The following is an 84,983-nucleotide window of genomic DNA, read 5'->3' on the forward strand; positions in this document are numbered from 1 at the left end:
GGCTCTTGAACTTCCACGCGGCGCTCTGTTCGGCCTGCTGCCCGGCCGCCGCGGGGTCGAGGCCCGCGGCGGTCAACTCGTCGGTGAGCACGGTGACGTAACGGTCGCGCAGCAGCCGGGCGGGCACCACCTCGTGGGTGGAGACGCCGGCGACGCCGAGGTCCAGCAGGCCGTCGAGCAACTGGGTGCGGTCCGGCCGGCCGAGGCGGTCGGCGAGGTCCCGGGTGGCGGCCTTGCGGTAGGTGTGGATGACCTCGGGCGGCAGCTTGTCCGGGCCCTGCGCGGTCAGGTGGTCGAGGACGGCGCGCTTCATCGCCTCGGGCGTCGAGGGCGCCGGGCGGAGTGCGCTGGAGCGCGTCGCGCCGCGCTCGGTGAGCACCTGGTGCACGGCGTCCGGGCGGCTGGTGGCCACGGAGTTGAGCAGGCAGAGGCCGTCGCCGGCCACCCGGACGCGCTCGCCGGGCGAGGGGAAGGCCGGCTCGGTGACGGGCTCGGTGGCGTGCGAAGTGGTGTGCGAAGTGGTGTGGGGGGCGGGGTGCGAGGGGCCGTCCGCGCCGGTGAAGGTCTCCGCCGGGGTCGGCCGGGCCGACTTCTCCTCCGGGTGCAGGGCGGCCGCGTTGAAGCCGCCCTCGCCGTGGATCGGCCGGTTCTCCGGGTCGAGCGTGATCGCCCAGACCCGGGTGACGTCGTGCGGGAGCGGGCGGTCGCCCGGGGAGTGCAGGCCCTGCTGGGCGTCGACCCAGACCAGGCCCTCGCCGGGGACGTTCACCAGGTTCCAGGCGTGGCCCCTGCCGTCCTCGGTCCAGGCGAAGACCATCGCGGCCGAGCCGGGGCCGCCCTCGGTGACCCGGCGGGCGACCTCGTCCAGGCCGGTGGTGCCCAGGCCGAGGTACTCGGCCGGGTAGCCGGTCCAGTGCTGGGCGTCGGTGACCGCGCCGAGGTGGCGCTCCGACAGGGTGAGGGCGACCTGCGGGTCCCCGTGGAAGCCGGCGTGGAAGGCCATGGTGGCCGCCACGCAGTTGACGTCGGCGAGCAGGCTGCCGTCGCCGTCCTTGGGGTTGACCAGCTCGACGAACTCCTGCGGGTGGGCGAACTTCTTCGGGCCGTCGGGGCCGGCCAGCGCCTGCTCCAGGGCGTGCCGGGCCGCCGGGCCGGGTGTGCCGTAGTCGCCGTCGGAGAACTCGTGCAGGAAGGAGTCCAGCGGGCGCAGCGGGCGCGGGGCGTTCCCGTCCGGGTCGAACGGCGGGCGGCCGTCCCAGGTCGGTCCCTGGTCGGGCCGGGGGCGCTTGACGGCCGGTTCCGGGGTGGTCGGGCCGGACGGGGTGTCCTGGCCGGTGTCGCCGTGGTCGTTCTCGTACTCGTCCCGGCCGCGGCGGCGGGAGGGCTGCTGCGGCTGGTCGGTGGAGCCGTGGTCGGGTTCCGGCCGCTGGGTGGGGGCGTCCGGGATGGGGGCGTCCGGGGTGGGGCCGTCCTGCCGGTGGGCAGGCGGGGTGCCGTGGTCCGGGCGGGGGGTGTCGGCGCCGCCGAGGTAGCGGATCTGCCAGACCCGGCCGTCCTCGACACCGATCACCAGCCGGACGCCGTCGACCTCGCCCTCGTGCAGGGTCAGGGCGCCGCTGGGGCGTTCGGGGTCGGGGTAGCTGCGGTCGGGGCGCTGGAGGATCCGGTGGGCGGCGGCGGTGAAGTCGGTGTCCGTCCAGTGGGGCAGCGCGCCCTCGGGGAAGTCGGCCTTGATCCACCAGGGCGCCAGCCACTCGTCCGGGTGGGCGGGGTCGAACCCGCTGGGGCGGGTCGGCTCGGGGTGGGCGGGGCCGGTGTGGCCGGGCTCGGGGCGGGGCCCGGTGGGCTGGTCCGGGGTTGCGCCGGAGGTGCGGGTCGGGGTCGGCGGCTTGGGGTCCGGGCCGGCCGGACCGGTGGCGACGGCGTGCTTCGGCTCCTCGGTGCCGCCGCTCGCGCCCCCGCCGACGGTCCGGCCCGGGCGGGCGGGGCTCACCGGGTCGTCGACGAGGGTGGTGCCGCTCCAGCTGGTGTCCGTCCGGGCGGGCGGGCGCCCCGGCCCGGACTTGGCCCCGCCGTCGCCCTCGGTCCGGACCGGGGTCGGGCGGTCGGCCTTTCCGGTGCCGGAACCGGCGGACGGGTCCTGCTTCCCGGAGCCCGTGCCTGGGCCGGCCGGGTCGGGCTTGCCGGAGGACGCGGCGGGACCGCTGCCGGTGGAGGTGGTCACCACGGGCTTCGGTGCGGAGCCGGCGAACAGCGTCTCCAGGTCCGCCTGGCCGAAGGCCTTGGCGAACAGCGCCGCGTACTCGACGTCCGGTGCCTCGTTCAGCCCGCGCGAGTAGCCGAGGACGTGACCGGCCGTCACCTCCTCGTGGCCCGGGCCGAGCCGGGGCACCGGGAAGGGCGCCGGGTGGCCGGCGAGGTTGCTCGCCAGGGCCAGGATGGAGATCGGGTGGTAGGGCGGGAAGTAGGCGCCCTGGCCCTCCCCGATCGCCTTGAACTGGGTGCTCTGGATCAGGTTGGTCCACGCGTGGCCGATGCCCGTCACGGCGAAGCCGTGGTGCAGGGCCTTCCCGAGCAGGCCCATCGCCAGGCCCGAGCCGAAGGTGGCCGCGCTGGTCGTGAACTGGTGCTTGTCGTCGAAGATGAGGTTGTAGAAGCCCTCGGAGAGGTTGCCCTGCGCGCCCTCCACCAGCTGGGAGCCGAGCGCGAAGCCGAGCTGGAAGAACTTGCTGCCCTCGCCCATGTGGGCGGCCAGGTTGGGCAGGTGCTCGGCCAGCGCGGAGATGCCGTGCTCACCGATCTCCGACCCGCCGTGCTCCAGGATGGAGCGCAGCACGACGCCCAGCGACTCGTTGCCCGCCCCGTGCTTGGTCCACCCGGCGACGAAGGCCTCGGCGTACTCCTGCCCGAGCTTCTTGGCGGCGTCCTTGCCCAGCGCCGATCCGAGGTGCTTCTCGAAGGTGCCGGCCAGGTTCTCGCTGAAGCGCTCGGCGACCGAGCCGGCGCCGGCCTTGCCGAAGCCCTCCTTCAGCCACGGTTCGACGCTCTGCATCTGCTGGCCGAGCGACTTGGCGAAGGCCTTGGACTCCTCGTCGGAGAGCAGCTTGCCGCCCGTCCTGGCGCCGCTCTTGCCGACCCCCTCCAGGGCCTCGCCACCGGCCTTGCCGATCGTCTTGGCGCCGCTCTTGCCCGCCCCCTCCAGAGCCTCACCACCGGCCTTTCCGATCGACGTGGCGCCGGCCTTCTCCAGGTCCTTGAGCGCCGAGCCCTCCGCCTTCTTCGTGACGGTGTTCAGGAGGTGCTTGAGGGCCTCCTTGTCGCCGTTCTTCATGAGCGACGACAGTTCCTCGGACAGGACCGATCCGGCGCTCTTGCCGATCAGGGAGCCGATCAGCTTGCCGAGGCCCATGCCGAGCAGGTTGATCGGGCCGGCCAGCACGCCGCCGACGAACCCGTTCAGGACGCCCTGCTTGAAGGAGTCCATGTCGTACGAGTGCCGGTCGCCGTGCGAGAACTGGATGCCCTGGATGATCGAGTCCATCAGCATCGCGGTCACGATGCCCGAGAAGGAGTGCATCAGGATCGACTTGAGCAGGAACTTCAGCAGCATCGACAGCGCCTGGCGCGTGAAGAAGTACTTCAGCGACAGGCCGGCGAAGCTCTCCCCGAAGGTGAACGGCGCCCACAGGGTCGCCATGGCGATCTCGAACATCAGCTGGACGAGCTGGGCGATCGCCATCCACTTGGTGTACTCGACCGAGTTGGCGACGTCGCCCGCGCAGTCCGCGAGCTGTTTGGCGACGTCGGCCGCCGACCCGACGTAGTCCGAGCCGCCGCCCACGCCGATGAACTCGTTCATCGCGATGCTGAAGGACTTGGCGGCCTCGCCCTCGAACTCCTGCCGGGCCTTGACCGCCACCGTGGCGATGAGCTCCTTGAGCCTGGGGAGCTCCTCCGCCAGCCTCTCGTACGCGTCCCGGACCTCCCGTAGGTCCCCCTCCTTGATCTCGGGCCAGGGCATGCCCGAGACCACGGTGAAGAACTGGGCACCTTCCTTGCCGGGGTCGATGGACGGATACGACACGGTCGGTTCTCCTACAGGCTGTTCATGATGTCGTGGGCGGAGTCCTCCGCGTAGTCGAGCTCGGCGACCAGGTTGATGCCGTTCTCGCCCGCCTTGTCCACGGTTTCCTTGATCTTCTTGATCAGGTCGTCCAGGTCCTTGGTGGCCTGGTCCACCTGGCTGTGGTACTGCTTGCCGATCTCGTCGTCGCCGCCGACCTTCGTGTTGGCGTCGTTGATGCCCTTGACGTCCTGGTTGATCTTCTCGATCAGGGCCGCCAGTTCGGGGAACTCCGCGAACCGGCGCTTGAGGTCCTGGGTCTTCGCGAAGACGTCGATCTTTTCACTCATGGAACTCCTCCTGCCGGCCGGCCCGGCGGCGCTCAGCCTCGGCGTCGTCGTCGTAGCCGGGCTTCATCGCGCGCAGCGGCTCCAGCAGTTGGTCCAGGGTGCTGCCGCCGCTGAGCGAGAGCCGGAGCATGTCGCCGACGCCCTCGAAGCTCTTCATCGCCTGGATCACCTGCTCGCCCATCGCGGCCCGGGCCTCGTTGAGCAGGTCGGTGAGCAGCTTGCCGAGCTGGGCGGGCGCCATCTCCTGGTAGCCGGTGGTGTGGAAGGTCAACGCCAGGACCTGGCCCTGCGGGCCGACCTTGGCGGTGACCATCCGGTCCTTGGAGGTCACCGTCGCGGAGGACTTGGCGAGTTCGGCCTGGACGGCCTCGGCCTTCGCCTGGTGCTCGCGCATGGCCTCCATCGCCTGCCCGATCTCCTCGCTCATCGAGGCGAACAGGTCGTCGGGGCCGAAGCGGTCGGTGGCAGCTGACATGGTCGTTCCTTGTCTCCGGCCGGGGCCGGCTCTCACGGGGGGCGAGGCGGGGGTCAGCGTCCGATGACGCCGCTGACCGCGGTGCTCTCGGTGCCCCACACCTCTTCCTCCTCCGCCAGCCAGGTGGTGCGCTGGCGGTCCTTGTCCTTCTGGTTGGGCGCGCCGGCGCCCGCGCCGGGCGGCATCATCGGCGGCATGCCGCCGGTGGTGGGGACGTTCTTGCCGGTCAGCGCGTTCTTCTCGGCCTCGGCCGCCGCCTTGGCCGCGGCGGCCTTCTCGGCGGCGTCGGCGGCCTCCGCCGCGGCCCGGGCCTGGGCGGTGTTCGGGTCGCCGCCGGCGGCCATCGCCTTGGAGCTCATGCCGCTGCGGCCGCCGGGCAGCAGCCCGGTGCCGGGGAACCCGCCCACGCCGAGGCCGTCCGAGTCGCCGGAGGAGCCGCCGAACGGCGAGCCGCTCGGGTGGTAGGTGCCGGAGCGGAACCCGTCGCCGCCGAGCAGGCCGTCACCGCCGCCGCCGTCGATTCCGGCGTTGACGGCGTGCCGCTGGTCGGCCAGCAGCTGGGAGAGCTCGGAGATCGGCTTGCCGTCCGGGTCCAGCAGGGTGCCGTCGGAGTCGATCCGGGAGCCGGGATCGACGACGACCGGGTTGCCGTTGCCGTCCAGCACCGGCTTGCCGTCCGGGCCGATCACCCGTCCGCTCTCGTCGATGTGCGAGCCCGGCGGGACCTTCATGTAGTCGCCCGGGCCGGTGCCGACGGTCGCCCCGTCGGGGACGGTGATCGGCTTGCCGTCCGGGCCGAGCACCGGTCGCCCGTCCGGGCCGATCACCTGGTGGGTGGTCGGGTCGATGTGGCTGCCCGGCGGCACGTTGACCGGGTTGCCGTTGGCGTCGAAGATCTGCTTGCCGTTCTGGTCGAGCACCGGGACGCCCGAGCCGCCACCGCCGCCGAGCCCGGGGAAGCCCGAGCCGCCACCGCCGACCCCGCCGCCGAGCCCGGGAAAGCCCGAGCCGCCACCACCCACCCCGGAGGAACCGCCACCGAGGCTGCCCGGGCCGCCGCCGAGGGTGTCCTTCAGGTTCTTGTCGAGGCCGCCGGCCATGGTGTTGAAGTTGTCGTTCATCCCCTTGTTGAGGCTGTTGAGCGAGTCGTTCATGTTCTTGTTCATGTCGGACAGCTGCTTGTTGACGTCCGACGTGGGGTCGCTGACGCCCGGCGGGGTGTCGGCCGGCGGCGTGTACGGCCGCCTCATCTGCACCGTCTTGACCGGGTCGTTCAGCGCCTTGATGGCCGGGACGTACCCCTTGTCGAGACTGTCGAACGCCGTCTTGACGCCCGGGTCCAGGATGTCGGCGACGTTCTTCAGCCAGATCTCCTTGGCCCGCTGCTCGGCCTTCTTCCAGAAGTCGTCGCCGTGCGGGTCGCCCCAGGCCGTCGTGACCACGAAGTCCGGGACGCCGTAGGTGGTGGCGCCGCCGTCGAGGTTGGGCACCAGGGTGGGGGTGGCGGTGACCTTCGCCGTGGACATGCCCTCCAGCAGTGCGTCGTGGAGCGGGTTGACCGGCCAGGCGTTCCTGCTGTTGCGGTAGTTCTCCTGGGCGTTCCACATGGCCAGGACCGCCGTCCCGACCGACTCCCGGGCCGCCTTGAGCTTGCCGGCGGCGTCCCTGTCGTGGACGTCCTTGGCGAGGTCCTCCAGCTCGGCACCGAACATGGACAGCATGGTCTTGAACTGGCCCGCCGCGGTGCCCGTCCAGTCGGCACCCGGCGCCGCGATGTCGCCCGCCCACTGGTTGACCATGGGTGCCCAGGTGTGCAGCAGCTGCTCGGCGCCGTGCAGCATGTCGACGGCGGCGTCGAAGCTCCACACGCTCATGACGTCGTTCTCGTACGGCGAGTGGGCGAGCGGCATGAGCACGTCGTAGCCCTGCCGGATCCACTTCCCCAGATCGGTCGTCTCGGCCTCGAACTGCGGCCAGTTGAGGGTGCAGCCGATCACGTGGCTGTACTGCTGCCCGTCCGGGTTGATGTAGTTGAACGACCACCAGCAGTCGTAGCCCTCGCCCTTGCCGTCCGGGCTGGGCATCTTGAAGTACGCCAGGGTCTCGTACCTGTGGCTGGCGATCCACTTGACCTTGTCGTCGCCGCTGACGGAGCTGCGCTGCGTGAAGGTCGTCCGGTCGGAGCTCGAGAACACCGGCAGCGAGGATTCCCAGTTGGTGGTGGCCATCGGTGTCACAGCTCCTGGGTCGTCGGGGGCGCAGGGCGGGCCGGGGAGGGGTCCGGCCCGCCCCGCGGGTGGAGGTGACGGCGCGGGGGCCGTCGGTCGGGGCGGGTGCGGGGTACTCGGTGGGGCCTACTTGAGGCTGCTGCCGGTACCGAGGACGTCGCTGATCAGGTACATCATCTGAGCGGCCGACAGGGCGTCGTCCGCTCCGTTCTTCAGGTCCCGCTGCGCGCGTTCCAGGTCGTCGATCATCTTCTTGACCTGGTCCTCCAGCGTCTTGAACTGCTGCTCCAGGGACTTGCAGTAGTTCGTGAACGTGTCCTTGATCTTCTGGACGCTGGGCTGCACCGTGCCGGCGCCGGGGAAGAGGTGGGAGTAGTCGCCGGGTGCCGTTCCGCCGCCGATCCCCAGGACGAACTGCTGGAGCGCCACCCGGGTCGGGTGGGTCTGCAGGTCCTGCAGCATCGTGGTCAGCTTGGTGTGGGCGAAGTCGATCAGCCAGGAATCGGTGACCTTGAAGGTGTTGGCGTCATCCTTCTCCTTCTGGTCCTGCTTGTCCCGGTAGTCCTTCTCCTGCTGCTTCTTCTTCTCCTCCTCCTTCTTCTTCCACGCCTCGTCGGCCTTCTCGTCGTCGGTCATCGCGACTCACCCGGGCCTAGCTCTGGAAGTTGGAACCGGCCCGGTTGTCCGAGTCGCGGATGAGGCCGTGCACCTCGTCGAGGGCCGCGGCGGCCTTGGTGATGTCCTCGCCCATGACGGTGTCGGCGCTGGACAGCACATCGGCGTACGCCTGGCCGCCGTCGGCGTAGGTGCCGTGCAGCTCGTGACCCAGCCCCTGGGTCAGGAAGGTGCGCGTCTGCTCCATCATCTGGTGCATGAGTTCACCCTGCTGGCGCAGCAGCGCGGCGGCTTCCTCGATCTGGTGGTGGTGGAGTTCGATCCTGCCGTCGGACATCGTTGCTCTCCTTCGAAGGGCGGTGGTGGTCCCGGCCCTGACCCGGCCGGTGGGTGCGCCGGCGGTCCTGCCCGCCGGCCTGCGTCAGCTCAGGCCCTTGACGATGTCGTCGCCGACCCCGAGGCCCGAGACGACCTGGACCGAGTCCTGGCCGGCGCCCTGGATCAGGCCCGCACCGCTGGTGAGGAGTTCGTGGAACTTGCCATACTGCGCGCGGACCTCGTCGTACTTGCGCTGCCACTCCTCCATCTTCTGGCAGAAGACGGTGCTGGCGGCGGCCTGGAAGTGCGCGTTGACCTCCTCCACGATGGCGTTGATCTGGCGCTGGGTGTCCTGCATGTGCTGGTCCTGCGACTCCACGGTCGTCAGCACGTGCTGGACGACCAACGGGTCATTGAGCATGTTGTTGCCGGCCATGCGACATCCCTTCTCTGCTGCGGGCGCCGGCCGGTCGCCGGCGCCTCCGGGTGGGTCAGGGGTCCGCGGCCCGGCATAGTGAACGGACGCGCGGGCCCTCGGGTTCAGCCCCCGCAGGGGTTCGTGTCGGAGGGCGTCTCGACCACTCCGCCGCTGGTGAGAGCGGCCGGGTCGAGGCTCGGCCCGGTGGGCAGCAGGCCGAGCAGCCGGGTGGGGACGGCCGCCGGGGCGGCCTTGGTGTAGCCGAGTTGCCTGGCGGTCGCGGGTGAGGGCAGCGGGTACTTCACCCCCGCGTCCGTGACCAGGTAGAGGGTCGAGCCGGCGCCGGATCCGGTGACGGCCCGCGCCAGGGCGCCGCCGCCCGGCCGGACCACGATCCGGTCGGCCCCGTTGCAGGCCGGGGTGACGCCGGGCTGGGCGGCCGGAGGCTGTCCGGCCACCGCGGCGGCGTCCAGCAGGCCGACCGTGACCGCCGCCGGGCCGGCGGTGGGGCGCAGGTCGGCGCAGGGCACCTGCCCGTGCCCCACCGTCGCCAACTGGGGTGGACGGTTCGGCAGTTCGGCTCCCACCCAGGCGGCCACGGCGGCGGCGGGGGCGCTGTGCGCCGCGAGGTCGGCCGGGCCGACCGGCCCGAGGGTGACGGGCGCACCGCCGTAGGCCTCCTGCTGGATGCGCGGATCGCCCTGGACGAGCCGGAACAGCGTCTCTCCGAGCGGGACGAGCCCGTCCTCGGTGAGCAGGTAGTTCTCGCCGCCCGGGCCGGTGAACAACTGGCCGATCCTGGTGGGCCGGCCGGCCAGCGCGGGGCCGGCCGCGCCCCGCCCGGGCAGTTCGGGCGCCCTGACGTCCGGGCCGACCGGAAGGGTGTCGAGGAAGCCTGCGGTCACCGGATACGGCGTGGCACTGCCGTAGCCGAGGGCGCGCAGCCCGCCGTTGGTGGCATCCACCCGCAACCTCCGTCCCCGCCAGACGAGTTGGGGCGAACCGTCGGGTCCGGCCACCAGCACGGCCTGCTCGTCGGTGAGCGGCCGGGCGCCGCGGCGCAGGCCGATCGCCAGGGACAGCTGCGGCGCGGGCCGTGCGCCCTGCGCGGTCTGGCCGCTCTGAGCGGCCTGGCCACCCTGAGCGATCTGGGCAGCCTGGACCGCGCAGGCGGACCAGTCGGCCTGGCCGAGGTCCCGGTCGGCCGGAAGGCCGTCGGGGGCGCCGACGATGCCGACCACCGCCCCGCGCGGAACGCCGTCGAGCGAGGCCGCGCTGACGGTCGCCGACCGGAACTGGTCCCCGGCCAGCAGGCGGGCGCTGGCCTGGTTGACCACCGGGCGCAGCTGACCGCCGGCGTACAGGTAGCGGGCACCGCTCTCCTCCACCACCACCAAGGTGCCGGGCTTCTGCCAGCCGGTCGCGCCGCCGGGTTTGACGAGCCCGTAGACCCCGGCGCCGACACCGATCAGCAGGCCGACGGCGAGCCCGACCACGGCGCCGCGGGTGGTCCGGGCGACGGGGGTGTCGGGCGCGTCCGGCTCGGCGCGCAGCATCCCGGAGGAGACCCGGCTCATCACGAACAGGTGGGCCTGCACCTGGTCGCGTCTGGACTGCATGGGACCTCTTCCGGGATCGGTGGTTCGGACGGTCGGGGCGGCGGGCGGGGCGTCAGCCGGCCATGCCCCGCATCAGGTGGTAGAAGCCGAGGGTCTGCAGGGCGAGCGGCAGCAGGGCGACGGCGGCCAGGGAGTGCAGCAGATCGGCGGCACGCCCCCAATAGGGCAGCAGCCGGCGGCCGGGCACCGTCCAGGCGACGACCAGCATGACCGCGGCGGCGCCCAGCAGCGCGGCGAGCAGGGCAAGCCGGTCCTGCCACTCGCCCCCCAGTCCGAACCGGCCGGCCAGCAGCACCAGCCCGTACAGGCCGGGCAGCAGCACGGCGAGGCGCTGCCAGAGACTGCCGATCTCACGGGCGTGCAGCAGGAGCAGCACGGCGAGGTCGGCGGCCGTCGCGGCCGGGCCCCAGCCGTCGGCGTCGGTCAGCAGGGTCAGGCAGGCGACGCAGACCAGCCCGATGCTGGCGAGGAAGCCGGTCAGGTAGCCGTCCGCGACGTCGCCGCGGGCGAGGACGGACTCGGCCGGGAACGGCTCGATGTCCTCCTGGAGCTCCTCGGCGTTGCGCGGCAGCGCGGGCACCCTGAGCCCCGCGATCTTGAAGGAGAGGCCCGGGGCGAAGGCCCCGGAGAGCACCGCGGCGCAGGCCAGGATCGCCGCGGAGTGCCCCGGCGGCACGTCCTGCAGGGCCAGCACGCCGGCCCCCAGGGCGACCAGGCCGGTGAACAGGACGGCGAGGAAGAACGGCGCCGAGGCGCCGGCCACGGCGAGGGCGAGCACGGCGGCCCCGGCACCGGCGGACCCGCCGGACAGCAGCCGGTCCGTGCCGTCGAGGCCGGGCACCAGGGTGGCGCCGGTGACGGCGTAGCCGATCGCGGCGGCGCCCAGGGCCGTGCCCGCGGCGGCGTCGCCCACCGTGCGGGTGGCGCCGCCGGCGCCGACCAGCAGCAGTACGGCGATCACCGCGGCGCTCGCGCAGCGCAGTTGGGCGGGGCCGGGCAGGAACAGCAGCGCCAGGCCACCGGCCAGCGCGACCAGCGCGGCGGCCACCGCGAGGTGGTGGGTGAGCGCCGGGCGCCAGGAGTCGCGGCGCTCCAGCATGCCGCTGCGCACCCCGTCGACCAGGTCGTCGAAGTGGACCGGAGGCAGTTCGGCGGTGCGCGGGCGCAGGAAGAGCTCCTGGCCGTCGCGCAGCCCGAGCGCTTCCAGCGTCAGCTCCTCGTCGAGCGGCTCCTCGCCGATCCGCTGCAGGACCCAGCCGGAGTGCTCGGCACCGGCCTCCTCGGTCTCGGCGCCCGCGTGCCCGAGCACGGCCGGAAGGAGGTCCGCCAGGGCCACGTCGGACGGCACGGCCAGCTCGAACGCCGACTCGGGCGCCCGGAACCTCAGTCTGCACAGGCCGGCCACGGCTCCACCACTCATGCGTTCCCTCCTCCGGTCTGCGGGCCTTCGCCCGGCTGCACGGAAACACCGGCGGCGGCGGTTCACCGGAATCCGCACCGATTCGCTGAACCTTCCGGGACCGCGCTCCGTGCCCTGGGGCGGAGAAGTCCACGCGTGTGTGAGGAGAGGCCCGTTGAGTCAGGTCGTGGTTGAGCGTCCACCCCGGCGCTCCGGGCCGGAGATGCCGGACGGCGACATCCAGCTGCAGGAGCCACCCGGTCTGCCCGAGCCGCAGAGCGGGCTGTCCACCATGCTCACCATGGCGCCGATGGCGCTGAGCTCGCTGTCGATGGTGTTCATCTTCCTCAACCCGAACTCCTCGGGCGGCCCGCTGACGTACGTCGCGATCGGCATGATGGGCCTGTCCGCCGTCGGCATGCTGCTCACCCAGATGATCCGGGGCGAGAGCGACCGCAAGCGGCAGCTGCGCGGGGAACGCCGGGACTACCTGCGCTACCTGTCGCAGATCCGCCGCCAGGTCCGGCGTCACACCGTCAAGCAGCAGCGGGCGCTGGCCTGGCGGCACCCGGAGCCCGCCGCGCTGGCCTCGATGGTGCGCACCTCACGGCTGTGGGAGCGCCGGGCGGCCCACCCTGACTTCGGCGACGTGCGGATCGCGGTGGGCTCGCAGCGGCTGGCCGTCCGGCTCGCCCCGCTGGCCACCAAGCCGGTCGAGGACCTGGAGCCGCTGAGCGCGCACGCGCTGCGGCGGTTCATCCACGCCTACGGCACGCTGCCCGAGCAGCCGATCGCGGTCCACGTCCGCGGGTACGCGCACGTGCTGCTGCGGGTCGGCGCGGGCGAGGAGGCCGCGGGCGCTCCCGGCGGCGGTGCGGCCGGGGCCGGTGCCCCCGGCGTCGAGGCGGCCGACGCCACCGAGCCCGCCCGCGCACTGGCCCGGGCGATGGTGGCGCAGCTGGCCTTCTTCCACGCCCCCGACGAGCTGCGGATCGGCGTGGTGGCGGCACCCGAGCGGCGTGCCGACTGGGACTGGCTGAAGTGGCTGCCGCACGCCCTGCACCCGAACGAGACCGACGGCGCCGGCCCCGTCCGGCTGGTGGCCGGTTCGATGGTGGAGCTGGAGCAGCTGCTCGGCGCCGAGTTCGCCGCCCGCGGCCCCTGGGAGCCGGACGCGCAGCCCGGCCGCGAGGAGCCGTACACGCTGATCGTGGTCGACGGAGTGCGCCTGCCCACCTCCGGCCGGGCCTCGCTCGCCGGCTACCGCAACGCGACCGTGCTGGACGTTCACGACGCGCTGGAGTGGAAGCACGCCAAGCACCGGCTGCGGCTGCGGATCACCGCGGACGGCGCGCTGGAGCTGGTCGGCTCGGACCGCGACCGCAAGGACAGCATCACCGCGCTCGGCCACCCCGACGCGTTCACCGCGGCGGCGGCCCGACGCTACGCCGCCGTGCTGGCGCCCTACCGGCTCGACGACTCCACCGACGGCGCCGAGCCGCTGGCCACCGACTTCGACCTGACCTCGCTGCTGGGGATCAAGGACCTGCACCGGCACGACGTCCGCCAGGCCTGGTCCGGCCGGTCCAAGGAGCAGCGCCTGCGGGTGCCGCTGGGCCTGGGCTCGGACGGCACCCCGGTGGACCTGGACATCAAGGAGTCCGCGCAGGGCGGCATGGGCCCGCACGGACTCCTGATCGGCGCGACCGGCTCCGGCAAGTCCGAACTGCTGCGCACCCTCGTCCTGGCCCTCGCACTCACCCACTCCTCGGAGACGCTCAACTTCGTCCTGGTCGACTTCAAGGGCGGCGCGACCTTCCTGGGCCTGGATCAACTGCCGCACACCTCGGCGGTGATCACCAACCTGGCCGACGAGGCCGCCCTGGTCGACCGGATGCGCGACGCCCTGCACGGCGAGATGATGCGCCGCCAGGAGCTGCTGCGCTCGGCCGGCAACTACACCTCGCTGCTGGACTACGAGGCGGCCCGGGCCTCCGGCGTGAAGCTGGACCCGCTGCCCACGCTGTTCGTGGTGGTCGACGAGTTCTCCGAACTGCTCGCCGCCCACCGCGACTTCATGGAGCTGTTCATCATGATTGGCCGGCTCGGCCGCTCCCTCGGCGTCCACCTGCTGCTCGCCTCGCAACGCCTGGACGAGGGCCGGATGCACGCCCTGGAATCGCACCTGTCCTACCGGATCGGCCTGCGCACCTTCTCCGCGATGGAGAGCCGCGGCGTCCTCGGCGTCCCCGACGCCTACCACCTGCCCACGCAGCCCGGCAACGGCATCCTGCGCAGCGACATCTCCACCCTGACCCGGTTCAAGGCGGCCTACGTGTCCGGGCCGTACCGCCAGCAGAGGCCCACCGCGGCCCGGCAGGCGGCGGTGGCCGGACAGATCGTGCCGTACGGCACCGCGTACGTGGCGCCCCGGCAGCAGCCGGTGGTGGAGGTCGAGGAGCCCGAGGTGCTGGAGGAGGAGGCCACCCACACCCTGCTGGAGCTGGCCGCCGAACGCATGACCGACGCGGGCCCGCCGGCCTACCGGGTCTGGCTGCCGCCGCTGGACGTGCCGCCGACCCTCGACGAGTTGCTGCCGCCGCTCTCCCCCCACCCCGAGCACGGCCTGACCACGGACGGGTGGCCACAGCGCGGCGGGCTGTCGGTACCGATCGGCGTCGTCGACCGGCCGTTCCAGCAGCTGCGCGACCTGCTGACCGCCGACCTGTCCGGGGCCGGCGGACACGTCGGCATCGCCGGCGGCCCGCAGAGCGGCAAGAGCACCCTGCTGCGCACCCTGATCACCGGCCTGGCGCTCACCCACACCCCGCGCGAGGCGCAGTTCTACTGCCTGGACTTCGGCGGCGGCGGTCTGTCGGCGCTGCGCGACCTGCCGCACGTCGGCGGGGTGACCGGCCGGCACGATCCGGAGCGGGTCAGCCGCACCATCGCCGAGATCAACGGCATCATCGCCCGCCGGGAGCAGAGCTTCGCCCGGCTGGGTATCGACTCGGCCGCCTCCTTCCGGCGTCGCCGGGCGGCGGGCGACCCGGAGCTGGCCGGCGATCCGCACGGCGACGTGTTCCTGGTCGTGGACGGCTGGAACACGCTGCGCCAGGAGTTCGGCGAGCTGGTGCAGGTCTTCGGCCTGATCGCCGGCCGCGGCCTCAACTACGGCGTCCACCTCATCGTCACCGCGACCCGCTGGGCCGAGGTGACCAGCGCGCTGCGCGACCAGCTGGGCACCAAGTTCGAGCTGCGACTGGGCGACAGCGTGGACTCCATGATCAACATGCGGGCCGCCGCCACCGTCCCCAAGGTGCCCGGCCGCGGACTCACCGACGAGCAGCTGCACTTCCTCACCGCGCTGCCGCGCATGGACGGCGTCGGCGACACGAGCGACCTCGCCGACGGCGTCGCCGGGCTGGTGGAGGCTGTGAACGACCACTGGACCGGCCCGCGCGCCCCGCAGGTCCGGATGCTCCCGCTGATGCTGGAGGCGGCCGCGCTACCCGCCGCCGAAGGACGGCTGAGGGTACCCCTCGGCCTGGAGGACCGCCAGATCGCGCCGCTGTGGCACGACTTCGAGGAGACCCCGCACCTCACGGTGATCGGCGACAGCGAGTCCGGGAAGACCAACCTGCTGCGCCTGCTGATCAACGGCATCACCACCGGCTACTCCCCGGCCGAGGCCCGGATCATGCTGATCGACTTCCGGCGCGGCCTGTTCGACTCCGTCCCCGAGGAGTACCGGCTCGGCTACGCCGTCGCGGTGGACGTCCTCAAGCAGGTCGTCCAGGGCGCGGCCCGGGCCATGGAGGGACGGGTGCCCGGCGGGGACATCACCCCGGCCCGGCTGAAGCTGCGGGACTGGTGGACCGGCCCGGAGCTGTTCATCGTGGTCGACGACTACGACCTGATCACCGCTCCGATCACCGGCCACCCCTTCGCCCCGTTGCTCGACCACCTCGCCCAGGGCACCGAGCTCGGCCTGCACCTGATCGTGGCGCGCGGCGCCAACGGCGCCGGCCGCTCCCTGAGCGACCCGCTGATGCGCCGCCTCCAGGAGGTCAACACCCCCGCGGTGCTGCTGTCCTGCCCGCCGAGCGAGGGCGTGCTGTTCGGCAACGTCAAGCCCCGCGAGCTGCCGCCCGGCCGGGCGCTGCACGTCACCCGGCGGCGCACCGTCCAACTGCAGACCGCACGGGTTCCCGAGCCGGAGGGGACGGAGAGCGCCTGAGATCCCCGCCGCGGGGCGGCGGGATCGGCCGGGCATCCGATGAACCGGGTGCCCGGCGATCCCGTGTAGCTGGGCGAGGTCCGCCCGAGCGGGCCCTGACGACCGACCAGGGAGGCAGACGCCAATGGCCGAGGTGGAGCCTCGCCGGACAGCCGCCGGACAGCCGCCGGAGCCGTTCGCAGCCGTCCGGAGCCCGCGATGAGCGCGGCCGGCTCCGAGGCGACCGACAACGCGCCAGCCCCACGGCGCTGGTTCGGCCGCCGCGGCACCCCGCCCGCCACCGCACCCGCCCGACGCGGCAGCCGCTCGATCCTGCGCGGGCTCGGGCCGCACTTCGTCATCGCCCCGCCCGAGGTGACCGACGACGAGCTGTCGGCGGCCCTGGGCAACCTGCGGCCGGTCCCGAACGCCCTGGTCGTGGTGGCGGCGGCGACGGACGCCGCACCGGTGCTGCGCGAGCAGATGGCCGAGCTCGGGACGATCGCCCGGGCCCGCGGCGCCTCCAGCCTGATCCTGGCCGCCTCCGGTCTGGCCGCCGTCGGCCCGGGTGGCCGCCGCCCCGCCGAAGTCGTGGCCGACAAGGCGGGTATCACGGTCGTCGCCCCGGACGGCATGGTCGCCGTCCAGCCCGACGGCACCCTCAAGGTCACCGCCCCGAACGGCTCCACCGAGCCCGCGACCTGGTGGAGCTGCCCGCCCGGAGGCCGAGCCCGCCGACTGCGCGAGACCGCCGCCGCCACGGACCCGGTCGAGGCCGGGGCCGGGGCCGCCCGCGCGGTTCCCGGCCCATGGCCCGCACCGACCGCCGGACCGACCATCGGAGCGACCCCCGAACGGGCCGTCACCCCCGCCCCGCCGGGCTCGCTGCCCGCCTCGGTGTCGGTCCACCGGCTGGCCACCGGCTTCTGGCTCAACCACGTCACGGCCCGTCCCGAGGGGCCGATGCCCTTCCTCCAACAGCTCGCAACACCCCCCGGAACGACCCCGCTGCTGGTCGGCACACCCGCCCGACCCGCGCTGGACCCGGAGGAGTTCACCGAGGCCGCGCTGTCCCTGCCGGTCGGCTCCGACCAGCTCCTGGTCAGCGCGCCGTGGGCCGACCCGGGCGCACTGGCCCTGCTGTCCGGCAGCCTGGCCGAGCGGCTGGGACGCCCCGTCCACAGCGCGGTCGGGCTGCCGGTCGCGGGCAGCGGCGGCTACACCACCGCCGTGCTCGACCACCGGGGCGTCGCCTCCTGGGAGCCGTACCTGCTCCGCCTCAGCTCGTCCAGTCGCCACGACACCGTCAGCTCCGCCTGGCGCCGGGCCGCCGCCGACTGGGAGACGGTCGGGCCGGGGCTCTTCCGCGCCTTTCCGTTCTGGGGCCTGGAAGCCGTCCCAGCCGGGCTCTGGCTCCGACCGGAGCCGCCGTACGCCTGGGCTCCGCGGTTCCTGCGCCCGGACCCGGCCCGCCCGCTGATCGTCGTCGGCGAGCAGGCCCGACTGATCCCGCACCAGGTCTGGGAGGAACTCGGGGCCCTGCTCGACCAGCTGCCGGCCCCCGGCGCCCGCGGGTTCGGGCTGCTGCTGCACGGACTGGTCGACTCCGCGTCGGAGAGCAGCGCCCGGTTCTTCGCCCGGATGCACGGCCTGCTGTGGCTCAACCCGCCGGCCCGGCCCGCCACCGGGGATCCGGCCGGACCGGTCGGGTCCGGCGGCGCGGCCCACGCCTCCTACGCGCTCGGTGGTGGCTGGGCGGGGACCGTCCCGGCCCCGGCCGCCGAGCGGTTCGCCCTTCCCGCGCCGGGGGCGCGGGTGCAGCCGGCCGGGTTCGCCACGGAGACGACCGCGCCGGCTGGTGCGGCGGTCGGCGTCCCGACCGCGCCCGTGGGTCTGGCCACCAGCGGTGACGCGCCCGGATCGGGCGGCACGGCCGTGCGGTTCGCCGCCGAGCCGCCCCCGGAGCCGGGAGGAGCCCGTCGGCCCGCCACGAGCGGCGGAACACCTGAACCCGCCTCCGGCGGGGCCGGGTTCGTCACCGGGGCGCCGGTAGCGCAGGCGTCGGCCGGACTCACCGGCGAACCGCCCACCGGTCTCGGCGTCAACGGCGTCAACGGCGTCAACGGCGTCAACGGCGTCAACGGCAAAGTGTCACAACCGGCAGCCCCCGCAGGCGAGTTCGCCGCCGAGGAACCGGTGCCGACCACGACGGTCACGGCGGCGGACACCCCGGATGAGCCCGGGACGCGGGCGGCGGAGCCCGTCGCCACACCGGCGCCCTCGCCTCCGGCAGCCCGCCAACCCGAACCCGAGCCGGTACCCCCCGCCCTCGCCGCTCGGTACTTCACCCCCGAGGACGTCCTGCCACTGGCCCCGGTCAGCGCCGCGGAGGACAGGGACGCCTTCCGGCTGCTGCTCGGCGAGCACTACCACCGCTGCGCGGGGCGGGTGGAGCCGGCCGTCACCCGGTTGCCGGGCCTGCGGTCGACCGGCCGGGACGACTTCAAGGCCGACCTGGTGGCCGTTCTGCTGCACCACGAGGACTCCGGCGTCCCCGCCGACCGCGCCGCCCTCCTCGCCGAGGCGCGCGGCGGCGCCGTGGGGCCGCTGCACCCCTACCTCACCTGCCTGGGCTCGGGCCTGCGCCGGCTGCCGAGCCACCACGGCCCGGTGCTGCTGGGTGCCGACGTGGCGCCGGAGGCACTCGACGCCTTCCCGGTCGGCCTGGCGCTCGTCGAACCCGGGCCGATCGCGGGCCTGGCTTCGCCCGCGGCCGAACTCGGTGCCCCGGTGGAGTTCGCCGTCTGGTCGACCACCGGACGGCGGACCGCCGTCTTCGGGGACGACCGGGAGGTGCCGCAGGTCGCCTTCCCACCGGGTACCGGCTTCGTGGTGGTCGACGTCGTCCCGGGGGACGGCGGGGCCCGGCCCGCCCGGGTGCTGCTGCGCGAGACCACCGGCCCGTCCACGACCGGCCCGGACGCCGAGCGGAACCGCAGCACGCGGGACCGGCTGCGGGCCTGGCTGGAACGCCGGGACACGGTGGCGCCGGCCGACCGCCGGACGGTCGCCCGCCCGGAACGCTTCCGTCTCACCCCGGGCGCCGTCCTCCCGAAACCGCCCGCCTCCCCCGCACCCGCCCCGTCCCCCGCACCCGACCTTGATCCGCCCGCCGAGGCCTGACCGGGCCGCCCCAGGCCCGAACGGACCGGCGGCGGTTCACGGGTGTCCGGAGTGCTCCGGACACCGGCCGCCCCTACCGCCCACCGAATCCGGAGAACGCATGCCGTCCGCACACGCCCGGCCGTCGCGGCCCAAGGCCCTGTACGTCGCCATGGCCGCGGTGCTGATCACCGCCATCACCGGCGCGATCGCCAACGCCCGTCCGCACCGCACCACCCAGCCCCCCAAGCCGGGGGCCACCGCCACCACGACCGCCACCACCGGGGACGGCCTCAACGATCCCCACCTGAAGGACATCGCCCAGCAGCTGGTCTCCAGCGCGGAGAACTCCTCACTCGACTGGAAGGCCCAGTTCGCCTACATCGAGGACATCAAGGACGGCCGCGGCTACACGGCCGGCATCGTCGGCTTCTGCTCCGGCACCGGCGACATGCTCGACCTGCTGGAGCACTACGAGAAGCTCAAGCCGGGCAACTCGCTCAGCACGTACCTGCCGGCGCTGCGCAAGCTCGACGGCTCCGCGTCGCACGCCGGCCTCGACCCGAGCTTCACGGCGGACTGGAAGAAGGCCGCCCAGGACCCGGTGTTCCAGCAGGCCCAGGTGGACGAGCGGGACCGGGTCTACTTCAGCCCCTCCGTGATGCAGGCCCAGACCGACGGGCTGCACGCCCTCGGCCAGTTCATCTACTACGACGCCATCGTCATGCACGGCCCCGGCAACGAGCCGGTCAGCTTCGGCGGCATCCGCGCCGCCGCCATGAAGAAGGCCAAGACCCCCGCCCAGGGCGGCGATGAGAAGACCTACCTGGCCGCCTTCCTCGACGCCCGCCGGGCCGCGATGAAGACCGAGGCCGCCCACGAGGAGACCGACCGGGTGGACACCGAGCAGTTGGTCTTCCTGCGCGCGGGCAACCTCGACCTCAAGCCCCCGCTGGCGTGGAAGGTCTACGGCGAGTCTTTCAAGATCGACAGCTGACGGGGCGCGCCGGTACGACGGAGGGGCGGCTGCCCGGGCAGCCGCCCCTCCGTCGTCACGTCCCCGCGCACCTCACCAGCCGGTGGTGGCCCGCCGAGCGGTCCGGCCCGTCGGCTCGCCCAGAGCGGTCCGCTCCACCGGCGACTCGCGCCACTCCGCCGCCCCACGCACGCCGACCCCGGGATCGGACCCGGTCCGGACGAGCGGCGTCGAGGCCGGGTCGATCGCCCCGGCCGTCCGCCGCCGTACGGACGGCACTTCGGCGTCAAGAGCGTCCAGAGCGCCGAGAGCGTCGAGGCACAGCACGAGGTTGCGCGGCCGGTCGTTGCCGGGAACACCCGGCCAGTGGCAGTCCCGGGCACGGACCTCCCGGCTCCGCCGGCCGCCCGCGGTGACCACCGGACCAGGCACCACCTCGACGTCCGGCCGCCAGCCGCGGCCCGGCCAGAGGTGTTCGAGCCGCAGCTCCCAGGAGTCCGCGTTGACCACGAGCGACTCCCCCACCCTGCCGGGCAGCACCAGCGTGCCGTACGGGGTGACCACCACCGCCCGCTGGTCGAAGTCGGCGTCCTTGCCGGACACCGTGATCCGCCAGGATCCGTCGACGAACATCTCGCTCCCTTCCGATGGCACCGGCCGCGATCCCCACCGTCGAAGCCCGCGGGCACTCGATGTGACAGCCGGTCAGGCGCGGCGCTTGGCGGCGACCTTTCGGGCCGCGAGAACCAGGCCCGCACCGGCGGCCAGCACCGCGCCACCGGCCAGGGCGAGCGGGGTGTCGTCCCCGCCACCGGTCTGCGCCAGGGCCGGCGCCGCACTCGTCCCGGAGCCGGGCGTGGCACCCGGCTTGGCGGCGGGCGAGGTCGGGGTGGTCGCCGAGGGCGTGGCGCTCGGCGGGGCCGGGACCGACGTGGTCGGCGTCGGCCGCGGGGTCACCGGGACGGCCGGGGTGGTGGTCGGCGGGCCGGTCGGCGTCGGCGTGCCGGTCGGAGTCCCGGTCGGCGTCGGCGTGGCGGAGGGGCAGAGCGGGACGTCCGCCACCTTCTTGTCCACGTGGGTGTCAGCCAGGGTGTAGCGCCAGGTGTCGCCCTTGCCCGAGTAGCCGACGGTCACCTTGGCCGTGCCGTTCGCCTCGATCCTGCCGTGGTACTGCTCGGTCCCGCCGACCAGGCTGAGCGTGTAATCGCCCGCGGCCTTGTACGTGTTCCCGAGGACGAGCTCGACATGACCGGCATCCGCCCGGCACCCGACCTCCAGGGAGGCGTCGCTCGGATTCCAGGCGAAGGCGGTCCCGGTGCCGGCCAGCGCGAGGGCGGCGACCGCGCCCCCGGCGACCGCAGCCGCCCGTCGTACGTGCCTCATCAGTGTTCTTCTCCTCGGAAATGCGTAGACCGGTGAACCTCGTGCGCTCCCCTCGGGGATGGCAGGGGAGCACACGAGGCAGCGAGCCCTGACCGCCGTCGCAGGCCGTGGCGGCAGCGAGCGAAGGCAGCACAACCCGGGCCCTCGCCCCCTGCACGGATGGCATGCCACATCCGGTTCACCCCACCCCGGCTCCCGCCCAGCACGCCACCTCCACGCAGTCCCGGCCGACCGTGACCCCCTCGAACAAGCCCCTCGCGGCGGGCGGGGGCGCGGGCCCGGTGCGGCGTCGTCCGGACGGCGGCGGCCCTCGGCTGGTCGTCGACGACCGGCGGGCGGCGGGACCCGGGCGGGGGGCGTGGTCAGTGGTGGCGTGGGTCCAGCAGGCCGGGGCACGGGGCGGGGTGCGGGGTGCCGGGGGGCGTTGCGTCCCCGGCGTCGAGGGCGGCGAGGGCGGCGAGGGCGGCGGCGCGTTCGGGTTCCGTCGGCCGGGTGCCGTCCGGGGTGAGGAGGTAGTCGGCGACGGGGGTGAGGAGCAGGGTGGCGGCTCCGGCCGGGAGCAGGAGGGCCTCGTCCCACTGGTGCCGGACGACGGTGCGGCGCAGCAGGGTGCCGTGGCGGGGCCGGAGCGGGCGGGTGAGGGTCCGGCGGCGGTGGAGCTCGGGGGCGACCTCGGCCTCCAGGACGGTGCGCACGCCCCGCAGGGAGCCCAGGGGCACGTGCTCGGCGGCGAGGTCGAGGAGGGCGACGGTCTCCGGGGCGAGCCGGTAGGCGGCGACCACCGCGGCGGTCTCGACGGGTTCGAAGGGCTGCCCGGCCAGGCGGGCCACGTCGATCACGTCGTCCGCGCCGAAGGTGCGTCCGAGACCCTCCTCGGCGAGGGCGATCAGGCATTCGACGTGGTCGTCGGCGGCCAGGTAGGGGCGGACCGGGACGGCGGCGAGGTCGCCGGTGAGCGCGGCGGTGGCGAGCCGTACCTGGTACCACGGGTCGAGCAGCGGGTCCTCGGCCGGCCAGCGCAGGGTGACGGCGGTGTGCCGGGGCCGCTCGCCGAGCAGGGTGACCTCCACCGACTCCACCGGGTGGTCGGTGACCAGCCGGTTGACGGCCTGCCAGAGCGTGGCCTCGGTGGGGCTGACGAGGGAGAGCTCTCCCAGCGGCCGGGGCAGGTCGGGCGGGTAGTAGCCAGCCAGCGGGAGGTCGCGGATCGGGCGGACCCCGGTGGCGTCGACGAGGTCGCGGGCGATCCGGGCGTAACAGTCGACCCGGTCGCGGGCGCGCTGCAGCTCGGCCCGGGCGTGCTCGCCCATCCGGACGCCGTCCCGGGCCAGCGCGGCGAGCACCAGGTACGGGAGGTGGCGGGCGCCGCGGGCACGGTGGAGCAGTTCGACCGGTCCGGCGGCCGGGTCGACGTCGAGCAGCCGGTAGAGCAGGTCGGTGTTCATCGGCGTCCGCCTCCGAGGGCTGTGGGGGTCGCCCGGACGGCGGCAGGACGACCGGGGTGTGGCGGGTCCGGCGGTTCGCGCCGGGCCGACTGCGGGCGCCACACCAGTGATTGTGGTGACGAACGATCAACACGGGATCACCACCGGCTCTACAGTCTCTCGACATCCCGCCGGGCCCGTGGGTTGATAGGAGCTCATCGATCGGGGGCGGGCACGTGCGCGGGCGGGGGCGAGCACATGAAGCGGGCAGGTGCAGGAATGGGTGAATTCCGGTTCTCGGTGCTGGGACTGATGCGGGCTCAGCGCGGCACGACGATGCTGAAGGTCGGCAGTCCCCAGCAGCAGGCGATGCTGGCGGTGCTGCTGCTTCGGCCGGGGCACGGCGCGAGTGCCACGGACCTGATCGACGCCCTGTGGGGTGAGGAGCCGCCGGGCACCGCGATGACGACGGTGCGGACGTACGCCTGGCGGTGGCGCAAGATCCTCCGCAGTGAGGAGCCGGACGCGACGAACGTGCTGACCTCGGTCGGGGACGGCTACCGGCTGGTGCTGCCCAAGCACGCCGTGGACGCGGCGCAGGCGGAGGAACTGGCGGCGCAGGCCGAGCGCACGGCGGCCGCCGGAGAGCCGCAGCAGGCGCGTGACCTGCTGAACCAGGCGCTGGAGTTGTGGCAGGGCGAGCCGCTGACCGGTATCCCCGGTCCGTTCGCGCAGCGGCAGCGGCAGCGGTTGCAGGAGCTCTGGCTGACGCTCTTGGAGGAGCGGATCGCCCTGGACCTGACGCTGGGGCGCTTCTCCCGGTGCATTCCGGAGCTGACCTCTCTGACCACCGAGCACCCGCTGCACGAACGGGCGTACGGGCTGCTGATGCGTGCGCTGTACCAGGCCGGGCGGCAGGCGGACGCGCTGGCGGTCTACCGGAGCGCGCGGCAGCTGTTCCTGGCCGAGCTGGGGGTGGCGCCCGGGCCGGAGTTGGACCTGCTGCACCAGCGGATCCTGGAGGGCGACCCGTCGCTCGCCGCCCCGACGCCGTCCGCCGTGCTCCGCTCCGGGCCGGTGGAGCCGGCCGCGCCGCGGGTCGAGTCGCAGGACCCGCCCACCGGCCCTGCGGTGACGGTGGCGGATGCGCCCGCCGGGGCCGCCGCACCCGCCGGGGCCTCCGCACCGTCCCCCAGACCGGCCCAGTTGCCGCCCGACGCGGCGGACTTCACCGGTCGTACCGTCCTGGTCGAGCGGCTGGGCCGGGCCCTGGACGCCCCGGGCCAGCAGGCGCTGGTGATCGCGACCGTGGTCGGCATGGGCGGGGTCGGCAAGACGGCGCTGGCCCTGCACGTCGCCCACCGGGTCCGCGACGCCTACCCGGACGGGCAGCTCTACGCCGACCTGCGGGGCGCCGACGCCACCCCCGCCGACCCGGAGGCGGTGCTCAGCGGCTTCCTGGTGGCGCTCGGCGTGCCGGCCGACGCGGTGCCGGAGGGGCTGGACGCCCGCTCGGCGCTGTTCCGCTCGGCGGTCGACGGCCGGCGGCTGCTGCTGGTGCTCGACAACGTCCATGACAGCGCGCAGATCAGACCCCTGCTGCCGGGCGCGGTCGGCTGCGCCGTGCTCACCACCAGCCGCACCCGCCTGTCCGGCGTGCCCGCGACCGTCCAGGCCGACCTCGGCGTGTTCGAACCCGAGGAGGCACTCGAACTGCTGGGCCGCACCATCGGCGCCGAGCGGCTGGCCGCCGAGTCGGAGGCCGCCCGGGAGCTGCTGCTGGTCTGCGGCCACCTCCCGCTCGCGGTACGGATCGTGGCGGCCCGGCTGGCCGCCCGGCCGAGCTGGACGGTGCAGACGCTGGGCCGCCGGCTGGCGGTCGAGCGCCGGCGGATCGACGAGCTGCGCATCGGCGACCTGGAGGTGGCGGCCGCCTTCGAACTGAGCTACCGCCAGTTGTCGCCCGCCCAGGCCCGGGCGTTCCGGCTGGTCGCCTCGGTGGACGGGCCGGACATCGGGCTGCACGCCGCGGCCGCCCTGCTGGACCTGGACGAGTACGACGCCGAGGACCTGCTGGAGGCCCTGGTGGACGTGGCGATGATGGAGTCGCCCTTCCCCGGCCGCTACCGCTTCCACGACCTGCTGCGCGCGTTCGCCCGGCGCCGTCCGGACGCTCCCGGCGCGGTCGTGGCGGCCCGCGACCGGATGCTGGACCACCTGCTGGCCACCGCGTGCACGGCTTTCCAGCACGCCGTCCCCGGGGATCCGGCGGCCGGCACGCTCGGGCCCGCCCGCGGCGCGGGCGTCGGCCTGGACGGCCCGGACGGTGCGCGGGCGTGGGCCGAGGCGGAGGGCTCCGGGGCGATCGCGCTGGCCGCGCAGGTGGCGGGCTGGACCGTCGCGGACGACACCGCGTCCGCGCCGCCGGCCCCGGCCGACGGTGCGGCACCGGACCCGCTGCGCGCCGCGATCGACCTGCTGATCGCGCTCACGCCGTTCGTCCTCGCCCCGCCCAGCCGCCAGCTGGCCACCACCGCGGAGGCGCTGGCCGCCGCCGCGGTCCATCGCGCCGACCACCGGGCAGCTGGTCGGGCGCACTTCCTCTGCGGCAACGTCGCTCTGGCCGCCACCCGGCTGGAGGAGGCGGAGGCGTCCTCCCGGCTGGCGGTGGCCGCCTCCCGCTCGGCCGGCGACACGGTGATCCTGCGCCAGGCGCTGAACGACCTCGGCCTGGTCTGCCAGTTCCTCAGCCGCTACGACGAGGCCGTCGAGCACTACGACGAGGCGCTGCTGCTGGCCCGCGAACTCGGCCACCGCTCCGGTGCGCTGGTGACGACGGTGAACGCCGCGCTGGCCCGGGTGCGCAGCGGGCGGGCCGCCGAGGCCGTGCCGATCTGTCACGAGGTGCTGGCCGAGTTGCGGACCCGGCACGACGATCCGGGCCGGGCGTACACGCTGTACGTGCTGGGGCTGGCGCTGCACGGGCTGGGGCGGCACGAGGAGGCGGTCACCTGGTTCGGCGAGTGCCTGGCGGTGGCCTCGGCGGCCGGTCTGGCGGCCCGGGCCGCGCACGCCCGCTACCGGATGGCGGACAGTCTGCGCTCGCTGGGCCGGACGGACGAGGCGCTGGAGCACGCCGGGCAGGCGCTGGTGCTGTGCGAGGAGCTGGGTGCCGAGCGGGACCAGGGCCAGGCGCTGGTGGTGCTGGGCCGGACGCTGGCGGACCTCGGGCGGGAGGCCGAGGCGTGGGACCGGCTGCGGGAGGCGCACCGGATCTTCGTCCGGCTGGGGCTGCCGGAGGCGGGGGAGGTGGCGGGGCTGCTGCCCCGGGAGGAGGGTTCGGCCGCTTCGGTCACTTCGGCCGGGTCCGTCCGGTCCGTGCCGGATGGGCGTCGGGGCGGTGGTCGGGGGGCGGCGGGCGCTTCGGTGACGAGCTGCGGGCCGGGCCGCTGACGGGCTGCCGACGGGCTGCTGGAGAATCGATCCTGCGCCAGTTCTGAGGTGCGCTGGAGCCCGGTGTACTCAGGAGCCGGTGCTGTTCCAGTCGCCGGTGCTGCCGTGCACGGTGCCGGTGGGGGTGGGCGTCGGCGTAGCGTCGCCGCTCACCACCGTCACCGTCCCGGTGCCGGCGGTCTCCGCCACCGCAGCCGTGGCGGAGAGGCCGGCGCCCAGGGCGACGGCCACCCCGAGGCCGACCGTGAACAGGCGGAGGCGGGTGGGGGCGGTGGCCGGACGCTGCGTCATCTCTGGTGCTCCCTTGGCTCTCTTCCCTGGTGGGAAGGGGTTCCGTCGTGGTGTGGCACCAGTCTGGCCGGGAGCGTTCAACGGCGGATCTACGGTCGAGCACCGGTGATCACCCCGGCCCGCTCAGGCCGCCGCGCGGATCTCCAGGGTGCAGCACTTCACGCTGCCGCCGCCCTTGAGCAGCTCGCTGAGGTCCATCCCGATCGGCCGGAAGCCGCGCTCGCGCAGCCGCGCGGCCAGGCCGACGGCCGCCTCCGGCAGCACCACGTGCAGGCCGTCGCTCACCGCGTTGAGGCCGAACACCGCCGCGTCGGCGCCGTCCACCAGCAGTGCGTCCGGGAACAGCCGGCGCAGGACGGCACGGCTGCCGGCCGAGAAGGCCTCCGGGTGGTACATGATCTCGTCGCCGTCCAGCACGGCGAGCGCGGTGTCCAGGTGGTAGAAGCGCGGGTCGACCAGCTCCAGGCCGACCACCGGCCGGCCGAGGAACTCCTGGGCCTCCGCGTGCCCCTCGGCCACGCTGCGGAAGCCCCGCCCGGCCAGCACGAAGCCCGCGGTGAGCAGCAGGTCCCCCTCGCCCTCGTTGACGTGCTCCGGATCGCGCGTCTCGAAGCCCCGGGCGCGGAACCACTCCAGGTAGGCCGGGCCCTCGGCGGCCCGCTCGGCGTTGCGGAAGCGCGCGCCGAGCACCTTGCCGTCCACCACGGTGGCGCCGTTGGCCGCGTAGACCATGTCGGGCAGGCCGGGCAGCGGGTCGATCAGCTCCACCCGGTGACCGAGTTCGCCGTAGAGGGCGTACAGCCGCTCCCACTGGGCGACGGCGAGGCCGGTGTCCACCGGCTTGGCGGGGTCCATCCACGGGTTGATCGCGTAGGTGACCTCGAAGTGGGTCGGACGGCACATCAGGTAGTGGCGCGGGCGGGCGGTGCGGGTCATCGGATGCTCCAGGGGGCGCGAACGGGCAGGGCAAGGCGGGGCGGGGCAGGGTCGGGCGGGGCGGGGTCAGCCGGCGGGCTCGGGCCGCGCATCGTGGGCACGGTGCGCGTCGTGCTCGGGGCGCGCCGGGAAGTCGCGCATTCCGCGCAGCGGGCTCGCCAGGAGCACGGCGCCCGCGGACAGCAGCACACCCGCCATGATCCAGATCGTGGTGCGCGGGCCCAGCACCTCGCCGAGCCAGCCGCCGAGCAGCGCGCCGAGGGGGATCGCGCTGTAGTTGACCGTCGAGGCGCTGGCCCTGATCCGCCCGATCATCGCGGGCGGGCAGTAGGACTGGTAGAAGCTGCCGGCCAACACGTTCCCGGCCACGACGCCGCAGACGGCCACCGACCACGCGCAGGCGCTGACCGCGAGCGGCAGCTGGTCGCCGGCCATCGGCAGCAGGAAGATGAAGGGCGCGACCACCAGCTCGCACAGCAGCAGCCCGCGGGCGCTGCCCAGCCGCCGGGCCACCCGCCCGGCCACCGCCGCGCCGGCCAGCCCGCCGACGCTCACCACCGCGAACACCAGGCCCACCTCGCCGGAATCGATGCCGACGCTGCGGACCAGGAACACCGTCTGGACGGCCTGGATGCCGTTCAGCCCGAGGTTCCCGACCGCCCCGAAGCAGGCCAGCGTCCGCAGGTACGGGTCACGGGCCAGAAAGCCCACGCCCTCGCCGATCTCCTTCAGGATGCCCCGCCGCTGCGACGGCGGCGGAGGCTGCTCGACCACGGTGATCCGGGCCACGCAGACCGCCGAGACCAGGTAGCTCACCGCGTCGGCGAACAGGCCGCTGGTCGCGCCGAAGACCTGTGCCAGCAGGCCGGCCGCACCGGGACCGGCGATCTCCACCGCCGACTCCCCGGAGCGCAGCTTGACGTTCGCCTCCAGCACGTCGTCCTTGGCCACCAGCGACGGGAGCACCGCCCCGTACGCGGTGGAGAAGAACACCTTCACCGCGCCGGTCAGAAGGGCCACCAGCACCAGTTGGGCCATGGTCAGCACACCGAGCCAGCCGGCCACCGGCACGCTGACGAACAGGACGAGCAGCAGCAGGTCGCAGACCAGCATCACCCGCAGCCTGGGCCAGCGGTCCACCCAGGCACCGGCCGGCAGGCCGAGGAAGAGCCAGGGCAGCCAGGCCGAGGCGGTCAGCAGGCCGACCGCGAGCGGGCTGGCGCCCAGGGTGACGACGGCCACCAGGGCCAGCGCCACGTTGCCGACCGCCGTACCGAGGCCGCTGGTGGTCTCACCGATCCAGAGCCGACGGAAGTCGGCCTGTGCCCACAGCCCCCAGCGGCTGCGGGACGGCTCCGGCGGAGCCGTGACGGGGGTGGTGACGGACATCGCGGTCACTCTCCAAGCTTCTCGGCGAGCACGGAGGCGATCCGTGCGATGGGTTCCGGACGGGTCAGCTCGCCGTGCGCGCAGGCGAGGCGGTGGGGCTCGATCCGGCCGTCCAGGTACGGCCGCCAGGACTGCTCGTAGGGCCAGTCGGCGGGCTTGTCGAGGGTCGCGCCGAAGAAGACGGCGTCGCCCCGGTAACGGCCGGGCACGTGCTCGGCCATGAGCTTGCGGTGCCGCTCGAACACGCCGGGCAGCTCGGCGGCGGTCTCCCCCAGGACGGCGGCCAGCTCGGCCTGGCCGCGCCCGGCCTCCGGGTCGTAGCCCAGGGACAGCAGCAACTCGGCCAGGGTGTCGACGGGTTCGTCCTGCCCCGGCCCGTCGGCGGCCGCCGGACCGTGGCCGGTGACCGGTGCGCCGTCGAGCAGGGCGAGCACACCGACCGGTGCGCCCTCGGCCTGGAGCCGGACGGCCATCTCCTGGGCGACGACCGCCCCGAAGGACCAGCCGAGCAGGTGGTACGGGCCGGCGGGCCACACCGCGCGGATCTGCCGCACGTAGTCCTCGGCGATCTCCGCGACGCTCGCCGGTGCTGCCCCGCGCAGGCCGCGGGCCTGCAGACCGTAGACCGGGCGTTCGGCCCCGAGGTGCGGCAGCAGGCCGGAGTAGACCCAGCTGATGCCGGCGGCCGGGTGGACGCAGAACAGCGGGGCCAGGCCGCCACCGGTGCGCAGCGGCAGCAGGACGTCCAGGGCGTCGGCGGCCGGCCCGGCACCGAGCCGGTCGGCCAGTCCCGCGACGGTCGGCGCCTCGAACAGTGCGCGCATCCCGAGGTCGGCGCCGAGGGCGGTGCGGATCCGGGCGAGCAGCTTCATCGCGAGCAGGGAGTGGCCGCCGAGTGCGAAGAAGTCGTCGTCGATGCCGACCCCGGCGATCCCCAGGACCTCGGCGAACAGCCCGCAGAGGACCCGCTCCTGTTCGGTGCGCGGTGCGCGGCCCCGGGCGAGTTCGGCGAAGTCCGGCGCGGGCAGGGCCCGGTGGTCAAGCTTGCCGCTGCCGGTGAGCGGCAGGGCGTCGAGCGGGACGACGGCGGCCGGCACCATGTAGCCGGGCAGGAGCCCGCCCGCGAAGGCCCGCAGGCCGGCCGGGTCCAGCCGGCCATCGGTCACCGCGTAGGCGACCAGACGGGTGCCCGCCGCGCGGTCCTCGACCGGGCGGACGACGGCCGCCGACACCTGGGGGTGCCGCCGCAGGACCTGTTCGATCTCGCCGAGTTCGATCCGGAAGCCGCGGATCTTGACCTGCTGGTCGGTACGGCCGAGGTACTCCAGTTCGCCGTCCCGCGAGCGGCGCACCAGGTCGCCGGTGCGGTACATCTGCGCGCCGGGCGCGAACGGGCAGGCCACGAACCGCTCCGCGGTCAGCCCCGGCCGGTTCAAGTACCCCCGGGCCAGAGCGGCCCCCGCCAGGTACAGCTCACCCGCCACCCCGACCGGCACCGGGTTCAACCGCTCGTCCAGCACATAGGCACGCGTCCCGGCGACCGTACGGCCCAGCACCGGCCGCTCCGAGGCCGCCAGCGGCTGGACGAGCGTGTCCACCGTCGCCTCCGTCGGCCCGTACAGGTTGTACGCCTCCGTCGCCGGCGCCTCCCGCAACCGCGACCACAGCGCCTGCCCGACCGCCTCACCACCGAGCAGTAACAGCTCCGGCGCCGCCGCCGGCTCGGCCAACAGCCCCTCCTCCAGCAGCTGTTCGGCGTAGGACGGCGTCACCTCCAGCACCCCGATACCGCGCTCGCGGACCTGACGCACCAGCGCTGTCGCGTCCCGGCGCACCTCGTCACCGACCAGGTGCAGCTCATGCCCGGCCACCAGCCACAACAGGCCGTCCCAGGAGGCGTCGAAGCAGAGCGAGGCCGTCAACGCGACCCGCGACCGCTCCCGGCCCGCCATCACACCGGCACGGTGGGCCGCCAACAGCGCGGCCAGGCTCCCGTGCGACACCACCACACCCTTGGGGCGACCCGTCGAACCCGAGGTGTGGATCACATACGCCGCGTCCTGCCCGGTGGCGCGGGGGGCCGGGTCACTCACGGGGCCGTGTCCGTCGTCGGCGACGTCCAGCGTCCGCAGGCCCGCCAGGACCTCTGGCAGCGGCCACCGCGGGTCGGTCAGCACCAGCGACGGACGGGAGTCCGCCAGGACGCCGGCGGTGCGGTCGGCCGGATACTCGGCGTCCAGCGGCAGGTACACCCCGCCGGCCTTCAGCACCGCCAGCAGCCCCACCACCGACTCCACCGAACGCGGCAGCGCCAGCGCCACCACCGACTCCGGCCCCACCCCCGCGGCGATCAGCCGGTGCGCCAGCCGATTCGCCCGCACGTTCAACTCCGCGAAGGTCAACGCCCGGGCGCCGCACACCAGGGCCACCGCGTCCGGCATCCGCGCCGCCTGCTCCTCGAACACCGCCGGCACCAGCGGCACCCGCGACGGCAGCGACGTGAACCCACCACCGAGCAGCGCGGCCCGCTCGTCCGCCGCCAACAGCTCCACCCGGCCCAGCGGCAACTCCGGGCTCTCCACCACGGCCCGCAGCAGCCGCCCGAACCGCACCGCCAGCGACTCCACCGTCTCCCGGTCGAACAGATCCGTCGCGAAGTCGATCGCGCACTCCAGGCCGGCGGGCTCGCCGTCCGCGTCGAAGGTCTCGCCCATGCCGATGCTCAGATCGAACTTGGCCACCGATCCGGCCGTCGACTGCACGGTGGCGGGCAGGGCACCGAGGGTGAGCGGCGCGGAGGCCGTCCGGTCGCCTTCCAGCAGCAGCATCACCTGGAACAGGGGGTGGCGGGCCAGCGAGCGCGCCGGGTTCAACTCCTCCACCAGCCGCTCGAACGGCACGTCCTGATGACCGAACGCCCCCAGATCCGTCTCCCGCACCCGGCCCAGCAGTTCGGCGAAACTCGGATCACCCGACGTGTCCGTCCGCAGCACCAACGTGTTGACGAAGAACCCCACCAACTCGTCCAACGCCTCGTCCGAACGCCCCGCCACCACCGTACCGATCGGCAGGTCCGTCCCCGCACCCAACCGCGTCAACAAAGCCGCCAACGCCGCCTGCACCGTCATGAACAACGTCACCCGATGCTCACGCGACAACCCCACCAGCCCACGGTGCAACCCCACACCCAACGGCAGCACCACCCGGTCACCCCGATGCGACGCCACCACACCACGCGGACGATCCACCGGCAACACCAACTCCTCCGGAAGACCCCCCAACACCCCACGCCAATAATCCAGTTGGCGCGAGATCACGCTCTCCGCGTCCGACTCCTCCCCCAACAACCCCCGCTGCCACACCGCATAATCCGCGTACTGCACCGGCAACGGCTCCCCCACCGACACCCCACCACCACACCGCACCCCGTACGCCACCGACAGATCCCGCAACAACGGACCCATCGACCAACCGTCACCGGCGATGTGGTGCAGCACCAGCACCAGGAGGTCTCCGTCGGCCCCGCCCGGGATCACCTGGGCGCGCATCGGCAGGTCGGCGGCCAGGTCGAACGGCCGGTCGACGCAGCTCTCGGGGTCGGTGCCCACCGGCAGGACCTCGACGGCGATCCGGGCCTCGTCCGGCGGCAGGATCCGCTGGTACGGCTCACCGTCCGCCTCGGCCACGAGCGTGCGCAGGCTCTCGTGCCGCGCCACCACGTCCCCCAGCGCCGCCTCCAACGCCGCCACGTCCAGCTCACCGTCCAGCCGCAGCACCACGGGGAGGTTGTAGAGCGCGCTCGGGCCCTCCATCCGGTCGATCAGCCACAACCGCTGCTGCGCGAACGACAACGGCACCCGCTCCGGACGCCCGACACCCCCCGCCAACACCGGCCGGCCGACCCCGGCACCCGAACGCGCCGCCAGCCCGGCCACCGTCGGCGCCTCGAACACGTCCCGCACCCCCAGCTCCACCCCCAACACCGACCGCACCCGGCTCAACAACCGCGTCGCCAGCAGGGAATGACCACCGAGCACGAAGAAGTCGTCGTCGACACCCACCCCATCGACACCGAGAACCTCCGCGAACAACCCGCAGAGGATCTCCTCCTGCGCCGTCCGCGCCGCCCGACCGCCCACCGTGAACTCCGCGAAGTCCGGCGCCGGCAGGGCCCGGTGGTCCACCTTCCCGCTGCCGGTGAGCGGCAGGGCGTCGAGCGGGACGACGGCGGCCGGCACCATGTAGCCGGGCAGTGTCCGGGCGACGAACTCCCGCAGGTCGAGGGCGATCCCGGGGATCTGCTCGGTGACCGCGCAGTAGGCCACCAGCCGGCGGTCGCCACCGTCGCTCTCCCGCGTGGTGACGACCGCCTGGCGCACGGCGTCGTGGCGGACCAGCACCTGTTCGATCTCGCCGAGTTCGATCCGGAAGCCGCGGATCTTGACCTGCTGGTCGGTACGGCCCAGGTACTCCAGTTCACCGTCCCGCGAGCGGCGCACCAGGTCACCCGTGCGGTACATCTGCGCGCCGGACGCGAACGGGCAGGCCACGAACCGCTCCGCGGTCAGCCCCGGCCGGTTCAGGTACCCCCGGGCCAGAGCGGCCCCCGCCAGGTACAGCTCACCCGCCACCCCGACCGGCACCGGGTTCAACCGCTCGTCCAGCACATAGGCACGCGTCCCGGCGACCGTACGGCCCAGCACCGGCCGCTCCGAGGCCGCCAGCGGCTGGACGAGCGTGTCCACCGTCGCCTCCGTCGGCCCGTACAGGTTGTACGCCTCCGTCGCCGGCGCCTCCCGCAACCGCGACCACAGCGCCTGCCCGACCGCCTCACCACCGAGCAGCAACAGCTCCGGCGCCGCCGCCGGCTCGGCCAACAGCCCCTCCTCCAGCAGCTGTTCGGCGTAGGACGGCGTCACCTCCAGCACCCCGATACCGCGCTCGCGGACCTGACGCACCAGCGCTGTCGCGTCCCGGCGCACCTCGTCACCGACCAGGTGCACCTCATGCCCGGCCACCAGCCACAACAGGCCGTCCCAGGAGGCGTCGAAGCAGAGCGAGGCCGTCAACGCGACCCGCGACCGCTCCCGGCCCGCCATCACACCGCCACGGTGCGCCGCCAACAGCGCGGCCAGGCTCCCGTGCGACACCACCACACCCTTGGGACGACCCGCCGAACCCGAGGTGTGGATCACATACGCCGCGTCCCCAGCAGAGGCCCGCGCGGCGGGGTTCGACTCCGGACCGGCCGCGTCACCGGCCGTGTCCCCGGCCTCGACCACGGTCAGGCCGGTCAGCAGCTCCGGGTGCGGCCAGCGGTCGTCGGTGAGGACGAGTACGGGCTGCGCGTCGGCGAGCGTGTGCGCGGTACGGTCGGCCGGATACTCGGCGTCCAGCGGCAGGTACACCCCGCCGGCCTTCAGCACCGCCAGCAGCCCCACCACCGACTCCACCGAACGCGGCAGCGCCAGCGCCACCACCGACTCCGGCCCCACCCCCGCGGCGATCAGCCGGTGCGCCAGCCGATTCGCCCGCACATTCACCTCACCGAACGTCAGGCGCTCCGCGCCGCACACCAGGGCCACCGCATCCGGCATCCGCGCCGCCTGCTCCTCGAACACCGCCGACACCAGCGGCACCCGCGACGGCAGCGACGTGAACCCGCCGCCCACCAGCGCGGCCCGCTCCTCCGCCGCCAACAGCTCCACCCGGCCCAGCGGCAACTCCGGGCTCTCCACCACGGCCCGCAGCAGCCGCCCGAACCGCACCGCCAGCGACTCCACCGTCTCCCGGTCGAACAGATCCGTCGCGAAGTCGATCGCGCAGTCGATCCCGGCGGGTTCGCCGTCCGGGCCGAAGACTTCCTCCATGATCACGTTGAGGTCGAACTTGGCGACCCCGGTCCCGGCCGGCAGTGCCTCGACGCGCAGTCCGGGCAGGTCCAGTTCGGCGCCCTCGTTGCTCTGCAGGACGAGCATCACCTGGAACAGGGGGTGGCGGGCCAGCGAGCGCGCCGGGTTCAACTCCTCCACCAGCCGCTCGAACGGCACGTCCTGATGACCGAACGCCCCCAGATCCGACTCCCGCACCCGGCCCAGCAGTTCGGCGAAACTCGGATCACCCGACGTGTCCGTCCGCAGCACCAACGTGTTGACGAAGAACCCCACCAACTCGTCCAACGCCTCGTCCGAACGCCCCGCCACCACCGTACCGATCGGCAGGTCCGTCCCCGCACCCAACCGCGTCAACAAAGCCGCCAACGCCGCCTGCACCGTCATGAACAACGTCACCCGATGCTCACGCGACAACCCCACCAGCCCACGGTGCAACCCCACACCCAACGGCAGCACCACCCGGTCACCCCGATGCGACGCCACCACACCACGCGGACGATCCACCGGCAACACCAACTCCTCCGGAAGACCCCCCAACACCCCACGCCAATACTCCAGTTGGCGCGAGATCACGCTCTCCGCGTCCGACTCCTCCCCCAACAACCCCCGCTGCCACACCGCATAATCCGCGTACTGCACCGGCAACGGCTCCCCCACCGACACCCCACCACCACACCGCACCCCGTACGCCACCGACAGATCCCGCAACAACGGACCCATCGACCAACCGTCACTGACGATGTGGTGCAGCACCAGGAGCAGCACGTGGCTCTCCTCGGCCGTCCTCAGCAGGGTCGCGCGGAAGGGCGGTTCAGCCGCCAGGTCGAAGGGACGGCGGGACTCCTCGTCCACCGCGCCGGCCAGCGCGTCAGCCGGGCAGTCCCGGCATTCGACGGAGATCCGGGCCTCGTCCGGCGGCAGGATCCGCTGGTACGGCTCACCGTCCGCCTCGGCCACGAGCGTGCGCAGGCTCTCGTGCCGCGCCACCACGTCCCCCAGCGCCGCCTCCAACGCCGCCACGTCCAGCTCACCGTCCAGCCGCAGCGCGACCGGCACGTTGTAGAGCGCGCTCGGGCCCTCCATCCGGTCGATCAGCCACAACCGCTGCTGCGCGAACGACAACGGCACCCGCTCCGGACGCCCGACACCCCCCGCCAACACCGGCCGACCGACCCCGGCACCCGAACGCGCCACCAGCCCAGCCACCGTCGGCGCCTCGAACACATCCCGCACCCCCAGCTCCACCCCCAACACCGACCGCACCCGGCTCAACAACCGCGTCGCCAGCAGGGAATGACCACCGAGCACGAAGAAGTCGTCGTCGACACCCACCCCATCGACACCGAGAACCTCCGCGAACAACCCGCAGAGGATCTCCTCCTGCGCCGTCCGCGCCGCCCGACCGCCCACCACGGACTCCGCGAAGTCCGGCGCCGGCAGCGCGGAGCGGTCCAGCTTGCCGTTGGCGTTGAGCGGCAGCGCCTCCAGCCCCACGAAGGCGGCCGGCACCATGTGGGCGGGCAGTTCGGCCGCGAGGGCGGCGCGCAGCCCGGCCGGGTCCGACGCGGCCGGGCCGACCAGGTAGGCGACCAGCCGCGCCCCGCCCGGGCCCTGCTCGTACGGCAGCACCGCGGCCTGGAGCACGCCCGGCTGCGCGGTCAGCGCGGTCTCGATCTCGCCGAGTTCGATCCGGAAGCCGCGGACCTTGACCTGCTGGTCGGTACGGCCGAGGTACTCCAGGTCCCCGTCCGGGCGGCGGCGCACCAGGTCACCCGTGCGGTACATCCGCCCTCCTCGCCCGCCACCGGGCAGGAGGGGCCCGTCGGGCTCGAACGGGCAGGCCACGAACCGCTCCGCGGTCAGCCCCGGCCGGTTCAGGTACCCCCGGGCCAGACCCGCCCCCGCCAGGTACAGCTCACCGGGCACCCCGACCGGCACCGGGTTCAGCTGCCCGTCCAGCACGTAGCCGCGGTGGTTGCCGAGCGGGTGGCCGACCAGCGGGCGCTCGCTGTCGGCGAGGCGGTGGTACAGGGCGTCGACGGTGCACTCGGTCGGGCCGTAGACGTTGTACGCGATCAGGTCCGGAGCGTCCCGCAGGGTGGTCCACAGGGCCTGGCCGGTGGCCTCGCCGCCGAGCATCAGCAGGGCGGGCGGGCAGCGGGTGAGCAGTCCCTCCTCGATCAGCTGGTCCGCGTAGGTGGGCGTGAGGTCGAGGACGTCGATCCCGGTGCGCTCGGCGTGGCGCACCAGCGCGGCCGCGTCGCGGCGCACGTCGTCGCCGACCAGGTGCAGCTCGTGCCCGGCCGCGAGCCAGAGGAAGCCCTCCAGGGAGGTGTCGAAGGACAGCGAGGCGGTGAGCGCGACCGTCAGCCGGCGGCCCGGCCGGGCACGCTCGGCGGCGGCCACGGTCTCGGCACGGTGGAAGGCCAGCAGATTGGCGACGTTGCCGCAGGAGACCACGACGCCCTTGGGCCTGCCGGTGGAGCCGGAGGTGTAGATGACGTAGGCGGCGTGCCCCGGATGGGCGGTGCCGGGCAGGTCGTGGGCGTCGTGGAAGGCCCACAGCTCCTCGTCGACGGGCAGCACGGTGCGTCCGTCCAGCGCCTCGGCGAGCGGCCAGCGGGCGTCGGTGAGCACGACCGCCGGGGCGGAGTCAGCCAGCATGTAGGCGATCCGCTCCGCCGGGTACTCCGGGTCCAGCGGCAGGAAGGCCGCGCCGGCCTTCAGCGTCGCCAGCGCGGCGACCACCGACTCCACCGAGCGCGGCAGGGCGAGGGCGACCACGGTGTCCGGTCCGGCGCCCTCGTCGAGGAGGGCGCGGGCCAGCCGGTTGGCCCGGGCGTTCAGCTCCGCGAAGGTCAGCGAATCCGGCCCGCAGACCAGGGCGACGGCCCCGGGGGTGCGCGCGGCCTGCTCCTCGAACACCGTCAGGTAGGGCGTGTCGGCGTCCGGCAGCGCCGTGTCGTTCCATCCGGCGAGGGTGTCCCGCTCGGCCTCGCCCCGCACCTCCAGGGCGGTGACCGGGCGCTCGGGGTCCTCGACCGCCTGGCGCAGGATCAGCTCCAGGGCGGCGGCGAGCCGCCGGACCGTCTCCGGGTCGAACAGGTCGGTCGCGTACTCCAGGCCGCCGCTCAGCCCGGCCGGGGAGCCGCCGGCGGCGAACCGCTCGACCAGGCTGAGGGTGAGGTCGAAGGTCGCGGTGCCGAAGTCGACCGGCGCCTCGGTCACGGTGATGCCGGGCAGGTCCGGCCCGTCCTCGGGGGTGCCGGCGAAGGCCAGCATCACCTGGAACAGGGGGTGGCGGGCCAGCGACCGGGCCGGGTTCAGCTCCTCGACCAGCGACTCGAACGGCAGGTCCTGGTGCTCGTAGGCCGCGAGGTCGGTGTCCCGGACGCGGCGCAGCAGTTCGGCGAAGCTCGGCCGGCCGGAGAGGTCGGTGCGCAGCACGAGGGTGTTGGCGAAGTAGCCGACCAGGTCGGTGACGGCCTCGTCGAGGCGGCCGGCCATCGGGGTGCCGATCGGCAGGTCGGTGCCGGCGCCGAAGCGGTGCAGCAGGGTGGCGTAGGCGGCCTGGAGGACCATGAACAGGGTCGTGCCGTGCTCGGTGGCGAGCGCGCCGAGGCGGGCGTGCAGCTCGGCGTCGAGCTCCACCGGGACGACGGCGCCGCGGTGGGTGGCGACCGGCGGCCGGGGCCGGTCCAGCGGCAGTGGCAGCTCGTCGGGCAGGTCGGCCAGCGCGTCGCGCCAGTAGGCGAGTTGGCGGGCGGCCAGGCTCTCGGGGTCGTCCTCGTCGCCGAGCAGGGCGTGCTGCCAGAGCGCGTGGTCGGCGTACTGGACGGGCAGCGGCTCCCAGGCGGGGGCGCGGCCGGCGAGGCGGGCCCGGTAGGCGTCGGCGAGGTCGCGGTAGAGCGGGCCCAGCGAGGCGCCGTCCCCGGCGATGTGGTGCAGGACGAGGACCAGGACGTGCTCGTCCGGGCCCTCGGGCCGCAGGTAGGCGTGCACCGGCAGGTCGACGGCCAGGTCGAAGGTGTGGCGGGCGAGTTCGTCCAGCGGGCGGTCGGTGGTGGTGAGCAGCGGGGCCGTCGGCCCGTCGAGGACGCGCTGGTGGGGGGTGCCGTCGTGGTCGGCGAAGACGGTGCGCAGGGCCTCGTGCCGCCGGACGGTGTCGCCGAGGGCGTCCGCCAGGGCGGCGGGGTCGAGCGGGCCGCGCAGCCGCAGGGCGAGGGTCACGTTGTAGGTGGCGGCGGGGCCCTCCGCCTGGGCGAGGAACCAGAGGCGGCGCTGGGCGAAGGAGAGCGGCACCCGCTCGGGCCGGGTCGCGGGCCGCAGGGCCGGACGGGCCGGGGCGGGGGTGTCGGCGGCGCGGTCGGCGAGCCGGTCGACGAGCCCGGCGACGGTGGGGGCCTGGAAGAGGTCGCCGATGGTGAGCTCGATGCCGAGGTCGGTGCGGGCCCGGCCGGTGAGGCGGGTGGCGAGCAGCGAGTGGCCGCCGAGGGCGAAGAAGTCGTCGTCGATGGTGATGTCGTCGATGCCGAGCAGTTCACCGAAGAGCTCGCACAGCGCCCGTTCGCGCTCGTCGCGCGGCGCGCGGCCGGTGTCGGCCGCGGCGAGGTCGGGGGCGGGCAGGGCCCGGCGGTCGACCTTGCCGTTGGCGTTGAGCGGCAGGGCGTCGAGGACGACGACGGCCGCGGGGACCATGTAGCCGGGCAGCGTGGTACCGGCGAAGGTGCGCAACTCGGCCGGGGTGAGCGAGGGTTCGGCGGTGCAGTAGGCGACCAGCCGGGTGTCGCCGGGGCGGTCCTCGCGGGCGATCACGATGACCTGGCGGACGGCGGGGTGGCGGGAGAGCGCCGCCTCGATCTCGCCGAGTTCGATCCGGAAGCCGCGCAGCTTGACCTGCCCGTCGATCCGGCCGAGGAACTCCACCGCGCCGTCGGCGCGCAGCCGGACGAGGTCGCCGGTGCGGTACATCCGCTCCCCGGGCGCGTACGGGCAGGCGACGAACCGTTCGGCCGTCAGGCCGGGCCGGTTGAGGTAGCCGCGGGCCAGGCCGGCGCCGGCGATGTACAGCTCGCCCGGGACGCCGGGCGGGACGGGGCGCAGCCGGGCGTCGAGGACGTGGCTGCGCATGTTGTCGAGCGGGCCGCCGATCGGCACCCGGGGGCCCGTGAGGTCGGCGTGGGTGAGCGGGTGGTGGGTGGCGAAGGTGGTGGTCTCGGTGGGCCCGTAGACGTGGGCGAGCAGCAGGTCGGGGCAGGCGTCCAGGACGCGCCGCAGCAGGGTGGCGGAGGCGGCCTCGCCGCCGGTGCAGACGACGCGCAGGGCGGCGAAGGTCTCCGGGGCCTGCTCGGCGACGAGGTCGAACAGGGCCTTGGTGAGGAAGACGGCGGTGACGTCGTGGCGGGTGGTGACGGCGTGCAGGGCGGTGGCGTCGAGGGCGCCGGGCGGGGCGACCACGACGGTGCCGCCGGCCAGCAGGGGCGTCCAGATCTCGTAGGTGGCGGCGTCGAAGGCGTGCGGGGAGTGCAGCAGGACCCTGCGGTGCCGGCCGTCCTGCCAGCGCCGGTCGGCGGCGAGGTCGAGGACGTCGCGGTGGCGCACGGCGACGCCCTTGGGGCGGCCGGTGGAGCCGGAGGTGTACATCGCGTAGGCGAGCTGGTCCGGGTGGACGGGCACGCCGGGGCGGTGGGTGGGAGCGCCGGCCTCGTCGCCGGGGCGGACGACCACGGCGCGGTGCGGGAAGCCCGCGTCGGTGCGGTCGGTGAGCAGCACGGGGGCGCCGGTGTCGGCGAGCACGCCGGTCATCCGCTCGGGCGGCAGGCCGGGGTGCATGGGGACGTAGCAGCCACCGGCCTTGAGGACCGCCAACGTGGCGACGACGACCTCGACGGAGCGCTCCATCAGCATCGCGACGGGGGTCTCGGGGCCTACGCCGAGGGCGATCAGGTGGTGGGCGAGGCGGTTGGCGCGGAGGTCGAGTTCGGCGTAGCAGAGGGTGCCGCCGTCGTGGGCGAGGGCGGTGGCGTGCGGGGTGAGGTCGGCCTGGCGCTCGAAGGCCCCGGCCAGGGTGCCGGTCCGGCGCGGGGCGTCGGTGGCGTTCCACTCGGTGAGGATGCGGGTGCGCTCCTCGGGGGCGAGGACGTCGAGGGTGCCGATGGGGGCGTGCGGGTCGGCGGCGGCGCCGGCCAGGAGCCGGCCGAGCCGCTCGGCGAGGGCGGCGACGGTGGTGCGGTCGTAGAGGTCGGCGGCGTACTCGATCGAGCCGGTGAGCCCGGCGGGGGCACCGTCGGGGCCGTGCTGTTCGGCGATGCCGATGTTGAGGTCGAACTTGGCGACCCGCAGGCCGATCGGTTCGGGGGCGGACTCCAGCCCGGGCAGGTCGAGTTCGGCGTCCTGCCCGTGGTTCTGCAGCACCAGCAGGGTCTGGAACAGCGGGTGGCGGCCGAGCGTGCGGGGCGGGTTGAGTTCCTCGACGAGCCGCTCGAAGGGGATGTCCTGGTGGGCGAAGGCGTCGAGCTGGGCCTCCCGGACCCGGCCGAGCAGTTCGGTGAAGCTCGGGTCGCCGGAGGTGTCGGCGCGCAGCACCAGCGAGTTGACGAAGAAGCCGACCAGCTCGTCCAGGGCCTCGTCGGCGCGCCCGGCGACTCCGGTGCCGAGCGGGATGTCGGTGCCGGCGCCGAGCCGGGTGAACAGGGCGGCCAGGCCGGCCTGCAGGACGGTGAACAGGGTGGTGCGGTGCGTGCGGGCGAGGTCGAGCAGGGCGGTGTGCAGGTCGGCGCCCCAGGCGAGGTCCACGGAGTCGGCGGCGCCGGTGGGGGCGGGCGGGCGGGGGCGGTCCGTCGGCAGCTCCAGTTCCTCCGGGAGTCCGGCCAGGGCGGCGCGCCAGTGGGCGAGTTGACGGGCGAGCAGGCTCTCGGGATCGTGCTCGTCGCCGAGCAGTTCGCGCTGCCAGAGCGCGTAGTCGGCGTACTGGACGGGCAGCGGCTCCCAGGCGGGGGCGCGGCCGGTGAGCCGGGCCCGGTAGGCGGTGGCGAGGTCGCGCAGCAGCGGGCCGAGCGACCAGCCGTCGCCGGCGATGTGGTGCAGGACGACGAGCAGCACGTGCTCGGTCGGCGAGAGGGTGAACACCGTGACCCGGATGGGCAGTTCGCGGCTCAGGTCGAAGGTCTCGGCGGCGGCCGCGTCCTGGTGGCCGGGGTGGTCGGCCGGTGCGCAGTCCACGACCAGGAAGCGCGGCCGCGCCTCCTCGGCCGGCAGGATCCGCTGCACCGGGACTCCCCCGGCCACCGGGAACACCGTGCGCAGGGCCTCGTGACGGGCGACCACGTCCGCCGTCGCGGCGCGCAGCGCGGCGGTGTCGAGCTCGCCGCGCAGGCGGAGGGCGAACGGCAGGTTGTACAGCGCGGTCGGCCCCTCGATCTGGTCGATCAGCCAGAGACGCTGTTGTGCGAACGAAACCGGGATCACGGTGCTTCCTCTACTCACGTCACGGCACGGTGGTGTTCGGGGCTGCGCGGTCAGGCGTCGGCCAGGGCGGGCCGGACACTGGGCCGGCAGTCCAGGACGTCGAGGGGCTGCCCCATCGAGACGGCGATCCTGCGGTCGCCGCGGTACGGGTCCCGGCCGTGTGCGCAGAGCACGTTGTCGACCAGCATCACGTCGCCGGCCTGCCAGCGCTCGCGCACGGTCGCCGCGTGGTAGGCCTCGTTGAGGGCGTCGACGTCGGCGCGCTCCAGCGGTTCGCCGTCACCGAATCCGGTGTTGAACGGGAAGCCGTCCGGGCCGAACTCGTCGGTCATCGCCTCGCGGATGTCCGGGTCGAGCGACCACTCGTTCCAGAAGGCGAGGTGGTTGAACCAGACCTCCTCGTCGGTCACCGGGTGGCGGATGGTGCCGGGGCGCAACTGGCCGGTGCGCAGGTTGCCGTCCGGCAGCCACTCCCAGGTGATGCCGTTCTCCCGGCAGTAGGCCTCGACCTCGGCCCGGTCCTCGGTGGCGAAGGCGGTGCGCCAGCCGAGGGAGACGTAGTCCGAGTAGCTGCGGGTGAGCGTCCAGCCGGAGGTCCGCATCCGCTCGACCAGGTGCGCGGGCAGGTGGCTGAGCACCTGGCGGCAGTCGGCGGTCGGGGTCGCCCCGCCCTCCTCGGGGGCGATCAGGCAGGCGAAGAGCAGCCGGCCCGGGAAGGTGAGGGTGTAGCTGTTCTCGTTGTGCATCCGGATCGGCTGGGCCGGCGGCAGGTCGGTGGAGGAGAAGACGCCGTTGCCGTAGTCGCTGCGCGGGGTGGCCTTCTCCCGGTAGGGGGTGCGCTCGGGGAGGAGGACGTCGCGCACGGCCGCGACGTCCTCGGTGCTCGCGACCGGCAGTCCGCGCAGGAAGATCGTGCCGTGCCGGTGCAGGGCTTCGGTGAGCCCGGTCTCGTTCTCGCGCAGCCACTCGCAGGCCTCGCCGAGGTCGGCGGTGCGCGGCGCGTGGGCGAGGGGCGGGCGGCCGGGGTTCAGTTCCCAGGTCGGCATGGTGGCGCTCACTGCCGGGCGAGGGAGGCGGTCAGGCTGGCGGGCCTGATGTCAGTCCAGTTGGCCTCGATGTAGTCGAGGCAGCCCTGGCGGGTGTCCTCGCCGTGGACGGTGGTCCAGCCGGCCGGCACGTCGATCCAGACCGGCCACAGCGAGTGCTGGTTCTCGTCGTTGACCAGCACCAGGTAGCCGGCGTTGTCGTCCTCGAACGGGTTGCTCATGGTGTCCTCCTTGGGTTGCTTCGAAGGTAGGGGCGGGCCGGGGGGCCGAAGGGCAGGAGTCGAGGCAGGAACGCGGCACTTCGGCTCGTGCGCCTCCTGCCGCCGGGCCCGGTCAGCGCGGGGTGAGGCGGACCGGGAAGTGGTCCAGGCCGAAGTTGATGATCGAGCGGTTGTGGGTGACCGGGCCGGTCGGTTCGATCACGGCGACGCGCTCCAGCACCGCCGTGAACAGGGCCCCGAGTTCGGCCTTGGCCAGCGGCGCGCCGATGCAGTAGTGGGCGCCGAGGCCGAGGGCGAGGTGCTTGTTGGGCGCGCGGTCGAGCCGGATCTCCTCGGGCCGGTCGAAGGCCTCCGGATCCCGGTTGGCGGACCACACCCAGACCGCGACCCGGTCGCCGCGCCGGATGCTGCGGCCGTCGAGTTCGGTGTCCCGGCTCGCGGTGCGCAGGGTGTGCAGTCCGACCGAGGTCCAGCGCAGGAGTTCGTCCAGTGCCGCGTCCATGCCGACCTCGCCCTGCTGCAACTGCCGCCACAGTTCGGGGTGTTGGACGAGGGTGTACAGGCCCATGGCGGCGGTGTGGCGGACGGTCTGGACGCCGCCGACCACGATGTTGTCCAGGTTGAGGACGACGTCCTCGACCGGCAGCAGCTTGCCGCCGACCCGGTAGGTGGCCATCCTGCTGATGAGGTCGTCGCGCGGGTCGGTGCGGCGCAGCATCACCTGGTGCAGCAGGTAGGGGATGAGCTGCTGGTGGCCGGCCCGGCGCTCCTCGGGGGTGCGGCCGAGGAAGGCGACGTCGCAGACCCGCTCGACCATCTCGCGGTCCTTCTCGGGGACGTCCAGGAGGTCGCACATGACGGACAGCGGGAGGGCGGAGACGGCGTCGACGAGGTCCACCTCGCCCCGCTCGACGGCCTGGTCGACGATCGAGGAGGCGAGCTCGGCGATGCCGCGGGAGGCTCCGCGGACCGGGCCGGGGCCGAAGAACGGGTTGGCGGGGGCGCGGAGTTCGCGGTGCCGGGGCGGGTCGGTGAGGGCCATCATCCGGCCGGAGCCGACCGGGACCTTGCCCTCGCCGGCTCCGAGCAGCGAGCCCTGCTCGGAGCTGTAGAGGGCGGGGTCGCGCAGCACCTCCGCGCAGTGCCGGTAGGAGAGCACCGACCAGACCGGCCCGTCGTCGACGGTGTCGGTGCGGTGGACGGCGGCCTCCCGGCGCAGCTGCGCGATCAGGCCGGGGGTGTCGGGGCGGGCCCACAGGTCCGGGTCGGTGAGGTCGACCGCGGTGGTGGTCAGCATGAGTACTCCGTCGTGGGCTGGTGGGCGGCGCCGGGCCGCGCGATGAGGGAGGTCAGCAGGTCGACCGGGCCGGGCCCGTCGACGGTGGCGAGCAGGTGACCGCCGGGGACGACGTGGTGGCCGGAGCCGCCGCGGGTGTGGGCCGCCCAGCCGTCGAGCCGGGCGGAGCCGAGCATCGGGTCGTCGACGCCGACGACGGTGTGCAGGTCGGAGCCGATCGGCGGGTGCGGACGGGGCCGGTAGGTGGCGACCACGGCCAGGTCGGTCCGGATGCCGTGCAGCGCGTGTTCCTTCAGCTCGGCTTCGCCCTCGACGAGTTCGCCCATGCCGGCGAGGCGGAGCAGGTCGTCGGCGGTGTGCTGGGGGCGGTCCGGTCCGGCCCAGGCGGCGGGCGGCGAGGCGGAGGCGGCGACGATCAGCTCGGGCCGCCGCTCGGCGGGCAGCGCCCGGGCGACCTCGTAGCCGAGCAGGGCGCCGAAGCTCTGCCCGTAGAAGCCGAACCGCCCGGTCAGGTGCGGGGCGAGGGCGTCCACGACGGCGTCGACCAGCAGATCGAAGCTCGCGGGCATCGGGTGGCCGAGCCGGCCGCCGCGGGCGGGCGGGCGCAGGGCCCAGACCTCGGCGGTCGGGGCGAGGGCGCGGGCGAGCGGGGTGTAGGCGGTGGCGTCGCCCCCGGCGTGCGGGAAGCAGAACAGCCGGAACGGGCGGTGCGGTTGGGGCGCGGGGACGAACAGCCAGTCCCCCTCGACGCGGGGTCGCACCCGCGTGGCGGCGGTCATGCGCCGCTCACCCGGGCGCGGGCCGTCAGGGCGGGCCGGGGGGCGGCGGTGCCGGCCTCGGCGGCCCGCTCGACGGTGGTGGTGAAGGCGGCCAGGTCGGCCGAGTCGAGCAGGTGGCGCAGTTGGAGCTCGATGCCGAGTCGGCGGCGCAGCAGGTGGACGACCCGCAGCGCGGCGAGCGAGTGGCCGCCGAGCGAGAAGAAGTCGTCGGTGGGCCGGACGCCGGTCACGCCGAGCACGGTGCCCCAGACCTCGGCGACCTGTTCCGCCAGTCCGCCGGCGCCCTCGGCGGCCGCCGCCCCGGAGGACGCCACCCCGGAGGACGCCGCCCCGGCCCCGGGGACGGGCAGCGCCGCCAGGTCGACCTTGCCGTTCGGGGTGAGCGGCAGGGCGTCCAGCACGGTGATCACCGAGGGCACCAGGTGCGCGGGCACGGTGGCCCGCAGCCGCTCGGTCAGCTCGACGGCCGTGACGCCGCCGGTGACGTAACCGGCCAGCCTGCGGTCGCCGGGGGCGGGCTCGTACACGGTGACGGCGGCGGCCTGGACGCCCTCCAGCCCGGCCAGGGCGTGCTCGACCTCGCCGAGCTCGATCCGGTAGCCGCGCAGCTTGACCTGGCGATCCACCCGGCCGACGTACTCCAGCCGACCGCCCTCGCCCCGCCGGGCCTGGTCGCCGGTGCGGTACATCCTCCCTCCTTGCCCGCCATCGGGTAGGAGGGGCCCATCGGCCGCGAACGGGTCGGCGACGAAGCGCCCGGCGGTCAGCCCGGGCCGGCCGAGGTAGCCGTGGGCGAGCCCGGGCCCGGCCAGGTACAGCTCGCCGACGACGCCGCCGGCGACCGGGGCGAGCTTCTCGTCCAGCAGGTGCAGGCGCACGCCGGGCAGCGGCTCGCCCAGGTGCGGTCCGGGGCCGCTGATCGGCGCGGTGACGGCGTCGACGGTGCACTCGGTGGGCCCGTACAGGTTGAGGGCGTCGACGCCGGTGTCGGCCAGTTCCCGCCAGGTGCGTTCGGGGACGGGCTCGCCGCCCATGAACAGCCGCGGCACCGGGGCTCCGGTGAGCGGCTCGCGCAGCAGCTCCCAGTGCGACGGGGTCAGGTCGAGGTCGGTGACGGCGTGCTCGGCCAGCAGGGCGGCCAGCCGGGCCGGGTCGGCGCGGTGCTTCTCGCCGATCACCAGAACGGTGTCGCCGCGGCAGATCCGGGCCCACTGCTGGACGGAGGCGTCGAAGGAGACGCTGGCGTTCCAGCCGACCACTGCGGGCTCGGCGCGGTAGGCACCGGTGGCTTCCAGCGCCGCCACCAGGGCGGCGACGGCGCCGCGCGGCACCTCGACGCCCTTGGGGCGGCCGGTGGAGCCGGAGGTGTAGATGACGTAGGCCGGGTCGAGCGGGTCGGCCTCCGGCGGCAGGTCGGGCCCGTCCTCGGCGGCGTCCGGGCGCAGCACCGGCACGCCCTGGGCCGCCGGGAGGCCGTCGGCGCTGATCAGGGCCGCGAGCCGCGCGTCGGTGGCCATGAAGGCCAGCCGCTCGGCGGGGTAGGCCGGGTCGAGCGGGACGTAGGCGGCGCCGGCCCGCCAGACGGCGAGCAGGGCGACCGGCAGGTCGGCGGTGCGTGCCAGGTGGACGCCGACCCGGTCGCCACGGCCGACGCCGCGGGCGCGCAGGGCGCGGGCCAGGGCGGCGGTGCGGCGGTCGAGTTCGGCGAAGTCCAGGCGGTCCGCGCCGGCGAGGACGGCGGTGCGCTCGGGGTGGGCGGCGACGGCGTCGCGCAGGCGGTCCAGCAGATCGGTCATGGCGGTTCCTCAGGACTCTCGGACGGCGGCGGCCATGGCGTGCAGGGCGGCCGTGTAGGTGTCGATGAACTGCTCGGCGGTGCTGTCGGTGACCAGCGAGCGCTGGTGGTCCACGGCGAGCAGCACCCGCTGCGAGACCGGGTCCTGGATCACCGAGGCGCCGAAGGCGAAGCTGTTGGGTTCGTGGCGCAGGGTCGGCTCGCTGCCGATCCGCCCGTCCACGATGCGGGCCGAGCTGAGCCGGCCCAGGGCGTGGAAGCGCAGGTAGCCGAACTGGCTGTCCAGCGCGGTGTCGGTCATCAGCCGGGCCAGGCGGGCGAAGGGCACCCGGCGGTGCGGCATCATGTCGAGCTCCTCCCGGTGGACCTCGCGGGCCAGGGCGAGCAGGTCGTCGGTGGGCTCGCAGCTCAGCGGGACGGTGTTGAGGAACAGCCCGTAGACCTCGGTGCCGCCGAGCCGTTCCAGCCGGCCGTTGACGGCCAGGCCGGTGGTGACGCGCCGTCGCCCGGTGATGGCGGCGAGGGCGTGCAGGTGGGCGGCGAGCGCGACCGACTTGACGGGCACGGCCAGCGCGTCGGCGACCAGCCGCAGCTGTTCGGGCGCCTCGGGCAGCACCCGCTCGACGGTGCGCGGCGCCTCGTGCACGTCCTCGCTGCCGGGGAACAGCTGGCCGCTGACGCCGGACAGCCTGCCGCCCCAGTACGCGAGCGCCTGCTCGTCCCGGGCGGCCTGCCGTTCGACGGCCACGAAGTCGCGGAAGGCGGTGCGCGGCGGCGGGGCGGGGGCGCCGAGCGGGTCGGCGACGAGGGCGGTGTGACGCTCCAGGATCTCGGTGAACAGCGAGGTGAAGCTCCAGCCGTCGAGGATCGCGTGGTGCTCGGAGATGGTGAGCTGGAAGGCGTCCTCGGCGAGGCACTGCACGGTGATCCGGAACAGCGGCGGCGCGGTGAGGTCGAAGGGCGTCCACCGGTGGGTGTCGAACACCTCGCGGATCGCCGCGTCCTGGTCCGGTTCACCGCGCAGGTCGGCGAACTCGACGGGTGCGGGCAGCCGGCCGTGGACGAGTTGCAGCGGTTCGCCGTAGCCGGACAGGTCGAGGCCGGTGCGCAGCACCGCGTGGCGCTCCATGGCCTCGCCGACGGAGCGGCGGAAGGCCGGTTCGTCGAGGTCGCCGGAGATCCGGTAGGAGTTGACGTTGTGGTAGCTGTCGGTGCCGCCGGCGATCTCCATGTGGAAGACCATGGAGAGCTGCATGGACACCATCGGGTAGGCGTCGACGAGCCCGGGCGGCAGGTCGGCGCGGTCCTCCGGGGTGATCAGGGCGAAGGGCTCGTGGGCGTCCGGGCCCTGCTCGACGGGCTTCGCCAGCGGCAGCAGGGCGGCGACGGTGGGGGCGTTGAAGACGTCCCGCAGGCTCACCCCCCAGCCGCGCTCGTGCAGCGCGCCGGCGAGCTGGACGGCCCGGATGGAGTCGCCGCCGAGGTGGAAGAAGTCGTCGTGGACGCCGATGCCGTCCACTCCGAGGACCTCCGTCCAGACGGCGGCGAAGGCCTCCTCCTCCGGGGTGCGCGGCTCGACGTGCCGGCCTGCGGTGGCCGCGCTGCGCTGGCCCGGGGCGGGCAGCGCGGCGCGGTCCACCTTGCCGTTGACGGTGAGCGGCAGCGACTCCAGCACGGTGCAGCTCGCCGGGACCATGTACGGGGGCAGCGAGCGGCCGAGGAAGGCGCGGACGTCGGCGGGCTCGCGCCCGGTGACGTACGCGGCGAGGCGGTCCTCGTGCACGGTGACCACGCAGGCGTCGACCTCCGGGTGGGCGGCGAGCGCGTTCTCGATCTCGCCGAGCTCGATCCGGAAGCCGCGCAGCTTGACCTGGAAGTCGGCGCGCCCGATGTACTCCAGCCCGCCGCCGGGCAGTCGCCGGGCGACGTCGCCGGTGCGGTAGAGCCGGGCCCCGGGCGGACCGTACGGGTCGGCGACGAAGCGGCCGGCGGTGAGGCCGGGGCGGCCCCAGTAGCCGTGGGCGAGGCTGCCGCCGCCGATGTACAGCTCGCCGGCCACGCCGGGCGGGCAGGGCCGCAACCAGTCGTCCAGGACCTGCGCGCTCAGGTGCGGCATCGGCGCGCCGATCAGGCTGCGCTCGAAGCCGGCGCCGCCGGCCAGGTCGTGCGTGGTGACGTGGACGGTGGTCTCGGTGATGCCGTACAGGTTGCACAGGCGGGCCGGGGGCGGCGGGTCGAGCTCGAACCAGCGCTGGACGACGGCCGGGTCCAGCGCCTCCCCGCCGAGCATGATCCACTTCAGCGCGGGCAGGGCGCGCGGGCTGCGGCGCAGGACGGGCTCCAGCTGGCGCAGCGCCGAGGGGGTGAGGCAGAGGAAGGAGACCCGCTCCTCCTCCAGCAGCTGGGCGAACTCCTCCGGCGAGCGGCTGGTCACGTACGGGACGACGACCAGGCGGGCGCCGTGCAGCAGGGCGCCCCACATCTCCCAGACCGTCCAGTCGAAGGCGTAGCTGTGGAAGAGCGTCCAGGTCTCCTGCGGGCCGAAGCCGAAGTGCTCCTCGCCGTCCGCCATGAGCCGGCTGACGTGCTCGTGGGCGACGGCGACGCCCTTGGGGCGGCCGGTGGAGCCGGAGGTGAAGATGAGGTAGGCGACGTCGCCGGGGCGGCCGGCGGCCGGCGGCCGGGTGTCCGGCCGGACGGCCAGGTCGGCGGCCTCGGCGGTCAGGTCGTAGGCCTGCCAGGGGCCTTCGGGCACCCGGTCCGGGCGGTCGGTGACGACGAGGGTGACGTCCGTGTCGCCGAAGACGAGCGCGGCCCGGTCGGCGGGGGCGGCCAGGTCGACGGGCACGTACGCGGCGCCGGTCTTGAGCACGCCGAGGACGGTGACCAGGACGTCGGCCGTGCGGTCCAGCAGCATGCCGATGCGGTGGCCGGGGCCGGCCCCACGGGCGCGCAGGGCGTGCGCGAGGCGGTTGGCCCGGCGGTCGAGCTCGGCGTAGCTCAGGGTGCGGTCGGGGTCGCTGACGGCGGGCCGCTCGGGGTGGGCGTCGACGGCCCGCTCGAACAGGTGGTGCAGGCAGTGGCCGGGGGTGTCGGTGGCCGGGACGGCCTCGGCGGTGCGGGTGGTCAGCCGCAGCACGGTGGCGTCGGGGTCGTCCAGGGCCGCGGTGAGCAGGGTGTCGAACTCGGCGGCCAGCCGGCGGACCGTCCCGGCGTCGAACAGCTCGCTGCGGTACTCGGCCTCGCCGCGCAGCTCGCCGCCGTCGAAGACGGACCAGGTGAGGTCGAACTTGCTGGTGCCGTTGGAGCGCACCCGGCTCTCGGCGGTGGCCGGGCCGAGCGCGAGCGGGGTGCGGTCCTCGCCGTGGGCACCGAACACCACCTGGACCAGCGGCGGGTGCTGCGCGCTGCGGGCGGCGCCGAGGTGGTCGACCAGCTGGTCGAAGGGCACGTCGAGGTAGCCGTAGGCCTCGAAGGCGACGTCCTGGACGTGCTCCAGCAGGTCCCGGAAGCTCAGTGCGGGCGCGAGCCGCAGGCGCAGCGGCAGCAGGTTGACGAAGTAGCCGAGCAGGTGCTCCAGTTCGGGGCGGTCGCGGGTGGTGACCGGGGTGCCGATCACCAGGTCGTCGGCCCCGGTCCAGCGGTTCAGCAGCAGGGCGAAGGCGGCCAGTTGGACGGTGAACGGAGTGACGCCCTCCGTCTCGGCCAGGGCGCGGGCCCGCGCCGCCGTACCGGGGGCGAGGCCGAACTCCTCGGTCCGTCCGGCCGCGCCGCGCTCGGCGGGCCGGGGCCGGTCGGTGGGCAGCTCCAGCAGGGCGGGTGCGCCGTCCAACTGCTCCTTCCAGTAGGTCAGGTGCTCCTCGAACGAGGTGTCGAGGCCCTCCTGCGCGTAGTCGGCGTACTGCACCGTCAGCTCCGGCAGCGCGGCCTCGCGGCCCTGCACCGCCGCGCCGTACAGCTCGGCGAGTTCGCGCGCGAAGACCTCGGCGGACCAGCCGTCCCAGACGATGTGGTGGACGGTGAACAGCACCGTGGTGCGCTCGTCCGCGAGCCGGAAGGCCTCGGCGCGCAGCAGCGGGCCGGCGGCCAGGTCGAAGGGCTCGGCGCAGCGGGCGGCGAGCAGCTCCTCAAGACGTTCGGCCCGGCCGGGGTCGTCGAGCGGGCGCAGGTCGGTCACCGCGAGCGGCACGGCGCGGGTGTGGTGCACCTGCTGGCGCGGGCCGTCGGGGTGCAGCGCGAAGGTGGTGCGCAGCGCCTCGTGCCGGGCCGCCAGGGCGTCCAGCGCGTGCTGGAGCAGCGGGAGGTCGAGCGGGCCGGTGACGTCGACGGTCCAGGGGGTGCAGTAGGTGACGGCCTGCGGATCGAGGCGGTCGAGGAACCAGAGGCCGCGCTGCAGCCCCGAGACGGGCACGGTGCGCGCCGGGTGGTCGGACGGGCTCACGGCCTCGTTCCCTTCGGATGCGGTACGGCCCGTCATCGGGCGGCCAGTCGTTCGGCGATGGCGCTCACGGTCCTGGCCCGGAACACCAGTTGCGGGGGGACGCGGGTGCCGGTCTCCCGGGACAGCCGCATCGCGACCCGGACGGCGGCCAGCGAGTTGCCGCCGATCCGGAAGAAGTTGTCCTCGCGGCCGACCTCGGCGAGTTCGAGCACCTCGCACATCGCGTCGGCGACCAGCCGTTCGGCCCCGGTCAGCGGCTCGGAGACGGCGGCCCGGCGCCCGGCGGGGGCGGGCAGCGCCTTCCGGTCCACCTTGCCGTTGTGGTTGAGCGGCAACGCGTCCAGGACGTCGATGGTCGCGGGCACCATGTGCTCGGGCAGCAGGCCGGCCAGGTGGTCGAGCAGCACGTCCGGATCCGGTGCGTCGGCGCCGACGGTGACGTAGGCGGCGAGGCGGTGATCACCCGGGGCCGGCTCGTGGACGGTGACGGCGGCCTCCTGGACGGCCGGGTGGCGGGTGAGCGCGTCCTCGATCTCCCCGGGCTCGACCCGGAAGCCGCGGATCTTGACCTGGTCGTCGATCCGGCCGGTGACCTCCAGCAGGCCCTCGGCGTTGACGTAGCCGCGGTCGCCGGTGCGGTAGAGGCGTTCGCCGGGGGCGCCGAACGGGGAGGCGACGAAGCGCCCGGCGGTCAGCCCGGGCCGGCCGAGGTAGCCGTAGGCGAGGCCGGCGCCGGAGGCGTACAGCTCGCCGGTCGCACCGGGCTCGACGGGGCGCAGCCGCTCGTCCAGGACGAGGATGCCCTTGCCGTTCAGCGCGACGCCGATCGGCACGGAGCTGCCGGTGACGTCCGCGGGGCCGACCTCGTGGCAGGTGGTCAGGCCGAGGCTCTCGACCGGGCCGTAGCCGTTGGCGACCACCAGGCCCGGGTGGTTCTCCAGGGCCTTGGCCACGTGGGTGACGGAGGCCCGCTCGCCGGCGGTGATGGCCAGCTTGAGGCCGTCGAAGGTCTCCGGGAGCTCCTCCAGCAGGAAGTTGAACAGGCTCGCGGAGAGCTGGAGTTCGGTGACGCCGTGGCGGCGGGTCAGCTCGGCGATGGTCTGCGGGTCCGGCCGCTGGCCGGGCTGCAGGACGCACGCGCCGCCGAAGCAGAGCGCGCCGTAGAGCTCCAGGGCGAAGGCGTCCCAGGAGACCGGCGAGCACTGCAGCCAGACCTCGTCCGGGCCGAAGCGGGCGTAGTCCTGGCCGAGGTAGGTGGTGGTGAGCGCGCGGTGCGGGACGGCCGCGCCCTTGGGGCGGCCGGTGGAGCCGGAGGTGAACATCACACAGGCGAGGTCGGCGCCGTCGACCGGCAGGCCGAGGTCGTGCGCCGCGTACCGGGCCAGTTCGGCGGCCGAGGCGTCCAGGTCCACCTGGCTCCGGACGGCGAACGGCACGGTGGCGTGCCGGTGGGTGATCACCGTGGTGGCGCCGGTGTCGGCGACCGCGCCGGCCAGCCGCTCGGCCGGGAAGTCCGGGTCGAGCAGGGTGTAGGCGGCGCCGGTCTTGAGTGCCGCCAGCAGTGCGGTGACCAGGTCGGGACCGCGGTCGGCCAGCACGGCGACGGTGTCGCCGCGGCCGATGCCGAGGCCCACCAGGTGGCGCGCGAGCCGGTTCGCGGCGGCGTTCAACTCGCCGTACCCGACGGTCCGTTCGCCGGAGATCAGGGCGGTGGCCTGCGGGGCCCGGGCGGCCTGCGCCTCGAACAGGGCGTGCACCGGCACGTCGAGGGCGGCGGCCAGGGTGCCCAGCCACTCCTCGCACAGGCCGGCCATGGTGGCGGGCCCGAAGAGGTCGCTGTCGTACTCGAAGCGGCCGGTGAAGCCGGTGCCGCGGTCGTCCACCGAGACGGACAGGTCGAAGCGGGAGACCGGGTTGGAGTGCAGTGCGCGGGTGACCTCGTGTCCGCCGACCGTGAACGGCCGGGTGTCCAGCGGGTGCAGCTCCAGCAGCACCTGGCAGAGCGGGTTGCGGTCCTCGGGGCGCTCGTCGAGCACGGCGTTCGCGATGTCGTCGAAGGGGACCTCCTGGTGCCGGTAGCCGCCGATCGCCACCTCGCGCACGTGCCCGACCAGCTCGCGGAAGGAGGCGCCCTCCTCCAGGTGCAGCCGCAGCGGCAGCAGATTGACGAAGTAGCCGATCAGACCGTCGAGTTCGGCCCGGCCGCGAACGTTCACCGGCGAGCCGAGCATCAGGTCGCGCTGCCCGGAGCGGCGGTGCAGGGTGAGCGCCAACCCGGCGAGCAGCACCATGAACGGGGTGGCGTCCTCGCTGCGGGCGAGCGCCCGGACGGCCTCGGCCACCGGGTCCGGCATCGTGAACCGGTGGAAGGCGCCACGGAAGGCCTGCTCCTCGGGCCGGGGCCGGTCCGGCGCCAGCGCCGGGGCGGTCGGCGCGTCGCGCAACTTCTCGCGCCAGTAGTCCAGTTGGCTGTCGACCGTGTCGTCCTGGTACTGCCAGGTGGCGTAGTCGCCGTACTGGACGGCGAGTTCCGGCAGCTCTGCGGGGCGCCCCTCGGCCAGCGCGGCGTACAGCTCCTGGAGTTCGGCCTCCAGCACGGGCAGCGAGCCCTCGTCCCAGACGATGTGGTGGAGGAGCAGCAGCAGCGTGGTCGCCCCGCCGGCCCGGAAGACCCGCGCCCGCACCAGGGGCCCGGACGCCAGGTCGAAGGGCTCCAGCGCGGCCTCGGCGACCAGGTCGTCCACCCGGTCGGCGGTGGTCTCGGTGAGCGTGAACGGCAGCTCCACGGCCGGGTGGACGACCTGGCGCGGACCGTCCTCGGCGAGCTCGAAGGTCGTCCGCAGGCTCTCGTGCCGCTCGACCACCCCCGCCAGCGCCCGCCGCAGCAGCTCGGGGTCGACCGGCCCGGCGAAGCGGAACACCCAGGGCACCACGTAGGTCGGCGCGTCCGGGTTCCACTGGTCGAGGAACCACAGGCCGCGCTGGAACGTGGACAGCGGGGCCTCGGCGGCGCCCGAGCGGACCGGTGCCGGGCGCCGGCCGCCGGCCGCGGAGGTCACCGCGGCGGCGAACTCGGCCAGCGTCGGCGCGTCGAAGATGGTGTACGGCGACACCATGCCGAAGACGTCGAAGACCCGGCCCACCACCCGCACGGCGGTCAGCGAATCGCCGCCCAGGTGGAAGAAGTTGTCGTCGGCTCCGACCTCGGGCACCCCGAGCACGTCCGCCCAGACCGCCGCGATCAGCTGCTCGGCGGGGGTGCGCGGCGGCCGGCCCGCCGGCCTGTCCCGGGGCGCCGCCTGCGGCTCGGGCAGCGCCCCGCGGTCCACCTTGCCGCCGGCGGTCAGCGGGAAGGCCTCCAGTGCGGTGAGCGTCGCCGGGACCATGTGCTCGGGCAGCCGCTCGGCCAGCCAGGCCCGGGCCTCGGCGTACGGCGGCGCGGCGCCGGTCACGTACGCGGCCAGCCGGCCCTCGTGCGCCACCGCGACGCAGCCGGTGATGCCGGGGTACCCGGCCAGCACCTGCTCGATCTCGCCGGGCTCGACCCGGAAGCCGCGGATCTTCAGCTGGTGGTCGCCGCGCCCGAGGAACTCCAGCGGTCCGTCCTCGGCCGTCCGGCGCACCACGTCGCCGGTGCGGTACATCCGCGCGCCGGGGGCCTGCGGCCGGTCGGCGCGGGGGTCCGTGGTCGGGTCCGTCTTCGGCTCCGACTCCGGCTCTGTCCTCGGCTCCGGGAGCAGCGCCGCGAACGGGTCCGCGACGAACCGGCCGGCGGTGAGACCGGGACGGCCGAGGTAGCCGGAGGCCAGCAGCGGCCCGCCGACGTACAGTTCGCCGGCCGTGCCGGGCGCCACCGGCCGCAAGCACTCGTCGAGCACGTAGAGCCGCCGCCCGCCGAACGCGGTGCCGATCGGCACGCCGGCCTCCGGCTGATCGTCGGCGAGCCGGTGGGTGGTGGCGGTGACCACGGTCTCGGTCGGCCCGTACGCGTTCAGCAGCGGCACCCCGGTCCCCGCCCGCCAGGCGGCCGCGGTGGCGGGCTCCAGCTTGTCGCTGCCCGAGATCATCAGCCGCAGGGTTCGCGGCACCCGGCCGCCCAGGGCCGCCACCACGTCCTGGAAGTAGCCTGCGGCCAGGTTGGCGACGGTGACGCCCTCGGCGTCCAGCAGGTCCAGCAGCGCGGCCGGCGCGAGGATCCGCTGCTCCGGGAGGACCAGGCAGGCCCCGACGGACAGCGTGCCGAGCACCTGCTCCACGGCCACGTCCACCGTCGGACGGGCGAACTGCAGCACCACGTCCCGCTCGGTCAGGCCGAAGGTCTCGACGACGCCGGCCAGGTGCCCGGTCAGGGCGGTGAGCGGAACGTGCACGCCCTTCGGACGGCCGGTGGTGCCGGAGGTGTAGATGACGTAGCCGGCGCCCGCGCCCGTCCCGCCGCCGAGTCGGGTGAGCTCGGTGAGCTCCTCACCGTCGAGGGCGAGGGAGGCCCCGGCGTCCTCGGCGATCCAGCGGTTGCGCTCCTCCGGGGCCGCACGGTCCAGCGGCAGGTAGGTGGCACCCGCCCGCAGGACCGCCAGCAGCGCGACCACGTGGTCCAGCCGGTCGCGGCCGGTGACGGCGACCGTCCGCCCGGGGTCGAGCCGGGCGGCGAGGGCGGCGGTCAGACCGTCCAGCTCCCGGTAGCCGATGGTCCGGCCGCCGGTCCGGACGGCCGGCCGCTCCGGGAAGCGGCGGACGGCGGCGGCGAACGGCGCGAATGCGGGCACCGTGCATTCAGTGGGGAAACCGCGTGAGGACATCATCCAACCCCAGATCGTGAGAGAAATCGGCGACGAAAGCGACGATAGGCAGAATTCGACAGTCCTATCGGCAGAATGAGCGGAAGGAAATCGGCAGTTTCCTGCTGCGGCCTTCCGGGCAGGCCACGACTACCGGCCCGCGGTGATTCCGAACCCCTCGGGGGACCAGACGTCCTCCCGATCCAGGGCCTGGGGAGCGTATTTCCCGAGCGCACTGATCAGCAGCCGGAGTTCCAGCTCCAGGCATTCCGTGAAACGGCGGAGCCCGGATTCCCGGTCCTCCGCGACGGCGAGCAGCGCCGCCCGCCCGAGGCCCACCGCACGGGCCCCCAGCGCCAGGCTCTTGACCGCCCGGGCGCCTTCCCAGATCCGCCCGGAGACCAGCAGGGACGGCGGTGGCGCGGCCGCCAGTCGGCGCAGGCACTCCGCGAGCGGCAGGCCGACGTGCGGCAGGAACACTCCGGGCGCCCAGCCGGTGCCGCCCTCCGCGCCGTCCACCACGACGGCGTCCGCTCCGGCCTCGTGCGCCACCCGGGCGGCCTCGGCCACGTCCCGGCCGGGGTAGAGCTTCACCCAGATCCGCACCCGCGGGTAGTTGTTGCGCATCAGCCGGATCTGCTGGCGCAGGATCTCCGCGGTGAAGGTGCCCGGGGTCGCGGCGCGCAGCACCCGCCCGTCACCGAACAACGGGTCCAGCCCGAAGCGGTCGCCGAGCGCTGCGGCGGCCTCGGCCTCCAGCACGGTCATCCCGCCCAGGCCCGGCTTGGCCCCCTGGCCGACCTTCAACTCGAAGGCCAGGCGCCCGGATTCGAGCAGTGGCAGGGCGGCCGGATCGCTGTGGACGAGGTTCCAGACCTCGGCATCGGCGTCCTCGGTGCTCTGCTGCACGGCCACGCCGCCGAGCCCGTCCGGGAGTTCCTCGGCGTAGGCGCGCAGCCGGCCCAGCAGCGTGCGGTCGGTCGCTTCGCCGAGCCGGCCGTAGCCGTTGACCGGCACCACGTTCTCGCCGATCACCATCGGGATCCCGAGCGCACCGGCCTGCCGGCTCAGGGCCAGCCCGAGGTCGCCGCCGGCGGCCCGGGTGGATCCGGTCGCGGAGACGTACACCGGCAGCGCGGAGGCGAACCCGCCGATGGCGGTGGCGAGTTCGACGTCCTGGTAGGTGGGCTCACGGCCGAGGTCGATCAGCTTGGCGAGGCGCTGCGGCAGGAACAGCGGCGGGACGATCCGCAGCGCGTCCAGTGCGTCCGGCGCCGTCGCCCGGTCCGCCGCCTCCGGTCGACCGGCGCCGAACAGCACGTGTCCGTACTCCTCGGCGGGCGGGAACGCGGCGGCCGCCCCGGCGCGGGCCCGCTGCCGGACCTCCTCCTCCGGGAATCCCGGTGCGCTGAGGTCACTCATGGGGACACCACCCCGGCGAGCTTGGGGAAGGCGCTGGCCTGCCAGACGGCGTCCAGCCCGGCGACGTACCGGGTGAACCGCTCGACCCCGATGCCGAAGCCCGCGCTGGCCGGCACGCCCTCGCGCACCAGGTCCAGGTACCAGCGGTACTTCTGCGGGTTCTCGCCGGTCTCCCGCATCCGGGTGATGATCTCCGCGTAGTCGTTGGTGCGCTGGCTGCCGCTGCACAACTCGCCGTAGCCCTCGGGCGCGAGCAGGTCGAAGTTCCGCAGCAGGCCCGGGTCGTCCGGGTGCTCGCGGTCGTAGAAGCCGCGCGAGCCCTTCGGGTAGTCGGTGACGAAGAACGGCCGGTCGCGCCTGGCCGACAGCAACGCCTCGCCCTCCCAGTCGAGTTCGGCCTCGGCGCTCTGCGGGTGCCCGATGCCCCGCAGTTCGGCGACCGCCTCCGCGTGCCGGATGCGGCCGAAGGATCCCTTCAGGAGTTCGGCGAACGCCTGTGGGTCCCGGCCGAGTTCGGCGAACTCCTTGGGCAGCTCGCGTACCGCGCTGTGGACCATGTGCACCACCAGGTCCTCGGCCAGCTGGACGACGTCGTCCCGGCTCGCGCCGGCGACCTCCACGTCCAGCTGATGGAACTCGGCCAGGTGCCGGCTCGTCCCGGCGGTCTCCAACGGCTCCAGGCGGACGTTCGGGGCGATGCAGAAGATCTTGTCGAAGGCGAGCAGCGAGGCCTGCTTGTACAGGATCGCGCTGGTCATCAGTTTGTAGCGGTGGCCGTAGAAGTCGATGTCCACCTGCTTGGAGCCGCGCGCGCCGGGGTCGGTGACCGGTCCGATGATCGGCGGCAGCAGCTCGGTGAAGCCCAGGCCGCGCAGGAACTCACGGGCTGCGGTGAGCAGGTGCTGCTGGAGCCGGAGCGCGCTGCGGGTGGCCGGCGCGGTCAGGTGCCGGCCGGGATCGGTCGGGGGAAGGGGCGTGGGGTCTGGCATGGCGGGTCCTCTTCTCTCGCGGGGCGTCTGTTCTCGTGGAGCGTCCGTGGTTCTCGGTCGTGGATCTCGGTCGTGGAGCGCTGGTCGGGTGCGTCATCGGGCGGTGCGTCATCAGGCGGCGCGCCACCGGGCGGATCACCGCACGGCGGGAAGGCCTCGGGCTGCGGGCGCGGCCGACCGCACGTCCCGGCCGTCGTAGCGCCGCTGGACGTGGGAGAGGGCGGCCAGCAGCCCGGCCGAACCGAGGATCGGCGGGCGGCCGCCCTCGACGAGCCCGGCGATCGGCATCGAGCCGACGGCGGACCACCGCAGCCGCCCGTCCGGGCCCAGCGAGCTGCGCGTCCGCCCCGCGTTGTCGGGGTGCAGGCAGTACGGCACGTCCAGGTAGCCGGCCGCGAACGCCCGCACCAGGGCCCGCCCGAGGTCGGCGTCCAGGTCCAGCACCGCGCCGATCAGCGCCCTGGCCTCGGCCTCGATCCCGGTGTCCGGCGGCGCGGCGGGCCGCGGGCGGGCACGCTCCGCCGCGGCGGCCGCGGCGGCGGTCTCCAGCGCCCGGACGTTCTCGGCGACGGTCGGGATGCGGTGCGCCTCGGCCGTGGTCTTGACGATCAGCCTGGCCGCGCCGCCGCGCACGGCCAGCCGCGCCGCGTCCTCCAGCAGCAGCCGCGCGCCGCCGGGCGAACGCGGGTACACGCCCATGTACGCGTACACCACGAGGTGCCGGTCGACGTCCGCGAGCAGCTCGCCCGCGATCCGGCCGAGCGCGGCCAACGCCTCCTCGTCCTGGCGGGCGTTGGCCTGCTGGGCGTAGCTGAGCGAGATGCTGCGCAGCCCGTGCTGGCGGAAGAACAGCGCCTCCAGCACGCTGATGGCGATCAGCAGCGAGGGCGGGCAGAGCTGGCCCATCATGCAGCCGCCGAAGGTCTCCAGGTGCGGCTCGGCTCCGAACTCCCTGATGGAGGCGAGAAGTTCGCAGCTGCGCTGCCAGCAGTCCACCGCTTCGTGGAGCGGGGTGCGGCCGTACGGCAGGCAGTAGGAGACCGGTCCGCCCTCGGTGGCGTCCAGGCCTGCCGCCAGCAGCGCCTCGAAGATCCGCTCCGGCGCGGCCGACCCGTGCCGGACCTGCACCGGGAAGCCCGCGTCCGCCACCCCGCGCAGCACCGCCCGGGTGACCTCGACCGGGTGGGTGGCGATCGGGTAGCCGTTGAGACCCGCCCCGACGGCCAGTGCGTCCCGCGCGGCCCTGAGGTCGCCGGTGCGGGTGTAGCTGTCCAGGGTGATGGTGCCGACGGTCACCGCGGCCGCCCCCCGGGTGGCGAGCAGGCCCTCCCGCATCCGGTCCGCCCCCGCCATCCCCATCCGGGGCTGGACCACCAGTGCGCCGGCCGCCGCGGCCTGCGCCACGAACGCGCCGAAACCCGTCACAGCAGGACCCGGGGACGCAGCCCGGCGACGAACTCACGGAACCCGGCCACCGAGGCGCCGTCCTCGAAGACGGCGTCGAACCCGGCCGCCAGCAGCGTCCGCTCGCGGTCGGGGTCGTCGGCTCCGGCGATGCCGAGCTTGCCGCCGATGACGGTCGGCGTGCGCCGCAGTTCCGGGCAGGCACGCAGGACCGGGATCACCCGCAGGCCCTCCTGGTGGCCGTGCCCGTTGACACTGCTGATCACGATCAGGTCCGGCGCGATCCGGCGGCATTCGGAGAGCAGCAGCGCGTCCGGGACGCATGCGCCCAGATTCGTCACCCGGTGCCCCAGTTCCTCCAGCAGGAACTGCAGGAACACCAGGTTCCAGGTGTGCGAATCCGAGGCCATCGTCGTCACGACGATGTCCAGCCCGCGATGTTCGGCCTGTCTGTGATCCACAACTCAACCCTCATCGGTAGAGATCGTCGATGGAATTCCGCCGACGCCCCGGCCGGCGGCCTGGGAATTCCGGCGCGTGTTCCGCGAAGGCCCGGCCCCGCGGAGAACGTTAGGAACGATCGGGTCCGGCAAGCGGCAGCTCATGCGGCAAGAAGCGGCAGAATCGGCAGGATCGGCGCCCGGCCGGCGAACTGCCGCCCGGCCCGCGCACGATGGTCAGCCCGCGACGGCCAGCAGCGGGACGTCCCCACCCGGCGCGAGCCGGAGTCCCCGCTCCTCCCGGACGAGGCGCCGGCACAGGTTGAGCACCGTGAAGCGCACGCCGTCGCGGGCGGGCACGCTGCGGATCAGCCCGCGCGACAGCAGTTCGTGCACCGTCGCCAGGCAGGTCTGCAGCGCCCAGCCGCTGCGGACCGCCGCGTCCTCCCCCGACCAGTCCCCGGGCTCGTCGACGAGCACGTCGAGCAAAGCACGCTGATGCTCCGTCAGTCGCCGGATCGCCGGCTCCACCTCGTCCCGCACGTCACCGCGTGCGCCGAACACCACCGGCGGTGCCGCCAGCGTGAACGGGACGGCCGTCAGCCGGGCCACCAGCTGGGCGGTGGACTGCACCAGCGCCCACCCCGCCGCGCGCTCCAACGCGCCCGGCAGGCCGTCCAGATGGCGGCAGAGCTCCGCGACGGCGGGAGCCTCGGAGCGCTCCAGGGTGTAGCCGGGGCGCAGCCTGCACAGGTGTGAGAGCAGCAGCCGGACGGCGCCGACCTGCGCCAACGCCTCCGGTTCGGCGTCGAGTTCGGGGGCCGGGACGGGCAGCGGCGCGAGCGGGATGACCTGGCCCCCGGGCAGCGGCCGGGCCTCCCGGGCGGTGATCAGCACCCGCAGCCCGGGGCAGTGGCGGAACAGCCCGTCCAGCTGCCCGGCGTCCACCCCGCCGTCGGCGCCGTCCAGCACCAGCAGGGCGGTCCGGTCGCCGATCTCCCGGACGATGTCGTCCGGCAGGCCGCGCCAGGGGTGCGGACCGCCGCCGCAGTCCACCCACTGCACCGACCAACGGGCGCTCAGGTGCAGTCGGCGGGCCACCTCCAGGGCGAGCCGGGTCTTGCCCACCCCGCCGAGCCCCACCAGCGAGACCAGCCGGTCCCCGTGCACGGCGAAGGCGTCGGCCAGCACCTCGGCCTCCATCTCCCGGCCGACGATCGCCCCACGCGCCACCGGCGGGGCGGCCGGCTCGGCCACCGGCTCGTCCGCGAGCGGGTGCCGGCGGGCGGCCTCCTCGAAGTCCGTCCGGCTGCGACCCTCCAGCCGCAGCGCGTCCGCCAGCAGCCGGACGGTCTCGTTGCGGGGCCGGCGCACCCGGCCGCTCTCCATGTCCCGGATCGCCCGCACGCTCAGGGTCGCGTGATCGGCCAGGCACTGCTGGGTCAGCCCGATCCGCTCACGCCGTAGCCGCAGCAGCTCGCCGAAGCCCGCCGCCGTCCTCACCGCCTGCATCGACTGCCCGCCGTCCATACCTCGTCTGCCCTTCGTGGTCCGGACTCCAACTGGGGTCGGGCCCGGCGGCGGCATCAGCATCGGGCACCCGCGCGGCCCGTGGTCCGGCCGTACGAGCCCCGGTGGTCAGGCTGTGGCCTCCGAACCGGTTCCCTCCGGTTCCCGATGCTCCAGGCTCGCCGTATATGCCCGATCAACGGACGATCACCGGCCCCACCCACGACCTTCACTCCGGCCTCACAGGCCGTCCGGCCCCGGTCGGAGCCTGGTTCCGACCTCGCCCGCCGAGTTCTGAAACAGGATCGGGATAGTTCCCGCACCAGCCGGTGAACGACCCGCACTTACGTTGTTCACACACCGGTGAACCGCACCGGCCGACGACAGCAGGAGAGCCTCATGCGCACGCGCCGCCTCGCCCTCACCGCCGCCGCCGTCGCGGCGCTCGCCGCCACCGCGACGGCCTGCGGGCCGGACAACAGCGACGCGGGCGCCACCGCCGCCAGCCCCGCGGCCACCGCCGCGGCGCCCACCGGGGCCGCACCCACCGGGGCCGCGCCGACGAAGGCCGCCACCACGCCCAAGTCCCCCGCCGCACCCTCCTCCCCCGCCGCCGACAAGAGCGGGTACGGCCAGACCTGCGGCGCCAACGACCTGGTCCTCGGCGCGAAGGCCGAATCCCAGGCCGGCGGCTACATCCTGATCACGGCCAAGGCCAAGCCGGGCATCACCTGCACACTCCCCGGAACCCACCCCACCATCGCGTTCGGCTCGGGCGGCATCGAGGCCGCCGGCGCCGAACACGCCACCGGCGATCCGATCACCCTGAGCGGCACCAAGACCGCGTACGCGGGCGTCATGTCCAAGACCACCAAGGACAACCAGGCGGTCGAGTTCACGGACGCCATCGTCGGCATCGGCAACGCCGACCCGAACCCGGCCAGCGTCCCGGTCGGCAGGACCCCGGTCGACAAGCCGATCGTCACCAACTGGCACACGCTCCCGAAGGACGCGGTCCCGGGCATCTGACGAACGCTCACCACCCGTCGGGCACCTGCGGGAGCGGTCCCGGATCGCCGCACAGGCGGACGAACCACGCCAGGGCGAATCCCGAGGCCCCGGGCCCCACCGTCCATGACCGCGCGTCCGCCGTCGGGCGGCGCGGCGCCCGACGGCGGGGTTGTGGGCCGTGGGTCAGTGCACGGTCACGGTGAACACGGGAGAGGCGGTGTTTCCGCTGACGATGCGCAGCTCGTTCAGGCCCTTGAGGCCGAGCTTCACGCCGAGCGAGTAGGAGCCGTTGCGGGCGGTGGTCACGGAGGCCGGCAGGGTGACCCACGTGCCGTGCTGCTTCTGCTGCAGGGTCACCTTGTTGCCCGCCTTGAGGCCGGTGGTCGTGCCGGTGACCCGGAACAGCTGCCAGGCCTGGACGGACGTGGCCGACGGCTTGGCGGTGATGCCGGCCTGCGCGGCGGCCTGCTGCGAGGTGGCGGAGGTGGGGACGGCGGCGGGGGGTGGCGGAGGTGGGGATGGCGGCGGGGGTGGCGGCCATGGCGGTGCCCGCCAGCCCGAGGGAGAGCACGCTGAGGGTGGTCACGGCGGCCAGGCGCAGGGAGTTCCGCTTGGAGACGATCACGGGTGCACCCCTTTCAAGGGGAGGTGGTTGCTCGGCCCGAAGGCACGGTCGGTGCGATCCGGGCTCGGTCATCCGTAGGGACGCCCCGCTCCACGCATCGGGTTGTGCGCGGATAGTCACCGCCTTGTAACAGTCGGCGACGCCCCGGGGTCGGACCGGACCGGCCGCCCACCGGTCGACCGCGCCACGGCCCGGAAACGGCCCCACGTGCGCCGGTACCGCAACCGGGCCCGCAGGGTGCACCGGAGGTCACATTCCACCCGGTTCGGTCAATATTTACTTTTCCGGAATCCGTCTGCATAGTGGCGCCTCGAAATACCGGCGGGTTGAACCGAGAGGGCCTTTTCTTGTCCCAGATCAACGATGGTGCCGCGCGCGAGGTGGAGCTTGAGCGGGTTCAGGTTTCCGTCATAGGCGAGCTGTTCGACGAGCGGCTGGCCGAGGCTCGGGAGCAGTTGGCGCACGTGCTCGCGTCGCCGTCCGACGGCGGGGGCGAGGTCTACGAGCGGGAGGTGGCGGCCGGTCGACTGGCGGGAGAGGTCCGTCGGCTGGAGGGGGCCGAGAACGGGTTCGTCTTCGGCCGGATCGACCTGGCCGACGGGACCGTCCTGCGGGTCGGGCGGCTGGGGCTGCACAGGGATGCGGACGAGCTGCCGGTGCTGGTGGATTGGCGCGCCGGGGCCGCACGGCCCTTCTACGAGGCGACGCCGGTCCATCCCATGGGGCTGCGCCGGCGCCGCCATCTGCGCCTGGCCGGCCGCACGGTGGTGGGGGTGAGCGATGAGCTGCTCGACGGCTCCGCACCCACCGGTCAGGACGTGGTCGGCGACGGTCCGTTGACGGCGGCGCTCCAGGAGAGGCGTACGGGGCGGATGGGAACGGCGGTTGCCACGCTGCAGGCCGAGCAGGACGCGATCGTCCGGTCCTCGCACCGCGGGGTGACGGTGGTGCAGGGTGGTCCGGGCACCGGAAAGACGGTGGTGGCGCTGCACCGCGCCGCGTACGTGCTGTACGCGTTCCCGAAGGCGGCCGAGCGCGGCGTGCTCGTCCTGGGGCCGAACGCGCGGTTCCTCGACTACATCGGCCAGGTCCTGCCCTCGCTCGGGGAGAACGACGTCGTCCTGGCGACGTGCGAGGAACTGGCCGGTGTCGTCCCGGGCGCGGCGGAGCCCTTCGACGTGGCGCGTCTGAAGGGGAGTTCCGCACTGGCCGACGCGCTGGCCGCCGTGGTCCGCTCGCGGCAGGCCCCGGGCGGCGAGTTCGACATCCGGGTCGGGCAGGAGTGGATCCGTCTGCAGGACGGGGAGGTCGCACAGGCGCGGGAGTCGGCACGGACCAGTGGCCTCGCGCACAACCGGGCGCGTCGGCTGTTCAAGGAGCTGTTGGTCGACGCCCTCGTCCGGGAGCTCGCCCGCAGTGGCGCCGAGGCGCTCGAACGCATCGACGCCGAGGTGGCGCACCTGACCGGCCTCGACCTCGACCGGGTGGCGGCGGCGGACCTGCGCCGCCTCGGTGTCGACGACGCGCCCGCCACCGGTGCCGACGAGTTCGACGCCGACGCCGTGCGCGCCGACCTCCTGGACGACGCCTTGCTCGATCGGGCCGTCGAAGGCCTGTGGCCGCGGCTCACGCCCGGCGACGTGGTCAGTGCCCTGCTGACGGACGGCGACGCGCCGGACGCGTCCCTGCGGCAGTTCACCGACGACCAGCGGGCCCTGCTGCGGCGAACGCCCGGTGCGCCCTGGACGGACGCCGATGTGGCGCTTCTCGACGAGGCGGCGAGCCTGGTCGACGGCCCGCCCCCGCACGTCTTCGGGCACGTCGTCGTCGACGAGGCACAGGAGCTCACCGCCATGCAGTGGCGGATGATCGCGCGCCGTTGCCCGGGCAGGTCGATGACGCTCGTCGGAGATTTCGCCCAGGCGGGCCCGGCGACGGTGGCCCGGGACTGGCAGGAGTCCCTCGGCCCGCACCTCGGGCGGCGCTTCGACCTGCGCACCCTGACCGTCAGCTACCGGACCACCCAGGAGATCCTCGCCGTCACCGGGGACCTGCTCGCCCGGATCTCCCCGGACCGGCCGCCGGTCCGGTCGATCCGGCGCGGCGAGGTGCCTCGCACCCTTGCCGCCACCCCGGAATCGCTCGTCACCGCCCTCGTGCGGGAGTTGCGGGAGCAGGGCGCCGCGTACCCGGGCGAGTTGGTCGGGGTGATCTGTGCCGATGACCGGACGGAGCAGCTCGCGGCCGCGGGGATCGAGCGGCACGCCCGGCTGGTGCCGGCCTCCCAGGCGCGCGGCCTGGAGTTCGACGCCGCCGTGGTGGTCGACCCGGACGGGATCACCGCCGCCCGCCCCGGGGGCGAGCGCGACCTGTACGTCGCCCTCACCCGGGCCACCAAGCGACTGTGCACGATCACCGTCCCGCCCGCCGTGACGATCACGGGTCGAGGCTGACGCGGATGCCGTGAAGCTGCTTCCGGGGCGCGGATAATCCGGTGGTCCCGCCCCGGGGAGTGAGCAGAATGAGCACATGCAGATCGTGTCGTTCCCCGAGGAAGCCACTCCGTTCGAGCTGCGGGCGCAGGTGCGGGAGCTCCAGGAACAGGCGTGGCCGTCTCCACCCGGGTCGGTCGCCCCTCCCGACGCTCCGACCCACGACCCCGCCCTGCGGCCGCTGTCGATGCTGCTCGTGGCCGACGGGGCGGTGCTGGCCGCACTGGACATCCTGTCCAAGGAGCTCGTGCACGCGGGCGCTCGCTTCGCCGCCGGCGGGCTCAGCGCGGTGGTCACCCGGCGGGAGGCTCGTGGCCGCGGGCACGGCCGGCACCTGGTGGCGGCGGCCCGGGAGGAGATGATCGCGCGGCAGCTGGACGTGGGGCTGTTCACCTGTGACAGCCCGCTGCAGGCGTTCTACGGCAGTACGGGCTGGCGGGTCCTTTCCGGCACCGTGCTGATCGGCGGAACGCCGCAGGATCCGTTCCCCAGTGACCAGCCCGGCTTCGACAAGGTCACCATGGCCGACTTCTTCTCACCCGAGGGGCGGCGGGCCGAGGCGTCGTTCCGGGACAGCCGCATCGAGCTCTATCCCGGAGAGATCGACAGGCTCTGGTGACGTTCGCGACGCAGGGTCAGTTCGGCCGGCGGTAGGCGTCGATGGGGATGCGGGCCTCGTCGAAGAGGGCCGGGCCGTCCTGCGCCACCGTCGGCCAGTCGCCCGACTGCGGGTTGAGTTCGACGAGCTGCTCGGTGGAGAGCGCGTGGACGACCCGGCCGAGCCCGGAGCGGACGACGGCGCCGGCGCACATGGTGCACGGCTGGCAGCTGGTGTACATGGTGGTGCGGGCCGCCGTGTCCGGGTCGAGTTCGCGGGCCGCCCAGCGGGCCAGCTTCAGTTCCGGGTGGGCCGTGATGTCGTCGTCGCGCCGCACGGTGTTGTGCGCCTCGGCGAGGATCGTGCCGTCCGGGCCGGCCAGCAGGGAGCCGTACGGTGCGTCGCCCAGGGCGACGGCGGCGGCCGCGATGCCGATCGCGCGGCGCAGGAGCGTCTCGTCGGCGGAGGTGATCACGATGCGGTCCTCCAGTGGGTGGCCACCTCGGTGAGCGCCCGCCAGGCCGCGTGGGGCCGCCGGGCTTCCTCCGGATCGCCGTGGTAGGCGTCGAGTACGACGGTGTCGGCGCCGAGCAGGCGCAGCTGGTCGAGATCGTCGAGGATCTGCTCGATGGTGCCGACGCCGGCGATCCGGTCGGGGTCGTCGACCGGGGTTCCGGTCAGCCGCAGGGCGATGCGGGGCGCGAACGCCGGCAGCGAGTGGTCCGCCAGGATCGTGCGCATCCGGGCCAGGGAGAGCCGCAGCGGGTGCCAGGCGTCCCCGTACCTGGCGGCACGGCGAAGCGCCGCCGCACTGTGGCCGCCGACCCAGACGGGGATCGGGGCGGCTCCGTCCTCGGTCTCCGCGCGCCAGGCGTCCCGCAGGGCGGCCAGACATGCGTCGGTCAGCCGACCGCGCGCGGCGAACGGCACGCCGAGCGCGGCGAATTCCTGCCGCGCCCAGCCGACGCCGACCCCGAGCACGAGTCGGCCGCCGCTGAGCCGGTGGAGGTTGGTGGCCATCCGTGCCACCAGCAGGGGATGCCGGTACGGGAGGATCAGCACGGTCGTGCCCAGCCGCACCCCGGTGGTGACGCCGGCCAGCCAGGACAGCGTGGTGAACGGCTCGTAGAACGGTTCCGGGTACCGTTCGGCCACGTCCGGGGTGACGGCCACGTGATCCGACACCATGAGGAGGTCGTAGCCGAGCCCCTCCGTGATCCGTGCCCAGTCGCGCAGCACGCCCGGATCGGTGCCGGGTCCAAAGTTCGGTACGTTGACGCCAAGTTGCATGATTCGAGGCTATCCCGGCGATCACGGCGTCCGGAACCGAATCTTCCCGGTCATAGCAACGTTCTGCCGTGGTTCTGCCGGTAGAGTCGCGATATGGCCGTGAATCTTGACGAAGTCGACTGGGCAATCATCGAGCAGCTGCAGCGGGAGGCGCGCATCTCCCTCAGCGAGCTGGGGCGGCGCGTGAACCTCAGCCCGTCGGCCACCACCGAACGGGTGCGGAATCTGGAGTCGCTGGGCGTCATCACCGGCTACCACGCGGCGGTGAACCTGGCCGAGGTCGGCTATCCCGTGCTCGCCGTCGTTCGGCTGAAGTACCCGGGCAACCGCCACCAGCCGCTGCGCCGGGTGCTCGCCGAGCGGCGGGAGATCCTGGAATGCCTGCGCACCACCGGAGACGACTGCTACACCCTGAAGGTGGCCGCGACCTCCATGGAGCATCTGGAGACGCTCGTGGACGAGCTGGCCGGCTTCGGCAGCACCACCACCAGTGTCGTCTACAGCCAGACGCTGCCCTATCGCGGACCCAACCGGCCCTGACCGGCAGCCGACCCGTCGCCACCTTCCCGCAGACCGGCAGTGGCGCGCCGTCACGGTCCGGGTGCAGCCGCGCTCCCCCGGTGGAGCCGGGCCCGGGCCGCCCGCAAGGCGCGGGGCCGCCACCTCGTCGTAACCCTGCAGCGGTGCTAGAAAGGACGCATGGTCGAGCGTGCGGACCGATCACGGACCGTATCGAAGACGTCACTGGCCGCCAAGGGTCTTTTCGCCAAGAGCCCTCGAAGCGTTGCCGGCCAAGTGTTCGTGCTCCAGGTCGCGGTCGTGCTGTTGCTCGTCCTCGGGGCGATCCTGGCGCTGGTCCTCGAGTCACGCTACGACAGCGAAACGGAGGCCCGCAATCGATCGGTCGCCGTCGCGGAGGCGTTCGCGCATGCCCCCGGCCTCCCCGCGGTGCTGAAGTCGCCCGATCCGACGGCGGTGCTCCAGCCACTGACGGAGGCGGCGCGCCAGAAGGCCGGAGTCGACTTCATCGTGGTCATGAACACCCAGGGGATCCGGTACACGCACCCCCTGCCGGAGCAGATCGGCAAGAAGTTCGTCGGGACGATCGGCCCCTCCCTGGCCGGCCAGGTCTACACGGAGAGCGTGCACGGTCCGCTCGGCCAGGAGGTCCAGGCGACCGTGCCCGTCACCGCCCCCGACGGAGCGGTGGTGGGCCTGGTCTCGGCCGGGCTCAAGGTCAAGAACGTCACCACGGCCGGCAACCGGCAGCTGCCCGTCATCCTGATCACCGGCGCCGCGGCACTCACGCTGGCCACCGCCGGGACCGCCCTGGTCTCCAGACGGCTGAAGCGCCAGACGCACGGCCTGGGGCCGACCGAGATGACCCGCGTGTACGAGCACCACAACGCCGTCCTCCACGCCGTACGCGAGGGCGTGGTCATCGTCTCGGCGGACGGACGGCTGCTGCTGGCGAACGACGAGGCGAAGGAGCTGCTGGGGCTTCCCGCCGACGCGGAGGGCCGCAGGCTGGACGAACTCCGGGACCTCGACCCCGACACCGCGGAGCTGCTGCGGTCGGGCCGGGTGGCCACCGACGAGGTGCACCAAGCGGGCGGGCGGCTGCTCGCGGTGAACCAGCGGTCCACGGACCGTGGCGGCGCGATGGGAACGGTCGCGACGATCCGTGACTCCACGGAGCTGCTCGCGCTGTCCGGCAAGGCCGAAGTGGCCGGCAAACGCCTCGCCCTCCTCTACGAGGCGGGCGTCGGCATCGGCACCACCTTCGATGTCGTGCGCACGGCCGAGGAGCTGGCCCAGGTCGCCGTTCCCGGCTTCGCGGACTTCGTCACCGTCGACCTCGCCGACCCGGTCCTGCTGGGAGACGAGCCGACCGGCTCCAAGTCCGATCTGCGCCGCGCGGCCGTCCACGGAATACGCGAGGACCATCCCTTCTACCCACCGGGCATGCTGGTCACCTTCCTCCCCTCCACCCCCCAGGCCCGGGGGTTCGACACCGGCCGGTCGCAGGTGGTGCCCGACCTGTCCGTCGACCACGGCTGGCTGGCCCAGGACCCGGAACGGACCCGGCAGATCGTCGAGTACGGCGTCCACTCGCTCATCACCACTCCCCTGCGGGCGCGCGGCATCATCCTGGGCGTCGCCAACTTCTGGCGGTCACGCAAGCGCGAGCCGTTCGACGAGGAGGAGCGGTCGCTGGCCGAGGAGCTCGTCGCGCGGGCCTCGGTCAGCATCGACAACGCCCGCCGCTACACCCGCGAGCACGCGATGGCCGTGACGCTGCAGCGCAGCCTGCTGCCGCGCGCCCTGCCGGAACAGAGCGCCCTCACCGTCGCGCACCGCTACCTGCCCGCACAGTCCGGAGTGAGCGGCGACTGGTTCGACGTGATTCCGCTGCCCGGAAGCCGGGTGGCCCTCGTCGTGGGCGACGTCGTCGGCCACGGGCTGCACGCCGCGGCCACCATGGGCCGGCTGCGCACCGCCGTGCACAACTTCTCCACCCTCGACCTCCCACCGGACGAGTTGCTCGGCCACCTCGACGAACTGGTGAACCGCATCGACCAGGAGGAGTCCGACAGTGGCGACGGCACCGCCGTCACCGGAGCCACCTGCCTGTACGCGATCTACGACCCGATCTCCCAGCTCTGCACCATCGCCCGGGCGGGACACCCCGCGCCCGCACTGGTCTGGCCCGACGGCAGCGTCGTGTTCCCGGAGCTTCCGATCGGCCCGCCACTGGGCGCGGGCGGAATGCCGTTCGAGACGGCGCAGGTGCACCTGCCCGAAGGCACCCAGATCGTCCTGTACACCGACGGGTTGATCGAGGAGCGCACCCGGGACTTCGACGTCGGCATGGAACTCCTGCGCGGGGTGCTCTCCGAGCAGGAGCGGCAGCCCGAGGAGCACTGCCAGGCCGTGCTGGACGCCCTGCTGCCGGCCCGTCCGCAGGACGACGTGGCGCTGCTGATCGCGAAGACCCGGGTGCTCGGTCCGAACCAGGTCGCCGATCGGGAGGTGCCGTTCGATCCGGCCAGCGTCGCCGACGCGCGAGCGTGGAGCACCGCGAAGCTCGACGAGTGGGGCCTGGCCGATCTGGCGTTCGGCACGGAACTCGTCCTCAGCGAACTGGTCACCAACGCCATCCGCTACGGCCTGCCGCCCGTACGGGTGCGGCTGCTGCGCGACCGCAGCCTGATCTGCGAAGTGGCCGACGGCAGCAACACCTCCCCGCACCTGAAGTACGCGGCGACGACGGACGAGGGCGGCCGCGGGCTGTTCCTGGTGTCGCAGCTCACCGATCACTGGGGCACCAGGTACTCCCCCCAGGGCAAGATCATCTGGGCGGAGCAGCCGCTCCCCGGCTCGGCCGGAGGTCTGGGCTGGGAGGAGAAGGCGCCCCCGGCGGCGCTCCCGGAGCCGCCTTCCCCGGCTGCGGACCACGTGGACGTGGCCGGACAGCCGCCGGCCACCCCGCCTCCGGCCGGGCCGGACGACTCGCCGTCGCGGTCTCCGTAGCCCCAGCCGAAACCGGCCTTCCGCTCGCTTCACCCGGTCCAGCGGGCGCGCCGCTCTGCCGCACGCCCGCCGAGGGGCGTCCACGCGCCGCAGGCGGCGCCTGCGGCAGCGCCGTCGGCGGTGCTGGAGACGGCCTCGTGGTCGGCAAAACCGATGGGCGGTTGGGTCGTTGGTGATGCCGAAGGTTCATGGCCGCCGAGGTCGGCCGGAAGGGCAGGGTCCGGGAATGTCGAGTACCGAGGCACCGTTCGGTGGTACGCCGGAGCTGTGCGAGTCCTATGAGGCCTGCGCGCGGGAGACCCGGCGGTTCTGGCTGCCGCTGTGGACCGCGGGCGAGGTCCTGCCCGCCGCGGTCCGGCCCCACCTGCGTGCCGTGCACGGCTTCGCCGTGCGGACCGATCGCATCGCCGACGAGGGCGCGCCGGCCGAGCGCGCGGGGCGGATCGCCCGCTGGCGCGCCGACACGCTGGCGGAGGTGCGGTCCGGGCGCAGTGACCACCCGTTGCGGCGGGCGTTCGTGGACACGGTACGGCGGTGGGACCTGGACCGCGCGGTGTTGGCGGAGTTCCTCGACGCGATCCAGGCCGACTGCGTCCGCCCGCCGGCCTTCGACACCTTCGCGGACCAGCGGCGCTACCTGCGGGGGGTCTCGGGGACGGTCTTCGAGTTGTCGACCCCGCTGCTGGAGCCCCGCGGGCCGGAGGCCTCGCGGTTGGCGTCACTGCTGGGCGAGGCGGGCCAGCTGGCGGACATCTTCGAGGACCTGCCGATCGACCTCGCGGCGGGCCGGTGCTACCTGCCGGGCTCGGACCTGCGGCGGCTGGGCCTGGACGTCGCCGACCTGCGGCGCGGCGAGCCGCGCGAGGCGCTGGACGCCCTCGTGGGCGTCCAACTCGACCGCTGGCGCGAGCTGTTGGAGCAGGCGGCGCCGGCGGCCGGGATGGTGGCCCCGGCGAACCAGCCCTTCCTGCACACTCTGTTGCTCGGTGCACAACTGCACTTCGACGAGGTCACGCTCCTGCGAGCGCGGGTACTGGTCGACGGCCTGGAGCCGCTGACGCCGACCGGGACCGCCCGGCGCCAGGCCCCGCGCGAACTCGGACCGGTGCCCGACCACGTCGCCGTGATCATGGACGGCAACCGGCGGTGGGCCGAACTGCGCGGCCTGTCGGCCGTCGAGGGCCACCACGCCGGCGAGCGGGCGGCGATGCGGCTGGTCAACGCCGCCCTGCGGCTGGGCATCCGGCACTTGAGCGTCTACGCGTTCTCCACCGAGAACTGGGACCGTTCCGGGGAGGAACTGGCCGCCCTGTTCGACTCCATGGCCGACGGGATCACCAGGGGCGTCGAGTGGCTGCACGAGCTCGGCGTACGGGTGCGGTGGTGCGGGCGCCGCGACCGGATCGATCCTTCGCTGGCGGCCGCGCTGGCGGTGGTCGAGAGCATGACGTCCGACAACGACGTGCTGTCCCTGACCCTCTGCCTCGACTACGGCGGCCGGGACGAGTTGGTCACCGCGGCCCGCGCGCTGGCCGCCGAGGCGGCCGCGGGGACGCTCCGGCCCGAGGACATCGGCCCGGCCGACATCGCCCGGAACCTGTACGCGCCCGGTCTGCCGGACGTCGACCTGCTGATCCGCACCTCCGGTGAGCAGCGGATCAGCAACTTCCTGCCCTGGCAGCTCGCTTACGCCGAGTTCGTGTTCCAGCCCGTCCCCTGGCCCGACTTCGGCCTGCGCCACCTGCTGGACGCCGTCGCCGAGTACGCCGGCCGGCAGCGCCGGTTCGGCGGTGGCGTCCCCGGCCCGGCCCGTGCGCCGGAGCCGGCCCAAGCCGAGTGAGCCCGGGGCCGGCTCGCGGTTCACTACTCGTGGTTCACTGCTCGTGGTTCACTACTCGCGGTCACTTCTCGCGGTTCCCTGCTCGCGGTTCCCTGCTTGGGCGGGGTGTACCGGCCTTCGGCGGTCACGTGCGCCAGCACGGTGTCGGCGGTGAACGCGGCTTCGCCGAAGGCGCTCGCGAACGCCTCCAGCGCCTCGCCGCTCGGGCGCAGCGGCGCCCCGCTGAGGCGGAGCGTGAGCGGCCGGCCCGGCGGCGCCGGGTCCGCGGCGAGGGCGCCCTCGGTCAGTCCGCACCGGAAGACCGACCGCATGCCGACGTCGACCCCGTTGACCACGCAGGTCCCGAACGCCTGGCCGTCCTGCAGGGTGCCGTTCAGGCTGGTGACCTGCAACCGGACGGTCGGCGTGCGCACCGTCACGCCGCCGTCGAGGAGGCCGTTGCCCTGCGCCTGCGGAAGGTCGGTCGGCGACGGGTCGCCCGCTCCGGACCTCAGCGGGAAGCGCAGCGCCACCCCCTGGGAGTCCTTGACGAGTCGGGCGGGAGCGATGGCTTCGACCGTCGCTTCGAACCGGTCGAGCTGGGCCTGGGCCTGCGGGGTCCAGCGGATCTCGACCCAGCCGTCGGAGATCGTGCCCCACGTGTCGTCGTCGTTCGGGGTGGCATCGGCCGCCGACCCCGTGAAACGGGCCAGCAAGGGGGCGGCCAGGGCGCCGCTCAGGACAGTTCGTCGCGTCGTGCTCATGCTGCGCGTCATCCTTCCTCAGGCCGTCACACACGGCCCCGGGAGGATCATCCGGCGGCCCGTGCGCCCAGGCCACGAGGGAGGTCTCAAACCACCCGAAAGAGGGACGACCGACCCTCCAGAGATCCGACCCCCGCAGAATTCTGACGTGGCGTCAGACCGTCACGGGCCGACGGGCCGCCGCCGTGAGCGCCGCCGCGATCCCGGCGACGCTCGCGGCGTCGTGGGCGGCGGTGCGCGGCACCAGCAGATCGGGCCGGAGGCCGGTCGGGGCGTGGTCCCGGGCCAGCCGGGCCCGGCCGCCTCCGGTCACGTTGAGCAGTACGGGCGCCGCGGTGTCGATCCGCCCGGTCCGGACGGCCTCCCCGAGTGCGGCGAGCGCGACCCCGGCGGCCGGTTCGATGTCGTTCCCCTCCAGTTCGCGGAAGGTGTCCATCGCCACCAGGGCCGACGCCCGGTCGGCGGTGAGGACCTGCCCGGCGCTCTGCGTCAGCGCCTCGCGGAGCCCGCCGCGCACGTCGTACGGCGGGCGCCGGTTGGTCAGTTCAGGCGCGAACGCCCGGGTGGTGGCGAGTCGTTCGTCCTCTTCGGACGCGCACTCCCACGGGCGCTCGCCGGTCCGCCAGGCCCGGTGGACCGGGGCGTACGCGTCGTTCTGCGCCAGGATCAGCTGCGGCAGCGGGCCGGGGCGACATCGCAGCCGCAGCGCGGCCTCGTGCGCCGCGATGGCGCCGGCCCCGCTGCCGATGGCCTGCACGTAGTAGGCCGGCAGTCGCCCCATCTCCTCGGCGGCGGCGAGCAGGACGGTGCCCAGGCCGTCGCGGCGGCCGACGTTCCGGGTGCCGCCCTCCGGGGTGAACCCGGGCAGCGCGGCGAGCGCGTCGCCGAGGGCGATCGCCTCGGCGTAGTCCGCCCCCTCGACGGCGACCAGGCGCACCCACGGCGAGTCCGGGGTGCGGGTGCGCAGCCGGGGCAGCGCGCAGGCGGGCACCACGATGACCACCGGCACCCGGTGGCGCGCGCAGAGTTCGGCGAACGCGGCGGCGGTGTTGCCCGCGGAGGCGACCACCAGGGTGCCGGCGTCCTCCGGGATCCGGCCGAGGACGGTGGCGGCCTCCAACTCCTTGAAGGTGCCGGTCGTCAGGTCGCCACCGCGTTCCGGCCAGTAGCCGTTGAAGGCGATCCACAACTCGTCCAGGCCGAGCGCGGCGGCCAGCCGTTCGCTGCGGTAGACCGCCGTCCGGCCGGTGCCGGCCAGGGTGCGCCGCACCGGCAGCCAGTGGCGGTAGCGGAAGACCCCGCCCGCGGTGGGGTCGGGGATGAAATCGGCGGTCCGGTAGTCGGTCCGCCAGAGCCCGGGCTCGTGCGGCCGCGCGCAGCCGAGGGTCAGGCCGTCGTCGGCCTGGTGGTGCCCGCAGGCGGAGCAGACCAGGCGGTAGTGGGGCGCAGGGGTCGGATCGCCGTACATGGTGCGGGTTCGCTCCCGGTCTGGTCGGTGCGTCGGGGGTCCCGCCGGGCGAGCCGGCCTCCCGGGGCCGGCGCACGTCGCGCGGGGTCGGCCCCGCGCGACGTGCGGGGCCGGCGGGTGTTCAGGGCCGGGCGTGCGGGGCCGGAGGGTGTGCGGGCCGGGCATGCCCGCGCGGACCGCGCCGCACGGGCGGGCCCGGCCGCCCGCACGGACCGGCCCCGCAGCGGCCGCCGGTCAGCCCATCGAGCGGATGAGGCTCGCGGGCCGCATGTCGGTCCAGGTGTTCTCCACGTGGTCCAGGCACTCCTGGCGGCCGGCCGGGCCGTACGTGGTGGTCCAGCCCGCGGGCACCTCCGCGAAGACGGGCCAGAGGGAGTGCTGGCCCTCCTCGTTGACCAGGACCAGGTAGGTGCCCTCGGTGTCCTCGAACGGGTTCGTCATCGGTGTTTCCTCTCATGGACGGCCGCCGGGGGATGCGCTGATCGACCGTCGGCAGACGGCGGCCAGTGCCTGTCGCGGCCGGTGGTTACGGTGACCGGTGGTTACGGTGACCGGTGCTTGCGGTGGCCGGTGCTTGCGGTTGCTCGCGGTGGCCCGGCCGGCTGCGCGCCTCACCTGCGCTCGGATCGTGCGCGGGCGGGAGGACCCGGCCTGCCCCGCCCCGGCCGTGGAGGCGGCGGAGCCCCGGGCACGGCGCACTCGCGGCTCATGAGCTTCAAGGACGGGACGGAACAGAAGATCGCCGGAATGCTAACGCAAGATGAATTCACCACTCGTCGGCATGCGACAGATCCGGGATTACGCGCTTTCGACTAAGCCTCGGTTGTCACGGACTGAAGACTGTGACTAGCCTGCAGCCCGCGACGCATCGAACGCAAGAGTATGCGATGCCGACCCCCGTCAGCAGAGTGCTGAACTCCGCACAGCCCAGAAGGACGAATGTGGTGAACGGCCGACCCGCCCCGAGCGTGGTCACGGAACTTGAACTGTCGGGCCTTCACGATTCCCTCACCGCACCGGTCAGTGAATCGATGAACTTCCTCAACGAGATCGCCCAGCGGTTCCCGGACGCGATATCCCTGGCCGCCGGAAGACCCTTCGAGGGCTTCTTCGACCCGGCCGACGTCCACCGCTATTTCGACGTCTACCGCGAGCACCTCACCACCCGGCTGGGCGGCGACGAGGCCGCCGTCCGGCAGACCCTGCTCCAGTACGGGCGCACCAAGGGCATCATCCACGAGCTGATCGCCGAGCACCTGCGGGTGGACGAGGGCATCACCGCGGACCCGCAGGCCCTGGTCGTCACGGTCGGCTGCCAGGAGGCGCTCTACCTGACGCTGCGCGCACTGCGCCGCACCGACCGGGACGTCCTGCTGGCCGTGACGCCCAGCTACGTGGGCGCGCACGGCGCCGCCCGGCTGGCCGACATGCGGGTCCTGCCGGTCCGGGAGTCGGCCGAGGGCATCGACCTGACGGACCTCTCCGCCCAGGTGGCGCGGGCCCGCGCGGCCGGTCTCAACCCCCGGGCCTGCTACGTCATCCCGGACTTCGCCAACCCGAGCGGGCTCAGACTGAGCCTGGAGGCCCGCCGACGGCTGCTGGAGATCGCCGCCGAGGAGGACCTCCTGATCCTGGAGGACAACCCGTACGGCCTGTTCGGGGATCCGGGCGGCCCACCGACCGTCAAAGCCCTGGACACCACCGCCCGGGTCGTCTACCTGGGATCCTTCGCGAAGACCGGCCTGCCCGGCGCCCGGGTCGGCTACGTGCTCGCGGACCAGCGGGTGGCCGGCACGGACGGCACCCTGGCCGACCAGCTGGCCAAGATCAAGAGCATGCTGACGGTCAACACCTCGCCGATCGCCCAGGCCGTCATCGGCGGCAAGCTGCTGGCCCACCAGGGCAGCCTGCGGGCGGCCAACGTGCGGGAGACCGCGCACTACCGGGCGAACCTCGCGCACGTCCTGTCCGGCCTGGAACGACGCTTCGGCCGCGCCGCCGGCACCTCCCCGGACGGCGCGGGCGGCCACCCCTCGGGCGTCTCCTGGAACGTCCCCGCGGGCGGGTTCTTCCTGCTGCTCACCGTCCCGTTCCCGGCCGGCGACGAGCTGCTGGAGGTCAGCGCCGAGAAGTTCCGGGTGCTCTGGACCCCGGTGCACCACTTCTACGCCGACGCGCAGCCCCGCAACGTCATGCGGCTGTCCTTCAGCCACCTCCGGCCGGAGGAAATCGAAGAAGGCCTGAACCGGCTCGCGGACTTCATCCGTTACTGCTGTCGGGATTGACGGATCCACGACGGAATGAACCGGCCCGCGCGTTCCGTACGTTACGTCCAGAGGGCGGCCCACAAGCCGAACAGAAACGGGGAGACCGTGACACCCATCGACCTTTACGCGCCAATACCGCGAAACAGGCCGAGTTACCGGGACCGGATGTACCGATGACGACCACCGCGACCGATCCGGCCCGGATCATCGGAGTCGGTACCGCCGTTCCGGCGAATTCCTATTCCCAGCAGGAAATCCTGGACATCTTCGCCGTCCGGGATCCCCGGGTGCGCTCCCTGTTTCTCAACAGTGCGATCGAGCGCCGCTATCTGACCCTGCCGCCCGAGGGACCCGACGGCTCCCGGGTCATGGAGGTCCAGGGCGAACTGCTCGCCAAGCACAAGGCGCAGGCCGTGGACATGGGCGTCCGCGCCGTCCAGGCGTGCCTCAAGGAGGCCGGTGCGGACCTCGCCGACATCGGCTACGTCTGCTGCGTCACCACCACCGGCTTCCTCACCCCGGGCCTGAGCGCACTGGTCATCCGCGAGCTCGGCATCGACCCGCACACCAGCCGCCTGGACGTGGTCGGAATGGGCTGCAACGCCGGGCTCAACGCGCTCAACGCCGTCAACGGCTGGGCACGCGCCAACCCCGGCCGGCTGGCCCTGATGGTCTGCGCCGAGGCGTGCTCCGCCGCCTACGTCTTCGACGGCACCATGCGGACCTCCGTGGTGAACAGCCTCTTCGGGGACGGCTCGGCCGCCGTCGCCCTGGTCGCCGGCGAGACGGCCGGGGTCGGGGTCGGGGCCCATGACGGGGCCCGGGTTCCCGGAGGAGCCGGCGCTCCCGGCGAGGCGCCCGCCGCCGAAGGCCCGCAACTCCTGAAGTTCTCCAGCTACATCATCACCGACGCGATCGACGCGATGCGCTACGACTGGGACGACGAGCAGGAGCGGTTCAGCTTCTTCCTCGACCCGCACGTGCCCTACGTGGTCGGTGCCCACGCCGAACTCGTCGTCGACCGGCTGCTCGACGGCACCGGCCTGCGCCGCAGCGACATCGACCACTGGCTGGTGCACTCCGGCGGCAAGAAGGTCATCGACGCCGTCGGCGTCAACCTGGGCCTGACCCGGCACGACCTCCGGCACACCACCAGCGTGCTGCGGGACTACGGCAACCTCTCCAGCGGCTCGTTCCTCTTCTCCTACCAACGGCTGCTGGAGGAGCAGGTGGCGCAGCCCGGCGACCACGGCGTGCTGATGACCATGGGCCCGGGATCCACCATCGAGACGGCGCTGGCCCGCTGGTAGCCGTCCGCACCGAGCAGGAAGACCACACCACCATGACCCACACCCCAGAGCCGCTGCTCATCGACGGCGGCCGACCGCTCTCCCCCGAGACCGTGCAGGCCCTCAACGCGCTCTGCGACCGGGCCGAGGACGCCGACGGCCACGCCCCGGTGGTACTCCGGGTCTCCGGCGCACCCACCGGCCCGACGGCCACCCCGCCGCTGCCCCTGGTCAACAAGTGGGAGCGCGCGCTGCGCCGCCTGGAGCGCCTGGACCGGCCGACCGTCGCCCTGGTCGGCGGCGACACCGGCGGCGACTGCGGCGGCACCGCCGTGGAGGCGCTGCTCGCCACCGACTACCGCATCGCCCACCCGGCCACCCGGCTGCTGCCGCCCGCCGGCCCGGACGGCGTCTGGCCCGGCATGGCCCTGCACCGGCTCGCCAACCAGGCCGGTGCCGCCGCGACCCGCCAGGTCGCCCTGTTCGGCACCGCCGTCCCGACCTGGCAGGCGCTGACCATGCACCTGTTGGACGAGCTCGCCGACGACCCGGCGGCCGCCCTGGCCGACGCCGCCGACCTGCTCGCCGCGGCCGGGCCCGGACTGTCGATCCGCCGCCAGCTGATGCTCGACGCCACCACCACCGGCCACGAGGAGGCCCTGGGCCGGCACCTGGCGGCCTGCGACCGGGTGCTGCGCCGGGCCGCCGCCGAGGCCGCCACCGGGGCTGTCGACCCGGCTCCCGTCGAGGCCCCCGTCGAGGCCGTCGTATGACCGCCGCCCCGGCGTCGGTCGGCAACGCGCACACCGGCGATACCGGCGGTGCCGTCGCCACCGACGGTACCGACGCCACCGGCGGCAGCAGCCTCGCCGCGGACCGCCGCGCCCTGGCCGACGCCGCCGACCGGGCCGAGGACGCGCTGGCCGCCCTGCCCGTGCCCGCCGAGCGCACCCCCGCCCAGCACGCGCTCGCCACCGACGCCAAGAACGCCGTCCGCACTGTGCGCGGCCGGTTCCTGCGGCTGCACGGCGAGACCGTCTACCGGCAGCTGACCGACGGTCACACCCTGGACCTGCGGCTGCCCGAGCTTGTCGTCGGCGCCACCGAAAGCTGGCCCGGACTGCTCCCCGGCGCCGAGTCGATGGCGGTCGAGCAGGGCCGGCTCCAGGCCGAGAAGGAGGGCCTGGAGATCGACCAGGGCCTCTTCCTGCGCGAGCTGCTCCGCTCGCCCGGCTCCGGCCGGCACCTGATCGACGCGATGGCGCTGCCCACGGCCCGCGCCCTCGACCTGCTGCCCGAGTTCCGCCGCACCGGCACCCTCGACCTCGGCTCCGTCCGGCTGGAGCGGCGTGACGGCGCCGCCCACCTCACCATGTGCCGCACCGACTGCCTCAACGCCGAGGACAACCAGCAGGTCGAGGACATGGAGACCGCCGTCGACCTCGCCCTGCTGGACCCGGAGGTCCGGGTCGGTCTGCTGCGCGGCGGCGAGATGACTCACCCCCGCTACCGGGGCCGCCGGGTCTTCAGCGCCGGCATCAACCTCAAGAGCCTGCACACCGGCCGGATCTCGCTGGTCGACTTCCTGCTCCGGCGCGAACTCGGCTATCTCAACAAGATCTTCCGGGGGCTCCGGGTCGAGCACTCCGGCGCCTGGCACACGCCCGTCATCGAGAAGCCGTGGGTGGCGGCCGTCGACACCTTCGCCATCGGCGGCGGCGCCCAGCTGCTGATGATCTTCGACCGGGTGGTCGCCGCGTCCGACTCCTACGTCAGCCTGCCGGCCGCCCAGGAGGGCATCGTGCCCGGCGCCGGCAACCTGCGGCTCGGCCGGCTGGCCGGCGGCCGGGTCTCGCGGCAGGTGGTGCTCTGGGGCCGCCGGATCCACGCCACCGAGCCCGACGCCCGGCTGCTGCTCGACGAGGTCGTCGAACCGGATCTGATGGACCGCGCCGTGGCCGAATCCCTCGAACGGCTCGACAGCCCCGCCGTGGTCACCAACCGCCGGATGCTCAACCTCGCGGAGGAGCCGCCGGAGCAGTTCCGGCAGTACATGGCCGAGTTCGCCATGCAGCAGGCCCTGCGCCTCTACAGCCAGGACGTGATCGGCAAGGTCGGCCGCTTCTCCGCGGCCGCCACCACTGCCGCTGCTGCTGCCGTCTGACCGTCCGCCACCGATCGGCCACCGGCCGACCACCAGCCGGCCACCGCCGCCCGGACGGTGGTCGGCGGACCCACGTACCCCCAGAAGAGCCGGAGAGCCGATGGAGCTGGCAGACCTCACCCGGATCCGCTACGAGAAGCACGGCCGCGTCGCCCGCGTGACGCTCGACCGACCCGACCGCCTGAACGCGATGGACCTCCGCACGCACGAGGAGCTCGCCCTGGTCTGGGACGACTTCGAGCAGGACGACGAGCTCTGGCTCGCCGTGCTCACCGGCGCCGGGGAGCGCGCCTTCTCCGCCGGCCAGGACCTCAAGGAGCTCGCCGCCCGGATCGCCGACGGCAGCAACACCCCCGCCACCTTCGGCAGCCGCGGCAAACCCGGCTGGCCCCGGCTCACCGAGCGGTTCGAGCTGGCCAAGCCCGTGATCGCCCGGGTCAACGGCCACGCCTTCGGCGGCGGCTTCGAGCTGGCACTCGCCTGCGACATCGTCGTCGCCGCCGACACCGCCACGTTCGCCCTCCCCGAGGCCAGGCTCGGCCTGATCGCCGGGGCCGGCGGCGTCTTCCGGCTCACCCGGCAGGCCCCCTACCGGGCCGCCCTCGGCCACCTGATCACCGGTCGCCCGATGACCGCCGCCCGGGCCCACGCACTCGGCCTGGTCAACGAGGTGGTGCCGGCCGCCGAACTGGACGCCTGCGTGGACACCTGGGTCACGGACATCCTCGGCTGCGCCCCGCTCGCGGTCCGCGCGATCAAGGAGGCGGCCGCCGCGGCCGCGACCATGCCCCTGGAGCAGGCGTTCCGGACCCGCTTCCCGCGGGAGGAGCGCCGCATGCACAGCGAGGACGCGGACGAGGGCCCCCGCGCCTTCGTCGAGAAGCGGCCCCCGCGCTGGCAGGGCCGGTAGGCCGGCCGGGGTCATCTCGTTCGTCGAGACTTAACGCCGAATTCACCTGACGTGCACCTGTGGTGACGGTTCGTCAGGCAGCGTCTCGACGGCGGAGCGTGATCAACGACAGCCGGGCCCGTCCTCGCCCTCGGCCCGCTCCGTCCCCGCCGTGCACCACCCCTCGCCGCACCACCTTTCACCCGTGGAACCCTCCACCCGCACCACCCCCTTCGGCCCGCGCGCGGCCGAGGTCGATCGGTCGACGCCGCCCTGTCGCAGCGGCCCTGGTAAACGAACCGGAGCAATGAAGATGTCGGACACCCAGACCGCCTCCTGGCCGCTGATGGCCGGACAGTCCGGCATGTGGTTCGCCCAGCACCTGGACCCCTCGAACCCGGCCTACCAGATCGCCGAGTGCCTGGAGATCCACGGCCCGGTCGACACCGAGCTGTTCCAGGCCGCCCTGCGCCGGCTCGTCGCCGAGACGGAGATGCTGCGCCTGCGCTTCACCCGGAGCGGCGGCGAGGTGCGCCAGGTCGTCGCCCCGGTACCCGACTCCCCCGTCCAGGTACGGGACGTCGGCGCCGAGCCCGACCCGTGGGCCGCCGTCCAGGACTGGATGCGGGTGGACCTCGCCCATCCGGTCGACCTGGAACGCGGACCGGCCTACGAGATGGCGCTCTTCCCGGCCGGCGACCGGTTCTTCTGGTACCAGCGCGGCCACCACGCGGCCGGCGACGCCTACACCGGCGCCCTCCTCGCCGCCCGCGTCGCCGAGATCTACACCGCCCTGGTCGAGGGACGCCCCGCCCGCGACCCACTGCCGCCTTACCAGAAGCTGCTGGCGGAGGAGGCGGCCTACCGCACCTCCGAACAGTTCGCCACCGACCGCCGGTACTGGACGGAACAGTTCGCCGACCACCCGGAGGCCGTCAGCCTCGGCGGACGCTTCGCCCCCGCCGCCCACGCCTGCATCCGCCACATCGAGGACATCGCGCCCGCGACGGCCGACCGGCTGCGCACCGCCGCCCGTCGGCTCAGGACCAGCCTGCCCGTCCTCATCATGGCCGCGACCGCCCTCTACACCCACCGGCTCACCGGGGCCGAGGACCTCGTCCTCGGCCTCCCCGTGGCCGGCCGCAGCACCGCGCTCCAGCGCAGCACCCCCGGGATGCTCGCCAACGTCCTGCCGATCCGCCTCACCGTCCGCCCCGGCACCTCGCTCACCGACCTCACCCGCCAGGCCAGCAGCACCATGCGCCAGGCCCTGCGCCACCAGCGCTACCGCTACGAGGACCTCCAGCGCGACCTCAACCTGGTCGGCGCCGGCGACGCCCGCCTGTTCGGCACGCTCGTCAACGTGATGGCCTTCGACTACGACCTGCGCTTCGCCGGGCACCCCACCACCGCGCACAGCCTCACCAACGGCTCCGTCGACGACCTGTCGTTCGTGGTCTACGACCGGGGGGCCGACAAGGGCATGCAGCTCGTCGTCAACGCGAACCCCGGCGTATACGACCCGGCCGACGCCGCCGACCACGCCCGGCGGCTCGCCCGCCTGCTGGAGACGCTGGCGGACCTCGACGAACCGGCTCTCCCGCTCGCCCGGGTCGATCTGCTCGGCCCGGCCGAGCGGGAACGGGTGTTGGAGGGGTGGAACGACACGGCGGCCGAGGTCCCGGCGGGCACCCTGCCCGAACTGTTCGAGGCCCGCGTGGCACAGACACCGGACGCGGTGGCGGTGGTCTTCGAGGACGAATCACTCACCTACGCGGAGCTGAACGCGCGGGCCAACCAGGTCGCGCACCTGCTCACCGAGCAGGGTGTCGGCCCCGAGACGGTGGTACCCGTCCTGATGGAACGCTCCATCGAGATGGTCACCGCGCTCCTCGGCATCCTCAAGGCCGGCGGCGCCTACCTGCCCGTCGACCCCGACTACCCCACCGAGCGCATCGACTACCTGCTCGGCCAGGCCGGTGCTCCGATCACCCTTGACCGCAGCGTCCTTGAGACGGCGTCGAGCCACCCGACAACGAACCCGACAGGCCGGACCCTGTCCCCTGAGCACCCGGCGTACGTCATCTTCACCTCCGGCTCCACCGGCCGCCCCAAGGGCGTCGTCGTCCCCCACGCCGGAATCGTCAACCGCCTCACCTGGATGCAACACGCCTACGGCCTCACCGCTGACGACCGGGTCCTGCAGAAGACACCATTCGGCTTCGACGTCTCCGTATGGGAGTTCTTCTGGACCCTCCTCGAAGGCGCCACCCTCGTCATCGCCCGACCCGGCGGCCACCGCGAACCCGCCTACCTCGCCAAGCTGATCCAAGACGAAGGGGTGACCATCACCCACTTCGTGCCGTCCATGCTCCAGGTCTTCCTCCAGGAACCCACCGCCACCACCTGCACCACCCTGCGCGCCGTCCTCTCCAGCGGCGAAGCCCTCCCCACAGACCTCCAGAACACCTTCACCCACACCCTCGGCACCACCCCCCTCCACAACCTCTACGGACCCACCGAAGCCTCCGTCGACGTCACCGCCTGGACCTGCACCAACGACACCACCCACA

At 73.9% G+C, this 84,983-nt stretch carries 50 protein-coding genes (1 of these 50 only partly in view); 16 read left to right on the forward strand and 34 right to left on the reverse strand.

The window, feature by feature from the left end; genetic code table 11:
- From P3T27_RS27315 to eccD, 9 genes are all read right to left on the reverse strand, one after another.
- A protein-coding gene (locus P3T27_RS27315) for a toxin glutamine deamidase domain-containing protein (protein ID WP_280683087.1) crosses the window boundary here: on the reverse strand, positions 1-4,084 show its 5' end (the start). Its footprint begins 12,152 nt before the window's first position; the window shows 4,084 of its 16,236 coding nt (coding positions 1-4,084); its start codon is at positions 4,082-4,084; the stop codon falls past the left edge of the window.
- Between the two features lie 11 nt (positions 4,085-4,095).
- Positions 4,096-4,413, reverse strand: coding sequence for a hypothetical protein (locus tag P3T27_RS27320; RefSeq protein WP_280683090.1), 318 nt, complete (start codon positions 4,411-4,413; stop codon positions 4,096-4,098).
- On the reverse strand, positions 4,406-4,888 hold the full coding sequence (locus tag P3T27_RS27325) for a YbaB/EbfC family nucleoid-associated protein (protein ID WP_280683092.1): 483 nt from the start codon (positions 4,886-4,888) through the stop codon (positions 4,406-4,408). Before P3T27_RS27325 ends, P3T27_RS27320 begins: the two co-directional genes overlap by 8 nt.
- Positions 4,889-4,941: 53 nt before the next feature.
- Complete coding sequence (locus P3T27_RS27330) at positions 4,942-7,116, reverse strand: hypothetical protein (protein WP_280683094.1); 2,175 nt, start codon at positions 7,114-7,116, stop codon at positions 4,942-4,944.
- A 126-nt stretch (positions 7,117-7,242) separates the two neighbouring features.
- Positions 7,243-7,752: a hypothetical protein gene (locus P3T27_RS27335; RefSeq protein WP_280683096.1), complete on the reverse strand. Its 510-nt coding sequence runs from the start codon at positions 7,750-7,752 to the stop codon at positions 7,243-7,245.
- A gap of 16 nt (positions 7,753-7,768) precedes the next feature.
- Positions 7,769-8,068, reverse strand: coding sequence for a hypothetical protein (locus tag P3T27_RS27340; protein WP_280683098.1), 300 nt, complete (start codon positions 8,066-8,068; stop codon positions 7,769-7,771).
- An 84-nt stretch (positions 8,069-8,152) separates the two neighbouring features.
- Positions 8,153-8,485, reverse strand: a complete 333-nt coding sequence (locus P3T27_RS27345; RefSeq protein WP_280683100.1) for a WXG100 family type VII secretion target — start codon at positions 8,483-8,485, stop codon at positions 8,153-8,155.
- 104 nt (positions 8,486-8,589) lie between these two features.
- Positions 8,590-10,086 (reverse strand): type VII secretion protein EccB, encoded by a 1,497-nt coding sequence (gene eccB / locus P3T27_RS27350; RefSeq protein ID WP_280683103.1) that lies wholly within the window; start codon positions 10,084-10,086, stop codon positions 8,590-8,592.
- A 52-nt stretch (positions 10,087-10,138) separates the two neighbouring features.
- Positions 10,139-11,506: a type VII secretion integral membrane protein EccD gene (gene eccD, locus P3T27_RS27355; protein ID WP_280683105.1), complete on the reverse strand. Its 1,368-nt coding sequence runs from the start codon at positions 11,504-11,506 to the stop codon at positions 10,139-10,141.
- A gap of 202 nt (positions 11,507-11,708) precedes the next feature.
- Between eccD and eccCa the strand changes: the two genes are divergently transcribed.
- The 3 genes from eccCa to P3T27_RS27370 all read left to right on the forward strand — a co-directional run bounded on the left by eccCa (position 11,709) and on the right by P3T27_RS27370 (position 19,863).
- On the forward strand, positions 11,709-15,725 hold the full coding sequence (eccCa, locus tag P3T27_RS27360) for a type VII secretion protein EccCa (protein ID WP_280683176.1): 4,017 nt from the start codon (positions 11,709-11,711) through the stop codon (positions 15,723-15,725).
- 198 nt (positions 15,726-15,923) lie between these two features.
- On the forward strand, positions 15,924-18,887 hold the full coding sequence (locus tag P3T27_RS27365) for a hypothetical protein (RefSeq protein ID WP_280683107.1): 2,964 nt from the start codon (positions 15,924-15,926) through the stop codon (positions 18,885-18,887).
- 100 nt (positions 18,888-18,987) lie between these two features.
- Positions 18,988-19,863 carry a chitosanase gene (locus tag P3T27_RS27370; protein WP_280683110.1) on the forward strand — a complete coding sequence of 292 codons (876 nt, stop codon included), beginning with the start codon at positions 18,988-18,990 and terminating at the stop codon, positions 19,861-19,863.
- Between the two features lie 72 nt (positions 19,864-19,935).
- On the opposite strand, the gene P3T27_RS27375 is transcribed toward P3T27_RS27370, so the two are convergent.
- The 3 genes from P3T27_RS27375 to P3T27_RS27385 all read right to left on the reverse strand — a co-directional run bounded on the left by P3T27_RS27375 (position 19,936) and on the right by P3T27_RS27385 (position 22,670).
- Positions 19,936-20,475 (reverse strand): hypothetical protein, encoded by a 540-nt coding sequence (locus tag P3T27_RS27375; protein WP_280683112.1) that lies wholly within the window; start codon positions 20,473-20,475, stop codon positions 19,936-19,938.
- A gap of 72 nt (positions 20,476-20,547) precedes the next feature.
- Complete coding sequence (locus P3T27_RS27380; RefSeq protein WP_280683114.1) at positions 20,548-21,225, reverse strand: LPXTG cell wall anchor domain-containing protein; 678 nt, start codon at positions 21,223-21,225, stop codon at positions 20,548-20,550.
- A gap of 362 nt (positions 21,226-21,587) precedes the next feature.
- A complete protein-coding gene (locus tag P3T27_RS27385) occupies positions 21,588-22,670 on the reverse strand; it encodes a hypothetical protein (protein ID WP_280683116.1) in 1,083 nt (360 codons plus the stop codon).
- A 258-nt stretch (positions 22,671-22,928) separates the two neighbouring features.
- On the opposite strand from P3T27_RS27385, the gene P3T27_RS27390 reads away from it, so the two are divergent.
- Positions 22,929-26,102, forward strand: a complete 3,174-nt coding sequence (locus P3T27_RS27390) for a BTAD domain-containing putative transcriptional regulator (RefSeq protein ID WP_280683118.1) — start codon at positions 22,929-22,931, stop codon at positions 26,100-26,102.
- A 69-nt stretch (positions 26,103-26,171) separates the two neighbouring features.
- Here P3T27_RS27390 and P3T27_RS27395 read toward each other — a convergent pair whose 3' ends face one another.
- The 16 genes from P3T27_RS27395 to P3T27_RS27470 form a co-directional block, all read right to left on the reverse strand.
- Positions 26,172-26,393, reverse strand: coding sequence for a hypothetical protein (locus P3T27_RS27395; RefSeq protein WP_280683120.1), 222 nt, complete (start codon positions 26,391-26,393; stop codon positions 26,172-26,174).
- Positions 26,394-26,516: 123 nt separating this feature from the next.
- Positions 26,517-27,329, reverse strand: a complete 813-nt coding sequence (ddaH, locus tag P3T27_RS27400; RefSeq protein WP_280683122.1) for a dimethylargininase — start codon at positions 27,327-27,329, stop codon at positions 26,517-26,519.
- A gap of 66 nt (positions 27,330-27,395) precedes the next feature.
- On the reverse strand, positions 27,396-28,718 hold the full coding sequence (locus tag P3T27_RS27405) for an MFS transporter (protein WP_280683123.1): 1,323 nt from the start codon (positions 28,716-28,718) through the stop codon (positions 27,396-27,398).
- A 5-nt stretch (positions 28,719-28,723) separates the two neighbouring features.
- Positions 28,724-42,079, reverse strand: a complete 13,356-nt coding sequence (locus P3T27_RS27410; protein WP_280683124.1) for a non-ribosomal peptide synthetase — start codon at positions 42,077-42,079, stop codon at positions 28,724-28,726.
- Between the two features lie 50 nt (positions 42,080-42,129).
- Positions 42,130-43,125: a TauD/TfdA family dioxygenase gene (locus P3T27_RS27415; protein ID WP_280683125.1), complete on the reverse strand. Its 996-nt coding sequence runs from the start codon at positions 43,123-43,125 to the stop codon at positions 42,130-42,132.
- A gap of 8 nt (positions 43,126-43,133) precedes the next feature.
- Positions 43,134-43,346: an MbtH family protein gene (locus P3T27_RS27420; protein ID WP_280683126.1), complete on the reverse strand. Its 213-nt coding sequence runs from the start codon at positions 43,344-43,346 to the stop codon at positions 43,134-43,136.
- A gap of 112 nt (positions 43,347-43,458) precedes the next feature.
- Positions 43,459-44,643, reverse strand: a complete 1,185-nt coding sequence (locus tag P3T27_RS27425; protein WP_280683128.1) for a cytochrome P450 — start codon at positions 44,641-44,643, stop codon at positions 43,459-43,461.
- Positions 44,637-45,422, reverse strand: coding sequence for a thioesterase domain-containing protein (locus P3T27_RS27430; protein WP_280683130.1), 786 nt, complete (start codon positions 45,420-45,422; stop codon positions 44,637-44,639). The genes P3T27_RS27425 and P3T27_RS27430 overlap by 7 nt, the downstream gene beginning before the upstream one ends.
- Positions 45,419-47,218, reverse strand: coding sequence for a non-ribosomal peptide synthetase (locus tag P3T27_RS27435; protein WP_280683132.1), 1,800 nt, complete (start codon positions 47,216-47,218; stop codon positions 45,419-45,421). Before P3T27_RS27435 ends, P3T27_RS27430 begins: the two co-directional genes overlap by 4 nt.
- Positions 47,219-47,227: 9 nt before the next feature.
- Entirely contained in the window at positions 47,228-51,658 is a 4,431-nt protein-coding gene (locus P3T27_RS27440) for an amino acid adenylation domain-containing protein (protein WP_280683133.1), read from the reverse strand.
- 32 nt (positions 51,659-51,690) lie between these two features.
- Positions 51,691-56,424: a non-ribosomal peptide synthetase gene (locus P3T27_RS27445; protein WP_280683135.1), complete on the reverse strand. Its 4,734-nt coding sequence runs from the start codon at positions 56,422-56,424 to the stop codon at positions 51,691-51,693.
- A 162-nt stretch (positions 56,425-56,586) separates the two neighbouring features.
- A complete protein-coding gene (locus tag P3T27_RS27450; protein WP_280683137.1) occupies positions 56,587-57,858 on the reverse strand; it encodes a glutamate synthase-related protein in 1,272 nt (423 codons plus the stop codon).
- Entirely contained in the window at positions 57,855-58,847 is a 993-nt protein-coding gene (locus P3T27_RS27455; RefSeq protein ID WP_280683138.1) for an asparagine synthetase A, read from the reverse strand. The genes P3T27_RS27450 and P3T27_RS27455 overlap by 4 nt, the downstream gene beginning before the upstream one ends.
- A 135-nt stretch (positions 58,848-58,982) precedes the next feature.
- Positions 58,983-60,272: a methylaspartate mutase gene (locus P3T27_RS27460; protein WP_280683140.1), complete on the reverse strand. Its 1,290-nt coding sequence runs from the start codon at positions 60,270-60,272 to the stop codon at positions 58,983-58,985.
- The gene (locus P3T27_RS27465) at positions 60,269-60,712 is read right to left on the reverse strand and encodes a cobalamin-dependent protein (protein ID WP_280683142.1); all 444 of its coding nucleotides are present in this window, start codon (positions 60,710-60,712) and stop codon (positions 60,269-60,271) included. Before P3T27_RS27465 ends, P3T27_RS27460 begins: the two co-directional genes overlap by 4 nt.
- 216 nt (positions 60,713-60,928) lie before the next feature.
- Complete coding sequence (locus P3T27_RS27470) at positions 60,929-62,221, reverse strand: helix-turn-helix domain-containing protein (RefSeq protein WP_280683144.1); 1,293 nt, start codon at positions 62,219-62,221, stop codon at positions 60,929-60,931.
- 378 nt (positions 62,222-62,599) lie between these two features.
- On the opposite strand from P3T27_RS27470, the gene P3T27_RS27475 reads away from it, so the two are divergent.
- Positions 62,600-63,229 carry a hypothetical protein gene (locus P3T27_RS27475; protein ID WP_280683146.1) on the forward strand — a complete coding sequence of 210 codons (630 nt, stop codon included), beginning with the start codon at positions 62,600-62,602 and terminating at the stop codon, positions 63,227-63,229.
- A 165-nt stretch (positions 63,230-63,394) separates the two neighbouring features.
- On the opposite strand, the gene P3T27_RS27480 is transcribed toward P3T27_RS27475, so the two are convergent.
- Positions 63,395-63,568 carry a hypothetical protein gene (locus P3T27_RS27480; RefSeq protein WP_280683148.1) on the reverse strand — a complete coding sequence of 58 codons (174 nt, stop codon included), beginning with the start codon at positions 63,566-63,568 and terminating at the stop codon, positions 63,395-63,397.
- 615 nt (positions 63,569-64,183) lie between these two features.
- On the opposite strand from P3T27_RS27480, the gene P3T27_RS27485 reads away from it, so the two are divergent.
- On the forward strand, positions 64,184-66,289 hold the full coding sequence (locus P3T27_RS27485) for an AAA family ATPase (RefSeq protein ID WP_280683150.1): 2,106 nt from the start codon (positions 64,184-64,186) through the stop codon (positions 66,287-66,289).
- 76 nt (positions 66,290-66,365) lie between these two features.
- Complete coding sequence (locus P3T27_RS27490; RefSeq protein ID WP_280683152.1) at positions 66,366-66,947, forward strand: GNAT family N-acetyltransferase; 582 nt, start codon at positions 66,366-66,368, stop codon at positions 66,945-66,947.
- A 16-nt stretch (positions 66,948-66,963) separates the two neighbouring features.
- Here P3T27_RS27490 and P3T27_RS27495 read toward each other — a convergent pair whose 3' ends face one another.
- A complete protein-coding gene (locus P3T27_RS27495) occupies positions 66,964-67,401 on the reverse strand; it encodes a nucleoside deaminase (protein WP_280683153.1) in 438 nt (145 codons plus the stop codon).
- Complete coding sequence (locus P3T27_RS27500) at positions 67,398-68,216, reverse strand: LLM class flavin-dependent oxidoreductase (RefSeq protein ID WP_280683154.1); 819 nt, start codon at positions 68,214-68,216, stop codon at positions 67,398-67,400. The genes P3T27_RS27495 and P3T27_RS27500 overlap by 4 nt, the downstream gene beginning before the upstream one ends.
- A 93-nt stretch (positions 68,217-68,309) precedes the next feature.
- Between P3T27_RS27500 and P3T27_RS27505 the strand changes: the two genes are divergently transcribed.
- The 3 genes from P3T27_RS27505 to uppS all read left to right on the forward strand — a co-directional run bounded on the left by P3T27_RS27505 (position 68,310) and on the right by uppS (position 73,590).
- Complete coding sequence (locus P3T27_RS27505; protein ID WP_280683155.1) at positions 68,310-68,756, forward strand: Lrp/AsnC family transcriptional regulator; 447 nt, start codon at positions 68,310-68,312, stop codon at positions 68,754-68,756.
- Between the two features lie 159 nt (positions 68,757-68,915).
- Positions 68,916-71,750: a SpoIIE family protein phosphatase/ATP-binding protein gene (locus tag P3T27_RS27510; RefSeq protein ID WP_280683156.1), complete on the forward strand. Its 2,835-nt coding sequence runs from the start codon at positions 68,916-68,918 to the stop codon at positions 71,748-71,750.
- A 226-nt stretch (positions 71,751-71,976) separates the two neighbouring features.
- On the forward strand, positions 71,977-73,590 hold the full coding sequence (gene uppS / locus P3T27_RS27515; protein WP_280683157.1) for a polyprenyl diphosphate synthase: 1,614 nt from the start codon (positions 71,977-71,979) through the stop codon (positions 73,588-73,590).
- Between the two features lie 23 nt (positions 73,591-73,613).
- Here the strand turns inward: uppS and P3T27_RS27520 are convergent, their stop codons facing one another.
- The 3 genes from P3T27_RS27520 to P3T27_RS27530 form a co-directional block, all read right to left on the reverse strand.
- A complete protein-coding gene (locus tag P3T27_RS27520; protein WP_280683159.1) occupies positions 73,614-74,333 on the reverse strand; it encodes a hypothetical protein in 720 nt (239 codons plus the stop codon).
- A gap of 154 nt (positions 74,334-74,487) precedes the next feature.
- Positions 74,488-75,801: a cysteate synthase gene (locus P3T27_RS27525; protein WP_280683160.1), complete on the reverse strand. Its 1,314-nt coding sequence runs from the start codon at positions 75,799-75,801 to the stop codon at positions 74,488-74,490.
- 234 nt (positions 75,802-76,035) lie between these two features.
- Positions 76,036-76,242 (reverse strand): MbtH family protein, encoded by a 207-nt coding sequence (locus P3T27_RS27530; protein ID WP_280683162.1) that lies wholly within the window; start codon positions 76,240-76,242, stop codon positions 76,036-76,038.
- Positions 76,243-76,832: 590 nt separating this feature from the next.
- Between P3T27_RS27530 and P3T27_RS27535 the strand changes: the two genes are divergently transcribed.
- The 6 genes from P3T27_RS27535 to P3T27_RS27560 form a co-directional block, all read left to right on the forward strand.
- Entirely contained in the window at positions 76,833-78,086 is a 1,254-nt protein-coding gene (locus P3T27_RS27535; RefSeq protein WP_280683164.1) for a PLP-dependent aminotransferase family protein, read from the forward strand.
- Between the two features lie 155 nt (positions 78,087-78,241).
- Positions 78,242-79,378, forward strand: a complete 1,137-nt coding sequence (gene dpgA / locus P3T27_RS27540; RefSeq protein WP_280683166.1) for a 3,5-dihydroxyphenylacetyl-CoA synthase DpgA — start codon at positions 78,242-78,244, stop codon at positions 79,376-79,378.
- 32 nt (positions 79,379-79,410) lie between these two features.
- The gene (gene dpgB / locus P3T27_RS27545; protein ID WP_280683168.1) at positions 79,411-80,130 is read left to right on the forward strand and encodes an enoyl-CoA-hydratase DpgB; all 720 of its coding nucleotides are present in this window, start codon (positions 79,411-79,413) and stop codon (positions 80,128-80,130) included.
- Complete coding sequence (dpgC, locus tag P3T27_RS27550) at positions 80,127-81,521, forward strand: (3,5-dihydroxyphenyl)acetyl-CoA 1,2-dioxygenase DpgC (protein ID WP_280683170.1); 1,395 nt, start codon at positions 80,127-80,129, stop codon at positions 81,519-81,521. Before dpgB ends, dpgC begins: the two co-directional genes overlap by 4 nt.
- Positions 81,522-81,621: 100 nt before the next feature.
- Positions 81,622-82,431 (forward strand): enoyl-CoA-hydratase DpgD, encoded by an 810-nt coding sequence (gene dpgD / locus P3T27_RS27555; protein WP_280683172.1) that lies wholly within the window; start codon positions 81,622-81,624, stop codon positions 82,429-82,431.
- Between the two features lie 292 nt (positions 82,432-82,723).
- Positions 82,724-84,983 (forward strand): AMP-binding protein (locus tag P3T27_RS27560; protein ID WP_280683174.1); only part of this gene is annotated, 2,260 nt, incomplete at its 3' end.

Source organism: Kitasatospora sp. MAA19 (genome assembly GCF_029894125.1).
Classification (GTDB): Bacteria; Actinomycetota; Actinomycetes; order Streptomycetales; family Streptomycetaceae; genus Kitasatospora.

Excerpts from the sequence above, each read along its gene's own strand:
- P3T27_RS27320 (WP_280683090.1), bottom strand. The coding sequence starts at position 4,413 with ATGAGTGAAAAGATCGACGTCTTCGCGAAGACCCAGGACCTCAAGCGC.
- P3T27_RS27325 (WP_280683092.1), bottom strand. The coding sequence starts at position 4,888 with ATGTCAGCTGCCACCGACCGCTTCGGCCCCGACGACCTGTTCGCCTCG.
- P3T27_RS27330 (WP_280683094.1), bottom strand. The coding sequence starts at position 7,116 with ATGGCCACCACCAACTGGGAATCCTCGCTGCCGGTGTTCTCGAGCTCC.
- P3T27_RS27335 (WP_280683096.1), bottom strand. The coding sequence starts at position 7,752 with ATGACCGACGACGAGAAGGCCGACGAGGCGTGGAAGAAGAAGGAGGAG.
- P3T27_RS27340 (WP_280683098.1), bottom strand. The coding sequence starts at position 8,068 with ATGTCCGACGGCAGGATCGAACTCCACCACCACCAGATCGAGGAAGCC.
- P3T27_RS27345 (WP_280683100.1), bottom strand. The coding sequence starts at position 8,485 with ATGGCCGGCAACAACATGCTCAATGACCCGTTGGTCGTCCAGCACGTG.
- eccB (WP_280683103.1), bottom strand. The coding sequence starts at position 10,086 with ATGCAGTCCAGACGCGACCAGGTGCAGGCCCACCTGTTCGTGATGAGC.
- eccD (WP_280683105.1), bottom strand. The coding sequence starts at position 11,506 with ATGAGTGGTGGAGCCGTGGCCGGCCTGTGCAGACTGAGGTTCCGGGCG.
- eccCa (WP_280683176.1), top strand. The coding sequence starts at position 11,709 with ATGCCGGACGGCGACATCCAGCTGCAGGAGCCACCCGGTCTGCCCGAG.
- P3T27_RS27365 (WP_280683107.1), top strand. The coding sequence starts at position 15,924 with ATGAGCGCGGCCGGCTCCGAGGCGACCGACAACGCGCCAGCCCCACGG.
- P3T27_RS27370 (WP_280683110.1), top strand. The coding sequence starts at position 18,988 with ATGCCGTCCGCACACGCCCGGCCGTCGCGGCCCAAGGCCCTGTACGTC.
- P3T27_RS27375 (WP_280683112.1), bottom strand. The coding sequence starts at position 20,475 with ATGTTCGTCGACGGATCCTGGCGGATCACGGTGTCCGGCAAGGACGCC.
- P3T27_RS27380 (WP_280683114.1), bottom strand. The coding sequence starts at position 21,225 with ATGAGGCACGTACGACGGGCGGCTGCGGTCGCCGGGGGCGCGGTCGCC.
- P3T27_RS27385 (WP_280683116.1), bottom strand. The coding sequence starts at position 22,670 with ATGAACACCGACCTGCTCTACCGGCTGCTCGACGTCGACCCGGCCGCC.
- P3T27_RS27390 (WP_280683118.1), top strand. The coding sequence starts at position 22,929 with ATGGGTGAATTCCGGTTCTCGGTGCTGGGACTGATGCGGGCTCAGCGC.
- P3T27_RS27395 (WP_280683120.1), bottom strand. The coding sequence starts at position 26,393 with ATGACGCAGCGTCCGGCCACCGCCCCCACCCGCCTCCGCCTGTTCACG.
- ddaH (WP_280683122.1), bottom strand. The coding sequence starts at position 27,329 with ATGACCCGCACCGCCCGCCCGCGCCACTACCTGATGTGCCGTCCGACC.
- P3T27_RS27405 (WP_280683123.1), bottom strand. The coding sequence starts at position 28,718 with ATGTCCGTCACCACCCCCGTCACGGCTCCGCCGGAGCCGTCCCGCAGC.
- P3T27_RS27415 (WP_280683125.1), bottom strand. The coding sequence starts at position 43,125 with ATGCCGACCTGGGAACTGAACCCCGGCCGCCCGCCCCTCGCCCACGCG.
- P3T27_RS27420 (WP_280683126.1), bottom strand. The coding sequence starts at position 43,346 with ATGAGCAACCCGTTCGAGGACGACAACGCCGGCTACCTGGTGCTGGTC.
- P3T27_RS27425 (WP_280683128.1), bottom strand. The coding sequence starts at position 44,643 with ATGCTGACCACCACCGCGGTCGACCTCACCGACCCGGACCTGTGGGCC.
- P3T27_RS27430 (WP_280683130.1), bottom strand. The coding sequence starts at position 45,422 with ATGACCGCCGCCACGCGGGTGCGACCCCGCGTCGAGGGGGACTGGCTG.
- P3T27_RS27435 (WP_280683132.1), bottom strand. The coding sequence starts at position 47,218 with ATGACCGATCTGCTGGACCGCCTGCGCGACGCCGTCGCCGCCCACCCC.
- P3T27_RS27450 (WP_280683137.1), bottom strand. The coding sequence starts at position 57,858 with ATGAGTGACCTCAGCGCACCGGGATTCCCGGAGGAGGAGGTCCGGCAG.
- P3T27_RS27455 (WP_280683138.1), bottom strand. The coding sequence starts at position 58,847 with ATGCCAGACCCCACGCCCCTTCCCCCGACCGATCCCGGCCGGCACCTG.
- P3T27_RS27470 (WP_280683144.1), bottom strand. The coding sequence starts at position 62,221 with ATGGACGGCGGGCAGTCGATGCAGGCGGTGAGGACGGCGGCGGGCTTC.
- P3T27_RS27475 (WP_280683146.1), top strand. The coding sequence starts at position 62,600 with ATGCGCACGCGCCGCCTCGCCCTCACCGCCGCCGCCGTCGCGGCGCTC.
- P3T27_RS27490 (WP_280683152.1), top strand. The coding sequence starts at position 66,366 with ATGCAGATCGTGTCGTTCCCCGAGGAAGCCACTCCGTTCGAGCTGCGG.
- P3T27_RS27500 (WP_280683154.1), bottom strand. The coding sequence starts at position 68,216 with ATGCAACTTGGCGTCAACGTACCGAACTTTGGACCCGGCACCGATCCG.
- P3T27_RS27505 (WP_280683155.1), top strand. The coding sequence starts at position 68,310 with ATGGCCGTGAATCTTGACGAAGTCGACTGGGCAATCATCGAGCAGCTG.
- P3T27_RS27510 (WP_280683156.1), top strand. The coding sequence starts at position 68,916 with ATGGTCGAGCGTGCGGACCGATCACGGACCGTATCGAAGACGTCACTG.
- uppS (WP_280683157.1), top strand. The coding sequence starts at position 71,977 with ATGTCGAGTACCGAGGCACCGTTCGGTGGTACGCCGGAGCTGTGCGAG.
- P3T27_RS27520 (WP_280683159.1), bottom strand. The coding sequence starts at position 74,333 with ATGAGCACGACGCGACGAACTGTCCTGAGCGGCGCCCTGGCCGCCCCC.
- P3T27_RS27525 (WP_280683160.1), bottom strand. The coding sequence starts at position 75,801 with ATGTACGGCGATCCGACCCCTGCGCCCCACTACCGCCTGGTCTGCTCC.
- P3T27_RS27530 (WP_280683162.1), bottom strand. The coding sequence starts at position 76,242 with ATGACGAACCCGTTCGAGGACACCGAGGGCACCTACCTGGTCCTGGTC.
- P3T27_RS27535 (WP_280683164.1), top strand. The coding sequence starts at position 76,833 with ATGAACTTCCTCAACGAGATCGCCCAGCGGTTCCCGGACGCGATATCC.
- dpgA (WP_280683166.1), top strand. The coding sequence starts at position 78,242 with ATGACGACCACCGCGACCGATCCGGCCCGGATCATCGGAGTCGGTACC.
- dpgB (WP_280683168.1), top strand. The coding sequence starts at position 79,411 with ATGACCCACACCCCAGAGCCGCTGCTCATCGACGGCGGCCGACCGCTC.
- dpgC (WP_280683170.1), top strand. The coding sequence starts at position 80,127 with ATGACCGCCGCCCCGGCGTCGGTCGGCAACGCGCACACCGGCGATACC.
- dpgD (WP_280683172.1), top strand. The coding sequence starts at position 81,622 with ATGGAGCTGGCAGACCTCACCCGGATCCGCTACGAGAAGCACGGCCGC.